This is a genomic window from Caenibacillus caldisaponilyticus, from assembly GCF_002003465.1.
In the GTDB taxonomy this organism is placed as follows: Bacteria; Bacillota; Bacilli; order Bacillales; family Sporolactobacillaceae; genus Caenibacillus; species Caenibacillus caldisaponilyticus.
Window position 1 is genome coordinate 1 of record NZ_BDDQ01000018.1, and the last position, 115,343, is coordinate 115,343.

Sequence of the window (115,343 nt, forward strand, 5' to 3'; positions counted from 1 at the left end):
CATGGGATGGATGGGGTACTTCGCGTTAATTGAGACCCCCTCTCCCTTGAAGCGCCTGGAAGAATGGATAAGAAGAAGGTTGAGACTATGCCGTTGGCACCAATGGAAAAGGGTGAGAACTCGAATTCGTGAACTAAGAGCCCTTGGGCTCAAAGAACACGAAGTGTTCGAGATCGCTAACACTCGGAAAGGGGCTTGGCGTACGACAAGGACGCCTCAATTGCATAAAGCCCTTGGCAAAGCTACTGGCTTAAGCAAGGGCTGAAGAGTTTAACGCAGAGATATTTTGAACTCCGTCAAGATTGGCGAACCGCCTAGTGCGGACCCGCATGCTAGGTGGTGTGAGGGGACGGGGGTTCGTCACCCCCTCCTACTCGATGGGTAATGGGGAGGAGATCAACTTGCGACATTTGTTTCGATTGACCGACTGGACGCCGGATGACGTTCACCGCCTGCTCGATCGGGCGGAAGCGCTCGCCGCGGGCGGCGCGACCGCCGATTTATCGGGAACGTTTGCCGCCAACCTGTTTTTCGAACCGAGCACCCGAACGCGTTTCAGCTTTGAAGTCGCCGAAAAGCGTCTTGGCATGCACGTCTTAAACGTGACGCCAGAGGCTTCCAGCGTCAAAAAAGGCGAAACGCTCTATGACACGTTGAAAACGCTCGAAGCCATCGGGGTATCCGTCGCCGTGGTCCGCCATCCCGAAGAGGGCTATTATGAGGGGCTTGGGGAAGGGCTCGGGCTTTCCGTCATCAACGCCGGCGACGGCTGCGGTCATCACCCGACGCAAACGCTCATCGATTTGTACACGATCCGCCGGGAATTCGGGACGTTAAAAGACGTGACGGTAGCCATCATCGGCGATTTGCGGCACAGCCGCGTCGCCCGCTCGAATGCGGAAATGCTTGTGAAAATGGGCGCGTGCGTCGTGCTCTCCGGTCCGCCGGAATGGCGGGATCCGGATTTTCCCGGCGAATATGTGGCGATCGACGAGGCCGTGCGCTGCGCCGATGTCGTCAATTTATTGCGCATCCAGCTGGAACGCCATAACGGCGGCGAAGACGAATTGGTGGCGGATTATCACCGCGCTTACGGGCTGACAGCGGCGCGCGCCCATCTCATGAAGCCCGGGGCGATCATCATGCATCCCGCGCCCGTCAACCGCGGCGTCGAAATCGCCGATGTGTTGGTGGAAGCGCCGAATGCACGGATTTTCGCGCAAATGCAGGCCGGTCCGTTCGTGCGCATGGCGGTGCTCGAGTGGGCGTTCAAACGAGAGAGGGTGGCGAAGTCATGGGCGTGTTGCTGAAGGGCGGCACGGTTTACACGGACGGGCGTTTCGTCGCGGCCGACGTCTTGATCGAAGCCGGCCGTATCAAGCGCATCGCTGCCGGCATCGCGGCCGCCGGCCACGAAGTCGTCGACGTCCACGGCCGCCACGTCCTGCCCGGATTCGTCGATCTCCACGTCCATCTTCGCGAACCGGGAGGCGAACATAAAGAAACGATCGCGACCGGAACGGCAGCGGCGGCGCGCGGCGGGTTTACGACGGTGGCGGCGATGCCGAACACGAACCCGATCCCCGACCGGCCGGAGACTTTGCAGGCGCTGTTGGCCCGCATCCGGGAGGCGGCCAACGTGCGCGTGTTGCCTTACGCGGCCATCACCGTCGGACAAAAGGGGGAAGAAGTGGTGGACATCGCCCGCTTGAAAGCCCTCGGCGCGTTCGCCTTTACAGATGACGGACGGGGCGTTCAATCGGCGGGCGTGATGTTTCAAGCGATGAAAAGCGCGGCGGCGTGCGGCGCGGCGATCGTCGCCCATTGCGAAGACGAAACGCTGATCCGCGGCGGTTCCTTTCACGACGGCCGTTTGGTCCGGCAACTCGGCCTCACGGGGCTTCCGTCCGTCGCCGAAGCGGTGCACGTCGCCCGCGACGTGCTCCTCGCCGAGGCCGCGGGATGCCATTATCACGTCTGCCATGTGAGCGCTAAGGAATCCGTCCGCATCATCCGCGCCGCGAAACGGGCGGGGCTTCCCGTCACCGCCGAGGTTACGCCGCATCACTTGCTGTTGACGGAAGAGGACATCCCCGGGGCGGATGCCAACTATAAGATGAATCCCCCCCTCCGCAGCCGTGAAGATCGGGAGGCGCTCATCGAAGGGCTCCTCGACGGCACGATCGATTTGATCGCGACCGACCATGCCCCGCACGCGGCCGAGGAAAAGGCGCGTCCGCTCGATGAAGCGCCGTTCGGCATCGTCGGTTTGGAAACCGCGTTCCCGCTGCTTTATACGCACCTTGTCCGGAACGGGCCGCTCGCATTGGAACGCTTGATTGACCTCATGACGCGCAAGCCGTGTGAAGCGTTCGGCCTTCCGTACGGTGCGCTCAAGGAAGGGGCAACGGCCGACGTCACCGTGGTCGATCTCGGGCTCAGGCGCGCGATCCGTCCGGATCAATTCGCGTCCAAAGGCAAAAACACGCCGTTTGCGGGCCGCGTGGTCGAGGGATGGCCGGTTTTGACCATGGTCGAAGGAAAAAGGATTTGGGATGGAAGAGGGGTTGGCGCATGAAGCGTTGGTTGGTATTGGAAAACGGCGAGGTGTTTGAAGGCGAAGCTTTCGGTTCCGAAAACGAAGCGGAAGGCGAAGTCGTCTTCAATACAAGCATGACCGGTTATCAAGAGATTTTATCGGATCCGTCTTATTGCGGGCAAATCGTCGTCATGACCTATCCGCTTATCGGCAACTACGGCATCCATCGCGATGATTTTGAAGCGATGGCGCCGGCCGCTTGCGGCCTGATCGTAAAAGAAGCCGCCGACCAGCCGAGCCATTGGAAGAGCGAGCGGTCGCTCGTCGACCTGTTGAAGGAAAAGGGCATTCCCGGGCTCGCCGGCGTCGATACCCGCCGGCTGACGAAACGGATCCGCACGCACGGTACATTAAAAGGCCGGCTGACAAACGCTTTGGCCAATAAAGAGAAAATAGTCGCGGAATTGCGCAGGCGTCCGGCTCCGCGCGATCTCGTGGACCGCGTTTCGACGAAAGCGCCGTATGCGAGTCCGGGCGCGGGCCCGCGCGTCGTCATCATCGATTTTGGCATGAAAAAAGGCATCCTTCGCGAGGTGATTCGCCGCGGCGCCGACGTCCTCATCGTTCCTTGGCGGACGCCGGCCGAGGAGATCCTTGGCCTCCGCCCCGACGGCATCCTGCTCACCAACGGTCCCGGAGATCCGAAGGACGTTCCGGAGGCCGTCCGCACCGTCCGCCGCTTGCTCGGTTGCGCGCCGCTGTTCGGCATTTGCCTCGGCCATCAGCTGTTGGCGCTCGCCTGCGGGGGAAATACGGTAAAAATGCCGTTCGGCCACCGCGGCGCCAACCATCCGGTCAAAGACTTGACGACGGGCCGCTTTTTCATGACGTCGCAAAACCACGGCTACGCTGTCGATCCCGATTCGCTCGCCGATACCGGGCTTGACGTCACCCATATCAACATCAATGACGGCACGGTCGAGGGGCTCGCTCATAAGGAATGGCCGGCATTTAGCGTCCAGTTCCATCCTGAAGCGGCGCCCGGACCGGAAGACAGCGGCCACCTGTTCGACCGATTTTTTGAAGCGATGATCACTTTTAGGAAAGCGGGGAAGAGCCATGCCGAAACGCCATGACATCCGTAAGATTCTCGTCATCGGCTCCGGGCCGATCGTCATCGGTCAAGCCGCGGAATTCGATTACTCGGGCACTCAAGCGTGCCAAGCCTTAAAAGAAGAAGGCTATGAGGTGGTGCTCGTCAATTCCAATCCGGCCACGATCATGACCGATCCCGACATCGCCGACCGCGTCTACATCGAACCGCTCACCGCGGACTTTGTCGGCCGCATCTTGCGCAAAGAGCGCCCCGACGGGTTGCTCGCGACCGTCGGCGGCCAAACCGGGCTGAACTTGGCGGCCGAACTCGAACGCTCGGGACTTCTCGCGGAACTCGGCATCGAATTGCTCGGGACGCGAATGGACGCCATACGCAAGGCCGAGGACCGCGACGCATTCCGCCGTCTCATGCATGAGCTCGGCGAACCGGTTCCCGACAGCCGCATCGTGACCTCGTTGGAGGAAGCCGAAGCGTTCGCCGCCGAAGCCGGCTTTCCGCTCATCGTCCGGCCGGCCTATACCCTCGGGGGGACGGGCGGAGGCATCGCCAAAAACCAGGCGGAACTCGTGGCCATCGCGGCGAACGGCTTGAAACGGAGCCCCGTCCATCAGGTGCTTATCGAAAAGAGCATTGCGGGCTACAAGGAAATCGAGTTTGAAGTGATGCGCGATGCTTCCGACGGGGCGATCATCATCTGTCCGATGGAGAACGTCGACCCGGTCGGTATTCACACGGGCGACTCGATCGTCACCGCGCCATGTCAAACGCTCTCCGACCGCGATTTGCAACGGCTTCGCAACGCCGCGCTCCGAATCGTGCGCGCCTTGAAAATCGAAGGCGGATGCAACGTCCAGCTCGCCCTCAACCCGAAGAGCGACGACTACTACGTCATCGAAGTCAATCCGCGCCTCAGCCGATCATCGGCGCTCGCTTCGAAAGCGACCGGGTACCCGATCGCTAAAGTCGCCGCCAAAATCGCGGTCGGCTTGCGCCTCGATGAAATCAAAAACGCGGTCACCGGAACGACATACGCGAGTTTCGAACCGGCCGTCGATTACGTTGTCACAAAAATTCCGCGCTGGCCTTTTGATAAATTCGAATCGGCCGACCGCACGCTCGGAACCCAGATGAAGGCGACCGGCGAAGTGTTGGCCATCGGCCGCACGTTCGAGGAATCATTTTTAAAAGCGGTGCGCTCCCTTGAAGCGGGCTACACGCATCTTCATGATGAAGAGATTGCGGCCATGGCCGATGACGAAGTGCTGTCCGGCATTCGGGCGATGGACGACCGCCGCGTCTTCTATATAGCCGAGGCGATCCGCCGCGGGGTGCCGATCGCTGACATCCATGAGATGACGGCCATCGACCGCTTTTTCTTGCAAAAATTCGCCAAGATCATCGCGATGGAACAACGTTTGAAAAACGCTGTCGGTGATGTGGGGATTTTGAGAGAGGCGAAGAAAACGGGGTTCTCCGACGCCGCCGTCGCCAAGCTGTGGGGAATGAAGGAGAGCGCCGTCTACGACTTGCGCATGGCGCACGGGCTTTTGCCGGTATACAAAATGGTCGATACGTGCGCCGGTGAATTTGTGAGCGCCACGCCGTATTATTACGGAACATACGAGGCGGAAAACGAATCGATCCGGTCCGAAAAATCGAGCGTCGTCGTCCTCGGCTCCGGCCCGATCCGCATCGGGCAAGGCATCGAGTTCGATTACGCGACCGTCCACGCGATTTGGGCGATCAAGGAAGCCGGATACGAAGCGATCGTCATCAACAACAATCCGGAGACGGTGTCGACCGACTTTAGCGTGTCCGACAAACTGTACGTCGAACCGTTGACGGCCGAGGACGTCCTGCACGTCATCGAATTGGAAAAACCGGTCGGCGTCATCGTTCAGTTCGGCGGACAAACCGCCCTCAATCTCGCGTCCAAGCTCGCCGAACGCGGCGTCCGCATCCTCGGCACGCCGCTCGCGGCGATGGATGAAGCGGAAGACCGCGAAAAATTCGAGCGGTTGCTGGAGCGCCTCGGCATCGCCAAACCGCCCGGAGGCGCCGCCGTTTCGGTCGATGAAGCGGTCGCCATCGCGGCGCGCATCGGTTATCCCGTCCTCGTCCGCCCGTCCTACGTCCTCGGCGGGCGGGCGATGGAAATCGTTTGGGATGAAGAAGCGCTCGTGCATTACATGGAGAACGCCGTGAAAGTCAGCCCGGACCACCCGGTTTTGATCGACCGCTATCTCGACGGAACGGAGGTCGAGGTCGACGCGGTTGCCGACGGCACCGACGTCTACATCCCGGGCATCATGGAACACATCGAACGCGCCGGCGTCCATTCGGGCGACTCGATCGCCGTTTACCCGTCGCCAAATCTCTCTCAAGCCTTGAAAGAAAAACTCGTGGAGATGACGATCGCCATCGCCCGCGCCTTGAAAATCGTCGGGTTGTTGAACATTCAGTTCGTCATTCACCGCGGGGAGGTTTATGTGTTGGAAGTCAATCCGCGCTCGAGCCGGACGGTGCCCTTCTTAAGCAAAATCACGGGCGTCCCGATGGCGGACCTCGCGGCGAAAGCGATGTTGGGCGAACGCCTGTCGACGCTTGGCTACGGTACGGGCTATAAAGAGGAAACAAACGAGGTTTTCGTCAAAGTGCCGGTGTTTTCGTTTGCGAAGCTGCAGCGCGTCGATACGACGCTCGGGCCGGAAATGAAGTCGACGGGGGAAGTCATGGGCCGCGATACCACATTGGAAAAAGCGCTGTACAAAGGCTTGCTCGCCAGCGGCATGACGATTCCGACCCACGGTTCGGTGCTCTTTACGATCGCGGACAAAGACAAAGGTGCGGCGCTTTCGCTCGCCCGCCGGTTCGCGGCGATCGGTTACGACATTCTCGCTACGGAAGGCACGGCCGCGGCCCTGCGCGAAGCGGGCCTGCCCGTGACCGTTGTGAGCAAGATTTCGGAAAAGAAACCGACGCTTCTTGAGATCATCCGGGGCGGCGGTGCGCAGTTCGTCATCAATACGATGGACAAAAGCCGGCGGCCGGCCCGGGACGGGTTCCGCATTCGCCGTGAAGCCGCCGAAAACGGCGTCGTCTGCTTGACGTCGCTCGACACCGCCGACGCCTTATTGAAGGTGCTTGAATCGCTCGCTTTTTCCACAAAACCGCTTGCCGCCGCGAAAACGCCGAAAACGGCGGTGACCGTATGATGCGGGTCGAACGCATGACGGTCGTTGCCAACCGGTCCATCGCCCGCAACATCTTTGAACTGACCGTGACGGGCGAGCTCGCCCGCCGCGTTCAGGCACCGGGCCAATTCGTCCACATCCGTCCGGAAGCGGCCGGAACGCTGCTTAGAAGGCCGATCAGCATTTGCCGCGTGGATGGCGATCAAAAGCGCCTCACGGTCGTGTTTCGCGCCGAAGGTTCCGGAACGAAGGCGTTGGCGGCCTGCCGCGTCGGCGATGCCCTGGACGTGTTCGGCCCGCTCGGCAACGGCTTTCCGACCGACCGCTTAGCATCCGGGGCGCACGCGCTGATCGTGGGAGGAGGCATCGGCGTGCCGCCGCTCTATGAGCTTTCCAAGCGCCTGGCGGCACGGGGCGTTGCCGTCATGCACGTCCTCGGGTTTCGCAGCGCGTGCGATGTCTTTTACGAAGACGCTTTTTCCGCGCTCGGCCCGACATGGATCGCCACCGAGGACGGTTCCCGGGGCTTCAAAGGCCGGGTCACGGACGTGATCGCAGGGGAAGGCCTGCGCTACGACGCGATGTTTGCCTGCGGCCCGCGCCCCATGCTTCAGGCGTTGGCGGCCATGCGCGGCGACAAACCGTTGTTCCTCTCATTGGAAGAAAGAATGGGCTGTGCGCTCGGCGCCTGCTTCGCCTGCGTCGTGCGCGTGAAGGACGATGAAACCGGGACGGCTTACCGGAAAATTTGCGCGGACGGCCCGATTTTTGAAGCGGGAGAGGTGGTGTTCTGATGGATGCCGAAAGGCTTGCGGTCAATCTGCCCGGTCTGTCCCTGAAAAATCCGATCATGCCGGCTTCGGGCTGTTTCGCCTTCGGCAAGGAGTTCGGGGCGCTGTACGATCTCGATCAATTGGGCGCCATCGTTTTAAAGTCGGTGACGCGCGAGTCGCGTTTCGGCAATCCGACGCCGCGCGTCACGGAAACGGCGAGCGGCATGCTGAACGCCATCGGTTTGCAAAACCCCGGCGTCGACCGCCTCGTCGCCGAGGTGTTGCCGGAACTTGCCCGGCGCCATCGCGCGCCGATCATCGCGAATGTCGCCGGCTCGACGTTCGAGGACTACGTCTATGTGGCGGAACGCCTTTCTGCAAGCGGCTTTGTGTCCGCGCTGGAATTGAACATCTCCTGTCCGAACGTGAAGGCGGGCGGTCTCCAATTCGGCACCGATCCGGAGATCGCGGCCCGGCTGACGGAAAAGGTGAAAGCCGTCTCCGCCGTTCCCGTGTACGTTAAACTTTCCCCGAACGTGACCGACATCGTCGCCGTCGCCAAAGCCGTGGAAGAAGCCGGTGCCGACGGGTTGTCCATGATCAACACGCTCGTCGGCATGCGCATCGACGTGAAGACGATGCGCCCCGTCCTCGCCAACGCCACGGGCGGGTTGAGCGGACCGGCGATCAAACCGATCGCGATCCGCATGATCTATGAGGTAAGCCAAAAGGTCAAGCTGCCGATCATCGGCATGGGCGGCATCCGGACGGCGGACGACGTCATCGAATTTTTGCTCGCCGGCGCGAGCGCCGTCGCCGTCGGAACGGCCAATTTCGTCGATCCGTTCGCCATGCCGGCCATCATCAAAGCTTTACCGGAAAAACTGGACGCCCTCAACGTCCGCCGGGTGACAGAACTCATCGGAAGGAGTTGGAAACCGTGCGGGACCGCGTGATCGTAGCATTGGACGTTTCTTCCGCAGAAGCGCTCGGCCGCCTGATCCGCGCGATCGCGGGGGAGGGGCTTTTTGTCAAAGTCGGGATGGAACTGTTTTACCGGCTCGGCCCCGACGTCGTCCGCATGTTGAAAGCGGAAGGCCATTGCGTCTTCTTGGATTTAAAACTTCACGACATCCCGACGACCGTCCGGAAAGCGATGCGCGGTTTGGCCGCGCTCGGCGCCGACATGGTGACCGTCCACGCCGCCGGCGGGACGAACATGATGCGCGCCGCCCTTGAAGGTCTGGAAGAAGGAACGCCCGCAGGGGAAAAGCGGCCGCTCTGCCTCGCCGTCACGCAGCTGACGAGCACGGATCAAGCGATGTTGGCCGAAGAGCTGTTGATAAAAAAGCCGCTGCCGGAAACCGTGGCGCACTATGCGGCGCTCGCTTATCGATCCGGGCTGGACGGGGTGGTCGCGTCGCCGTGGGAAGCGAAGACCGTCAAAGCCGCGACGTCCCCCGGCTTTCTCGTCGTCACCCCGGGCATCCGCCTTGCCGGCGATGCCCGCGATGATCAAAAGCGGTCGGCGACGCCCGCACAGGCGCGGCATCTGGGCAGCGACTACATCGTCGTCGGCCGCAGCATCACCCGCGCCGCCCATCCGCGCGCGGCATACGAAAGAGTGATCAAAGAATGGAGGCATGCCGATGTCCGAGCTTAAGCATGTGATCGCCGAAAAATTGCTGGCCATCAACGCCGTCATCCTCAATCCCGACGAGCCGTTTACCTGGTCCTCCGGTCTCAAAGCGCCGATTTATTGCGACAACCGGCTCACCCTTTCTTATCCCGACGTCCGCAGCGCGTTCGCCGACGCGCTCAGCACCTTGGTCCGCCGCCATTTTCCGGATGCCGAAGTGATCGCCGGCACCGCCACCGCCGGCATTCCCCATGCCGCTTGGGTCAGCGAACGCTTGCGCTTGCCGATGGTGTACGTGAGAAGCTCGGCGAAAGCGCACGGCAAGAAAAAACAAATCGAAGGCCTCGTTCCCCGGGGACGGAAAGTCGTCGTCATCGAAGATTTGATCTCAACGGGCGCAAGCGTCCTCGCCGCCGTGGCCGCCCTGCGCAAGGAAGGCGCCCAAGTCTTGGGAGCGGCCGCGATTTTTACGTACGGCTTGAACGGGACGGCCGAACGTTTCGAAGCCGCTTCCGTTCCGTATCACACGCTGACCGATTTTTCCGCGTTGATCGAAGTGGCGAAAGAGAAACAGGTGATCGATGACGGCGGGTTGCGGCGGCTTGAGAAGTGGCATCGCGCCCCCGACGGTCCGGATTGGCGGGTCGGCTGAAGCCGGCATTACCATTAAAGCGTCCTTAATAATCAATCGGCTTGCGACCATGGCTGACGCGGATGTCCGTCCATGGGAAGTGAACGGACAGGCGAACGTTATCCAAGCGCCCCGTTTTATGAATCAGCGCCGGCAGTGCCGGCATTTTTTTCAAACTATATCGTTTTGAAATATGTTAAAATTCCTACGAGAAAGAGTACGTGATGGGTAAACGAATGGAGGGATAGGGTGCGAAAATTCCCAGCGGAAACATTTGATGCGCTCGTCGATTTTTTTGACCGGATGGCGCAAACCGCTTGGCTGGCGGCTTTGCATCGCCGCCTCGTGTCCCTCACCGGCGATTGGGGCGGCAAGTGCGTCCTTGATGTCGGTTGCGGGACGGGGAGGCTGTTGCTGTGCGGCGCGGCGAAGACCGCGCGAATGGTCGGTGTCGATCTTTCGGAGAAAATGGTTGAAAAAAGCCGTGAAAACGCCCGCATGGCCGGGTTTGCGGACACGACGGCGTTTTATGTCGGAGATGCCGTTTCTCTTCCTTTTGAAGCGTCCGCTTTTGACCTCGTTCTTTCCGCATGCGTCATGTTTCTTTTGCCCGAACCGGAAAAAGGCATGCGGGAAATGTTGCGGGTCGCGAAAACCAAAGGGCAAATCGCCATGCTCAATCCGGGAGAAAGAATGACGGAAGAGGCGGCAGCCGCTTATATTGAAAGGCATCAATTGGCCGCTTTTGAAAAAGAAGCTTTACAGCAATGGGCGAAGGTCGCGGTCCGGAGGCACCGTTATTCGGAAAGCGGGCTCACCGCCCTGCTGAACCGAATGGGAGCGGAAGGCGTCATCCATTATCCCGCGATGGATGGCTTGGCTTTGATCACCTTGGCCTATAAGGCATGATGAACATATGGAACAAAGGCTGGGAGAATGTTTCCGTTCTCTCGGCCTTTCAATTTTTTTCTGACGATCAGGCGTGGCGTTCAAATGAACCGCATCGATTTCTGCACAACGGGCAGCCCTCTTTATAACTTCACGTCGGCAAACTTGCCATGCTCTTAAATCATCTTTATGTCATTTTAAATGATTGACTGTTAAGGGGTATTCTGCCAATTTTCGGGTGGAAATGAAGAACAGAGGCGAAGGCTTTCTGTAAAAAACATCACTTTCACGCAGCCATTATTTTTTTAGTAAACGATTGCAACAAGTAGAGTTGACATTTGCTTTAACATTTGCTTCGACCGGTTGAAAAATAGTTAAAAAAGCATATGGTTATATGACGTATGGATAAAACGCAATGAAAGAGAAGTGACGGAGTGATGGAAGCCATTCGAAAATGTAAAGAAGCGGCCTTAAAAAAACGCAAAATTATAGACCGCTCCCTTATCCAATATATGACGCGGGCTGCCTTGGCCGGGGTGTACATCGGATTCGCGCTCGTTCTCTGTTTTCGTGTGGGGGAATTTTTCCGTGCGGCGAATTCGCCGGCGACTTATTTAGTCAGCGGCATTTTTTTCGGCATCGCTTTAGTCTTAATCATGTACGGCGAGGCCGAACTGTTTACCGGCAATACAATGTATTTTACCGTCAGCACCTTGCACAAAACGACGACTATTAAAGATTTGCTGCGTAATTGGCTGGCTTGTTATAGCGGCAATTTATTGGGGGCCGTCTTTTTTGCCTTTCTGATTTCCCTGTCCGGCGTTTTTGATCATCTTCCGAAAGAGCATTTATTATTTCTCGTGGCGGAGAAAAAAATAGAGGCCACCACTTTGCAGCTCTTTGTTAAAGGCATTCTCTGTAACTGGCTCGTCTGCTTGGCGATTTTTATTCCGATGCAGATGAAAGAGGATACGGCTAAAGTCTTTTCAATGATTCTCATCGTCTTTATCTTTTTTGCTTCCGGCTACGAACACTCCATCGCCAATTTCGTCCTCTTTTCCCTGGCTTTGGCCGTTCCGCATCCAGAGGCGATCAACTTGGCCGGCGTGGTGCACAACATTATTCCCGTCACATTGGGCAACATCGTCGGCGGCGCTTTATTTATGGGCGCGTTGTATACGTATTTGACGTCGAAAAATGAAGCCTACGGTTCAGCGAAACAGTCGGTTGAGTACTTGTTTCATAAAAGAAAACCATTGAGCAAATGATGAATGCCTGCCATCGCCCGAGCATTGTTGAGGCACGGGCAATGGCAGTTTTTTTTGTAAGCAAGCCGCCTTATGTTGTGCGCATCCGTCCTTCTTCCATGAGCGGTGAAAACGCCCGCCACGCCGGGGTGAAGGCCGTGCTGGATTTTTCGGCGGAGAGGCCGCGTTGTTTTTCTAACGTTTGTGCTCGTATGGATTCAGTCGGGCGCCGAATCATTGAAAGCGGGCTTAGCGTTTTGACAAAAAGGAAGCAAAAGGCGCCAGCCGTGATGCCGCGATGGCCGGTTTGGCTTGGATATCCCTGGTATACAGGACATAAAAAAACAAAGGCTGAGAAAGCGAAAGCGCTTCTCAGCCTTTGGCGTTTTCTTTCAAACGGGCGACGAGCGATTCGTCGGGGGTGACGAAGACGGTTTTTTGATGGTCATAGATGACGTATCCGGGTTTCGCTCCGCTCGGCTTGCGCACATGGCGGATGAGCGTGTAATCGACGGGGACGCGGCTTGACAGCCGGGACTTGCTGAAATAAGCCGCCAGTCCCGCCGCTTCAAGCAGCGTCCGTTCGCCAAACGTTTTTGCGCGGATGACGACGTGGGAACCGGGGCTGTCTTTGGCATGGAGCCATGTATCGTCGGGCGAGGCGAGCCGGGTCGTCAAATAGTCGTTTTGCCGGTTGTTTTTTCCAACGAGGATCACCGCGCCTTCCGATGAAACATAGCGCTCGGGTTCGGGCCGTTGCGGCTTCGCTTTCCGCTGCGCTGCCGTGCGCCGGCGCACGTAGCCGCCTTCTTCAAGCTCCTCGCGAATCTCGGCGATGTCCTTTAATGAAGCCGTTTCGATTTGTTGGGCGACGCTTTCAAGGTAGGCGATCTCTTCCCGGGTCTGTTCGATTTGTTTGACGATCTCTTTTTTGGCCGTTTTTAACTTCGCATATTTGCGAAAATAGCCCTGGGCGTTTTCCGAAGGCGTTTTGTTCGGGTCGAGCGGAATCGTGATCGTCTGTTGTTGCTCGTCATAATAATTGACCGCTTCGAGTTCGCGGTCGCCCTTTTTTGCGAGATGCAGGTTGGCCGTCAAGAGCTCGCCGAAGAGCCGATAGCGCTCGGCGTCTTCCGCTTCGCGCAACTCCGTTTGCAGTTTTTTCAGCTTTCTTTCATTCTTTTTCTTTTCATTAGTGACGATGCGGTGCAAATCGGAGACGCGCTGGCGGACGAGATCGCTTTCGGCTTTGCGGGCATAAAAGGCTTCGAGCATTGCGCTCACGCTGGCAAAGGCTTCTTCGCCGGCCAAGTGCGACATGGGCAGAACGTGAAAGGCGTCTTTGCCGTTTTCCGACCGATAGATGGCCGGATGAAAGGCTTCCGATCGGAGCTCGGCTTGGAGGTCCAAAAACGCCTTGACAACGGCTTCCCGCGTCGGCAGACCGGCGCGATGGAGCAATTCGCGCGCGATCAGCGGGCTGAATCCGTCGACGGCCCCGCTGATTTGGCTTTCCAATTTGCCGGCATTAAAATCGAGCCGCTTCAAAAAATCGTCGCGCTCGGCTTTCGCCGGGTCGAGCTTTCCCCAATCCGGAGGCGAGACATATATCGCTCCGGGTAGCACCGTGCGGTGGCGGTTGACAGCCGGCGACAACCGCTTGACCGCATCGATGATCGTTTGGCTCTCGGCGTCGATTAGAATGATGTTGCTGTGTTTGCCCATGATTTCGACGACGAGCCGCTTGGTGACGTCGTCGCCGATGTCGTTTTTGCCGCGAAAGTTTAAATGGACGATCCGTTCATAGCCGACTTGTTCGATCGACTCGAGGACGGCGCCTTCGAGATGCTTGCGCAGAACCATGCAAAACGCGGGCGGTTCCGGCGGGTTATCCGGCGTCTCTTTGACCAAGTGCATGCGCGCGTATTGCGCATGGGCCGATAGGAGCAATTTATGGTTCTTTCCGCGGGCGCGGATGACGAGAACCAATTCGGTTTTAAAAGGCTGATGGATCTTCGCCACCCGGCCCCTTTCGAGCACGCGTTCGAGCTCGCGAACGACGGCCCGGGTGACGATGCCGTCAAAAGACATGGAAACATCCACTCCTTCTTCAACAAAGTATATCATGAACGCGAACAAGACGGCGATCACGCGCATGGCCGATGCAAAGTCGCCTACTTGTTGATCCGCCGAATTTTGTTTAGAATTAACGATGGATGTGATAAAATGTTAAAAAGCATGACAGGTTACGCACGCGCGTTCCGGACGGAAGGAAACCGCTCCGTCACGGTGGAGATGAAGGCGGAAAACGGCCGTTATCTGGACATCGCGTTTTCACTGCCCAAATCACTCACATATTTGGAAGAACCATTAAAACGGATGATTGCGGAACGGGTTCAACGCGGAAAAGTCCGGGTCGGCATCGCCGTCGAAGGGATGGCGCTTGCCGAAACGGTGTTGGAGATGGATTGGGCATTGCTCGATCAATACCTGTCCGCCCTCGCTTCCGCCGCCCGCCGCTATGGACTTTCAAACGAACTTACGGCAGGCGACCTCGTTCGGCTCCCGGACGTATTTAAAATAAAAGAACGGGAAAAACCGCTCGAAGAAGTCGAACCGCTCATCACGGAGACCCTCAGCGAGGCTTTGGATGCCTTATGCGCGATGCGCCTGGAAGAAGGGCGCCATATCGAAAAGGATATGCGCCTCCGCCTGGATGCGTTGAAGCGGCAGATCGAGGCGATCCGAGATCGTGTCCCGCAAGCCGTCCAAGCGCACCGGGAAAAAATGGAGCAAAGAGTGCGCGATTTTTTGAACGGCCGCGTGGACATCGATGAAACCCGCCTGTTGAATGAGGTGGCCGTTTTTGTAGATAAATCGGATATCACTGAGGAATTGACCCGGCTCGACAGCCATATCCGCCAATTTCTTCGTTTTTTGGATGAGGAGGAACCGAAGGGACGAAAGCTCGATTTTCTCGTTCAAGAGATGAACCGCGAGATCAATACCATCGGGGCCAAATCCAATGATGAAGGAATTGCGCTGGCGGTCGTCATGGCCAAAAGCGAGCTGGAAAAAATAAGAGAGCAAGCGCAAAACATCGAATGAGCGCGAAAGGCAATGGGGGGTTAGGGGAAATGGTTAAATTAATCAATATCGGTTTCGGGAACATCGCATCGGCGAACCGGATCGTCTCGATCGTCAGCCCGGAATCGCAACCCATCAAACGGCTCATCAAGATCGCCCGCGAACAAAACAAGCTGATCGATGCAACGTACGGCCGGCGCACGCGAGCGGTCATCGTCATGGACAGCGATCACGTCATCCTGTCGTCCGTACAGCCGGAAACCGTATCCGGGCGCTTGACGCAACAAGACGAAAACCATGCAGAAGGGAATTGACGGTGGCTTTCTATGGCTTATAAAGAGAAAGGCTTGTTAATTGTTTTGTCGGGGCCGTCCGGCGTCGGCAAGGGCACGGTCTGTCGGGCGCTCAGAGCGCGCGGGACCAATCTCGCCGTGTCGGTGTCGGCGACGACGAGAAAACCCAGAGCGGGCGAACGGGACGGCGTCGACTATTTCTTTAAAACCCGCGAACAATTCGAAGAGATGATCGCGAAGAACCAATTGCTCGAGTGGGCGGAATACGTCGGCAACTACTACGGCACGCCGCTCGAATACGTGGAAAAAACGCTGGAGTCGGGACGCGACGTCCTGCTTGAAATCGAAGTGCAAGGCGCGATGAAAGTCAAGAAGAATTACCCGGACGGCGTCTTTATCTTTCTCGTTCCGCCGAGCCTCAACGAGTTGAAAAAACGGATTACGAACCGGGGCACCGAAAGCGAGGAATTGATCGAAAATCGCTTGTCCGTCGCCCGCGAGGAACTCGAAATGATGAAGCATTACGACTATGTCATTGAAAACGATGAAGTCGAACGCGCCTGCGATCGCATCGAGGCCGTTGTCGTTGCCGAACATTGCCGCCGTTCGCGGGTGATTGAAAAATATAAAATGTTAACGGAGGTTGATGGCCGATGATGCTCTATCCATCGATCGATTCGCTCCTCGATCGGATCCACTCGAAATACACGCTCGTGACGCTGTCCGCCAAAAGAGCCCGCGAGCTGCAAAACAAAGAAAAACTCTTGATTGAAGATCCGAAGTCGCATAAAGAAGTCGGCAAGGCGCTTGAGGAGATCAACGCGGGCGTGATCGATTACGAGTATTGAGGCCGTTTTTTAAGCAACAACCGTTCCGGTTGTTGTTTTTTGCATGTTTACCTTTGCAAATGGGCTCGCTCCGGCTTGGAGGATCGCCCCCGCTTCGATTCGTGCGGGCCGATCGCTTCCCGGTTGTCCTGACTAAGAATGGATTGGAGAGGGTTTCGAATGGCACTGGAACAAAAAGAAATCATTTTGGGGGTGACCGGCGGGATCGCCGCCTATAAGGCTTGCACGCTCACGAGCCTGTTGGCGAAGGCGGGCGCGGCGGTCCACGTCGTCATGACGCGGGAAGCGAAAGCGTTCGTTTCGCCTCTCACTTTTCAAGCATTGTCCCATCGGCCGGTTCATGACGATCTGTTCGCGGAAGCGGATCCGAAGCAAATCGCCCACATCGATCTGGCCGATCGCGCCGACCTCATCGTCATCGCCCCGGCGACCGCCAATATCATCGCCAAACTGGCGGCGGGGATCGCCGATGATATGTTGACGACGACCGTTTTGGCTTCCAAAGCCCCGGTTTGGATCGCGCCGGCGATGAACGTGAACATGTATACCCATCCCGCTGTTCAACAAAATTTGAACAAGCTCCTTGAATACGGCTACCGTTTGATCGAACCCGGCGAGGGCCAGCTCGCTTGCGGCTGGGTCGGGAAGGGCCGGATGGAAGAACCCGAAGCGATTTTTCAGATGATTGAAGCGCATTTTTCATCGAAGCGTGCGCATGACTTCGCCGGCCGCCGCATTTTGGTCACGGCGGGCCCGACGGTGGAGAAAATCGACCCGGTCCGTTATATCACCAACCGCTCGTCGGGAAAAATGGGTTATGCGATCGCCGAAGCGGCCGCGGCGCGGGGGGCGCACGTCACCCTCATCAGCGGGCCGACGGCGCTCCAACCTCCGAACGTGGCGGAGTTCGTCGCGGTGGAGACGGCCGAAGAGATGTACCGGGCGGTCACCGAACGGTACGACGATGTCGACGCGGTGGTCAAAACCGCCGCGGTTTCCGATTACCGGCCTGCCGTCGTCAGCGCGCAAAAGATCAAAAAAGCGCAGGCCGACTGGTCGATTGATCTCGTTCCCAATCCCGACATTCTCGAAGAACTCGGGCGCCGGAAAACGAAAAAGATTTTGATCGGTTTCGCCGCCGAGACGGAGAACATCGACCAATATGCGCGGAAAAAGCTGCATGCCAAAAATTTGGACATGATTGTCGCCAACAACGTCGCCCGCGCGGACATCGGCTTCGGTTCCGACAATAACCAAGTCACCTTCTATTTCCGCGACGGACGCGTCAAGCCGCTCGCGGTCATGTCAAAAAAGCGGGTGGCCGATGAAATTTGCAACGAATTGAACCGTTTGTTCGCTTCGGGTGATGGCGCATGATCGCCCGAGTCATCGTCGATCTGGCGACCCGCCAGACGGACAGGCCGTTCGATTACCTCGTCCCTTCCGGCATGGAAGACGTCATCGAACGGGGCGCGCGCGTCATCGTCCCATTCGGCGCGCGCAAACGGCTCGGCTTCGTCGTCGACCTCACCGACACGTCGGCATTTGACCATGACCGTTTGCGGCCGATCGAGACGCTCGTCGACCAACAGCCGGTTTTAACGCCGGAATTGCTCGCGCTCGGCGACTGGTTGGCCGAAGAGACGCTTTGTTTTAAAATATCCGCATATCAGGCGATGCTGCCGGCGGCGTTAAAAGCCGATTATCACAAGCAGATCGCCGTCGCGGACGGCGGCCGTCTGAAAAGCGAACATCCGCGCCTTCTGCCGCTTTTTGAAAACGGCCGCGTTTGGGATTGGGACGTGTTGCAAAAGCAGAACCGTCAATATTTAAAAGAGATCAAACGCGCCCTTTCGTCCGGCGCGCTGCGGGCGATTGAAAAGGTGGAACAAAAAGGCGGCATCATGACCGAAAAAGTCGTGCGCGCCGCGGTTTCCAAGGAGCGGTTGACCGCATATCTTGAGGAAATCGGAAAAAGGGCGCCGAAACAGCGGCGAGTGATCGAGTATTTTTTGAAGTCCCCCGCCGGACATGAAGTGGCGACCGCCCATCTCGCCGACGCCTTGCAGGTCACCCGGACGACCATCAAAGCCTTGATCGAAAAAGGCCTGCTGGTTGAGACCGAGCGGGAAGTGTATCGCGACCCATATCGAAAGCAGGCTGCCGGCCGGGACAAACCGGCGTTGACCGCCGAACAAAGGCGGGCCATGGAACCCATCCTTCGCGACATCGCCGCGAAAAACCATCGGATCCATCTGTGCCACGGCGTCACGGGGAGCGGCAAAACGGAAATCTATCTCCAAGCGATCGAAAAGGTCATTGAAGCCGGGCGCGAAGCGATCGTGCTCGTCCCGGAAATTTCTTTGACTCCGCAAATGGTTGAGCGTTTCAAAAGCCGGTTCGGTTCCGAAGTCGCCGTGTTGCACAGCGGTTTGAGCCGCGGGGAAAAGTACGACGAATGGCGGAAAATCCATCGCGGAGAAGTGTCGGTCGCGGTCGGCGCGCGTTCGGCGGTGTTCGCGCCGTTTACCAATCTCGGGCTCATCGTCATCGATGAAGAGCACGAGACGAGTTATAAACAAGAAGAAACGCCGCGCTACCACGCCCGCGAAGTCGCCGCTTTTCGCGGCCGCTATCACAGCTGTCCGGTCATCCTCGGAAGCGCGACGCCGTCCATGGAATCTTATGCGCGCGGGAAAAAAGGCGTGTACGAACTTTCCGTTTTGTCCAAGCGCATCAACGGAAAACCGCTGCCGCCCGTCGAGGTCGTCGACATGCGCGATGAATTGCGCGCCGGCAACCACTCCATGTTTTCCCGGACGCTCTTTGAAAAGCTCAAGGACCGCCTGGAGAAAGGCGAGCAATCCGTCCTGTTTTTAAATCGCCGCGGCTATTCGACATTCGTTTTGTGCCGGGATTGCGGCCATGTTTTGTCTTGTCCGCATTGCGACATTTCCTTGACCTACCACCGGAGCGCCGGCGGTCAGATGAAATGCCATTATTGCGGCTATATCGAGCCCGTACCAAGAACGTGCCCGCGCTGCGGCGGCGCGCACATCCGCTTTTTCGGTTCGGGGACGCAAAAGGTGGAGGAAGAGCTGGCCAAGCTGTTGCCGGAAGCGCGCGTCATTCGCATGGATGTCGATACGACGCAGCGCAAAGGGGCGCATGAACGTTTATTGAAAGCTTTCGGCGCCGGCGAAGCCGATATCCTGCTCGGAACGCAAATGATCGCCAAAGGCTTGGATTTTCCGAACGTCACGCTCGTCGGGGTGCTCGCCGCCGATGCGATGCTGCGCCTTCCCGATTTTCGGGCGGCGGAAAGAACCTTTCAATTGTTAACGCAAGTCGCCGGCCGCGCCGGCCGCCGCGATTTGGACGGAGAAGTCGTCGTCCAAACGTATGCGCCCGACCATTACGCGATCGAGCTGAGCGCCCGCCACGATTATACGGCTTTCTATGAACGGGAAATGACGATGAGGAAAAGACGGGCCTATCCGCCGTACTATTTTTTGACGCTCATCACCGTCACCCATGAAACGCCGATCAAAGCCGCAGATACGGCTCAGGACATCGCCCGTTACTTGAAGAAGCGCCTTTCCCAAGATGCCGTGGTTCTCGGTCCGGTCTTTCCGGCCGTCGCGCGGATCAAAGATAGATATCGGTGCCAGTGCATGGTAAAATATAAAAACGAATCGCGTTTGCTAGAAACCTTGAAAAAAATCGTCGAACATTATCAAGATGCTCCGGTTAAAGAGGGGATGTCGGTTTCCATCGACATCAATCCTTATTCCATGATGTAACAAGCAACGGCGTGGGCCGCCCCGGCCTGCGCTTTGGACGATACATGAATGATCTTCACATTTGCCGCCACCCTCCACGCGGGGAAGCTAATGATAAGCCAACTCGTTCAGCAAAGGATGATTCAATGAACATCGTATTCATGGGAACGCCGGATTTCGCCGTTCCGGTGCTCGCTCGACTACTGGATGAATCCTATCATGTTGTCGCCGTCGTCACCCAGCCCGACCGCCCCGTCGGCCGGAAAAAGCGCCTGACGCCGCCGCCGGTCAAACGATTGGCCGAAGCGCGCGGCATCCCGGTGTTGCAACCGGAAAAAATTCGGAAACGGGAAGCTCAGGAAGAGGTGCTTCGCTATCAGCCCGATCTCATCGTGACGTGCGCGTACGGGCAAATTCTGCCGGTGTCGCTCCTTGAAGCGCCGAAATACGGAGCGATCAACGTTCACGCCTCCCTGCTCCCGGAATACCGGGGCGCGGCACCCATCCATCGGGCGATTATGGACGGCAAAAAAGAGACCGGCGTGACGATCATGTATATGGTCAAAGAATTGGACGCCGGCGACATTCTCTCGCAAAAAAAAGTGGCGATCGAAGAGGACGACAACGTCGGCACGCTCCACGACAAGTTGGCAAAAGCGGGCGCCGACTTGTTGATCGAGACGCTCCCGGCGCTCGTATCGGGAAACATCACGCCCATCAAGCAGGATGAAGCGCGCGCCACCTATGTGTCCACCTTAACCCGAGAAGATGAACGCATCGATTGGACCCGCCCCGGGGAAGCCGTCTACAATCACATCCGCGGGCTTGATCCGTTCCCGGGCGCTTACACGATCTTCCGCGGCCAGCCGTTGAAGATTTGGAAAGCCGTGAAAACGGAACGGTCGGCCGACGTTCCGGCGGGGACTGTGTTGGCGGTCGAGCCCGACGGTTTTGTCGTCAAAACCGGGGATGAGGTGGCCATTAAAGTCGTCGAATGCCAGCCGGCGGGAAAACGGCGCATGCCGGCCTCCGCATTTTTAAACGGGGTTTCCATAAACGTAGGGGAGATTCTCGGTGGCTGACGGCGATCGGCGGAATGTGCGCGCGGCCGCCCTCGACCTTTTGCTTAAGATTGAGCGCGATGGTGCCTACAGCCCGCTGGCCCTCCATCACGCGATCGAGACGTCGGGCTACGAAGCGCGGGATGCCGCTCTGCTCACGCAAATCGTCTACGGCACGCTGCAGCACCGCCTGACCATCGATTATTATTTAAGCGCCTTTTTGAACGCGCGGAATCGAACGAAAGCGTGGGTGCGCGAATTGTTGCGCCTCTCCGTCTACCAATTTGCGTATCTCGATAAGATCCCGCCGCACGCGATCACCAGCGAGGCGGTCGCGATCGCCAAGAAAAGGGGAGGCCCGCGCGTCGCCGGGTTTGTCAATGCCGTGCTCCGGCGTCTGATACGGGAAGGCTTGCCGGAAGTCGCCGCGATTGAAGACGAATTGGAACGGGAAGCCGTCATGTTCAGCCACCCCGCCTGGTTGATCGACCGCTGGCGCAAACAATACGGGCGCGAGACGGCGCGGATGATTTGTCAGGCCAATAATGAACCTCCGGCCGTCACCGCCCGGGTCAACCGCTTGAAGGCGTCGCGCGACGAGGTGATCGCGGAGCTCAAAAAAAGTGGCATTGAGGCGGAGAAAGGGCGGGTGTCGGAGGACGCGATCGTCATCAAAAAAGGAAAACTCACCGATCATCCCGTATATATAAATGGAAAGGCAACGGTACAAGATGAAAGTTCCATGCTGGTCGCGCGCGCGCTCGGCCCCCAACCGGGCATGACCATTTTGGATGCTTGCGCGGCGCCCGGAGGCAAGACAACCCATCTCGCCGAACTCATGAACGATACCGGAACGGTGGTTGCCCTCGACATTCACGAGCACAAAATCGGTTTGATCGACCGCCAGGCCAAGCGCCTCGGTTTGACGTCCGTCACGGCCCAAGCGCTCGACGCGCGCCGGGCGCCCGCGGCGTTCGGTCCCGAAGCCTTCGACGGCATATTGGTGGATGCCCCCTGCAGCGGCTTCGGTGTGATTCGCCGCAAGCCCGAGATTAAATATCAAAAATCGATGGACGATGTGGCCGCGATCGCCCGTTTGCAACTCGAACTGTTAAATGCCGTCGTCCCGCTGTTGAAGAAGGGAGCCAGGCTCGTCTACAGCACGTGCACGATCGACCAGGCGGAAAACATCGGAACGGCCGAGGCCTTTTGCCAAGCTAGGAAAGACATCGTGCCCGATGATACCCTTTGGGAGCGCTTGCCCGAGGCGGTCCGGCGCCGCGGTCATTGGAAAGGGCGGTCGATGTGCCAAATTCTTCCCCACGATTTCGGAACGGACGGCTTTTTCATCGCCGGATTTGTCAAACGCTAAACGATATGCGGTTTGAATAAGGGGTGGCAAGATGAAATCCGTTTTTAGAACCGATTGCGGAAAAATCCGCGAGCACAATGAAGACAACGGCGGCGTGTTTACGAAGGAAGGCTATGTCCTCGCGGTCGTCGCCGACGGGATGGGCGGCGAACAAGCCGGGGAAGTCGCGAGCGCCCTAGCCTTGGAATCCTTGACGGGCGATTGGGAGACGACCGACATTTCCGGCGATGAGGCGGCCGTTGCCGACTGGTTGAAAAAAAGCGTTAAACGGGCGAATAAATATATCTATAATTATGCCAACGCCCACGCCGAATGCCGGGGCATGGGAACGACGATCGTCGCCGCCCTTTGCGAGAAAGATCGGGTGACGATCGCCAACGTCGGGGACAGCCGTTGCTATATTCTCCGCGAAGGCGGCGCGTTCATGCAAGTCACCGAAGATCATTCGCTCGTCAACCAATTGATGAAATCCGGGCAGCTTTCCGAGGAAGACGCCGATCGCCATCCGATGAAGCACATGTTGACGCGGGCGCTCGGCACGGAAGAAGACACGGCGATCGACGTGACGACGATCTCGTGGTCGTCGGGGGACTGTTTGATTCTTTGTTCCGACGGGCTTTCCAATATGGTTCCTCCCCAAGCGATTGTCGAGGTTTTAAGCTGGGAAGGAACGCTTGAGGAAAAGGCGGAACGGCTCATCGCCCTCGCCAATGAGGCAGGCGGTTTGGACAACATTACCATAACGATTGTCGAAAATGATGATGGTGGAGAACAATGATAGGAAAACGGTTAAACGGACGTTATCAAATATTGTCGCGCATTGGTGACGGGGGGATGGCCGTCGTCTATAAAGCAAAAGACTTGATCCTGGACCGGTTGTGCGCGGTAAAGGTTTTGCGCCAGGAGTTTTCCAACGATGAAGCGTTCATCCGCCGCTTTCGCCGGGAAGCCGAAGCGGTCGCGAGCCTTTCCCATCCCAATATCGTCAACATTTATGACATCGGCGACGAAAGCGACTTGTATTATATCGTCATGGAATACGTGGACGGCGTCACCTTAAAGGCTTACATAAAGGAATTCGCGCCGGTACCGCCGGAAAACAGCGTCTACATCTTAAAGCAGATCGCCTCGGCCATCGAACACGCTCATCAGCACGGCATCGTCCACCGCGACATTAAGCCGCAAAACATTTTGATCGACGAACACGATCGCGTAAAGGTCACCGATTTTGGGATCGCGCTCGCGACGACGGGGGCGACGATCACCTATACGAATTCCATTATCGGCAGTGCCCACTATTTGTCGCCGGAGCAGGCCAAAGGCAGCGTGGCCACCATCAAATCGGATATTTACGCCTTCGGCATCGTCATGTATGAAATGTTGACCGGGCAGCTCCCGTTTCCCGGCGAATCGCCGGTCACCGTCGCACTTAAGCATCTGAGTGAACCTTATGTTTTGCCCCGGGACATCAACCCTTCGATTCCGCAAAGCTTGGAAAACATCATCATCCGGGCGCTGGCGAAAAATCCGGAAGATCGTTACGACACCATCGGGGACGTTTATGACGATTTAAGCACCGCGCTCGATCCGTCGCGCATCGATGAACCGAGAATCCAGCTGCTCGATGATCACGACGCGGACGCGACAAGGATCATCCCGCCCGCCGACGACGCAGAAAAGTCCCAGCTTATCGGCACTGGCGCCTCCGTCGCTCCCCAAGCGGCGGTTGACGACGAGAAGGAAGTCGAAAAACCGAAGAAGGAGCCCAAAAATAAAAACAAAAACAAGGGCGGCAAAAATGGCAAGAAAAAAAAGCGGGTGCTCACCGCGGTGATCGCCGCCTTGATCATCGCCATTCTCGCCGTCGCCGGCATTTTCGTGCTCCCGAAATTTTTTGCCGCCGACCACGTCAAAGTGCCGATTCTCAAGGGAAAAACGTTGGATCAAGCGCTTGAGCTCCTGGACGATCATCAGTTGAAGGCGAAAAAGAAAAACGTGACCGATGAACATGCGCCGAAAGGCATCGTCGTCGATCAGAATCCGAAAGCTGGAAAAGAAGTCTCCCCGGGCTCGACCGTGACGATTTATGTCAGCAAAGGTCCGAAAGAAGAAGAGGTGCCGGATTACATCGGCTATTCGAAAGATGCCGTCGAGCAATTGCTGAAAGACAATAAGTATAAAGACGTGATTTGGAAGGGCGTGCCTTCGACGGATGTGCCGGAAGGCCAAATCATCTCGCAAAAACCGGAAGCCGGCAAACAAATCGTGCCGCAGGAAACCGTTTTGGAGCTGACTTACAGCACCGGTCCTGAGACGGCCGAGGTGCCGGACCTCACCGGCCTGTCCAAAGATGACGCCGAAAGCCGCTTGAAAGCGGCCGGTTTTGACGTCACGTTTGCCGATGGTGGCTATTCCGACAATGTGGAAAAAGATCACGTCATGAAAACCGATCCGTCCCCGGGAACGGCACTGGCCGTCGGGAAAACCGTCACGGTTTACCTTTCGAAGGGCCCAAAAGCGCAGGCGAAGACGACCATCCAAAACATCACGGTGGCGGTTGACGGCGGCGATGGCGGGGATAAGCCCGATAAAGACGGCGTCCACGTCCAGATCTATTTCTCGGATATGAACAACGAGCAAAAATTGTTCGCGGACGAAACGATCAAGAAAACGAAAACCTATAATCTTCCGCTCACGATTGCGCCGGGTGGGTCGGCGCGCTATCAAGTGTACGTCGACGGCCAACTCGTCCGGCAAGAGACGATCCGGTATGACGATTTGGATGGGGTGGATTAATTTGCCGAACGGGAAAATTATCAAAGCGCTCAGCGGATTTTATTACGTCCGGGATGGGGCGTCCGTCTTTCAATGCCGGGCGCGCGGCAATTTTCGCAAAAAGAAAATCACGCCGTTGGTTGGGGATCTGGTGGAATTCCAAGCGTCTTCCCCGACCGACGGATACATCTTGTCGATCAAACCCCGAAAGAACGCTTTGATACGCCCTCCCGTCGCCAACATCGACCAGGCTCTGCTCGTGTTTTCGGCCAAGGAGCCCGACTTTGACGACGGACTCTTGGACCGCTTTCTCGTTCACGTCGAGGCGGAGGGCATCGAGCCGGTGATCTGTCTGACCAAAATCGATTTGTTAAATGAGGAAGAGCTCGCCCGTTTCCGCGAGGTTGCCCGGGTGTACGAGGAGATCGGCTACCCGTTTTTCATGATTTCGAGCACGGAGAAAACCGGACTGGATGCCTTGAAACCGTTGCTCAAAAATAAGACGAGTGTCGTTGCCGGACAAACCGGCGCCGGCAAATCCTCGCTTTTGAACGCTTTAAATCCGGAGCTGTCGATCCGAACCGGAGAAATTTCCGAAGCGTTGGGGCGGGGGAAGCACACGACGCGCCACGTGGAATTTTTGGAAGTGTGCGGCGGGGATGTCGCCGACACGCCTGGCTTCAGCGCATTGGAATTCGCCGGCATCGAAGCCGACGGCCTCCCGCAGTATTTTCCGGAGATGGTTCGTTTGGCTTCGTCCTGTCGTTTCCGCGGCTGCACCCATCGCGCCGAACCAGGCTGCGCGGTGAAGGAAGCGGTGGAAAACGGCGGGATATCGGAACGGAGATATCGCCATTACTTGCAGTTTTATGAAGAAATATCATCAAGAAAGAAGCGATATTAGATGATCCGAATCGTTCCATCCATCTTGGCAGCCGACTTTGCAAATCTCGCCGATGAAGTGAAATCGGTCGAGAGAGCCGGAGTGGAAATGATCCATATCGATGTCATGGACGGCCACTTCGTTCCCAACATCACGATGGGGCCAAACGTCGTTTCCGCGCTGCGCCCGCGCACGCGTTGCGAATTGGACGTTCACTTGATGATCGAGGATCCCGATCGCTACATTCCGGATTTCGTCAAGGCCGGCAGCGACCGCATCGCGGTCCATGTTGAAGCGTGCCGGCACTTGCACCGCACGCTTCAACTCATCAAAGAAAACGGCGCTCGCGCGGGCGTGGCTTTGAATCCGGCCACTCCGGTTTCTGCGATACGCCATGTTTTGCCTGATCTCGATTTTCTTTTAATCATGACCGTCAATCCGGGCTTCGGAGGGCAAGCGTTTATCCCGCAAATGATCGAAAAAATTTCCGAAGCCAGCCGGTTGCTTAAAGAGGCTTCCCGGTTGATACCGATTGAGGTGGACGGGGGGATCAACAAGGAGACGATTCGCCACTGTTATATCGCCGGCGCGACGGAGTTCGTCGCGGGCACGGCGATTTTCAATGAAAGCGACCGGATGCTTGCCATTGAAGAACTGCGCAGGCTATAATGAAAATGGCAAATGAATAGCGGAAGGACCACATGGGGAGTCTTTGTTAAAGGCTGAGAGGGAAGTGTAACTTCCGACCCATCGAACCTGCATCGGGATCATGCCTGCGTAGGGATTGTGGTGTACGAAATGTTGGAGGGACGACAGTCGTATGCCCAGCGCGGCATGCGGCTGTTTTCTTTTGCGCGGACGAAAAGAGAACGTCCGCAAAAACAGGGGGGAATGGTTCATGTCTCAACGCGAACGCACGTTAATCCTCGTCGAAGGGGCGCTGGTCGTTGCCCTCGGCGCGCTCTTGAACCTCGTCAAATTCAGCGGGCCGTGGGCCGCGGGCGGTTCGGTTTCGCTGGAAATGGTGCCGATCATCGTTTTCAGCTTGCGCCGCGGCATGGCTTGGGGAATGTTTGCCGGATTTGTGTACGGCATCGTCAATTTTATCATGGGCCCTTATTTTATGAATATCATCCAATTTCTGTTGGATTACGGGCTGGCCTTTTTGTTGGTCGGCACGGCGGCGATCGCCCGGATCAAAGCCGATGAGACTAAGGCCAAAACGATGTTTATGGCCGGATTGGGGACCGTCGTCGCCGGCGTGATGCGCTTTCTCAGCCATTACGTCTCGGGCATCGTTTTCTATGCCTCCAATGCCCCGCACGGGCAGCCGGTCGCGCTTTACTCTTTAATTTACAACGGCACTTACATGGGGCCGAGCGTCGTCGCCGATTTGATCGTCATTTTAATATTGGCCGCGATCATGCCGAATATGCTCACAAGGCGGTCCTAGCGATGGACTATGCCATCCTTGCGGGAGGTCCTCCCGCTCATTTGCCGGATTTGACGCATCCGCGTTTTGCGAATGTCCGCTGGGTCGGTGTCGACCGCGGCGCCTTTCGCCTGATGCAACGCGGCATCCGCCCCGTTAAGGCGTTCGGCGACTTTGATTCGATCAGCGCGGACGAACGCGCCTTTTTGCAGGCCCGCGGCCTTGACCTTGCGGTGTTCCCCGCCGAAAAAGATAAAACCGATTTGGAAATCGCCGTCGATTGGGTTTTGACGCAAAAGCCCGAGCGATGCTGGATCGTCGGGGCGACCGGCGGGCGTTTGGATCATACCCTAATGAACGTCCAACTCCTTCTCAAAGCGGTGCGTTCTCGGACGGAAATGTTTTTGATCGACGCGCAAAATATCGCCGCCGTTTTACCGCCCGGCACATATGATGTGCCGCGGAGCGACGATCACCCTTACCTTTCCTTCATCGCCTTGACGCCGAAAGCGAGCGGCCTCTCGCTGTCGGGGGTCAAATATCCGCTCGACGATGCGGAGCTGACATGGGGATCCTCCCTTTGCATCAGCAACGAATGGACGGCGGAGACGGCCAAGGTCATCGTCGGCCAAGGCATCGTTCTCATGGTGCAAAGCAAGGACGCCGGTTGAGCGAAAAACACGGGCGATGTGGTACTATTTTAGATTCCGTGAATATACTATATTAATAAGAATCGCGTCTTTTATAGGATTATAGAAGGAGACACGGGGCATCGCAAGGAGGAGTATCGATGAAGTTTTATACGATCAAGCTGCCGAGGTTCCTCGGCGGTTTCATCAGGGCGATTTTGGGTCTGCGAAAAGGATAATACAAAAAAGCACCGTCAAGGGTGCTTTTTTGTTAAACGCGTTCCACTTTTCCGGCTTTTAAAGCTTTGGTGGACACGTACACGCGTTTCGGCTTGCCGTCAACGAGAATGCGGACTCTTTGGAGATTCGGCTTGAATTTGCGCTTGGATTTATTTTCCGCAAAAGAACGGTTTTGACCGAACTTCGTCGTTTTACCGGTAACGTAACATTTTTTTCCCAATGTCCTGACCTCCTTACACGACGGATAATCCGTTCCGTTCGATCATTTCAAAACAAATACGCGAGTATTATACCACTGATGGGCGCGCCTTACAAGGCATCGATCCGATTTTCGCCGGGGACCGCCTCTTTTCGTCCGGTCGCATGCCCCCACCGGCTTTTAATACCCATTTGATTATAGTAAAATAGCGTTAGTGACCATAAAGAAAGGATGGACCTCAGTGGCCATAGAAATGAAAACCGATTACGGCGTTATAGATGTGACCGACCACGTCATTGCCACCATTGCCGGCGGTGCCGCCGTCGATTGTTACGGGATTGTCGGTATGGCGTCGCAACGGCAAATCAAGGATGGATTGTCCGAATTGCTCGGAAAGGAGAACCTGAGCCGCGGCGTCGTCGTACGCCATGAAGACGGTGAGGTCATCATCGATTTGTACATCGTCGTCAGCTACGGAACGAAAATTTCCGAAGTTGCCCACAATGTGCAAACCAAGGTCAAATACACGTTGGACAAGATGCTCGGGATCGAAGTGGATGCCATCAACATCTATGTCCAAGGCGTGCGTTTGACGAACGAGTGATCCGGGAGGAAAAAGGGTGGAAAGCATCAAGATCAATGCATTGACATTTATGGATATGCTCGAACAAGGGTCGGAGTCGATCACCGCCCAATCCGGATCGATCAACGCCTTGAACGTGTTTCCGGTTCCCGACGGGGATACCGGAACGAATATGGCGTTGACCATGCAGTCGGGCGTTCGGCAATTGCGGACGGAAAAGGCACTGAACGAGGTCGGACAGGTCGCCGCGGTCTTCGCCAAAGGGTTGCTCATGGGCGCACGCGGCAACTCGGGCGTCATTTTGTCCCAATTGTTTCGGGGCATCGCGAAAGCGTTGGAACACGAAAAGGGATTGGACGCTAAAACGTGGGCCGAAGCGCTTCAAAGCGGAACAGAAACCGCTTACAAAGCGGTGATGAAGCCGGTAGAAGGGACGATCTTGACGGTTGCCCGGGAAGCGGCCCGCGCGGCTGTGAAAAGGGCGAGAAAAACCGATGACCTTGTGGAGGTTACGGAAGCCGCCTTGGCCGCTGCGAAAACGGCACTGGAGGCGACGCCCAAACTTCTGCCGTTGTTAAAGGAAGCGGGAGTCGTCGACTCCGGCGGGAGCGGGCTCGTCGCCATTTTTGAAGGCATGCTCGCCGCCCTCAAGGGCGAAACACCGGCGCGCCCCCGCACGGATGCCCAAGGCGATCTTTCCGCGGTTCACCGTCCCCAGGAAGTGATGAGGACCGAAGAGATCCGCTACGGTTACTGTACGGAATTCATCGTCCGTCTCAACCATCCGGAACGTTTTGATCTCGACGCCTTTCGCCTTCGCTTGTCCCGCGACGGCGACTCCATATTGGCCGTGCGCGACGAAGAACTTTTGAAAGTGCACATCCATACGGAAAAACCCGGTGAGATGTTGACGCTCGGCCAAGCGCATGGCGAACTCGTTAAAATAAAAATCGAAAACATGAGGGAACAGCACGGGCAATTGGTGAACGACAGCCGGACGGTTACGGGCGCCCATGGCTCTGAAGCGAACGAAGACGGCAAGAATGCCGCGGCGCAGGACGGCGACGGCGGCGATTTGGAAATCGGCATCGTCGCCGTCGCCTCCGGAAAAGGTTTGGAGGCGTTGTTTAAAGACGCCGGGGCGACGGTCGTCTTGGCGGGCGGTCAAACCATGAATCCGAGCACGGAAGACATCCTCACCGCCATTCAAAAGACCAAAGCGAAACAAGCGATCGTCCTGCCGAACAACGGCAACATCATCATGGCCGCCAAACAGGCGGCCGAAGTGGCGGAAATTCCGACGGTCGTCGTGGAAACGAAGTCGATTCCCGCGGGCCTTTCCGCTTTGTTCAGCTTCAATCCCGAGGCGGATTTGCAGGAAAATGCCGAGCGGATGACGGCCGCCGCCCAACGGGTCAAATCCGGCCAAGTGACGCAAGCTGTTCGCGACACGACCGTCGACGGCACGGCGGTCAAAAAAGGCGATTTCATCGGCATTTTTGAAAAAAAGATCGTCACGAACGATCCGGAGCGCGCGCGAACGGCGGAAAAATTGCTGAATAAAATGGTCGATGAACAGGATGAACTCGTGACGATCATCTACGGTGAAGCGGTGAATCGCGAGGAAGCCGACAAATTGGCCCAAAGCGTCCGCCGATTGAATGAAGATCTCGAAGTCGACGTCCAAGATGGCGGACAACCCGTTTTCGATTATTTGATCGCGGTGGAATGATGGCGAAGGAGGAAAACGATGAAATATCGGAGCGTTTTTGATATTATCGGTCCCGTCATGATCGGCCCTTCCAGCTCCCACACGGCCGGGGCGGCGCGCATCGGCCGGATCGCCCGCCACATCTTTGGTGAACAGCCCGAACGGGTGACGATTCATCTTTACGGGTCCTTTGCCAAAACTTATAAAGGCCACGGCACCGACGTCGCGCTCGTCGGCGGTTTGCTCGATTACGATACCCATGACCAAAGGATCGTGGACGCGCTGCAAAACGCTGAGAAGGCCGGCATGCAGGTGACGTTCGTTCCGGACGACGAAGAGCCCGAACATCCGAACACCGCGCGCTTGATTTTGGAAAAAGGCGACGATCGCATGGAAGTCGTCGGCGTTTCGATCGGCGGCGGGAAGATCATGATCACGGAGTTAAACGGCTATCCGCTCAAGCTCACCGGAAACCAGCCGGCCATTTTCGTCGTCCATCATGATCGACACGGTGCGGTTGCCGCGGTGGCGACGGTGCTTGCCCGTCACGAAATCAACATTTCTTACATGGAAGTGTCGCGCCGGAAAAAAGGGCAGACGGCTCTCATGGTCATCGAAACCGATCAGCCGGTCAACGCCCGCGTGGCCGATGAAATATCCCGCCTGCCGAACATGTTAAAGGTCGCCACCTTGGATTGACCGGCAAATTTGAGCGCGCCGGCAGGTCGTGTACTGCGCATAAAGGAGGAGGAGCCATGTTTCGCACGGTAGCCGAGCTCGTCGCCATTGCGGAGCGCGAGCGCATCCCGATTTCCGAAGTGATGATTCGCAAAGAGATGCAGGAGTTCGACCGGACGAAGGAAGAAATCTTTGCGCAGATGGAGAACAATTTGAAAGTCATGGAAGCCGCGGTCGAGCGCGGCATTCATGAAAAAGTCCGCTCCCATTCCGGATTGACGGGCGGAGATGCCGTTCTGATCCAAAATTATATTCAATCGGGGCGCACGCTGGCGGGGGAGCGCATACTCGACGCCGTCAGCAAGGCCGTCGCCACCAATGAAGTCAATGCGGCGATGGGGACGATTTGCGCAACGCCGACCGCGGGATCGGCCGGCGTCGTTCCCGGCGTATTATTCGGTCTCGCTCCGAAGCTCTCTCCGACCCGCGAACAAATGATCCGCTTTCTGTTTACGGCCGGGGCCGTCGGCTACGTCATCGCCAACAACGCTTCGATCTCCGGGGCAAGCGGCGGCTGTCAGGCGGAAGTCGGATCGGCCGCCGGCATGGCCGCTGCGGCCGCGGTGGAGCTGGCCGGCGGCAGCCCGGCGCAAAGCGCGGAAGCGACGGCGATCGCTTTGAAAAATATGATCGGCCTCGTTTGCGATCCCGTCGCTGGTTTGGTGGAGGTGCCTTGCGTGAAGCGCAACGCGATGGGCGCGGCCATCGCGGTGGTCGCCGCCGACATGGCGTTGGCCGGCGTCAAGAGCCGGATTCCGTGCGATGAAGTCATCGAAGCGATGCATCGCGTCGGTCAGCGGATGCCGTCGGCATTTAAGGAAACCGCGGAAGGCGGTTTGGCGACGACGCCGACGGGACTCCGGCTCGCGGAGAAAATCTTCGGTCCGGCGGCCTCAGGGGAGCGTTCCCGTGCATGATCGACGAAATCCCGGTGACCGCCGTCAGGGGCGTCGGCCCGGAGACGGCCGAAGCGCTCAATGAACTCAACATCCGCACCGTCGGCGAACTGCTCGAGCATTTCCCTCATCGCTATGAAAATTACCAAATCAAGGATTTGGCGCACGCGCAACACGAAGAAAAGATCACGATTGTAGGGAAGGTTCAAAGCGAGCCTTCTCTCCGTTTTTTTAGTAAGAAAAAGTCGCGGCTGACCTTTCGCCTGTTGTCCGGCCGCTATCTCGTCAAGGCGGTCGTCTTCAACCGGCCGTATTTGAAGCGACGGCTCGCGGTCGGCGACACCGTCACCGTCACCGGAAAATGGGACGCCTACGCCCTCAGCATCACGGTCAACGAACTCAAATTTGGCTCCCTTGACCGCACGGAAGCCTATGAACCGGTCTATTCCGTCAAGGACGGTTTGACGTCCAAGGGCTTGAGAAAAATCATTCGCGCCGCGCTCGAACGCTATGGGTCGGTGATGTCCGAACGGGATCCGCTGCCGCCTGAGCTTCGCGAAATGTACAAGCTTCCGAGCCGCGGCGACGCCATCCGCGCCTTGCATTTTCCGCAGAACGGGACGGAATTGAAACATGCGCGTCGGCGCATGGTTTATGAAGAATTTTTGCTCTTTCAGTTGAAAATGCAGGCGCTCAAATCTTTCAACCGGCAATCGGGCAGCGGTCGCTCCATCAAAGTGCCGAAGGACGCGGTCCATACTTTTATTGAAGGCTTGCCTTTTTCCTTAACGGGGGCGCAGCGCCGCGTCATCGACGAGATCCTTGCTGATCTGGAAGCGCCGTATCGCATGAACCGTTTGCTGCAGGGCGATGTCGGCAGCGGCAAAACGGTCGTGGCCGCCATCGCGCTATACGCCGTGGCCAAGGCAGGCTTCCAAGGGGCCTTGATGGTGCCGACGGAGATTTTGGCCGAACAACACGCCGAGAGCCTGGATCGCCTTCTCACCCCGCACGGCGTCACCGTCGCGTTGCTGACCGGAACCGTCAAGGGCAGACGCCGTCAAGCGCTCCTTGAACACTTGGCAAACGGCGGGATAGACGTCGTCGTCGGAACCCATGCACTCATTCAGGAAGCGGTGCGTTTTAAAAATTTAGGCCTCGTCGTCACTGACGAGCAGCATCGCTTTGGCGTTGAACAACGCCGGGCTTTGAAGGCGAAGGGCATTAACCCTGACGTTTTGTTTATGACCGCCACGCCGATCCCGCGGACGATGGCGATTTCGGCCTTCGGCGACATGGACATTTCGACGATTGACGAGATGCCGGCGGGCCGAAAACCCGTGCGCACGACTTGGGTCAAGCATGAGCAGCTGAACGCGGTGTTGCGTTTCATGTTAAAAGAACTGCAAAAAGGTCGGCAAGCGTACGTCATTTGCCCGCTCATTGAAGAATCCGAACAGCTCGATCTGCAAAACGCCATCGACGTGCACGCCCGGCTGTCAGCCGTTTTCAAAGATTACAAAGTCGGGCTGTTGCACGGAAGAATGACGCCGGAAGAGAAGGATCGGGCGATGAGCGACTTTAAGGCCAACCGCACGCAAGTCCTCGTTTCGACGACGGTCATCGAAGTCGGCGTCAACGTGCCGAACGCGACGGTCATGGTCGTCTACGACGCCGAACGCTTCGGGCTGGCCCAGCTCCATCAATTGCGCGGCCGCGTCGGCCGCGGCGATGAACAGGCCTACTGCATCCTGATCGCGGACGGCAAATCCGAGGCGAGCCGCGAACGCATGCGGATCATGACGGAGACGGCCGACGGCTTCAAGCTTTCCGAATACGACCTTAAACTGCGGGGACCGGGCGACGTGTTCGGCATCAAACAAAGCGGGCTCCCCGATTTTAAAATCGCCGATCTCATTCACGACTACCGCGCGCTGGAGGTCGCCCGCCGCGACGCCGCGGAGATGATCCGATCCGAGGCGTTTTGGCGTGACCCGGCCTATGAAGAATTGCGGAATTGGCTGAAAAAAGAAGGGGTTTTTGCCGGCGACCGCTTGGACTAAAAATCCGGTCCGTATATCATCATGGCGGACGCTTTGACTTTAAGATCCTCATGATTCGCTTGCCGACGCGCCCCGACGCGTGTTTTTCGCCGGCAGCCTTGGCCATCAGGCCGCATATCGTGCGGCGCGGGCCGCTCTATGGAGAATCTTCCCGGTGACGCGAGGCGCCCCTGACTCTTGAAAGTTATTAACCGTTTTTATATATTACTATTAGTACCTAGTCATAATCGTTTGCCTTTGATGCAAAAATTACGATCACGGCGGTGACACCATGAAGAGAACAAAACGGGAACGGCAAAAGCTATTGCTCGAGACGATACGGCAAACGCCTTTTGTCACCGATGAAGAATTGGCGGAAAAGTTTCAGGTCAGCGTGCAGACGATCCGCCTTGACCGAATGGAATTGTCGATCCCGGAGCTTCGGGAACGCATAAAGAGCGTCGCTCAACAGCAATTCGAAAAAGTGCGGGCGCTCGCTCCCGAAGAGGTGATCGGGGATGTCATTGACCTCGAACTGGATAAAAGCGCGATTTCCATATTGGACATCAAAAAGGAGCACGTCTTTTCGCGCACCGGCATCGCCCGCGGTCACCATCTCTTCGCTCAGGCCAATTCGTTGGCGGTCGCCGTCATCGACGACGAATTCGCGCTCACGGCCAAATGCGTCATCACTTTTAAAAGGCAAGTGAGAGAGGGCGAACGGGTCGTCGCGAAGGCAAACGTGGTTCGAGACGAGGGCGACTTTACTGTGGTAAAAGTTGACAGTTTCGTCAACCGGGAATTGGTGTTTCAAGGCACCTTCACCATGTATCGCTCTCGCTCCAAAGGAGGGAAATCAGCCTGTGAAGCTCGCGATTGACGCCATGGGAGGCGACCACGCGCCTGAAGAAATCGTGAAGGGGGCGCTGCAAGCCGCCGATGAACATGAGGAGTTGACGTTCACGCTCGTTGGCGATGAAAGCAAGATTCGTCCGTTGATAAAAGATCATCCGCGCATCCGCATTATACATACGACGGAAGTGATTCACGGGGACGATCAACCGGTGCGGGCCGTTCGCAAAAAGAAAAAAGCCTCGATGGTTCTCGCCATTCAAGAGGTGAAAGAAGGACGGGCCGATGCCGTCATATCCGCGGGCAACACCGGTGCTTTGATGGCGGCGGGGCTTTTGGAAGTCGGCCGGATCAACGGCATCCATCGCCCGGCGCTCGCGCCGACCGTTCCGACGATCAATGAAGGCCAAGGTTTTCTGCTGCTCGACGCCGGGTCGAACATGGACGCCAAGCCCGAACATCTGTTGCAATACGCGATCATGGGTTCCATCTACGTGGAAAAAGTGCTCGGCAAGAAGAACCCGCGCGTCGGACTGTTGAACATCGGGGAAGAGCCTGGAAAAGGCAATGAATTGAGCAAGCAGGCGTTTGAGCTGTTGCAACAAGCGCCGATTCATTTTGTCGGCAACGTCGAGTCGCGCGATCTGCTCATGGGCGTTGCGGACATCGTTGTCGGCGACGGTTTTTCCGGAAATTTGGTGCTTAAATGCATCGAAGGCTCGGCTCTGTCCTTATTCACGCTCATCAAGCGCAACCTGACGAATTCGCTTTATTCGAAACTGATCGCGATGTTTTTGTATCCGAAATTAAAGGGCATCAAAGCGTTGATGGATTATTCGAGCTACGGAGGCGCCTGTTTGTTTGGGCTGGCGGCGCCCGTGATCAAAGCGCATGGTTCCTCCAACGCCAGAGCCATTTATACGACCATCAATCAGGCGCAGCTGATCGTCGAACGAAACGTTGTCAAGACGATCGAACGCACCGTTTTGGAAACCAAAGACACATGGGTGCCGAATGAATAAATCGATTTTCAAAGGAACGGGGGATGAGGCAGTGGGAAAGATAGCGTTCGTGTTTCCCGGACAAGGTTCGCAAGCGGTGGGCATGGCGCAAGATGTCGCCGGCCGGTTTCCCGAAATCAAAGCCTTGTTTGACAAGGCAGACGCTCGACTCGGTTATCAACTGTCCGATATCATTTTTAACGGCCCGGCGGAGACGCTCACGCTGACGGAGAACGCGCAACCGGCCATTTTGACGGCCAGCGTCGCCATGCTTTCTTTGCTTGAGAAGGAAGGATTGGTGCCTGACTACGTCGCCGGTCACAGCCTTGGGGAATATAGCGCGCTCGTTGCCGCCGGCGCTTTGGCTTTTGAAGATGCGGTTTATGCGGTGCGCATGCGCGGATTGTATATGGAAGAAGCGGTTCCGGCGGGCACCGGCGCGATGGCGGCGGTTTTAGGGCTGGATGCCGCTCGTCTCGCCGAAGTGTGTGACGAAGTGTCGCGTTCCGGCGATCTCGTCCAGCTCGCCAATCTGAACAGTCCGGGGCAGATCGCCATTTCGGGGACGAAGGCGGGGGTGGAAAAAGCGTCGGCCGCCGCCAAGGAAGCGGGCGCCAAACGCGTCATCCCCTTGAATGTCAGCGGCCCCTTCCATTCCGAACTCATGAAGCCCGCCGCCGAAAAGCTCAAAGCGGTGCTGGAGGCTATCGCGATCGCAGACGCGCGCGTGCCGGTCGTTGCCAATGTGACGGCCGATCTCGTGACGGATCGCGGCATGATCAAAGAACTGTTGCTTCGGCAAATCTATTCGCCGGTGCGTTGGATCGAATCCGTCGAGAAATTGGTCGCGCTCGGCGTCGACACCTTCGTTGAAGTCGGCCCGGGGAAAGTGCTCGCGGGACTCATCAAAAAAATCGAACGGTCGGCGCGGGTGCTTAACGTGAATGACTACGAATCCTTCGAAAAAACCGTGGCAGACTTAAAAGGAGGGAGCGGCGCGTGAAAGGACAAACGGCTTTAGTAACGGGAGCGTCGCGCGGCATCGGCCGGGCCATCGCCTTGGCTCTTGGCGGCGCAGGCGTCAAAGTGGCAGTGAATTACGCAGGAAACGCTGAGCAGGCTCAGAAAGTCGTCGAGGAAATCAAAGCGCTGGGCTCCGAGGCGTTTGCCGTGCAAGCCGATGTTTCGGACGCCGAAGCCGTCCAAAACATGGTCAAACAGGTCATCGACGTGTTCGGATCGCTGGATATTCTCGTGAACAATGCCGGCATTACGCGCGACGGTCTTCTCATGCGCATGAAAGAAGAAGATTGGGACGCCGTTTTGAATACGAACTTAAAAGGTGTCTTCCATACGACCAAAGCCGTCGCGCGGCAAATGATGAAACAAAAGCGCGGCAAAATCATCAACGTGGCTTCGGTCGTCGGCATCATCGGCAATGCCGGACAGGCGAATTACGTGGCGGCGAAAGCGGGCGTCATCGGCTTGACCAAGTCGGCGGCGCGCGAGCTCGCCCCTCGGAACATCACGGTGAACGCGATCGCTCCCGGATTTATCGAAACGGATATGACCGAAAATCTGCCAGAGGAGACGAAACGCGCCATGATGGCGCAAATTCCGCTCGCCCGCTTCGGAAAGCCGGAAGATGTGGCCGGCGTCGCGCTTTTCCTCGCTTCGAGCGCGAGCGATTACATGACCGGCCAGGTGCTTTGCGTCGACGGCGGCATGGTCATGGGTTAAGCGCCGCCCAGTACGGATTGACCCGATGAAATATGGCGGTTAAAATATTGTTTGTGTATAAAGCGGTCTTCCGTGCGAATGACGCGCACCCTTTGAGGGGAGGTGACAAGAATGTCGGATGATATTTTGGCTCGCGTGAAGAAAATCGTCGCTGAACGTCTTGACGTAGACGAAGCCGACGTGACTCCGGAAGCTTCTTTTAAAGAAGATTTGGAAGCCGATTCCCTTGATGTCGTGGAATTGGTGATGGAACTCGAAGACGAATTCGGCCTAGAAATCTCGGATGAAGATGCCGAGAAGATTTTGACGGTCGGAGACGTTGTGGAGTACATAAAAAGCCACCAATCCTGACATGAATAATAGTGAAAGTCCCGGTTTTCACACGGGACTTTCCGTTTATTCTACCCTTTTTCAAGGGGGAGATGGCGTTGTCTTCCGTTTCCGAAAAGGATCAAGGCTTGAATGGAGGTTTTCCGTTGGATTCACGCGATCAATGGCCATCGAGCGATATGGAACGGGTGCAAAAGCTCCGGTCTTTTACAAAAGCGTTCGGCATCCCGTTTCACGATGAAAACTTATTGGTGCAGGCTTTTACTCATTCATCCTATGTGAATGAGCATCGCGGCGCGTTGGCGCACAATGAGCGCTTGGAATTTCTCGGCGATGCCGTTCTCGAACTCTTCGTTTCCCACTATTTGTTCGAGCATTTCACCGATCTTGATGAAGGCGAATTGACCAAATTTCGGGCGGCGGTCGTCTGTGAACCTTCCCTCGTCAAACTCGCCGAAAAACTGAAGTTTGCGGACATGGTTTTTCTCGGAAAAGGGGAAGAAGCTACAGGCGGTCGGCAACGGCCGGCGCTTCTCGCCGACATTTTTGAAGCGTTTGTCGGCGCCCTGTATCTCGATCAAGGCGCGGATGCCGTTCGCCGTTTTTTGGATGCCGTCTTGTTTCCCGAAATCCGTTCCGGTGCTTTTTCACATAGGATGGATTACAAAAGCGAGCTGCAAGAATACGTGCAGCGGCGCAACATGGGCGAGATCGATTACACCGTCGTGTCCGAAAAAGGGCCGGCTCATAATAAGGAATATGTCTCCCGCGTGTTGGTGAACGGGGCCGTCCTCGGAACGGGGACGGGGCGTTCAAAAAAAGAGTCGGAACAAGAAGCCGCCCGCCAGGCGTTGAACGCCTTAAAGTCGTAAATGAAGCAGCCCTTCCGTCCGGGAGGGTTCTTCTTTTGCTTTGAAACGCAGATCCAAAAGGACGGCCGGTCCGCCTTCCAAACCCCCGACTTTTCGGCAAACGAGCGGCTTGGCGCCGGCTTTATTTCTCCGAACCGATAGTATAAAATAGAATGGCTTATAGTGTACGGGAGGCAGCGGCCTATGTTTCTCAAACAGTTGGAAATCGTCGGTTTTAAATCGTTCGCAAATAAAGTGACCATCGACTTCCATCCGGGCGTGACGGCGGTCGTCGGCCCGAATGGAAGCGGCAAGAGCAACATCACGGACGCGATCCGCTGGGTGCTCGGCGAACAGTCGGCGAGAACGCTGCGCGGCGCGAAGATGGAGGATATCATCTTTGCCGGCAGCGACGGCAAGCGCCCGCTGAACATGGCGGAGGTGACGCTCACCCTCGACAACGGCGACCGGTATTTGAACACCGATTACAGCGAGATCAGCGTCACCCGGCGCGTGTTTCGTTCGGGAGAAAGCGAATTTTATTTGAACGGCCAGAAATGCCGATTGAAGGACATCGTCGACTTGTTCATGGATTCCGGGCTCGGCCGCGAAGCGTATTCCATCATCAGCCAAGGCAAGATTGACGACATTCTGAACAGCAAGCCGGAGGAGAAGCGCAAGATCTTTGAAGAAGCCGCCGGCGTCTTGAAATATAAAACACGCAAGGAAAACGCCGAAAAAAAAACTCGCGGATGCCCAGGAAAACCTAAACCGCGTCGAAGACATCCTCTACGAGCTGGAAAGCCAAATCCAGCCGCTGGAGGACCAAGCTTCGGTCGCCAAGGAATACTTGGAGAAGCGTTCGGAACTGGAAGCGATCGAAGTGGCCCTTCTCGCCCACGACATCGGCATCACCCATGAACGCTGGCAGGAAAAAACGAAAGCGGTCGAGGCGTTAAAAGCGAAAGCGCTCGGTGAACTGGCCGACATTCAGAAAGCGGAGTCCGAACAGGAACGCCTGCAAAGCGCCGTTCAAGCCTTTGATGAATCGATCGATGAACTGCAGGCAGCGCTGCTTGCGGCGAGCGAGCTTCACGAAAAATACGAGGGCGAGAAAAAACTGCTCGAGGAGCGCAGCAAAAACGCGCAGGAAAACGCGGCCCGTTTCAAGCAACATATCGAAGAATTGGAAGCCCAAAAGAAGGATGAAGAAAACGCGCTGCGAGCCGAGAAGGAAAAGCTCGATGCGGAAAATGCGAAGCTGAAGGATTTGGAGCATCGCCTCGCGGAGAAAACCGAGCGGCTCGCCCGTTTTGAAAAAGACATCGATGAGCGGCTGGAGGCGCTGAAATCCGATTACTTCGAATGGATGAACCGGGGCGCGGGCGTGCGCAACGAAATCCGCTATTTGCTTGAACAGCGGGAGCAATTGCTCAAACGGGCCGAACGACTGGGCGAAGAAGAATCCGAAGCCCGCCGCCGGCTTGATGCCGTAAAGGCGGAAAAACAGCAGATTACTCGTCGTTATGACGAAAAAGCGGCGGCGTTCAAAGAAGCGCGAGAGCACTTGCGCTCCCTCGACACGCGCTTGCAGGCGCTGCAAGCGGAATGGGAAAAGAATCGGGATGCCCTGCAAAAAATCGAACCGTTGATCCAACAGGCGTCATCGCGACGCGACATGCTTAAAGAAATGGAAGAAGAATACGCCGGCTACTACGGCGGCGTGAAAGCGGTCCTTAAAGCCAAAGGCAAGACCCTCGCCGGCATTCACGGCGCCGTCGCCGAGCTCATTCGCGTGAACAAAGCCTATGAGGTTGCGGTCGAGACGGCGCTCGGCGCGGCGATGCAACACATCGTCGTGGATGACGAAGCCCACGCGCGCGCCGCCATCCAGTACTTGAAAACCAAGAAGGCTGGGCGCGCTACGTTTTTACCGCTGTCCGTCATCCGGCCGCGCCGATTGCCGGAACACGATTTGCGCCTCGCCCGCGAGCATGAGGCGTTTGTCGGGACGGGGGATGCCCTGGTGGAATATGACCCGGCGTACCACGCCGTCGTCGGCCAATTGCTCGGTTCGATCCTCGTCGCCAAGGATCTCAAAGGCGCGAACGACATCGCAAAGCGCCTCGGTTACCGCTACCGTTTGGTGACCTTGGACGGCGATGTTGTCAGCCCCGGCGGCGCGATGACCGGGGGCAGCCGGAAAACGACCACCGTCAATCTTTTGGGGCGGTCGCGGGAAATCGAACGGATCGGAAAGCAAATCGACGAGATGACGGCGAAACGTGCGGAAGTCCAGAGCCGGCTCGAAGAACTCAAAAAGGCGATCCGCGCCGCGCTTCGGGAAAAGGAGGACGCCGAACGGGTCGCCACGGTGTTGGCAAAAGAGGCGGAAGATCTGGAATCCGCGCTTAAAGAAAGCGATTTTGCCGAAAAAAGCGCCTCCGACCGCTTGGCGCTCCTCGAACGGGAACGGAAAGGATTCGAAGAAGAAAGGTCGTCTCTGGAAGCGCGCATCGAGGCATTAAAGGCGGAGCAGGCTCAGATCTCCGAAGAAGAAAAGGCGATGAACGCGGCGATCGCCGAACTGACCCATCAAAAAGAGCATCAGGATGAAGCGAAAAAGGCGCTCGAATCGGAGATTACGGAGATGAAAGTGGCGCTCGCTCGCCAGCAGGAAGTCGTGCGCGCGCAGATGGAGGAAACGAGGCGGCGTTCGCAACAGCTGGAACGCCTCACCAATGAGCTTTCGGACGCGCGGGCGGCCGTCCAAGCGTTTGATGAAACGCTCGCCGGACACGACACCGACCGCGCCGCGTTGGAAAAGCGGCTGGAAGAAAGCCGCCGGGACAAAGAGCGGATTTCGGCGTGGATCGCCGAGCGGAAAAAGCAACGCATCCAGCTTACCGAGCGGCTGCAAGCAGGCGAAGTCGAATTAAAGGAGAAAAAGCGCGTTCACAAGGAAACGGAAGAGGCGCTGCGGCGCGAAGAAATCGCCCTCGAGCGCTTGGATGTCGAGCTGGACAATCTCCTGAACCGGTTGCGCGAAGAGTACGAGCTCGCTTATGAGACCGCCAAAACGCGCTACCCGTTGAAGATGGAGGTCGAAGAGGCGCGGCGCAAAGTCAAAAGCCTAAAGCGGGACATCGAAGCGCTCGGCCAGGTGAACCTCGGGGCGATCGACGAATACGAACGCGTCTCGACGCGCTACCGATTTTTGCAGGAACAGCGCGAAGACTTGCTGCAAGCGAAAGAGACGCTCCTGAACGTCATCGCCGAGATGGACCAAGAGGTCGAAAAACGCTTCGGCGATTTGTTCAAACAGGTTCGCGCCCGCTTCCAGGAAATTTTCAAAGCGCTCTTCGGCGGCGGCCGCGCGGACTTGCAGTTGACCGATCCCGACGATTTGTTGTACAGCGGGGTGGAAATTATGGCCGAACCGCCGGGCAAGAAACTCCAGCATCTCTCCTTGCTTTCGGGCGGGGAGCGGGCGCTCACGGCGATCGCGCTTCTCTTTGCGATTCTGAAAGTTCGTCCGGTCCCCTTTTGTGTCCTCGATGAAGTGGAGGCCGCGCTCGATGACGCCAACGTCGACCGTTACGCGGCGTTTTTACGCAATTTCAGCAAGGATACTCAATTTATCGTCGTCACCCACCGCAAAGGGACGATGGAAAACGCCGATGTTTTGTACGGCGTGACGATGCAGGAATCCGGCGTGTCCAAGCTCGTCTCCGTCCGCTTGGAAGACACGGAAGCGCTCGTCGGATGAAGGAGGAATCATTGTGAGCTTTTTTAAAAGACTGAAAGAGAAAATTGCCGGCCAAACCGAAGCGGTCACCGGCAAGTTTAAAAACGGCCTCACCAAAACGCGGGCGTCGGTCGCGACGAGAGTCAACCAATTGGTCAAGCGTTACCGCAAAATCGATGAAGATTTCTTTGAAGAACTCGAAGACATCCTGATTTCGGCCGATGTCGGCGTCGCGACGGTCACCGAGCTCGTCGATCGCTTGAAAGATGAAGCGAAAAGCCGGAACATCAAAGATCCCGAAGCGTTGCGCGAGACGATCGTCGAAGTGCTGAGCGGCATGCTGACGAAATCCGCCGAAGAACCCCAACTTCGCTTGAATCCGGACGGGCTGACCGTCATCCTCGTCGTCGGCGTCAACGGGGTCGGCAAAACGACGACGATCGGCAAGCTCGCCCACCGTTTTAAACAAGAAGGCAAAAAGGTGTTGCTCGCGGCGGGCGACACGTTCCGCGCCGCGGCCATCGATCAGCTGGAAGTCTGGGGCGAACGCGCCGGAGTCGACGTCATCAAACACCAGGAAGGCGCCGATCCCGCTGCCGTCATCTATGACGCCGTCCACGCCGCGCGCTCGCGGGGCGTCGATGTGCTGCTGTGCGATACGGCTGGCCGCTTGCAAAACAAGGTGAATTTAATGAAAGAGCTTGAAAAGGTCAAACGCGTCATCGCCAGGGAACTGCCCGGCGCGCCGCACGAAGTCTTGCTGGTTCTCGATGCGACGACCGGGCAAAACGCCTTGAGCCAGGCCAAGGTCTTCGGCGAGGCGACCGACGTCACCGGCATCGTTCTGACGAAGCTCGACGGGACGGCGAAGGGCGGCATCGTCTTCGCCATTCGCCGCGAGCTCGATTTGCCCGTTAAGTTTGTGACGCTGGGCGAAGGCATTGAAGACATCGAGCCTTTTAACGCCGACGCCTTCGTTTACGGGCTTTTCTCGGATATGATCCAAGGCGAGGACGGCACGCCATCGGCCTAAAGACGATGAACGGCGCCGCACCGGGTCCGGACAGGGGCCGGCTTATTTATTGGCGGCGCCGACAAGAAAAAAAGCTTGACATTCGCTGCGCTTGCCGTTATGATTAACGTTGTGTAAAGTGAATCGACTTTACAGGGTGAGGCAGATGCTTGAAAAAACGGTCCGGGTGAACGCGCTTTACGATTTCTACCAACCTTTGCTCACCGAAAAACAAAGGGAGTACATGGATATGTACTACGGCGACGACTATTCGCTCGGGGAAATCGCGAGCGCGTTTGGCATCAGCCGTCAAGCCGTTTACGACAATTTAAAGCGGACGATTGCGCTCTTGGAATCTTTTGAAGCGAAGCTCGGTTTATATGACAAATACGTGCGCCGCTCGAAACTTCTCCGGGATTTGCGGAACATGATTTTGGAAAACCGCTGGTCCCCCGAGCGGGGATTGGCCATCGTCCGCGCGCTTGAGAACTTGGATTAGGAGGCGGGCGTATGGCGTTTGAAAATTTGGCCGACCGGCTTCAAAATACGTTCAGAAAAATTCGGGGCAAAGGCAAGGTCACAGAAGCGGACGTTAAAGAGATGGCCCGCGAGGTTCGCCTCGCTTTGCTCGAAGCGGACGTCAATTTTAAAGTCGTCAAAGATTTCATCAACAAAGTGAAAGAGCGCGCCGTCGGACAAGAAGTGCTGAAAAGCCTCACCCCGGGACAACAGGTCATCAAGGTTGTCCAGGAAGAACTGACCGCACTGATGGGCGGCGAGCAAAGCAAGATTCAATGGGCGGAGAAGCCGCCGACCGTGATCATGCTCGTCGGTCTCCAGGGCGCTGGGAAAACGACGACGACGGGAAAACTCGCGAACTACGCGCGCAAGCACTTTAACAAAAAACCGTTGCTCGTGGCGGCCGACGTTTACCGGCCGGCGGCGATCAAGCAGCTGGAAACGCTCGGCAAGCAGCTCGGCATCCCCGTGTTTTCCCTCGGGGAACAGGCCGATCCCGTCGACATTGCGAAGCAGGGCGTGGAGGCGGCCAAAGCCGACCACCACGACGTCGTGTTCATCGACACCGCAGGCCGGCTGCACGTCGATGATGAGATGATGGCCGAATTGGTCAAGATCAAGGAGGCCGTTTCGCCGCATGAGATCCTGCTCGTCGTCGACGCGATGACCGGTCAAGATGCCGTCAACGTCGCGGAAAGCTTTAACCAAACGCTTGACCTCACCGGCGTCGTATTGACGAAGCTGGATGCGGACACGCGCGGAGGCGCCGCCTTGTCCGTCAAAGCGGTCACCGGCAAGTCCATCAAGTTCGCGGCAACCGGGGAAAAACTCGATGCGCTGGAACCTTTTTACCCCGATCGCATGGCATCGAGAATCCTCGGCATGGGTGACGTCCTCACCCTCATCGAAAAGGCGCAAGCCGCCGTGGATGCCGAAAAGGCGAAGGAAATGGAACAAAAGATGCGGACGCTGAGCTTCACGTTCGACGATTTCCTCGATCAGCTCGCCCAGGTCCGCAAAATGGGGCCGCTTGAGGATTTGCTTTCGATGCTGCCCGGCGCTGGACGCATCAAAGGCTTGAAAAACATCAAGATCGATGAAAAGCAAATCGCCCGGGTTGAAGCGATCATCCGTTCGATGACGCCGGAGGAAAAAGCGAATCCCGATATCATCAACGCGAGCCGCAAGCGCCGCATCGCCAAAGGCAGCGGGACGTCGATTCAAGACGTCAACCGCCTCATCAAACAATTCAACGACATGAAGAAAATGATGAAGCAAATGATGGGCATGACAAAGGGGAAAAAGAAGAAAAATCCCTTTAATCTACCGTTTATGTAACGGGCGCTCCGTCCGTTCACATAAATTATAAAATTGACCAGGAATTGGCTAGGAAGGGGCATTAGATATGGCAGTTCGAATTCGTTTAAAACGCATGGGGGCAAAAAAACGCCCGTTCTATCGCGTCGTCGTCGCCGATTCTCGTTCGCCGCGCGACGGACGCTTCATTGATCAAATCGGGACGTACAATCCCATCGCCCAACCGGCGGAAGTGAAAATCGATCATGAAAAAGCGCTCGATTGGCTCATGAAGGGCGCTCAACCTTCGGACACCGTCCGCAACCTGTTTTCCAAAGAAGGCATCATGGAGAAATTCCACAACGCCAAGCAAAAAAAGTAAGTGAACCCCCGAGGTGACAAGTGATGGATGAGCTCATCAAAGAGGTCGTCACGCCGTTTGTCGACCATCCCGCCGATGTTCAAGTCACCAAAGAGTCGAGCGACCGGGGTGTCACTTACGTGTTGACGGTGAATAAACAAGATATGGGAAAGGTCATCGGCAAGAACGGCCGGATGGCCGCCGCGTTGCGAGCGGTGGTGCATGCGGCGGGACTCGCTCATCACGAAAAAGCTACATTGGCCATTAAGGAATAAGGGGGAGGTTATCCTTCCCCTTTCCTTTTGGATCAAATCGGAACGCGTTGTATGAACCGAAGCGTACATGGCCTTAATAATAAATGCAAGCGCATTCCGTTCCGCCATTCACGATTAAAAAGGGGGACTCGCTCTTGACCGATTGGTTTTATGTCGGAAAAATCGTCAATACGCACGGCATCAAAGGCGAAGTGCGCGTCATCAGCCAAACCGATTTTCCCGATGAACGTTATGCTTCCGGTAGCGTTTTATATGTCGGACGCGATCATGCCGCCGAAAAAGAATCGGTGACGGTCGAGTCTTGGCGCCAACACAAAAATTTCGATCTTTTAAAGTTTGACGGCATCGATTCGATCAACGACGCGGAGCGCCTGAAAGGGCTTTCCCTTTTTGTTTCCGAAGAGCAATTGAGCGAGCTGGGCGAACACGAATATTATTACTACGAAATCATTGATTGCGACGTCTTTGACGAGGACGGGACGCATTTGGGGAAAATCAAAGAAATTCTCTCCCCCGGCGCCAACGATGTGTGGGTCGTCAAGCGAAAGGGGAAAAAAGACGTGCTCCTGCCGTACATAGAAGACGTCGTCAAACACGTCGACACCGCCCGAAAACGGGTCGTCGTCCACCTCATTCCGGGGCTGGTGGAAGATGAAGATTGACATTCTTTCGCTTTTTCCGGACATGTTCACCGGGGTTTTTCAACAGTCGATTTTAAAAAAAGCGGCCGAGAGCGGGATCGTTTCCTATCAAGTCACCGATTTCCGCGAGTTTGCCGACAACAAACACAAGCGCGTCGACGATTATCCGTATGGCGGCGGGGCGGGCATGGTGCTCATGCCGCAGCCTTTATTCGACGCCGTCGCGGCCATTAAGCGGCGCTCGGAAGGCAACCCGCGCGTGCTGTTGATGACGCCGCAGGGCGAGCGGTTTACGCAAAAGAAGGCGGAAGAGCTGGCGAAAGAGAAGCATCTCATCATCATTTGCGGCCATTATGAAGGGTTTGACGAGCGCGTGCGCGAGCATTTGGCGACGGATGAATTGTCGATCGGCGATTACGTCTTGACGGGCGGGGAACTCGCGGCCATGGTCATCGTCGACAGCGTCGTCCGGCTTTTGCCGGGCGTCCTCGGCAATGAAGAATCCCCGGCCACCGATTCGTTTTCGACCGGGCTGCTTGAACATCCGCAATATACCCGCCCGGCCGATTTCCGCGGCATGAAGGTGCCGGACGTGCTGTTGTCCGGCAACCACGCCTTGATCGAAAGGTGGCGAAAGAAGGAGTCGCTGCGCCGCACGCTTGAACGCCGGCCCGATCTCCTTGAAAACTACCCCTTGGATGAAACCGAAAAAGCGCTCCTTGAGGAGATCAAAAAAGAAACTTCTATATAATCCATGCACCAATCGGTAAACGATGGGTATCTCGAAATTTTTTTGTAAACAAAGAAGGCGCTCTATCATAAATGTACGCGGATACCATTAGATAGAGGCCTTCTTTTGCAAAGCAATCATTAACAAGCTGATGATGTGAACGATGACCCATGGGAATACCTTACGCGATTTCACGATTCGGTTGGCAAATAATCGCGCAAAAGTATGACATTCATCTCAACTTATTTTGGTCAACGATTAGTTATTCCAATACGGGCGAGACGTAACTCTTACTTAATCGATAGATTTGGTGTAACAATACGGATACGGCTACGATATTTAATAGAATGTAATAAAAGACGTGTATCTGTTCCAACCAAGGATTCGATCGCTCTGTAACAATAATTCCATAGGATATGCCTGCCCAAACCGCAAGGACAAAAATCGCCGTTCCGTAGCCGTTTCTTACTACACCGGAAATGATCAACGCGATGGCAGAAACAACGGTAAACGGAGTCATCCAATAGAGGATTAATTTCCATAACCAAACATCCTCTAAGAAAAAAGGGAACACAAGGGTAAACGTTAGATTTAACAACAAGTTAAAACTTCCGACAATGACCGTTTTAGATAAAATAATTTCTTGCAAAGAATGTCTTGTCGTCCATTCCAATTCCGCCATGCCCTGATCCCGGCTTTTAAAGACTTCAATCAGTCCAAGGACGAACGGAATGGGGGCCAAACACATCGCACTAAAATAGGGGTCTCCATCACCTATAAAAACGATGATAAAACCGACGAGAAAAAATAAGAAATTGGAAACCCAGAACAGTGGATTCATATGAATCCATTCTCTGCTAATTCATAAATACCATTTAGTGCTGAAGTTTCGTCCATTTCGAGTACCCATTTTCCTCTATGTCTTAATAACAAAAGAAAGAGGCCCCTTTAGGACACTAGATTTCCATATTAAGCAAACCATTTGCTTTCAGTGAGTTGTTCTTCGATGCCTCTCGCGGGAACAAATGGAACTGTGCTTGACTGCAGATATTCCTCGCAAGGATAACCGAGCGTTTCCTCAATAATTTAAAGATAGGATGTTTTGCTGATTTTTTAGGCGTGAACGACGTATCGACTTATGCATTAAAAATGGGGTTGTTGGTTCAACGGTCATTCGGACGGCTTCTTCGAGAGGCTGTGATTTTTGGTACATTTATGCTTTTAATTAACGTTCTTGCATGCGGCATAAATCCTCTTTTCTTCCCCGGTAATCATTTAAATGAATGATGGCGCGCTCTTGCGCACGGTTCTTTTGCTGTGCTATATTAATACTTGTGGCATTGTGCCGCGACTACGGTGTTCCGCTGTAATGGCTTGAGAACATTACATGAACATTTCGGTGGAAGGAGGCTAGCCTCATGCAAGAATTGATCAGAGAAATCACGAAAGACCAATTGAGAACCGATCTGCCCGAGTTCCGTCCGGGCGACACGGTACGCGTGTACGTGAAAGTTGTCGAAGGCCAACGCGAACGCATCCAAATGTTCGAAGGCGTAGTCATCAAACGTCGCGGCGGCGGCATTAGCGAAACCTTCACCGTCCGCAAAGTGTCTTACGGCGTCGGCGTTGAACGGACGTTCCCGCTGCACTCGCCGAAGATTGAAAAAATCGAAGTGGTTCGCCGCGGGAAAGTGCGCCGTGCGAAATTGTACTATCTCCGCAATCTGCGCGGAAAAGCTGCCCGCATCAAAAGCCGATAAGGAACGACCTGGAAGGAGCTTGCCTGTCAAGCTCCTTTTTTCAAATCGGCGCCCGATCTGCGGGCATTGCTTTTTTGTTTGGTCGGCGTTCCGTCCGCACCGCCGCGGGGGTATGGACGGTTTTATCCTCCGCCGCGCATGGGAAGAATAATGTCCGTTCGCCGGCCTCAGCGAAAGGGGTCTTAACGATGACCGCTGTGAAGAAAAAATCTTGGGGGCTGCTCAAGCCGATCGCCGTCGCCATCATCCTCGCGGCTTTTGTCCGCTACTATCTTTTCGCTCACATCATGGTGGAAGGGCATTCGATGATGCCGACATTAAAGGACCGCGATCATATCATCATATGTAAAATCTGTTATAAACTTGCGCAACCGAAACGCTTTGATATCGTCGTTTTTCACGCGACTGAACAAGCGGATTACATAAAAAGGGTCATAGGGCTGCCCGGGGACACCATCGAATATAAAAACGACGTGCTTTACGTGAACGGTAAACCCGTCGATGAGCCGTATCTGGAGGCCTTCAAAGCGAAAACCGAGGGTTTGTTGACCTACAACTTCAAAGCGAAGGTGCCGAAGGGCACCGTCTTCGTGCTCGGCGACAACCGGAGAAACAGCCGTGACAGCCGCTATATCGGGGCGATTCCGGAAGACGAACTCATCGGCAAAGCCGTTCTCCTGTTTTGGCCTTTGCGCGATTTCAAACTGATCGACTAGATGACGGAAGCGAGTGATCCGATTGACCATTCAATGGTATCCGGGGCATATGGCGAAAGCCAAACGCGAAATGATCGAGAAAATAAAATGGATCGATGTCGTCATCGAACTTGTGGACGCCCGCATTCCCCTGTCCTCGCGCAATCCGCTCGTCGATGACATTTCCGGCGGGAAACCGCGCCTCGTCATTTTAAATAAAAGCGATCTCGCCGATCCGGAAGCCACGGCGGCTTGGCAGGCTTATTGGAAAGCGAAGGGCGTCGACAGCCTGCCGGTCAACTCACAAACCGGTGAAGGCGCGGAGCGGATTACGGCCGCCGTGCGGCGGTTGACCGCGAAGCGGCGGGAAAAAGAAGAAAAAAGAGGCATGAAGCCTCGGGCCGACCGGGCGCTGATCGTCGGCATCCCCAACGTCGGCAAGTCGACGCTCATCAACCGGCTGGCGGGAAGAAGGATCGCGAAGATCGGCGACCGCCCGGGCATCACAAAAGCCCAGCAGTGGATCAAGGTCGGCAAAACGATGGAATTGCTCGACACCCCGGGCATTCTCTGGCCGAAATTTGACGATGAAACCGTCGGTTTGCGGTTGGCAGCAACCGGCGCGATCAAAGATGAAATTCTTGATCAGCAGGAAGTCGCCGTTTTTCTGCTCCGCTACTTGCTCCGAAACGCCCCCGAAGCCTTGGCGGAGCGCTACGGTTTAACCGATCTTGATGCCGCTCTGGACGACATCGTCCGCTTGTTCGATGCGATCGGAAGAAAGCGCGGCGCCGTCATGGCCGGCGGCGGCGTCGATTACGATAAAACCGCGGAGATCATCGTCCGCGATTTCCGCGGCCAAAAGTTTGGACGCCTGACGCTGGAATGGCCGCCCGGATCCGCGCGCGATTAAACGAATCCAAACATCCGTCGATAATAAAGATAAAGGCGTTGAGAATCATGAGGAGAAAATCGTTGAAGGAATGGGAGGCGTACTTGCGGGAGGCGACCGTTCTCACCCCCGAAGAATACCGCGAGCTTGCCAGCGACGATCGCAAGGGCGCGCGCGCTTTGCTCGAACGCTGGGAAAAACGGCAGGAGAAGCGGAAGCTTGAGCGCGCGCAATATGAACGGATGACGATGATTGAAAGGGAATGGCGCGAAAAGGGTTATCGCTTGATCGCCGGCATCGATGAAGCCGGCCGCGGCCCGCTCGCCGGCCCGGTTGTCAGCGCCTGCGTCATTCTTCCGGAGGATGAGCCGATCTACGGCATCAACGATTCGAAGCAATTGTCGCGGGCACAGCGGCGCCATCTGTCCGCCGTGATCCGCAAGCACGCGCTCGCCGTTTCCGTCGGCATCGCCACGGCGGCTGAAATCGATGCGCTCAATATTTATCGGGCGACGAAGCTCGCCATGAAGCGCGCCGTTTTGAACCTTAACGTCCGGCCCGATTTTCTTTTAGTCGATGCGATGACCGTCGATGTGGACCTCCCGCAACAATCGCTCGTCAAGGGGGATGCCCGCAGCCTGTCCATCGCGGCGGCTTCCATCATCGCCAAGGAGACGCGCGACCAACTGATGGAAGAGCTCGATCGCCGTTATCCGGGGTATGAGTTCGGTCGGCACATGGGATATGCCACGGAAACGCACCTCGAAGCATTAAGGCGATTGGGGCCGTGCCCCGAACACCGCATGAGTTTCGCTCCCATTCGCACAGGATGAGGGAAAGCTTATGGCCATACCATCCATCGGTCGCCCGGAACCGGTCTACAATCGGTCGGCGCGACCGTCCGACGGACAAATCGTCAAAGGGAAAGTCCTCGATTTGTTGGAAGGCGAACAAGCGGTGGTTGACGTCCACGGCCACGCGCTGAAAGCCAGAGTTGAAGTGCCGCTGAAAACGGGCGGCCAATACCTTTTTCAAGTGCTGAAAGAGCCTGAAGGGTATCGTTTGAAAATGATCAAAGAACTGGCGGACGGGAGGGCGGATGACGGCGACTCGCTCGGCGAGATGATCCGCCTCCTCGGTCTGCCGAACGATCGCAAGGCGCGGGCGCTCATTCAGCTCTTTCAGAAGCGCGATTGGCCGCTTCAGGCGGATCTTTTGCACGCCGCCCATCGCTTGTTTGAATCCGGCCGTTTTTCCGAATATGTAAAGGCCTTGGACATCATCTTGTCCAAAGGGTGGCCGCTCGAAAAATCCTTATTAAAAGTGCTCGGCGCGGCGCAAGCAAAAAGCGTTTCCGACCGCCTGAACACCCTTTTGGAAGCCGCCAAATCCACGGCGGACGCTGCGCCCGCGCTCACCCGTCTCGCCGCTCTTCTCGACGAGTGGCCGGGACCCGGGCGTCCCCAAGAGATGGCGGGGTTTCTCCACGCGTTGCGCCTCAAAGCCCGCTCGGATGCGGGCTTAAAGGAGATCAAGGCCTGGCTGATCGAGCGGTTTCCGGAGCATGCCGAACAGATAGAAAAAGGGTGGCCCGATGACGCTGCCCGACGGTTAACCGTTTTGCGGAATGGCGAGGATCTGAACGCTTTTCTAAAGCGCCTCGGCCTTCCCGTGAACGCGTCCGCGCTTCAGCAAATGGCCGCGGAATCCCGGATATTTCAAATGGGGAAGTTTTCGGGCGGTTGGTTGAAAGATACGTTATTTCTCATGGGCTATTTTCATGAAGCGGGGTTGTTTTCCGCCCTCAAGCATGGAGAGGAACCCAATGCCGCTGCGTCCAGCGATAATTTAAAAGCCGTGCTGCTTTCGCTGCTCGCTTCCGACCGGAGCGATGAAGCGATGCGTGCGGCCGTCAACCAGGCGTTGCAGCAAATCACCGGCCAGCAGCTCCAGTCCATCCAGGCGGATAAAGCGTTTGTCCAATTGTTTTTTACGTTCCCGGTCCGCTTCGGCAGCGCGTTGCGCGACGTGGAAGCGATTTTAGAAGGCAAGCGCAACAAGCGGGGAGAAATGGATGGCGATTACTGGCGACTGGCGTTTCGCTTTGAGCTGGCCAACATTAAAGAGACGATCTTGAACATCCTCGTGCAAAAGCGGATGGTGACGATGACGTTGTATAACGGTACGCCGGGCATCGACAGGCTCGTTCACGCCTTTCGGCCCAGCCTTTCCGAAGGGCTGGCGAAGTGGAACTACCGCCTCGCTTCATTAAAAATCGTCAAAGATGAAGACGCTTTGGATGAAATGCGTTCGGTTTTCACTCCTAAACCGGGCGCCTTGGATGTGAGAGTATGAAAGCGTCGGAACAAGTGAAGCGAGCGGTCGCCCTTCGCTATCAAGCCGATCGCGACGAGGCGCCGAAGGTCGTTGCCAAAGGCACGCTGGAGACGGCAAAGAAGATTATTGAGACGGCCAAAGCGCATCATATCCCCATCCAGGAAGACGAAACGCTCGTCGCGCTGTTGATCCAATTGGACATCGGCGAAGCCATTCCCCCTGAATTATATCAAGCGGTCGCCGAGATTTTTAGCTTTATTTACCAATTAGACAAAAATTATGGAAATCCGATGCCTCCGCGGCGCCCGGAATAAAGCGCATACACAGCCCCGCCCCGGCGCGGGCTTATTTTTTTTACTGAACCGTCGATGTTACCCGAACTAGACAAAAGATGACAATGTTTTATACAATTATGAAGCAATGGGTTTTACTCAAGATGATTGGAGGTTTCTAACGTGAATATTCATGAGTATCAAGGCAAGGACCTCTTAAGGCAATACGGCGTTGCCGTTCCGAACGGCAAGGTTGCCTTTACCGTGGATGAAGCCGTAAAGGCCGCCGAATCGCTGAATACGAGCGTTTATGTCGTGAAGGCGCAAATCCACGCCGGCGGCCGCGGCAAAGCAGGCGGCGTCAAAATTGCCAAAACATTGGATGAAGTCCGTACATACGCCGAAGAGCTCCTCGGCAAAACCCTCGTCACCCACCAAACCGGTCCCGAAGGCAAAGTGGTCAAACGCCTTTTGATCGAAGAAGGAAGCGATATCAAGAAAGAATATTATGTCGGTTTGGTCCTCGACCGCTCCACATCCCGCGTCGTTTTGATGGGTTCGGAAGAAGGCGGCATGGAAATCGAAGAAGTCGCCAAAGCTACCCCCGAAAAAATCTTCAAGGAAACGATCGATCCGGCCATCGGTCTGCAAAGCTATCAAGCGCGCCGCTTGGCTTTTAACATGAATATCCCGAAAGAATTGGTGAACAAAGCCGTTCAATTCATGCTCGGCCTGTACAGAGTGTTTATTGAAAAAGATTGCTCCGTCGCCGAGATCAACCCGCTCGTGACGACCGGGGACGGCCAAGTCATGGCGCTCGACGCCAAATTGAACTTCGACGATAACGCCCTGTACCGTCATCCGGAAATTCTCGAACTGCGCGATTTGGATGAAGAAGATGAAAAAGAAATCGAAGCATCGAAATACGGCCTGAACTATACCGCACTTGACGGCAACATCGGCATGATGGTCAACGGCGCCGGGTTGGCGATGGCCACGATGGACATTATCAAATACTACGGCGGCGAGCCGGCAAACTTCCTCGATGTCGGCGGCGGCGCGTCCGCGGAAAAAGTCGCGGCCGCTTTTAAAATCATCCTTTCCGATCCGAAGGTGAAAGGCATCCTCGTCAACATTTTCGGCGGCATCATGAAATGCGACGACATCGCAACCGGCATCATAGAAGCGACGAAACAAGTCGGGCTGAACGTCCCGCTCGTCGTCCGCTTGGAAGGCACGAACGTCGAGCTCGGCAAAAAACTTTTGGACGAATCGGGCTTGAACATTACTTCAGCGGAATCGATGGCAGACGCCGCTCAGAAAATCGTCGAGTTGGTCAAATAGTTAGAAAGGTGGCAGGAACAGATGAGCATCTTCATAAATAAGGATACGAAGGTCATCGTCCAAGGCATCACGGGGAAACAAGGCCTTTTCCATACCAAACAAATGCTCGAATACGGCACCAAAATCGTCGGCGGCACGTCGCCCGGCAAAGGCGGCATGGTGGTGGAAGGCGTTCCGGTCTTCAATACCGTGTCCGAAGCCGTCGAAAAAACGGGCGCGAACGCCTCGGTCATTTATGTGCCGCCGGCTTTCGCCGCCGACTCCATCATCGAAGCCGTCGACGCCGGCCTCGATCTCGTCGTCGCGATCACCGAAGGCATTCCCATCCTTGACATGGTGAAAGTCAAACGTTTTATGGAAGGGAAAAAGACGCGCCTCATCGGTCCGAACTGCCCGGGGGTCATCACGCCGGGCGAATGCAAAATCGGCATCATGCCGGGCTACATCCACAAAAAAGGCCATGTCGGCATCGTCAGCCGCTCCGGCACGTTGACGTATGAAGCGGTGCACCAATTGAGCCAAGCGAACATCGGCCAATCCACGGCGGTCGGCATCGGCGGCGACCCGGTGAACGGCACGAACTTCATCGACGTGTTGAAAGCCTTTAAAGAAGACGAAGATACCTATGCGATCATCTTGATCGGCGAAATCGGCGGCACCGCCGAAGAGGAAGCGGCCAAATGGATTGCTGAAAACCTCGATAAACCGGTCGTGGCGTTCATCGGCGGCCAAACGGCGCCTCCCGGAAAACGGATGGGCCACGCCGGCGCCATCGTGTCGGGCGGCCAAGGCACGGCGAAAGCCAAGATCGAAACGCTCAATCACTACGGCATCAAAGTGGCGCCGACCCCGGCGGTCATCGGGGAGACGCTCATCTCCGTCTTGAAAGAACGCGGCCTCTACGAAAAATGCCTCATTCAATAACGGTTTGGAGCTCCCGCTTGACCGGGAGCTCTTTTTTTGGCAAAAGCGGCGCTTGGCAGAGCGGCGGGCTCACGGCATGATTGAAGAAGGAAAATCAAAACGGGGTATGGAATATAGATGATTGGCCTCAAATCCAAGAATCCATGAAAAGAGGGGCGTTTTCTTTTGAGTGTCCAAGAAAGATTGTTTCATGTCCACCTGTGCCGCGGCATCGGCCGACGCGGCATCCGGCGCTTGCTCCGTCAAGATCCGGACCTTGAACGGCTGTACGATCTGACCGAACGCGACCTCATCCTCGACTTTCGCCTCCGCGCCGACCAGGCCGAGCAGTTCCTCCGCGATCTCCGCACCGTTGATCCCTGCGCAAAGAAAGCGTTCTATGGCAAACAAGGCATCCAAACGCTCACCTTTTTTGACGATGATTATCCGCTTCCATTCAAACACATCCCCGATCCCCCGTGGGTTTTATACGTGATGGGTCATCCGGAATATCTGCGCTCAGAACCGATGCTCGCCGTCGTCGGCACCCGCCATCCCAGTGAAGACGGTTTGAAAAGCATGGAGCGCATTCTGAAGCCTCTCGTTGCCGAAGGCTGGACGATCGTCAGCGGGCTCGCGGTCGGCGTCGACGGCTTCGCTCACCGGCTAGCGCTGGCGTCCAAAACGGTCGCCGTTCTCGGCTCCGGCCTCAACCATCCCTATCCTCGCCAAAACTTATGGCTGTTCGATAAGATCAAAGCCGAACATGTCATCATCAGCGAATATCCGCCGGAAACGCCCCCGGCGCGCCATCGGTTTCCGGAAAGAAATCGCCTGATCAGCGGGCTTGCTTTCGGGACGCTCGTCGTGGAAGCCCGGGAAAAGAGCGGCTCGTTGATCACCGCGGACCAAGCTTTGGAACAAGGAAGGGAAGTCTTTGCGCTTCCCGGATCGATCTTGAATCCGAATGCCGCCGGGACAAACGCGCTCATCCAGCAAGGCGCCAAACTCGTCCGCACCGCCCAGGACATCCGCGAGGAATGGGCGGCGCGCCGCATCGCGGGCGAGTCCACTTAACTTTGTGGCCGATAAAGGCTGCGACGTGCGCCGATCCGTCCTGGCTGCAGGCATGTCGCTTTCCGGAGTGTTCGACAGCGGAGAACGCGGTCTCCAAGCGGTTGGGCAAAATGGAAACCCCTGTAGATACGCTGGCGCCATTCATGATGCATCATTTGGCTGTCAAAATTTTATGGGGACGAATATAATAATAAAGCGTGTCCCGTTCACATTAAATAAATAATGAAAAAGAGTTTCTTGGCGCTCTCATTTGACAAACGGATATACAGTCTTTAAGATAAGTGAAGATTTGATACTTTTTCAAAGAGGGGAGTGCCTTCTTATGGCGGATTACTTGGTAATCGTCGAATCCCCGGCCAAAGCGAAAACGATCAAGCGTTACCTTGGCAATAAATATCAGGTCAAAGCCTCCATGGGGCACATTCGCGATCTGCCAAAGAGCAAAATGGGCGTTGACATAAAAAACGGCTATGAGCCGAGCTACATTACCATTCGCGGAAAAGGGCCGATCTTGAAGGAATTGCGGACGGCCGCCAAGAAGGCGAAAAAGGTGTATCTCGCCGCCGACCCCGACCGGGAAGGGGAAGCGATCGCCTGGCACCTCGCGAACACGTTGGACATCGACATCGAGTCCGATTGCCGCGTCGTCTTCAACGAAATCACGAAGCCGGCCATCAAAGAGGCTTTCAAACATCCGCGCGCGATCAACATGGATCTCGTCGATGCTCAACAAGCCCGGCGTGTGCTCGACCGCCTCGTCGGTTACAACATTAGCCCGTTGCTCTGGAAAAAAGTGAAAAAAGGTTTAAGCGCGGGACGCGTCCAATCCGTGGCGCTGCGGCTGATCATTGAACGGGAAAGAGAAATTCAGCAGTTCGTTCCGGAAGAATATTGGACGATCGAAGGCCAGTTCCGGACGGGCGACGCGACGTTTTCGGCGCATTTTTACGGCCTGGACGGCAAAAAGACCGAGCTGAAATCGAAGAAGGACGTCGACGCCGTCCTGAAGGCGTTAAACGGCGAGACATTTACCGTCGCGTCGGTCACGAAAAAGGAACGGCTTCGCCAACCCGCTCCGCCTTTCATCACGTCGACGCTGCAGCAAGAAGCCGCCCGCAAGTTGAATTTTCGGGCGAAGAAAACGATGATGATCGCCCAACAGCTTTACGAAGGCGTCGACATCGGCAAAGAAGGCGCCACCGGTCTCATCACCTATATGAGAACGGATTCGACGCGCGTGTCGGACGTCGCCCGTTCAGAAGCGCGGGAATACATCCAGAAAACGTTCGGAGAGCCTTACGTCGGCCAAGGGAAAGGGCCGGCGAAAAAAGCGGAAAACGCGCAGGACGCCCATGAAGCGATCCGCCCGACCTCCGTTCATCTCTTGCCGAGCGACGTCAAACCGTATTTAAGCCGCGATCAATACCGGCTCTACAAGCTGATTTGGGAGCGGTTCGTCGCCAGTCAAATGGCTCCGGCCGTCCTCGATACCGTCCGCGCCGACTTGGAAAACGGCTCCGTTGTTTTCCGCGCCAACGGTTCGAAGGTGAAGTTTCCCGGATTCATGAAAGTCTATATCGAGGGCAGCGACGACGGCAAAGGTGAAGAAGAAAACTTTCTTCCGGAGCTTGAAGAAAAGATGACGGTGACGATGGAAAAAATCGATCCGAAACAACACTTCACGCAGCCGCCGCCGCGTTATACGGAAGCGCGGCTTGTCCGGACGATGGAGGAACTCGGCATCGGGCGCCCGTCAACGTACGCGCCGACCATCGATACCCTGCAGCGCCGGCATTATGTCGTGTTGGAGGATCGCAAATTCGTCCCGACCGAACTCGGCGAAGTGGTTTTAGAACTCATTCTTGAATTTTTTCCTGAAATCATCGACGTCGATTTCACGGCGAAAATGGAAAATGACCTCGATGCGATCGAAGAGGGCAAGGTCAAATGGATCGAAATCATCGACCGCTTCTATAAAGAATTTGAAAAGCGTCTCAAAACCGCTGAGAAAGAGATGAAGCAGGTCGAAATTCAGGATGAGCGCGCCGGCATTTTGTGTGAAAAATGCGGCCACGAGATGGTTTATAAAATGGGCCGGTACGGAAAATTCTTGGCGTGTTCGAATTTTCCTGAATGCCGCAATACGAAGCCCATTCTTAAAACCATCGGTGTCAAATGCCCGTCGTGCGGCGAAGGCGAAATCGTTGAACGGCAGAGCAAAAAGCGCCGCCTCTTTTACGGTTGCAGCCGTTATCCGGATTGCGATTTCGTCTCATGGGACAAACCCATCGCAAGGACGTGCCCGAAATGCGGCCAATGGCTCTTCGAGAAAAAGGGCAAAAACGGCGGCCACATTCAATGCGCCGCTTGCGATTATACCGAGCCACTCAGCTAGAATCAGTTAGAAACGGGGGGATTCGCCGTTGGCAGTGAATCATGTGAACGTCATCGGAGCGGGTTTGGCCGGCAGCGAAGCCGCTTGGCACATCGCGAAGCTCGGCGTTCCCGTCAAGCTTTACGAAATGCGCCCGGTCAAACAGACGCCCGTCCATCATACAGGAGATTTCGCTGAACTCGTGTGCACCAATTCGTTGCGATCGAAGCGGCTGACGAACGCCGTTGGGGTTTTGAAAGAAGAAATGCGCCGGCTCGATTCCGTCATTATGGCCGCCGCCGATGAAACCGAAGTGCCGGCGGGCGGGGCGCTTGCGGTCGATCGCCACCGTTTTTCCCGCTTGGTGACCGAACGGGTCAAAAGCTTGCCGCTCGTCGAGGTCATTCATGAAGAAGTGACGGACATCCCGGACGGCATCACTGTGGTGGCCACGGGCCCGCTTACTTCCGACGCGCTTTCCGAGAAGATCGCGCGTCTGACCGGTGAAGATTACCTTTATTTTTACGACTCCGTCGCGCCGATTATCGAGGCGGACAGCATCAATTGGGACAAGGTGTACTTTAAATCGCGCTACGATCGGGGCGAACCGGCGTACATCAACTGCCCGATGACGGAAGAGGAATTCGACCGGTTTTATGAGGCGCTCGTCACCGCCGAAAGAGCCGTGCCGAAGGACTTTGAGAAAGAAATCTATTTTGAAGGCTGCATGCCGGTGGAAGTCATGGCCAAGCGCGGCCGGGAAACCCTTTTGTTCGGTCCGTTGAAGCCGGTCGGCTTAAACCATCCGGAAACCGGCGAACAACCTTTTGCCGTCGTGCAGCTCAGACAAGACAATGCGTCCAAATCGTTGTACAATATTGTCGGGTTTCAAACCACTTTAAAGTGGGGCGAACAAAAACGGGTGATCCGAATGATCCCGGGGTTGGAAAACGCCCAAATCGTCCGGTACGGGGTTATGCATCGGAATACGTTCATCAATTCGCCCAAATTGCTCAAGCCGACCTATCAATATAAGGACAGGGAGACGCTCTTCTTTGCCGGACAAATCACCGGCGTGGAAGGCTATGTGGAATCGGCGGCCGCAGGCATCGTTGCCGGCATTAATGCCGGCCGGCTGGCGCTCGGGTTGGATCCGATCGTGTTCCCGCCTGAAACGGCGATCGGCAGCATGGCGCATTACATTACGAGCGCCGATCCGGCCCATTTCCAACCGATGAATGCCAATTTCGGCTTGTTCCCGCCGCTCGAACAGAAAATCAAAAACAAACAAGAGCGTTACGAAAAGTTGGCTGAACGAGCTCTGACCACAATTCAGAATGTTGTTACAAAATTGTAAAATCTATTGCAAGAGGCTCCTAAATTGTGATAAGATTTAGGAGCCTTTGGTATGAAGGGGGTAGCCGTGGAAGACAGGGTCCGTGCGTTTCTCCAGCATTTGGAACTCAAACGGCGAGCCTCAAGTTGATAGGCCTGTATCCACCGGCGCCGTCAAAGCGGCCAGCTTTGATGTGAATGTGAAATCCTGATCATTCGGGATTTCGGCGCCGTGACGCCGCCGATGTCTGCCTATATCTTTTCGCCTCGCTTGTGAAGGCGTGATGTCCGGCAGCCGGCCGCGGGCGGAAGCCCTTGGGGTTCAATTTGAGGCGGAAAACGGGTTTGCGAAACGCCTGTTCCCGTCGGTTGCACCCCCAAAAGGTCGCGACGGTTTCCGGAGTTTTTATATGGGCAAGAAATGGAAAAACTTTTTCATGTGTCGGATCGCACCTGCCCAACCGGTGGCGGGTGCGCGCGCGTGCGCATGAACAGCCACAAAGGCGGCCGATGACGATCCCGCCCTTCGGCGGATTGCGCGGTAAAAGGCAAATAGAAAAAATGCGCCGTCCCCGACCGCCTGCGCCCATTGGACGCCTGGGAAATCGATCGATTGCACGCGGGGATGGCATTCGTCCGAAGGCGCAGATGAGGCGCCGTTCGTCCGATCCAAAAGCGAACGGTCGTCGCTCCGGAGCTTTGGGCGATCGCCGGCCAATGGTTGAACGCGCAGTCCATTCGGCTCATGTTCATCCGCAAGCGCTCTTGCCCCACTCGTCCTTCATGCGAGAGCGGTTTGCGGCCCTTGGCCATGCCCATCTTTCCACAACCTAGAACTTTCGACTGGGAGAGGAACGAACGTCCGCGCGAAACACCGTCTTCGCGCTTAGGAGGGAAAACGTTGGACCCATCCATGACGTTTCACGGCACGACAATCTTTGCCATACAGCACAACGGGCAGAGCGCGATGGCCGGTGACGGTCAAGTGACGCTCGGCGAACGGGTGGTCATGAAACATACCGCTCGGAAAGTGCGCAGACTATATGAAGGGAAGGTCGTCGCGGGTTTTGCTGGATCCGTCGCCGATGCCTTTACTCTTTTCGAAAAATTCGAAGGGCGTTTGGAAAAGCACAACGGCAATTTAGTCAGAGCCGCCGTCGAATTGGCGAAAGAGTGGCGCAGCGACAAGATTTTGCGGCAGCTCGAAGCGATGCTGATCGCGATGAACAAGGAAAAACTCTTGCTCATTTCGGGGACCGGCGAAGTGATCGAGCCCGATGACGGCATTCTCGCGATCGGATCCGGCGGGCATTACGCGCTTGCGGCCGGACGAGCGCTGAAACGGTACGCCGGAGATATGAAAGCGGCCGATATCGCCCGCAAGGCGCTGGAAATCGCGAGCGAGATATGCGTGTTCACCAACGACCACATCATCGTGGAGGAGCTTTAATCCCTTAAGGAGGCGTCCCATCCATGTCTAGCGCTTTGACACCGAGGCAAATCGTCGAAAAGCTTGATCAGTATATCGTCGGCCAGGAAAAAGCGAAAAAAGCGGTGGCGATCGCGCTCAGGAACCGCTATCGGCGCAGTCTTTTGGATGAAAAGCTGCGTGAAGAAATCGTGCCGAAAAACATTTTGATGATCGGACCGACGGGTGTCGGCAAAACCGAGATCGCGCGACGCCTCGCCAAACTGGTCGGTGCGCCGTTCGTGAAATTGGAAGCGACCAAATTCACGGAGATCGGTTACGTGGGACGAGACGTCGAATCGATGGTGCGCGATCTCGTTGAAACGGCGATCCGTCTCGTCAAGGAAGAAAAGATGGCGGCCGTCCAGTCGCGCGCCGAAGAACTCGCCAACGAGCGTTTGGTGGAGCTTCTCGTTCCGTCGCGAAAAAAGACGCAAACGCCTAAAAATCCTTTCGAAATGATTTTTGGCGGCGGAAACGCCCAAGTGTCCGTTGACGACGACGAGGACGACCGTTCTCTTCGGGAGAAGCGCGAGCAAATGCGCAAGCTGTTGGCGCTCGGCGAACTCGAAGATCGCATGGTCACGGTGGAAGTCGAGGAAAGTCAGCAACCGGGCATGTTCGATCTTTTTCAAGGCGCTGGCATGGAACAGTTGGGGATGAGCATGCAAGATCTGCTCGGCAATGTGCTGCCCAAGCGGAAAAAGCGCCGGAAATTGACCGTGCGTGAAGCCCGGAAAGTGCTCGTGCAGGATGAGGCGCAAAAATTGATCGATATGGACGAAGTCATCCAAGAAGGCATCCAGCGCGCCGAACAGTCCGGCATCATCTTCCTGGATGAAATCGACAAAATTTGCGGCAAGAACCACCAATCCGGTGACGTTTCCCGCGAAGGCGTGCAAAGGGATATTTTGCCGATTGTCGAAGGATCGACCGTCATGACGAAATATGGCACGGTCAGAACGGACCACATCCTTTTCATCGCCGCCGGCGCTTTTCATATGGCGAAGCCTTCGGACCTCATTCCCGAGCTCCAAGGCCGGTTCCCGATCCGCGTGGAGCTCGACAGCCTGTCGGTCGACGATTTCGTCAACATCTTGACGAAACCGAACAACGCGTTGATCAAACAATATCAGGCGCTTTTGAAAACCGAAGGTATAGATGTTGAATTTTCAGACGAAGCTATACGTAAGATCGCGACCATCGCCTATGAGGTCAATCAGGAGACCGATGACATCGGGGCGCGGCGTTTACATACCATCTTGGAGAAACTTTTGGAGGATCTGCTGTTTGAGGCTCCGAACATTTCTCTCCAAACGGTGAAGATCACGCCGGAATATGTCGATGAAAAACTTGGAACAATCGCAAAAAATCGCGATTTAAGCCAATACATCTTGTAAACAAATGACTAGGAGGATTGAAAACGATGAATCTTTTGGAGAAAACGAGAAAAATCAACAATATGTTACAGAAAGCGGCAACGCCAGTTAACTTCAATGACATGGCTGAAACTCTGCGCGATGTCATCGAAGCGAACGTCTTCGTGCTGAGCCGGCGCGGGAAGCTTCTCGGCATGGCGCTGAAATTGGAAATCGAAAACGAACGCATGAAGGAAATGTTCGAAAAACGGCAATTCCCGGAAGAATACACCCAAAGCTTATTTGCGATCAACGAAACATCGCCCAACCTTGACATCAACAGCCCGTACACCGCTTTCCCCGTCGAAAACAAGGATCTGTTTGCCGATGGTTTGACGACGGTCGTTCCGATTGTCGGCGGCGGCGAACGCCTCGGCACCTTGCTCCTTGCCCGCTTGAACAAAACGTTCACGGAAGAGGATTTGATCTTGGCGGAATACGGCGCGACGGTCGTCGGCATGGAAATTCTCCGTGAAAAAACGGAAGAAATCGAAGAAGAAGCCCGCGAAAAAGCCGTCGTGCAAATGGCGATCAGCAGCCTCTCCTACAGCGAACTCGAAGCCATTGAACACATTTTCAATGAACTGGATGGAAAAGAAGGCCTGCTCGTGGCGAGCAAAATTGCCGACCGCGTCGGCATTACCCGTTCGGTGATCGTCAACGCGCTGCGCAAGCTGGAAAGCGCGGGCGTGATCGAATCCCGGTCGCTCGGCATGAAAGGGACTTACATCAAAGTCCTCAACGACAAATTCCTCGTGGAACTCGACCGAATTCGTCACGCTTAATCCGGCCGATCAGGCATATACGCCTTCCCCGGAAAGCGCGTTGCTTTGATGAAACCCCTGTGACCCGTTAAGGTCATAGGGGTTTTTTTTTGCCCGAAAACCCCGTGGCGATGAGCGGCCGGAACGAATCAGGAGCAGCGCGGGCAACCCGATGGATATGAGGGGCTTGAAACCGCGAGATGCGCTTTGAGCGCCTAAATCGACCGGCTTGTGATCAATGTCTCACAAGGGTGTCGAAAAAATAGTAAAAAGGACCTAAAGGTGTCCAGGACTTTTTTATCGAATTTTGTGGAAGGAGCGAGAAATATAATGACATGGGGCGAATTCTTGTTAAAATACTTATATAATGAAATGGGTATTGAAAAGAGGCGAAACACATGAATCTTTTTGGAAGTACACCCATTCCGTCATTAGAAAAAGCCTTGGACCGTGCCGACCTTACCCAACGCGTCATCGCGCAAAACATTGCGAATGTGGACACCCCCGGCTATAAGGCGAAAACGGTCGCCTTTCGCAATGTGTTGCAGAGCGCGTTTCAGGCTCGTCGTACGGATCCAAGGCATTTTGCGTTTTCGACGGATTCCGACGACGGCGCCCGGGTCGTCACGGACTGGACGACCACCATTCAAAACAACGGCAACAACGTGGACATCGATAAGGAAATGTTGAATCTCGCGACCGACCAGATCGCCTATCAGGCTTACTCGGAAGCGATCTCGAGAAAATTCAACGAATGGAACATCGTGCTTAAAGGAGGAAATGGATGATGGGTTTGTTTACCGGGATGAATATTTCCGGATCCGCGTTGACCGCCGAACGGCTGCGCATGGACGTGATTTCTTCCAACATGGCGAACGCGGACACGACGCGGGCGGAGAAAGTGAACGGCCAATGGGTGCCGTATCGTCGGAAAATGGTCGCCTTTTCAACCCAACCGTTGAGCTTTAGAGATCAATTGGCCGCGGCGGCCGGCCAGGGCGGAGCGCCCGACGGCGGCGTCCGGGTGAGCGCCATCGTCGAAGATGATACGCCGTTTAAGCTCGTTTATGACCCATCCAATCCCGATGCCGGTCCCGACGGCTACGTGCGGATGCCTAACGTCAATCCGTTGAATGAAATGGTTGACCTTATGAGCGCGACGCGATCGTACGAAGCCAACGTGACCGTCTTAAATGCCAATAAAAGCATGCTGATGAAGGCATTGCAGATTGGACGTTGATGAGGAGAGGAGAGGTGCAACATGCCATTCGCCATTCAGCCGGCCGGCGCCACGCCCCAGACCGTTGCGGCCGGAGCGAAGCCAGCAGCCAGCGCGGCGAGCGTAGAGAAATCCTTCTCTAAAGCGCTGGGAGACGCCATACAAAAGGTAAACGATGCGCAAATCGAGTCCGATCAGCAGGTGACCGCGCTTGCGAACGGCCAGGCCCAGAACTTACATAACGTCATGATTGCGCTGGAAAAAGCGGAGATTACGCTCAGGCTCGCCGTGGAAGTGCGCGACAAGGTGATCAGCGCATACCAAGACATCATGCGCATGCAAGTCTAGTCGCTGTGGAGGAGCCGTCTGATGAATGAGAGAATAAAAACCTTTTTAAACAGCGCAAAGGAACGATGGAAGAAAACGACAAAGAAGCAAAGACTCTGGTTGTTCACCGGGCTTGGCGTCGCCGCCGTCGCCTTGATCGCCCTCATCTTCTTTTCAACTTATAAACCCTATGCGCCGCTGTACAGCGATCTGTCGCCCGAAGAAACCGGACAGATCAAACAGACGCTTGAAGCCAAGGGAATCCCTTATAAAATCGGCAAAGACGGCACGACGATCAGCGTTCCGAAAGATCAAGTCGACGACTTGAAAGTGGAACTCGCCGCCGAAGGGCTGCCGAAAACCGGTCAAATCGATTATTCCTTCTTCGGAAAAAACGCGAACTTTGGCATGACGGACAAGCAGTTTGACGTGCTGGAACGTGCGGCCGTCCAAACGGAACTGTCGAACCTCATCTCCGGCATTTCCGGTGTTCAGTCGGCCAAAGTGATGATCAACATGCCCAAAGAAAGCGTCTGGGTCAGCGATAAACAAGGAGAGGCTTCGGCGTCGATCGTTCTTCGTCTGAAACCGGGATACCATCTCACCGACGAGCAGGTCAATGGGCTGTATCACCTCGTATCGAAGAGCGTGCCGAACCTCCCTGAAGACAATATCGTCATTATGGACCAGAACTTTAATTATTACGATAAAAATTCGGCCAACAACGCCGATTCGACCCTTTCCGTCTATCAACAACAGCAGGAAGTCAAAAAGGATATCGAAAAAGACATCCAGCGCCGCGTCCAACAAATGCTTGGCATGATGATGGGCATGGACAAGGTTTTGGTCAACGTCACGACCGATATCGATTTTACGAAACAAAAGACGAGCGAAGATCTCGTCGAACCGGTCGACCCCAATACGATGCAAGGGCTTGCGGTATCGACGGAACACATCACGGAAAGCTATCAAGGCAGCGGAGCGGGCGGCGTCGTCGGCACCGGAAACAACCAAGTGCCCGGTTACCAATCGGGGGGCAATGGCAACGGCAATTACCAACGCGTGGAAGACCGGATAAACTACGAGTTTAATAAGATTCACAACGATATTCAAAAAAGTCCTTACCAAATCAAGGATTTGGGGATCCAGGTGATGGTCGAACCGCCGAATCCCAACAATCCGGCGTCGTTGTCGAACCAAACCGTCCAAGACATAAAACAAATTTTAAACACCATCATCACCACGTCGCTGGGCGATCAGGCAAGCAATTTGACGCCTCAACAAATCGCGAACAAATCGGTCGTCACCGTCGAGAAGTTTAACGGAAAAGTCACCGGAACACCGAATCCGAAAACGGGCATTCCGCTCTGGCTGAAAATAGCAAGCGGTGTTGCCGTCCTGCTGATCATTGTGTTGATCTTCGTGATTCTCCGGCTGCGCCGCCGGGAAGAAGACGAAGAACGGGTAGAAGAAATTCAGCCGCAAGCCGTTCAAGATCAGAAAATCGATCTGCTCGCGGGCGGCGAACAAGATGATAAGCGCAGGCAGCTTGAAGAGCTGGCGCGGAAAAATCCCGCGGAGTTCGCCAAGTTGTTGCGCACGTGGCTTTCGGAAGACTGAGGCGGAAGCCAGCGGTAAAAACGTTACCCATGTCGTTTAGCACGGAAGAAGGGAGGGATCGATGTGGCGGCCAAAAAGAAACCTTTAACCGGCAAGGAAAAAGCGGCGATCCTTCTCATCACCCTCGGAGCGGAAGTGTCGGCGCAAGTCTTTAAACATTTGAGTGAGCCCGAGATCGAGCAGCTCACGCTTGAAATCGCCAACGTCCGGCGCGTCGAACAAGAAGTGAAAGATGAAGTCCTCGAACAGTTCCACAACATTGCGGTCGCGCAAAATTACATAAGTCAGGGCGGCATCGGTTATGCGAAGCAAGTGCTTGAAAAAGCGCTCGGTAAAGATGCGGCGAACGATATTATCAATCGTCTGACGTCATCGCTGCAGGTTAAACCTTTTGATTTTTTGCGCAGAACGGATCCGCAACAAATATTAAACTTTATCCAGCATGAACATCCGCAAACGATCGCGCTCGTGCTCGCCTATCTCGACCCGGCGCAAGCGGGGCAGATCTTGTCGTCCCTGCCGCCGGAATTGCAGGCGGAGGTGGCGAGGAGAATCGCGATCATGGACCGGACGTCGCCCGAGATCATCAACGAAGTGGAACTCATCCTTGAGAAAAAGTTCTCGGCGACCGTCACCCAAGATTTCACCCAGGCGGGCGGTATCGAAGCGGTGGTCGACGTCCTGAACGGCGTCGACCGCACCACGGAGAGGACGATCTTAGAAGCGCTGAGCGTCCAAGACCCCGAGCTCGCCGAAGAAATCAAGAAGCGCATGTTTGTCTTCGAGGACATCGTCGGTCTCGACAACCGCTCGATCCAGCGCGTCATCCGCGATGTCGACAACGACGATTTGCTGCTGGCTCTCAAGACGGCGAGCAACGAAGTCAAAGAGGCCATTTTCCGCAACATGTCGCAACGGCGCGTCGAAACGTTCAAAGAAGAGTTGGAATATCTCGGTCCCGTCCGCCTGCGGGACGTCGAAGAGGCGCAGACCCGTATTGTTTCGATCATACGCAGGTTAGAAGAAGCGGGAGAAATCGTAATCGCACGCGGAGGCGGAGACGATGTCGTTGTATAGCGTGATCAAATCGCCGAAAAGCGGGGAGCCGAAGCGGATTGTCCACGCCAAATTGCCGGCCGGCCCGGAAGAGCCCTCCGCTCCATTGACGAATAAAGAAGCGCTCTTGCGCGCTCAGGATGAACTCGCGGCGGTGCGCGCCGACATCGCGCGTGAATACGAGGCTTTTCAGGAGAAGCTGAAGGCCGAACGAGAGCGCTGGGCGCACGAGCGGGAAGAGGAGCGGAAAAAGGCGAGAGAGATCGGTTACCGGGACGGATTTGAAGAAGGCCGCCGCGCCGCCGAGGCCGAATGGGCCGAGCAAATCGCGGAGGCGAAACGGCTCGCCGCGCTCGCCGAGCAGGATTACAAAGCGTATTTGGCGCGGGCCGAAGCGGACATCTTGCATCTTGCCGTTGCGATTGCCGGAAAAATCGTTGATCAAGCGCTTGCTGAAAAACCGGAAAGGTGGACGGAACTCGTCGCGAATGCCGTCCGGGAAGCACGCGATCAAGACCCGATCCAAATCATCGTCCCGACGCGTTGGTATGAACGGACGGTGCAGGCGAGGGACGAACTGCAAAAAATCGTCAGGGATGCCCGCCTGGCCATTTACGTCGATGAATCTCTCGCCGCCAATGATTGCTATATCGAGACGCCGTACGGCCGCATTGTCGCATCCGTCGACAGCCAATTGAAAATCATTAAACAAAAGCTTCTGGAAAGCTTGGAGGAATTGGGCGATGAACCGCAGCGCGCTGATCGACCGCCTGGAAACAATTGATCCGTATCACCGCTTGGGCCGCGTCACGCGCGTCGTCGGCATCCTGATCGAATCGCGCGGTCCGCGGGCCTCAGTTGGTGACTTGTGCCGCATACATATCACAGGCGAGCGCGATCCGGTCCTCGCGGAAGTCGTTGGATTTTCCGGCGAGAATTTGCTGCTGATGCCCTATGCGCCGATCCAGCGCATCGCCCCGGAAAGCCTTGTAGAATCCACGGGCCACGGGCTCAAAATCAAAGTCGGCGACGCACTGATCGGCAAGGTGCTCGACGGCCTCGGGCACCCGTTGGACGGCAGTGCGTTGAACGGGCTCTTAACCGATTATCCGACCGATCAACCGCCGCCCAATCCGCTTGAACGCCCGCGCATTGCCGAACCGCTCGCGCTCGGCATTCGCGCCATCGATGGCTTGCTTACCGTCGGGAAAGGGCAGCGCGTCGGCATTTTTTCCGGAAGCGGCGTCGGAAAAAGCACGCTGCTCGGCATGATCGCCCGGCGCGCGGCCGCCGACATCAACGTGATCGCCCTCATCGGCGAGCGCGGGCGCGAGGTTTTGGAGTTCATCGAAGCCGATTTGGGGCCCGAAGGCCTGGAACGTTCCGTTGTCGTCGTCGCGACGAGCGACCAACCAGCGCTCATGCGGATTAAAGGCGCGTTGACGGCCACGGCGATTGCGGAATATTTTCGCTCCCAAGGCTTGGACGTTCTGCTCATGATGGATTCCTTGACGAGAGTGGCGATGGCTCAACGGGAAATCGGCCTGGCCGTCGGGGAGCCGCCGACGACCAAAGGCTATACGCCGTCGGTGTTCGCCCTTTTGCCGCAGCTTCTCGAACGGACGGGAAGCGCAAAAAACGGGACGATTACCGCGTTTTACACGGTGCTCGTCGACGGCGGCGACATGGATGAGCCGATCGCCGACGCTGCCCGCGGCATATTGGACGGGCACATCGTCCTCGACCGCAAGATTGCCGAAAAAGGGCAATATCCGGCGATCAACGTCCTGAAAAGCGTCAGCCGGGTGATGACGAACGTCGTCACGCCCGATCATCTAAAAGCCGCCAATCGTTTCCGCGCCCTATTGGCAAAGTACGAAGAAGCCGAAGATCTCATCCAAATCGGGGCGTACAAGTCCGGCAGCTCGCCGGAAATCGATGAGGCGATACGCCTGCGGCCGGCGATGCTGGATTATTTGAAACAAGCGGTAGACGAAAAGGTTGAAGGGCGCGAAGCGATCGATCGGTTGACGAAACTGGTCGGAGGAGTGGATTAAGCGTGGCGTTCCAATATCGTTTTGATCGGCTTCTGAAAATCAATGAAAACGAAAAGAAACAACTGGAACAAATTTACAGCGAATGGTATGACCGGCTTCAAAAGCAAGGGGAAAAGCTCGTCGACCTCATGGAAAGAAAAACGCGGTTGGAAGCCGATCTCGAACGAAAAAAGGGCGACAAGATCACGGTCTCGAGAATCAGGGAGTTGAATCGTGTCCTCGCCGCCGTCGGCCATCAGATCGCCGAAGAAAAATTAAAATATGAGCAATTGCGCGAGCGGCTGGAAGCCTATCGCCAAGCGCTCATCGAAAAGTCCGTCGAGGTTAAGAAATTCGAAAAATTAAAAGAGTGGCATTGGGAAAGATTTCGCGCCATGCAAAAGCGTGCGGAAATACGGTTCATGGACGAAACGGCCGTACAACAACATCTTAAACATTGACGGGAATGAGGCACATGGGCGGATCAAGAGAAAGCATCGGTTTAAAAATTTTAAAAGGCTTCCTCGTCATTCTCATCCCGGTCGTATTTATCGCGGCGTTTACCGTTCTGTTTTTGAAATTGGCCGGTTTTGACGTCAAAGAGGAAGTGTCGCAACTCGCGGGCCGGCTCCCGTTTGTTTCCCATTCCGGAAAACATACGGGAAGCGCGCTCGAAGCCGAAAATGCAACGTTGAAGCTCAAGGTGAGCGATCTAAAGAAACAGGTTAAATCGTTGGAAAAGGAAACGAAACAGAAAGACGACCAAATCCAATCGCTCAATGAACAGGTCAACCAACTGAAACAAACCATCGATTCCATGACGGAGACGAACAAAAAGCAAGCGGAAAGCGATCGGGCGCGAACGATTGCCCAAGTCTATCAAAACATGGATCCCGAAAAGGCCGCGCAAATCTTTGAAAAGATGAAAACGCAAGAAGCGGCGAAATACATGAACATGTTGAACAATCAGACGAAGGCGAAGATATTGGAAAAGTTGTCGACCGACAAAGCGGCCCAGCTCACCCCCTTGCTAAAGGCGATGCCGTCGACGTCGACGACGCAAACGGCCGGAACGAGCGGCGATACGGGCGGCACCACGAACGCTTCTACCGCAACGCCCTCCCAAGGAACGGGGGCATCCGTCAATACGGGCAACCCGTAATGCCGGTTGTGGATATAGATGTGAAGCGCTGCCATACATAACCGCTGCTTGCTTGACCTTGAAAGGAGGTGAAACCGTTGGTGAAGGCACCCGCGATACCGTCGGGCAAAGCGCTCGTGACGACGAAAAAAATGCCGGCCTATGATGAACCCGCGAAGGTGGATGTGAACGGCCACCGCCATTTTCTGCAAATGATGGCGCATCTCTTGCAGGCCAAGGAAGCAGGAAAAACGGACGGCGGAAAAATGGCTTTCCGGACGATGTCCGAAGGCCGCGCCCACACTTCTGAGCATTCGGATGGAGCGAAGAAAAAACATCTTGTGCGGGAAGGCCAAGGCGATGCGATTGAGGCGCTCGCGCTTTTACAGGCCCATCGTCAGCCCGGGGACTTCGTTTTGAAAGCGTCCGAAGGGTCCAAACATGATTTGGCCGGCAAGCTCGCGTTGGGCGAGGCGCAAGGTGGAGCGGCCATCGATTCGAGGCGCCATAAAGGCGATGGTCAGGTGCTGGCGCAAAATTTAAAGCATCCGTATGCACCTGGATTTGCCCCGGATCGAATCGACGACCGGCTTTCGAAGCCGACGCCGGTCCATATGGCCATGAACGCGCCCTTGACAGGCGTTCCATCGCGCGGACGTGACGCGGTTCCGGCGGAAGCAAAGCCCGTCCGATTGAACGGCGAGCCGATCGCCGCGAACGCCAAGGCGTCAACGGAAAAAACGTTTGCCGCATCCGGCCGGACGATTCCAGCGATTGCCGATGCGATCAAGTCGGATGAAAGCAACCGAGGTGCCGATTTTAACCGCTTCGGAAAGCCCCATAACGGTGAGGCGGCCGCCTGGTTTTCGAGTGGGCCGATGAGCAAAATTCAGCAGCTCGTCCTTCACGGGCAAAGCGCACCTACTCGCGCCGTTGACATCGTTGAACAAGTGAAGGCCGCCGTTACCAAAGGGAATTTCAAAACGCTGGCCGACGGCTCCATGCAGTTATCGATTAAACTGCATCCCGCCCATCTCGGCGAATTGCAAATCGTCCTCGTTAAAAACGAAACGGGACTTGACGTCACTTTAATCGCGCACACGGAGGCCGCCAAAAAACTGTTGGAATCGCAGCTCGGCGATTTGAAGCAATCGTTTCAAACGCTCGGAATGAACGTGCATAAAATCGACATCCAACAGCCGAATGCCGCCCAAGCTCAATCTTCGGGCTTTTCCGGATATCCTGACGGCCATTCGGGCGGAGGACACGGCCGTGAACAGGGAGATAAAAAACCGCCGACCGGCCGCGAAGACCAGGGCGATCACGACGTCGGCCATGCGTTCGACGACTGGTTAACGGAAGGAGGGAGTTCGTCATGAATATCGATCCGACGCTCCTTTACGGCTATCAGGACAGCAAGACGCAAAAGAATCCCGGCGTGCTGGGCAAGGATGATTTTTTAAAACTCCTCATCACGGAATTGCAAATGCAAGATCCGCTCCAACCGATGGAAGATAAAGAGTTCATCTCGCAGATGGCGACGTTTACGTCGCTTGAACAAACGACAAACATGAACGACTTGTTTGAGAAGTTTGTTGAATCGCAATCCGTTGCCCAATTGGGCCAACAGGCCAACATGATCGGCAAATCGATCACATGGACCGAAAGTGTCACGGGAGATGACGGGAACACGCAAACCGTCACGAAAACCGGGATCGTCACCGCCGTGACTTTAAAAGATGGCAAATTGACGTATTTGACGAAGGACGGTTCAGAGGTCGATCCGTCAACGATCACCACGATCGCCGAACCGAGCGGGGACAGCGGCGCTTCGGGAGAAGGGGAGGGATCCGCCTGAAACCGATTGATCGCAGCATGCTGATAAACCCTGTTATACCGGCGAAAACCGGGACGGGAACGCCTCGACCGACATCAAAAACCGGGTTCAAAGGGATGTTTGCGCAGGCGTTGGCGGCGCAAGCGGGGACGCCCTTAAAGATCAGCAAGCATGCGCAAGCCCGCATCGCCGAGCGGGACATCGAGATTAAACCGGAACAATGGCGGGCGATTTATGAAAAATTAAACGAAGCCAAAGCGATGGGAATTCGTGAACCGCTCGTTTTGACGAAAGACAAGGCGATTGTCGTCAGCGCCAAAAACGATACCGTCATCACGGTGATGAACCGAAGCGAAGCAAAAACCCATATCTTTTCCAACATTGACGGCGCGATTTTGTTGGACGATTGAAGGCCGGACCTTCAAGGGAGCCTTCGCGTCCGCGGACCGACCGAAGCGGACGCAGCGAGCGGTAAGTTGAATCCAATAAAAGTAATAAGGGGGATGCCATATGCTTCGTGCCATGTATTCCGCGATCAGCGGATTGAAAAACTTTCAAACGAAACTCGACGTCATCGGCAATAACATCGCCAACGTCAGCACCGCCGGGTTTAAAAAGGGCCGCGTGACGTTCGCCGATCTCGTCAGTCAGCAGCTTGCCGGGGCGACCGCGCCGAACGCCAACCGCGGCGGCGTGAACCCGAAACAAGTCGGCCTCGGTTCGACGATCGCTTCCATCGATACGATTACCACCGGCGGCAATACGCAAACAACCGGCCGGCCCCTTGATGTCGCGATCTCGGGAGATGGCTATTTCGTCGTCCAAGACGGCGGCGTGAACTACTATACGCGTGCGGGCAACTTCTACTTGGATGAACAAGGCGATCTCGTCAATGCCAACGGTTTGCACGTCATTGGCTACACCATCGATGCCAACGGGAATTTGACGAATAACCTCGGGCCGTTGCAAATTCCGAAGACGATCACGATCGGCGGCACGACGGAAAACCTGACCAGCTTCAGCATCGGCACCGACGGTACAATCTATGGCGTATTGGACGACGGATCGCTGCAAGTGCTCGGTCAAATCGCGCTCGCCCAATTCAATAACCCGGACGGATTGCAAAAAATGGGGAATAACCTCTACATCAATACGGCCAACTCCGGCAATCCCGTGATCGGTACCGCCGATGCGGCCGGTGCGTCGCTCATCCCGAGCGCGCTCGAGATGTCCAACGTCGATCTGTCGGAGGAATTTACCGGTATGATCGAGGCGGAGCGCGGCTTCCAAGCGAACGCCCGCGTGATTACCACGGCGGACCAAATCTTGCAAGAGCTCGTCAATTTGAAGCGCTCGTAAAGGAGGGATGGGGTCAAGCCGGGCGCTTGACCCCGTCATATGATTAAACTCACCCGATTAAACGGCAAAACCTTTACGCTCAACGCCTGTTTCATCGAACAGGTTGAAGAACTTCCCGACACGACGGTCACGCTCATCAGCGGTAAAAAAATTGTCGTCAAAGAGAGCGAAGCCGAAGTCGTCGAGAGGATGATAGACTTTTATAAGAAGATCGGGCTATATGCCGTCCAAAGCAAGAGTGAAAGGGGCTCGGCGCATGTTTAAAAGCAAAACATTAAACATCGTGTTGTTAACGATGGCCTGTCTCACCATCGTCGCAGTCATCTCTTTCTATTATTTGAACCATAAAGCCGAAAGCGCGTCGAAACCTCCGACGATCGATGACATCGCCAAAAATTTGTCCGTCGAGACCGAGGAAATGACGACGAATCTCGCTGACGACAAATACATACGCATCAAGTTTACGATTCAAGTCTCAAACAAGGCGGCGAAAGATGAGCTGGAGAAACGCCAATTTCAAGTCAAGAACACCATTCTCTATTTATTGTCCAACATGACCGAAAAAAATTTGCGCGGCCAAGCCGGCTTGAAGCAGCTTGAAAGCTCCCTTCAGCAAAAATTGAACGCCTTAATGACCAAGGGAGAGGTCGTCCACGTGTACACGACGGAAAAAATTATAGAATAATAGATATAGAAGGTGCCGAGATGCGCCGCGGGTGAAAAAAAGCCCTTTTGATCCGGGAGGTGAAGCACATGGCCGAAATCTTATCGCAATCCGAGATTGATGCGTTGCTCTCCGCGATTTCAACGGGAGAAATGGACGCAGATGAATTGAAAAAAGAAGAAGATCGAAAAAAAGAGCGCGTTTACGATTTTAAACGGGCGCTTCGATTTTCAAAGGACCAGTTTCGCAGCCTGACGAGAATCCACGAAAATTTCGCCAGGTTGCTGACGAGCTACTTTTCCGCCCAGTTGCGGACATACATACAGATCACGGTCGCTTCCGTGGAACAGCTGCCGTATGAAGAATTCATACGCTCCGTCCCGTCCTTGACGATATTAAACGTGTTCGAAGCGGCGCCCCTTGAAGGACGCATGCTCATCGAGGTCAACCCGAACATCGCCTACGCCATGCTTGACCGCATATTGGGCGGCGTCGGAGCCAGTTACAATAAAATCGATAACTTAACAGAAATCGAGATGAAGATCATCTCGCAAATCTTCGAAAAAGCGCTCGACTCTTTTAAAGAAGCATGGTCCAGCATCATCGAGCTCGACCCGGTCATGCGCGTTTTTGAAGTGAATACGCAATTCTTGCAGATGGCTTCACCAAACGAGACCGTGGTCGTCATCTCCCTTTCGACAACGGTCGGCGAGGCGAGCGGCATGATGAACGTCTGCATTCCCCACGTCGTTCTTGAGCCGATCCTCCCGAAACTGTCCGCGCACGAATGGATGACGGGCAAAGAAAAATCGCCCAGTCCGGACGACGCCGCCCACATCGAGCACAACATCAAAGACATTTTTGTCGACATGCGGGTGGAACTCGGTCAAGCCCAACTGACGGTGGGCGATCTCTTGAACTTGAATGAAGGGGACGTCATCCCGCTCGACAGCCGGATTGACCGCCCGATCGTTATGAAGGTCGGGCCGTATCCGAAATTTACCGTGCAACCCGGTTTGAAAAACAAGAAGCTGGCGGTGCAAATCATGGATATCATTCAGGAAGGAGACGAAATCGATGCGTCCGAATGATGAGGGCATGCTGTCGCAGGAAGAAATCGATGCGTTGCTGGGAGGGGCGGACGGGAGCCATTCCACCGATGAGAACAACGATCAAAGCGCTTTGGAAGATGTGCTCACCCCGATGGAAATCGACGCGCTCGGCGAAATCGGCAACATCGCCTTCGGGAGCGCAGCGACCGCGCTTTCGGCGTTGCTGAATCAAAAAGTCGACATTACGACGCCGAAGGTTTCGCTCGTCCACCGTTCGAGTTTGTACGATGAATTTCCAACTCCTTATGTTTCCGTCTTTGTGGAATATACCGAAGGCTTCCGCGGCTCCAACGTCTTGTTGATCAAAAAGGAAGACGCGAGCATCATCGCCGATCTCATGTTGGGCGGAAATGGCACCAATCCTTCTGAGGAAATTCAAGAAATCCATCTCAGCGCCGTCCAAGAGGCGATGAATCAAATGATGGGCTCGTCGGCCACCGCCATGTCGATGATGTTTGACAAGCGCATCGACATTTCGCCGCCGGTCATTGAAATGTTTGACGTCAAAGAGGACCGCGGCACGGAACACATTCCTTCGGACGACCAATTTTTGAAGGTTTCATTCCGCCTGCGCGTCGGTGAGCTCATCGATTCGAACATCATGCAGCTTCTGCCGATCGATTTCACGAAAGAACTCGTCCACCATCTCATGTTGAGCGACGATAAAGATGATTTGGACGTTGAGGCGCTATCGGCAAGATCGGACGTTTCCGAAAACGAGCGTCCTTCATCCGATGCCCAAAGAGCCGACGGCGAATCCGGCGCAGCTCTGGATAGGGACCGCGCCGCTGCTGGGGACGATGCGGAGCCGGTGCGGCGCACCGATGCCGGTGGACGGATATCGGCTTCCGCCTCGCGGCTCGGCGCCCAAGAACCGGTTCACGTGCGCCCCGTCGCTTTCAGCGAATTCGACGACGGCGAGACGTCTTCGGTCAACGCGCAAAACATCGACCTGTTGTTGGATATTCCGCTGACGGTCACCGTGGAATTGGGCCGGACGAAAAGGCGCATCAAAGACATTTTGGATTTAAGCCGCGGCTCGGTGATCGAGCTGGATAAACTTGCCGGCGAACCCGTGGACATTTTGGTCAACCACAAACCCATCGCAAAAGGGGAAGTCGTCGTCATTGATGAAAACTTCGGGGTTCGCATCACCGAAATCCTCAATCAACATGACCGATTAAAAAGACTATAAAAATACAAGCGCAATAGGAGGACTGCAACAATGGGGAAAACGATTCTGGTTGTTGACGATGCGGCATTCATGCGGATGATGATCAAAGATATTCTCACGAAAAACGGCTACGAAGTCATCGCCGAGGCGGGCGACGGCCAAGAAGCGATCGAAAAATATAAAGAACATAAACCCGATCTCGTCACGTTGGACATAACGATGCCGGAGATGGACGGCATCACCTGCTTGAAAAAGATCAGGGAATTCGACCCGAATGCCAAAATCATCATGGTTTCCGCGATGGGCCAGCAGGCGATGGTCATCGACGCCATACAAGCGGGAGCGAAAGATTTCATCGTCAAGCCGTTCCAAACCGACCGCGTATTGGAAGCCATCAAGAAAACGATTGGATAGAAGGCGCAAGATGAAACGTGCACCAGAGATAACCGGTCGGATGCGGGAACGGCGCGCGCGGGCGTCGCAGCGACGCTCCGACGAACGCGGTATCTGGAAGCGGAGATCGACGCTGGCGCTTCTCGCGTTATCGATTTGCCTTGTTTTAATCGGCGGCGGCGCGGTTTCCGCCGCCCGGGCGGCAACGCCGGATGGCAGCCAGTCGGTCTATGATGCGCTTCACCAAAAAGACACGCCGTCCGGGAAGTCGCACGATGCGGTCGCTCCTTCCGACGCCAAAAAGGATGTGAAGGACGGGGCGCCGGCGGCTTCCGGGACGTCCGGCCTGTTTACTTTTTTGAAGTTAGTGGTTTCGCTCGCCGTCATTCTCGGGCTCATTTACTTGTTATATCGGGCGATGCATAAACATACGCGGTCTTACCGCAAAGTCGGGGCGATTCGCAACCTCGGCGGCGTCGCCGTCGGTCCGAACCGTTCGGTCCAGCTCGTCCGCATCGGAGAGACCATTCTCGTCGTCGGCGTCGGGGAAACGGTTCAACTTCTGAAAGAGATCACCGATCCGGAAACCGTGGCCCAGTTGCTGAACGAGGATGAGGCTCCACCCGAATTCGGCAAAACCTTGTCCAAGGTGTTGGCGCGGGCGAAGGAGCGCGCGCTCCCGGAAAACCATGAACAGCCGGATGGCGGTCAAAGCGCGTCGTCGTTCGATCAGCAATTGAAAGCTTTGCTGAAAAGCCGGTCGGACGCATTGAAGGATCGGTTACGGAAGGACAATCGCGATGAATGAGATCATACCGGGAATCGATACCCATTTTTTATCGCAACAACCGCATGATGTGGCGACAACGGTCGGTTTGCTTCTCTTCTTGACCGTCTTGTCCCTCGCGCCGGCCATTCTCGTTCTCATGACGTCGTTCACGCGCGTTGTCATCGTTTTGTCTTTTGTGAGAACGTCGCTGTCCACGCAGCAAATCCCGCCGAACCAAGTGTTGATCGGCCTTGCCTTGTTCTTGACGTTTTTCATCATGGCGCCGGTCATCGGAGACGTGAACAGCCAGGCCGTAAAGCCGTATTTAGACGGGAAAATCACGCAAAAAGAAGCTTTAAAAAGGGCCGAGGTCCCGCTCAAAAATTTCATGGCGAAGGAAACGCGCGAGAAAGATTTGTCGCTGTTTTTGGATTATGGCCATTATGACCGGCCGAAAAAGATCGAAGACATTCCGATGACCGCCCTCGTGCCCGCCTTTACGATCAGTGAACTCAAAACGGCTTTCCAGATGGGATTTATGATCTTCGTCCCATTCCTCATCATCGACATGGTGGTGGCCAGCGTCCTGATGTCGATGGGGATGATGATGGTGCCGCCCGTCATGATATCCTTGCCGTTTAAAATTCTTTTGTTTGTCATGGTGGACGGATGGTATCTCATCGTAAAGTCGCTTTTGGTCAGCTATTCCTAAACCCAAAAGGGGTTGACGTCGATTGAGCATGGAGTTTGTCATCCACATCGGTGAGCGAGCGGTCATGACGACGCTGTTGATCGCGGGCCCTCTTTTAATCATCGCGCTGGTCGTCGGGCTTGTCATCAGCATTTTTCAAGCGACGACGCAAATTCAAGAGCAGACGTTGGCATTCATCCCCAAAATCGTCGCCGTGCTCATCGCGCTCGTGATTTTCGGTCCTTGGATGCTGACGGAAATCGTGTCGTTTACGGAAAACATCTTTATGAATTTGGACAAATTCGTGGGCTGATATGGACGCACTCAATTTGCTACCGCTTTTTTTGCTCGTCTTAGTCCGACTGGCCAGCTTCTTTTTTACGGCCCCCGTTTTTTCTTACCGGGGGATACCGGCCCGCTTCAAGGTGGGCCTTTCGGCGTGCTTCGCCTGGATCGTGACGTTGTCGATGCACGACCACGCCGTTCCGCTCACCGGCGCATTTCCGCTGATCGTCATGAAAGAGGCGCTCATCGGGCTTTCGATCGGTTTTGCCGCCGGACTGTTATTCTATGCGATTCAGGTCGCGGGCGGTTTTATTGACTTGCAAACGGGCTTTGCGATTGCCAACTTGATCGACCCGAACAACGGGGTGCAAACGCCGATCACCGGCCAGTTTTTATATGTTTTAATGATCGTCTTTTTCTTCGCGGCGGATGCCCATCACATGTTTTTAAACGGCATTTATTACAGCTTTCAGTGGGTGCCCGTCGAAGGAAAAGCCACCGCCTTGTTTTCCGGTGCCGGCGCCCATGACATCTCTCAGCTGTTTTTGCAGATGTTTGCCATCGCCTTTCAAATGGCCTTGCCGATCGTCGGCTCGCTTTTTCTCGTCGACGTCGCCGTCGGCATTGTCGCCCGAACCGTCCCGCAATTGAATGTGTTTGTGGTCGGTTTGCCGTTGAAAATCGCCGCGAGTCTGCTCATTCTCTTTTTCGCCATGCCGCTGTACGTCGCCTTTTTCCGCGACCTTTTCGACTGGGCGGCGAGCGGCATGCGGGATTTCATGGCACTGTTGGGGAGTCCGAAATGAGACGCGTCGATCTGCAATTTTTTGCCGAAGAAAAAACGGAAAAAGCGACGCCAAAGAAACGCCGCGACTCGAGGAAAAAGGGGCAAGTCGCCAAGAGCGCCGATATCGTTTCCGCTTTGACGTTGCTTGCCGTCTTCATCGTCTTTCTCTTTTCCGTTCCTTGGATGGGCGAGGGGCTTGCCGCCATGATGAGATCGACTTTGGAAAACGGCTTGAACCAGCCCCTGAGCGAGGGAGAGGTCCAGCGCCTATTGACCTCGCTCGTCTTCGATGTCGGAAAATTGGTGGCGCCGGTCCTCGGCGTCGCGTTCGTCGCGGCCGTGTTCGCCAACGTCGTGCAGATCGGTTTTGTTTTCTCGGGCGATCCGCTGGCTTTCAAGCCGGAACGGCTGAATCCGATCGCCGGTTTTAAAAGGATTTATTCCGTCCGCGCCTTCGTCGAACTGTTGAAATCGTTGCTGAAAGTCGCCTGCGTCGGCTTTATCGCTTTTCTCATCATTTGGATGCATCTGGACGAGCTGATCGGTTTAAGCCGAATGACGATCGGCCAAGCGCTTGTCTTCATCGGCAAATTGACGTTGTGGATGGGGTTCGCCGCTTCCGTGACGCTGTTGTTTCTCGGATTGCTCGATTATCTTTATCAAAAATACGATTACGAAAAGAACCTCCGCATGTCCAAACAGGAAGTCAAAGACGAGTATAAAAAGACGGAAGGCGATCCCTTGATCAAATCCAAGATTCGCGAACGGCAGCGGCAAATGGCGATGCGGCGGATGATGCAGGAAGTGCCGAAAGCCGACGTCGTCATCACGAACCCGACGCATTTCGCCGTCGCCCTGCTTTATAAGGACGGAGAGATGGACGCGCCCGTCGTCGTCGCCAAGGGCGCGGATTACATCGCCCAAAAGATCAAAGAGGTCGCCAAAGCCAATGGCGTGACGATCGTCGAACGGCCGCCGCTCGCCCGCGCGTTGTATCGCGAGTTGGACATCGGCGATCAAATTCCCGAAACGTTTTTTAAAGCCGTCGCCGAAATATTGGCGTATGTCTATCAACTGAAGGGGAAGACGCTATGATTGCCTGCCGGCATCCTAAACGGGCCGGCGTGCGCGAAGCAAGGGGGTGGAGCGCTTGAAAGCGAAAGATCTCATCGTCTTGGGCGGCGTCGTCTTGATCGTGCTCATGCTCATCATACCGTTGCCCAACATCATCCTGAGCTTTTTGATCATCACGAACATTTCGATCGCCCTGATCATATTGCTCGTTTCCATGAACATGAAAGAGCCGTTGGAGTTTTCCATCTTCCCGTCACTGCTCTTGCTCACGACCTTGTTTCGCCTCGGGTTAAACGTGTCAACGACCCGAGCGATCTTGGGCAAAGGGGACGCCGGTGTCGTCATTGAAACGTTCGGGAATTTCGTCATCAGCGGAAATGCGTTGGTCGGCTTCGTCGTCTTTCTCATCCTCGTCATCATTCAGTTTGTCGTCATCACGAAAGGCGCCGAACGCGTTTCGGAAGTCGCCGCCCGCTTCACGCTCGACGCGATGCCTGGCAAACAAATGGCCATCGACGCCGATTTGAACGCCGGGCTCATCAATGAACAAGAGGCGCGAAAACGCCGGGAAAAGATCGAACAAGAGGCGGACTTTTACGGCGCGATGGACGGTGCCAGCAAATTCGTGAAAGGCGATGCCATCGCCGGCATGGTCATCGTCACGATCAACTTGATCGTCGGCATGGTCATCGGCATGGTTGAACACGGCATGTCGTTTAGCGACGCTTCGCATACATACACCATGTTGACCGTCGGTGACGGTTTGGTCAGCCAAATCCCGGCGCTGTTGATTTCGACCGCGACGGGTATCGTCGTCACACGGGCGGCGTCTGACGGAAACCTCGGGCAAGACATCACGAAACAGCTTCTCGCTTATCCGAACATGCTGTTTGTAGCGGGCGGCGTCATTTTGCTGCTCGGCTTAACGCCGATCGGGTTTTTCATCACCATCCCGATTGCGCTTTTGCTCTTCATCGGCGGGGCGGTCATGCGCCGGAACAGCGCTAAGGAAGAAGCCATGGATGAGGCCATGAAAGCGAACCTTGAAGAGGAGCGGTTTAAGAGTTCGGACAGCGTCGTGGATCTCTTGCAAACGGATCCGATTGAATTTGAATTCGGGTACGCGCTCGTTCCGCTCGCCGATCCGAACCAAGGCGGGGATCTTTTGGATCGCATCGTCATGATCCGCCGCCAGCTCGCTTCAGAGCTCGGACTGATCATCCCGGTCGTCCGCATCCGCGACAACATTCAACTGGAGCCGAATGCCTACCGCCTGAAAATCAAAGGGGCGGAAGTGGCTCGCGGCGTCCTTTATCTCGATCATTATTTGGCATTGAGCCCGGGTGAGGACGATCCGTCGATCACCGGCATCGAAACGACGGAGCCGGCCTTCGGTTTCCCGGCGAAGTGGATCACGGAAGAAATGAAGGAAAAAGCGGAACTCGCCGGCTATACGGTCGTCGATCCGCCGTCGGTGATCTCGACGCATTTGACCGAGCTCTTTAAACGTCATGCCCATGAATTGCTCGGCCGCAAGGAAACGAAGCAGTTGATCGATCATCTGCGCGAGCAAGATGCCGCCCTCGTCGAAGAAGTGACGCCCGAACCGCTGTCTGTCGGGGACGTGCAAAAAGTTTTGGCCAATCTTTTGAGGGAAAACGTCTCCATCCGCAATTTGCCCGTCATATTTGAAGTTTTGGCCGATTACGGGCGGTTGACGAAAGATACGGATCTGCTGACCGAATACGTCCGCCAAGGGCTGAGCCGGCAGATCACGCAGCAATATCTCAAAGGCGATTATTTACAAGTCATCACCCTCGATCCGCGTTTGGAAGAGACGATCGCGGGCGCCATTCAAAAAACCGAACACGGCAATTATTTGGCGTTGGATCCCGACGTCGCCCAGCGCGTTTTGCAAAACATCGCAGAGCAAATTCAAGCCCGTCCCGATCTCGATCAGGAACCGATTGTACTTTGCTCGCCGGTCATACGGCCGCACGTCAAGCGTTTGATCGAACGGACGTTGCCGCAAGTCGCGGTCTTATCCTATAACGAGCTTGAACCGAACGTCGAAATTCAAAGCATCGGGGTGGTGAAGGCGGCATGAAGGTCAGAAAGTTTCGCGCCAAGTCGATGCCCGAAGCCATCCAACTGGTGAAAAAAGAATTGGGCGACAACGCCGTCATTCTCTACACAAGAAATTACAAGAAAAAAAGTTTGTTGAAATGGTTCAACCAATCGGGCATTGAGGTGTTCGCCGCGGTCGACGGCGACATACCGCCGTCCGCCGCTCCCGGCTCCGTCCCTCCATTGACAAACGCGGCGGCGCTCCCGCTGGAAACACCGGCAAAGCCCAAAATCGGAGCGGCCGCGCTTGCTCGGCCGACGAGCTCGGCCGGTGCGGCGCGGCATGCCGAAGCGTTCGGCCCGTTCCGGCCTTTCGATGAAGGGCTGGCATGGTCGGGGGCGATTCCGGAAGTCATCCGCAACCTTTGCGACCGCTTGTTGGAGCAAGAGCTTCGCAAGGATCTCGTCGAAGCGCTCGGCCGCGGCTTATTAAAGCGCTGGTTTTCCTTAGAGCGGCCAACGGTGCATGACATGAAGAAGGCGTTGTTCGAACTTTTGCACCAAATGATCGAGGGGCATGATTTTTCCGGCCTGTCTTACCAAAAACAAACACTCGTTCTGGTCGGTCCGACGGGGGTCGGCAAGACGACGACGGCGGCCAAACTCGCGTCAAAGGCCGCATTGGACGACGGGAAATCCGTCGCATTCATCACGACCGATACGTATCGGATCGCGGCGGTCGAACAGCTGAAGACGTACGCCAAGATTTTAAACGTTCCGACCGAAGTCGCCTATTCCATGGACGATTTTAAACGGGCGCTCGATCGCCACAAAGACAAAGACTTGATCCTCGTCGATTCGGCGGGCCGCAATTATCAACAATCGAAATTTGTCCGTGAATTGAAAGCGTTGATCCCGTTCAGCGACCGGCTCGAGACCCATCTCGTTTTGAGCGCGACCGCGAAAGCGAATGATTTGGCAAATATCGTCAAGCAATTTGACGGCATTCCCGTGAGCAAATTCATCTTTACTAAAGTGGACGAAACGACAAGCCTCGGCGCGCTGTTCAACATCTTGCTCGATCGTTCGATCGGCGTCTCTTACTTGACGAACGGGCAAAACGTTCCCGACGATCTTCTCGAGGCGGATAAAAATGCCTTAATTAGCCATTTTTTGGAAGGTGTTTTCCGCGATGGATCAAGCTGAAGCGCTCAGAAGAAAAGTGCAAAGGCTGCGAGCCGCGAACACCCGGGTCGTCGCCGTATTAAGCGGAAAGGGGGGCGTCGGAAAATCAATTTTTTCCGTGAACTTCGCCCTTGCCTTGAACAGGATCGGCAAGAAAACGATCCTCGTCGATTTGGACATCGGGATGGGCAACGTCGACATTTTGCTCGGCCTTCATGCTCCCGGCCATTTTGTCGATATGTTAAATAGAAGGCTGCCGATTGAATCCTTGATCGTGCAACACCGAAGCGGCCTGTCGGTCATCTCCGGAGGCAGCGGTCTTGACGACCTCTTTAAAATTGATGAAGGGGATTTCCAACATTTTCTTGAGCAATTTAAAAAGCTGCAGCACGCCTACGACGTGATCCTGTTCGACATGGGAGCCGGATTGGACGAAGCCGCACTCCGGTTCATTTCCGCCGTCCATGAAGTCATTCTCGTGACGACGCCGGAACCGACGGCGCTTGCCGACGCCTATGCCGCCATCAAGCTGATCCACGCCAAGGTCGGGGATGTACCGGTTCGCTGCGTCATCAACAGGTACGACAACGAACGGGAAGCGAAGGAAGCTTGGAAGAATCTTTCGTACACGGCAAAGCGCTTTCTGAACAAGGAGTTAAAGCTCCTCGGCGAATTGCCCCGCGACCACACGGTCGTTCGCTCGGTGAAAGCGCGCTCGCCCTTCGTCACCGATGCGCCGCATTCCAAGATCGCCATCGGTGTCCAACGGCTGGCGGCCGGTTATTTAAATGAAAACACGGAGGGTCACGCCGCGTCATTGGACAGTTTTATCAACAAGTTAAAGCACTTCTTTCTTTCCAAAGGATGATGGCGATGGTGCAAGCACCGATCCAAGTTCTGGTCGTCGACGACTCGGCATTCATGAGGCGGGTGATTACCGATTTTATTAATGAAGAGCCCGACATGCGCGTCGTCGATGTCGCCCGCAACGCGGCGCAGGCATTGGAAAAAATCAAACGCCGACAGCCGGACGTCGTCACTTTGGACGTCGAGCTTCCCGATATGAATGGCTTGGAGGTTTTAAGAAGAGTGATGGCGGAACACCCGGTGCCCGTCATCATGTTGAGCGGTTTGACGAGAAAGGGGACGCAAGCCGCCATCGAGGCGATGAGCTTGGGCGCAGTCGATTTCGTTACAAAACCATCCGGGACGATTTCCCTCGATCTCTATAAGGTCAAAGAAGAGCTGAAAGCCAAAATCCGCGCGGCCCATCGCGTCAGTGTCCGCATGCCCGCACTCGACGGCCTTCACCCGGTGCCGTGGACGCCGTCCGAAGACGCCGCCTTGGCGGGAGTCCATCGGAAAAAAATCGTCTGCATCGGCACGTCCACCGGCGGCCCCCGTTCGCTTCAGGCGGTCGTTCCCCGCTTGCCCAAGGCGTTGTCCGCCCCGGTGCTCATCGTTCAACATATGCCGCCCGTTTTTACCGCGTCGCTTGCCGAACGGCTCAACCAACTGAGCGAAGTGACCGTCAGAGAGGCGGTCAACGGCGAGGTGTTGCGCGACGGCACGGTGTACATCGCCCCGGGAGGACGGCATATGCGTGTCAGAAAAGTCGGAAGAGCGTTGGCCCTCGAAATTTCCGACGGCCCGCCGATCCGCGGGTTAAAGCCGTGTTTTGATCTGCTGTTGGAGTCGCTCGCCGAAATAGGGGAACAAGACATCGTCGCAACGGTGATGACCGGGATGGGCAACGACGGCGCGGAAGGCCTTTCGGCGATCAAACGGACGTGCCGCGTGCACGCGATCGCGGAATCGGAGGAAACCTCTGTCATCTTCGGCATGCCGAGAGCGGCCATAGAGACGGGCCTCGTCGACGAAGTCCTGCCGCTGGAAAAAATCGCCCCGGCGATCGTCAAGCAAATTTGCTCATAGGAGGTTAGGGGAATGGAAAACAGTCAATATCTTGATATGTTCCTCGATGAAAGCCGAGAACATTTGCAAAACATGAACGACAATTTGTTGGCGCTGGAAAATTCCCCCGACAACGTTGATCTCGTCAACGAGATTTTCCGCTCCGCCCACACGCTCAAGGGCATGTCGGCGACGATGGGCTTTGAAAACATGGCGGATTTAACCCACAAGCTCGAAAATATTCTCGACGCCGTGCGCAACCATCAATTGCAGATCAATGCGGACATCATGGACGTTTTGTTGGCGGCGGTAGACCGCTTGGAAGGGATGCTGGAAAACGTGCAGTCCGGCGAAGGCGACCGGATGGATGTGTCGGACATTGTGGCCCAGCTGCAGTCCGTCCTGTCCTCCCCTAACCAAGGTTCCGAGGCGCCGGGCCCTGCGAAGAAAAAGACGGAAACCGCGGAAGGCCACGACGCGTTTGTTCAATCGGTCATCGTTCAGTCGCTCGAACAAGGCTACAACGTCTTCCGGACGACCGTCACCTTCGACGAATCCTGTGTTCTTAAAGGCGCGCGCGCTTATATGGTCTTTCAAATCGCCGAACAAATGGGCGATATCATTCAAGCGGAGCCGGACGTCGAGAAGCTTGAAGCGGGCGAAGTGGGGCCGAGTTTTACGATCACGATCGTGACCAAGGAATCGCAAGAAGACGTGCGGTCAAAAATCATGGACGTCTCGGAGATTGCGCGCGTCGACGTCGTCGACTTGAAGACGATCGCTGCGGAATCGGCCGGCGGAGGCGGCGCCTCGTCGCAAGCGACGGACGCCCGCTCCGCTGATAAGAAACCTCAGGCCCAGACCGCGGCGCGCGCGAAGGCGACGTCCAAGACGATACGCGTCAATCTCGAACGTTTGAACGATCTGATGAATCTTTTCGAAGAGCTCGTGATCGAAAAAGGCCGGCTGGAGGGCGTGGCCAGGAAGCTGAAAGATACGGAGCTGATCGAGACCGCCGAACGGATCGCGCGGACGTCGTCAAGCTTGCAAGAGATCATCCTCAATTTGCGGATGGAACCGATCGAACAAGTCTTTAACCGATTTCCGCGCATGGTCCGTTCCGTCTCCAAAGAATTGAACAAAAAGATTCGCTTGCAGATTGAAGGCGCCGAAACCGAGCTCGACCGGACGGTCATCGACGAAATCGGCGACCCGCTTGTCCATCTTTTGCGCAATTCGATGGACCACGGCATTGAATTGCCCGAAGTACGCAGACAAAACAATAAGCCGGAAGAAGGGTCGATCATTCTTAAAGCCTATCATTCCGGCAACCATGTGTTCATCGAAATCGAAGACGACGGCGCCGGCATCAACCGCGAAAAAGTGCTGCAAAAAGCGATTAAAAACGGTCTCGTCTCCGAAAGCGACGCCGATAAGCTTTCGGATCGGGAAGTCTACCAATTTTTGTTCCAATCCGGATTCAGCACGGCCGACAAGATCACCGACATTTCCGGGCGCGGCGTCGGATTGGACGTCGTCAAATCCAAAATCGAGTCGCTCGGCGGCGTCGTGGAAGTGGAATCGGAACCCGGAAAGGGCACGCGGTTTACGATTCGCCTGCCGCTGACCTTAAGCATCATCAATGCCATGCTCATCCGCGCCGGCGGGGAAACCTACGCCGTGCCGGTCACGAACATCGTCGAAACCGCTCTGTACAAACACGAAGACATCATGACGGCGCAAGGGCGTGAAATGATCGATTTTCGCGGCCGGGTCATCCCGTTTCTGCGCCTCAGCCGGCTCTTTGATCTGCCGGAGGAAGAGAATAAAGGGAAATATATCCATGCTCTCGTTCTCCAGAGCGGCCGGAAGACGGCGGCGCTCGCCGTTGACCAACTGATCGGACAGCAAGAGATCGTCATCAAATCGCTCGGAACGTATCTCGGCGATGTCCCCGGCATCTCCGGAGTGACCATTCTCGGAGACGGCAAGGTTGCCCTGATCATCGACTGCGCATCCATTCTGTATGCCTAGGAGGGATCCATCATGAGTGAAAAAAAATATATCGTTTTTACCTTAAATGGAGAACGCTACGGGGTCCCGGTCGAGCAAGTGTTGTCCATTGAAAAGCCGGAAGGCGTCACGCCGGTGCCGAACACCGCGCCCTTTGTCAAGGGGATCATGAACTTGCGCGGCATCTTGTATCCGGTCATTGACATGAAACAGCGATTCGGCATCGGAGAATCGGCCGTGCAAAAAGAGACGCGCCTGGCGATCGTGCAAATCGATGACATTAAGGTGGCCATCCTCATCGACAGCGCCGAAGACGTCATCTCGATCGATGAGGAAAGCATTGAGCCCGCGCCCGAGGTCGCCGGCGGCGTCAAGGCCGACTACATTCACGGCGTCGCCAAAATCGACGACGGCCTCCTCGTTCTATTAAACTTGGACCGCGTGCTGCGCGACAAAGACGTTGAAATCGTTAAAAAGATTGAGGTCAATGAACGGTGAGCGCCCTGTTTAATTTGAACGAAAAACAGTTGGATCTTTTAAAAGAGATCGCGAACATGGGCGTCGGCCATGCGGCGACCGCCCTTTCCAGCTTGATCGGACAAACCGTCGAGATGACGGTGCCGTCGGTGCGCGTCGCGTCCTTTACGGAATGGCTGGGCGCCGATGACCCCGAGCGGACGGTTTGCGCCGTCTATTTTCGCACGACGGGGGATTTGAACGGTCATCTCTTCATCCTGTTTCCGACGGAGGATACGGAGAGATTGTTGGAAGTGCTCATCGCCGGAAAATCCGGGGGGGCGTGCACGTTGACGAATCCCGGTCTCGAGTCGTCGGCGTTCGGCGAGGTCGGCAACATCCTCGCCGGCTCATACCTTTCCGTTCTCTCAAACTTTACCGGAATTGCCGTGCAACCCTCCCCGCCGTCGATCAGCGTCGACATGGCGAGCGCCATTCTCGCCGAAGGGTTGATCGATTTGTCCCTTTACGGCGACGAGGTGATCGTCATCGATGCGGAGTTGCGGAACAGCGGAACTGCCGAGCCGATCCAATGCGCCTTTACCTTTTTGCCGGATCCCGAAGACTTGGAAACCTTCATGAAGATGCTGGGTGTTGCGGATGTGTAAAGTGATCGCGGTCGGGCTTTCCGAATGGAAGGAAGCGGAACGGCCCGATCGCTTGCGGACGGCCGGGCTCGGTTCTTGCGTCGGCGTCGTCGTCTATGACGATGTCGCGGGGCGGGCGGCGATGGCGCATGTCATGTTGCCCGACCACCATCTCGCGCGCTCCTCTTTTCATCCGGCGAAGTTCGCGGACACGGCGGTGCCGGGCCTCGTCGAACTGTTGTTGAAAAAAGGCTCGGCGATTGAAAATCTTAAGGCGAAATTTGCGGGCGGCGCGGAAATGTTCCCGCGATCCGGCGGAAACGGACAGGCGATCGGCGCGCGAAACATCACGGCCGTCATGGAAGGCCTGAGACGTCTGAATATCCCCCTCATCGCCCGGGACACGGGAGGCAACGCGGGGCGTACCATCGAGTTTGATACCGTCACCAGTAAACTTTATATTCGCACCGTCAAACGCGGCGAAAAAGAAATTTGACCGGCGCGAAAGCAGGCTTGATTTTGGAAAAGAGAGGGATGTGCATGGCGACGATGTCCCGATCGGCCTCGGATGAGGAAAAATATTACTGGGATCTTTGGCTGAAAGAAAAGGATCCCGAGGCCGCCGATTATCTGATCAAACGATATGAGCCGCTGATCGATTATCACGTGAACCGGATGCGCGCGAACTTGCCGAAAAACATCACGATCGATGAATTGACGAGCTACGCTTATATCGGTTTATACGACGCTTTGGTCAAATTTGATTCGAAGCGAGATTTGAAATTCGACACGTACGCTTCCATCCGCGTGCGGGGCGCCATCATCGACGGCCTGCGGCGCGAGGATCCCCTGCCGAGATCGCTCCGGGCCAAGACGAAAAAAATCGAATCGGTGATCGAGTCGCTTGAACAGAAATATCGGCGCGACGTGACCGTGGATGAAGTCGCCGAGGCCATGAACATGGACGCCCAAGATGTCCGCGACGTCTTGACCAACGGGATGGCCGGAAACACGATTTCCATCGACGAAGCTTTCGATCACTCGCCGGAGAGCGATCCGATCGCGACTTTTATTGAGGATAAAGCCACGCCGGATCCGGCGGAGAATGTCATCAAAACGGAAAGCGTGGAACGTTTGGCCGAAGAGATCAAAACGTTGACGGAAAAAGAACAGCTCGTCATCAGCTTGTTCTATTATGAAGAGTTGACGTTGTCGGAAATCGGAAGAATAATGGGGTTATCGACGTCGCGCGTCTCCCAGATTCATTCGAAGGCGCTGAAAAAACTCAGAAACGGCTTGAAAAAGGAAATCGCCGACCTGGATTGACCGCGATACATAATGACGACGGGGTGTGACCATGATATCCGTATTGCTTGTTTTCAGCCTGCTCCTGCATTTGGTGACCTTTTATCTGCTCATCCTCCTCACCCAGAGGATCAACCAGTTGAAGCATGCGCAATCCGAGCATGACCTGGAAGCGATCGACGCCGCGCTCAGCGCTCATTTGGAAGCCGTGCGCGCAGAAAACCAGGCCTTGCTCGACGCGCTCGACGAACACCAGGTAAAAAGGGATCAGGCGGCGCCCATCGAGCGTCGCGAAGAAGCGGCGCCACGCGAGGAGCAAACGAGCGCTCGCGGCCCGGCGGAGGAACGGACGCCGTCCGCCGGCGCTGAGGCGGTGCCCGCTCCCCCGCCGATTGACGGCGTTCAAGACCGCGTGGAGCCGTCGCTCTCCGCTCAAGTGCTTCATCTCGCCGAGGCGGGTCATGATGTTGAACACATCGCCAAACAATTGAAGATCGGCAAAGGGGAAGTTGAACTCATGCTCAATCTTCACCGCAAGCAGCATGCGGCCAAAAGATAGGGCGGTTCGCTTCCCCTTCGCTTTTAGAAGGGCGGTTTAAAACATCCGATCCGGCCAATCGTTTTAAAAACGGTCTCCAGGCCTCTCCGTCCGAACCGTTAAGGGCCGCCACGGTCCGCCGGCGGGGCGACTGGGCGTTGTGTCACGAGGCGGTTTGGCTGTTGCCATTTGCCATCGACTATGTTATATTTACCGTTGGTGTTATTACACACGTCCGAGGATGCGCGCACGGGTGCCGGTTGCGGTGGTGCGCGAAGATGAGGCGGACGGAGGTTGAAAACCAATAAATAGGAGGAAGAATGCATGGCTGTTATTTCGATGAAACAACTGTTGGAATCCGGCGTTCACTTCGGTCACCAAACGCGGCGCTGGAATCCGAAAATGAAACCCTACATTTTCACCGAACGCAACGGGATTTACATCATCGACTTGCAAAAAACCGTTAAAAAAGTCGAAGAAGCCTACAACTTTGTTAAAAACCTCGTTGCCGACGGCGGCAAAATTTTGTTTGTCGGCACGAAAAAACAAGCGCAGGATTCCGTCAAAGCCGAGGCCGAGCGCTCGGGCATGTACTACGTCAACCAACGCTGGCTCGGTGGGACGCTGACGAACTTCCAAACGATCCGTCAGCGCATCAATCGTTTAAAAGAAATCGAAAAAATGCGCGAAGACGGCACGTTTGACGTGTTGCCGAAAAAAGAAGTCATCCGTTTGAACAAAGAATTGGAACGCCTTGAAAAATTCCTCGGCGGCATCAAAGACATGGAACGGTTGCCGGACGCTTTGTTCGTCATCGATCCGCGCAAAGAACGGATCGCGGTCGCTGAAGCGCGCAAATTGAACATCCCGATCATCGCCATCGTTGACACCAACTGCGATCCGGACGAAATCGATGTCGTGATCCCGGGCAATGACGATGCGATTCGCGCCGTTAAACTTCTCACTTCCAAAATAGCGGACGCCATCATAGAAGCCAACCAAGGCGGAACTGAGGCGACCGAAGAAGAAGAGCAACCGGAAGAGGTCACAGCCGAATAAGCCGCATCGAATAAAGGGTGATAAAGGGCGCGAACCCTTTATCACCTTTTTAATGACATCTCGAAGCGCCCGCATCCCCGGACGGCGGCGCCTCTTATCCATGGAGAAATCACAGCGCGTCGGCCATGAGAGGGATGCCTCTTAATATTCAAGTTTTATGAACAGGAGGAGTCACAGTGGCAATCAGTGCAAAACTCGTTAAGGAACTTCGGGAAAAAACCGGAGCGGGCATGATGGATTGCAAAAACGCTCTCACTGAAGCGAACGGCGATATCGAAAAAGCGATCGATTTGCTGCGCGAAAAAGGCGTGGCGAAAGCCGCGAAAAAAGCCGATCGCATCGCCGCCGAAGGCCTGACCAAAGTCAAAGTGGACGGCGATAAAGCCGTCGTTCTCGAAGTCAACTCCGAAACCGACTTCGTCGCGAAGAACGAACAATTTACGTCGCTCGTCGATGAAATCGCTGACTTTTTGATCAAAGAAAACCCGGCGGACGTCGATGACGCGCTCGCCCGCGAATTTGCGGCGGGTCAAACGCTCGGCGACCGGATTAATGAAGCGATCGCCAAAATCGGCGAAAAAATTTCTTTGCGCCGCTTTACGGTTTTAGAAAAAGCCGCGAACGAATCCTTCGGCGCTTACGTCCACATGGGCGGCCGCATCTCGGTGCTTGCCCTTCTGGAAGGTGCCGATCAAGAAACGGCGAAAGACGTCGCCATGCACATCGCGGCGAGCTCTCCGAAATACGTTGCGCGGGAGGACGTGCCTGAAGATGAAATCAACCGCGAAAAAGAAGTGCTGACGCAACAAGCGCTCAATGAAGGCAAACCCGCCAACATCGTTGAAAAAATGGTGCAAGGCAGGCTGAACAAATTTTTTGAAGAAATCTGCCTCGTCGAGCAAGCCTATGTCAAAGATCCCGACATCAAGGTGAAGAAATATCTCGCCGACAAAAACGCGAGCGTGAAACGCTTCGTCCGTTACGAAGTCGGTGAAGGCATCGAAAAACGCCAAGAAAACTTTGCCGAAGAGGTTAAAGCACAGCTGAAAAAATAATGGCTTTGATAAAAGGGAACACGCCGTGTTCCCTCTTTTCAAACCGTTTTTCCGTAAAATATCTTATTAAGAAGGTCATCATGGGAAAATGACATAGGCTTTCGATCGAGGAGGTATCATCATGGCAACCCGAGCAAAATATTCCCGAATCGTTTTGAAGCTGAGCGGGGAAGCGCTCGCCGGGGACGCCGGATTCGGCATCGATCCAAAAATTATACAATCCATTGCGAAGCAAATCAAAGAAATAGTAGAATTGGGTGTGGAAGTGGCGGTCGTCGTCGGCGCGGGCAACATTTGGCGCGGCAAAATCGGCAGCGAAATGGGCATGGACCGCGCGACCGCGGATTATATGGGGATGCTGGCGACGGTCATGAACGCCCTTGCCCTGCAAGACGGCTTGGAAAAAATCGGCGTGGAAACGCGCGTACAAACCTCCATTGAAATGCGGCAAGTCGCCGAACCGTACATAAGAAGGCGCGCCATTCGCCATCTGGAGAAAAAACGCGTCGTCATCTTTGCGGCCGGCACCGGTAATCCGTATTTCTCAACGGATACGACGGCCGCGTTGCGCGCGGCGGAAATCGAAGCCGAAGTCATTTTAATGGCGAAAAACAAAGTCGACGGCGTTTACAGTGCCGACCCGCGCGTCGACCGAAACGCGGTCAAATACACACAGCTTTCTTACTTGGACGTCCTGAACGAAGGGCTGGGGGTCATGGACTCCACCGCCTCCTCGTTGTGTATGGATAACGACATCCCGCTGATCGTTTTTTCGATCACCGAACCCGGAAACATCAAACGCGTCGTCCAAGGTGAAGAAATTGGTACGATAGTAAGGGGGAAGTAAGATATGGCGAACGAAATTATCAAGGACGCCGAGTCCAGAATGTCCAAAGCGATTGACGCTTTGCGCAACGAACTCGCCACCATTCGGGCGGGAAGGGCCAATCCGGCGCTTCTCGACCGCGTCACGGTCGATTACTACGGCGCGGAAACCCCGTTGAAACAGCTCGCCGGCATCACCGCGCCGGAAGCGCGGCTGCTCGTCGTCCAACCTTATGATAAGTCGATTCTCAACGAAATCGAAAAGGCGATATTGAAAGCGGATCTCGGGTTAACGCCGGCGAACGACGGCAGCGTCATCCGCATCGCCATTCCGCCTCTGACGGAAGAACGCCGCAAAGAGCTCGTCAAACTCGTCAAAAAAGCGGCTGAAGACGCGAAGGTCGCCGTGCGCAATGTGCGCCGCGACGCGAACGACAGCTTGAAGAAATCGGAAAAAGACGGCGAGATTACGGAAGACGATCTGCGCCGCTTCTCCGACGACATTCAAAAACTGACCGACAAGCACATCGCCAAAATTGATGAAATCGCTGCGAATAAAGAAAAAGAGATCATGGAAGTTTAAGCGATCCTCGCATGACAACGGCCCGTTCCACCCTCTTCCCGGGTGGCACGCATTGACGCGCCCGGATCTTTCGTGTCACGACCGACCCATCCGGCGGGCATCCGCTCCATCGATGCGCGCGTCGATGAGCGGATGCCTTGATTATTAGTTAAATGGAGATAGGGGAATGGTCCCGTTTTTCACGGCTATTCAACCGGCATGACCGATCACGGATCCACTCTTTATATTCCTATTCCTTTTCCTTGGAGGATTTTCCATGCTTGAAAAACTGGCCAGTCAACAACATAATCCCTCCGGCGATGGCGTGGATGTCAACGCGTTTGAAAATATACCGCGTCACGTCGCCATTATTATGGACGGTAACGGGCGTTGGGCCAGGCGGCGCGGCCTCCCCCGGATCGCCGGGCATCGCGCGGGCATGAACGTCGTCAAGAAGATCGTCAGGGCCGCCGACCGGCTCGGCATCGAGATCCTCACGCTGTACGCGTTTTCGACGGAGAATTGGAAAAGGCCGAAGGATGAAGTCGACTATCTCATGCGGCTTCCCGAACAATTTTTGTCGAGCTATCTCAAAGAACTTGTCGAAAAAAACGTCCAAGTCCGCGTCATGGGCGATATTGAACGGTTGCCGGCCCACACCCGGCGCGCGGTGGACAAAGCCATGGCCGACACGGCCGCCAACGACGGCATGGTATTGAACTTCGCCTTAAACTATGGCAGCCGCCATGAAATCACCGAAGCGGTTCGGCGGCTCGCGATCGATGTGCGGGAAGGCCGAAAAGATCCGGAAGATATTACGGAAAAAGACATTGCCAAATACTTGTTGACGAACGTTTATCCGGATCCCGATTTGTTGATCCGGACGAGCGGGGAAATTCGTCTTTCCAATTTTATGCTGTGGCAGCTGGCCTATACGGAGCTTTGGTTCACCGACGTCTACTGGCCGGATTTTACGGAAGATCACTTTCACGAAGCCATTCGCCATTACTCCGGCCGCAGCCGGCGCTACGGTGGGGTCAAGGAGTAGACGGATAAGGAGGATTCTATGGTACAGCGCATCGTGACCGGGATCATCGCGGGATGCGGCTTCATCCTGATGTTGATCCTCGGCGGATGGCCGTTCGGCGCCTTCATCGCCTTGCTCGCTCTCATCGCCTATTACGAACTCGTTTCGATGGCCGGCGAGGGGGCGGCCGCCTTCGGGAATGCCGTCGGCGCCATCGCCGTTCTCTTGATCGTTCTTCAAGACAGGTTAAATGATGTTGGGTTTCACTCTGATCTTTCGGATATCGTCATCGGCCTCTCCGTGTTGTTGTTGATCGCAACGGTTTTTTCGCGCAACGCCTACTCGTTCAGCCGTGCGGCCGTCGCCTTTTTTGCCGCGTTTTACGTCGGCTTGGGCTTTCATTATCTCGTCGCGGCCCGCGACGAAAGTTTAGTGTCGGTTCTGTTCATTTTGATTTTGATCTGGACGACCGATTCCGGCGCTTATTTTGTCGGGCGCGCGTTCGGCAAACATAAACTCGCCCCGCATATCAGTCCGAATAAAACCATCGAAGGCGGGGTGGGCGGCATCCTCTGCGCCATCGCCGTCGCCTTCATTTTCCAAGCGATTCACACGCCGCCGGGGCTGGGATCGCCCGAACGGCTCGTTCTCGTGGCACTGGTGATTTCGGTGTTCGGGCAACTCGGAGATTTGGCCGAGTCCGCGCTCAAACGGCATTTCGGCGTTAAAGATTCCGGCAAGCTCCTCCCGGGACACGGGGGGCTGCTCGACCGCTGCGACAGCTGGATTTTCCTTTTCCCCGTCCTGCACATTTTTCAAATCGTGTAACCGGCTACGGCAAGGCGGTGGGTGCCGCAAGTGGATGACCGCATGGAAAGGAGCTTGAAAGTGAAAACCATCAGCCTTTTGGGAGCGACGGGTTCCATTGGCGTCCAAACGGTCGATGTGGTGACGAGCCATCCGGAACATTTCCAAATCGGGGCGCTCGCCTTCGGGCAAAACATCGAAAAAGGCGCCGAGATCATCGAGCGCGTCCGGCCGAAGCTCGTTGCCGTCAAAGATGAACAGGTCGCCGACCGTTTAAAGCGCCTTCTCTCCACACCGGTAAAAATATTGACGGGACGCGAAGGGCTGCGCGCCGTCGCGACTTTTGAAGACGCCGACGTCGTCGTCAACGCCTTGCTCGGCGCGGTCGGTCTTGAGCCGACGCTCGAGGCGATCAAAGCCGGCAAAACGCTCGCGTTTGCAAATAAAGAGACGCTCGTGACGGCCGGCCACCTCGTCATGGAGGCGGTCGAAAAACACGGAGTCGACTTTTTGCCGGTCGACAGCGAACATTCCGCGATTTTCCAAGCGATGAACGGGGAGGCGCGCGACCGGGTAAAGCGGATCATCCTGACGGCCTCCGGAGGCAGTTTTCGCGACTTATCGCGCGCCGAACTCGCCGATGTGACGGTCGAGGACGCTTTGAAACATCCGAATTGGAAAATGGGGGCGAAATTGACCGTCGATTCGGCGACGATGATGAACAAGGGCCTGGAAGTGATCGAGGCCCACTGGCTTTTCGGCATGCCCTATGACCGGATCGACGTCGTCATCCACAGGGAGAGCATCATCCATTCGCTCGTCGAATATGATGATACAAGCGTGATCGCCCAGCTCGGCACGCCCGACATGCGCGTGCCCATCCAATACGCCCTTTCGTATCCCGACCGCCTTGATTTACACCGGGGAAAAAGGTTAAACTTATGGGAAATCGGGGCGTTGCATTTTGAAAAGTTGGACATGGATCGCTTCCGCTGTATAAAATGGGCGTATGAAGCCGGCAAGACGGGCGGCACGGCGCTCACCGTGCTCAACGCCGCCAACGAAGAAGCGGTTTTCGCCTTTTTGAACCGGAAAATCGCTTTTCTCGACATCGAAGACATCGTCGCACGCGCCCTTGACGCACACGATCCGATCCAACGTCCGGATCTTGGAACCATCTTGGAAACCGACCGGAAGACGCGCGAGATCGTGCGCGGCTGGATTGACCGTCACGCCGCCACGCGCGCATAACGGGCGCTGCTTATTTCATAAATTCGGCGATACGAGAGGTGGTTGTCATGGAAACATTGATAGCTGTCGTCATCATTTTCGGTCTATTGATCTCCTTTCACGAGCTTGGCCATCTGCTGTTGGCGAAACGGGCCGGCATACTCTGCCGGGAATACGCGATCGGTTTCGGCCCGAAACTGTTCTCCATCAAAAAGGGGGAGACGGTTTATACGCTGCGTTTGCTGCCCATCGGCGGCTTTGTCCGGATGGCTGGCGAAGACCCCGAGATCGTCGAGATCAAGACGGGACAGCGCATCGGTCTTTATTTCAATCGTGACAACGCCGTCTCGAAAATCATCGTCAATCGCACGGAAAATTATCCCGACGCCAAAATCATCACCGTTGAGCGCGCCGATTTGGAAAGGGATCTCATCATAGAAGGTTATGAAGAGGAAGACAACAAGCCCCTCTCGTACCGCATCGCTCCGAAAGCGGATTACGTCATCGACGGGCAGGCTTTCCAAATTGCTCCGCTCGATCGCCAATTCGGTTCGAAGCCGCTGCTCGACCGGATTTTGACGATTTTTGCCGGGCCGTTTATGAATTTCCTTTTGGCGTTTCTCGCCTTCATCGTGTTCTTCGCCTTTCAGGGCGTTCCGAGCGATAAGCCGGAGCTCGGGCCTCTGATTAAAGGCAACCCCGCCGAGCGCGCCGGGTTGCACGAAGGCGATCGCGTCCTTCGGATCAACGGTCAGCCGATCGATTCTTTTAGCGAACTGACCGAATACGTGCGCGCCCATCCGAATGAACGCCTGACGTTTACGATCGAACGGCACGGACACATTTTGGAAAAGGCGTTGACGACGGATAAAAACAAGGACGGCGCCGGGGTGATCGGCGTCTATGGCCCGACCGAAAAATCGTTCCTCGGTTCCGTCAAAGCCAGTGTGACGCAAACTTATTATTGGATTAAGATGGAACTCGTCGCCTTTGAACAACTGATCACCGGCAAAATCGGTCTTGACCAGCTGTCCGGTCCTGTGGGTATATATGATATAACGGGGCAGGTCGTGCAAAACGGGTTCTTCTGGGTCTTGCGCTGGACCGCCGTGCTCAGCATCAATCTGGGCATCGTGAACCTGTTGCCTTTGCCCGCGTTGGACGGCGGGCGCCTCATGTTCCTTTTCCTTGAGGGATTGCGCGGAAAACCGGTCGATCCCAAGCGCGAGACGCTCGTCCATTTCATCGGTTTCGCTTTTCTGATGCTCGTCATGATCGTCGTGACGTGGAACGACATCCAAAAACTGTTCATGTAAGCGGAAAGGAGGCGGCTCTGTGAGACAGAGCACCATGCTCATACCGACTTTAAAGGAAACGCCGGCGGACGCGGAAAGCGCGAGCCATCGCTTCCTTTTGCGCGCCGGTTTCATCCGCCAAAACGCCGCCGGCATTTATTCGTATTTGCCGCTCGGCCATCGGGTCCTCAAAAAAATCGAGGCCATTGTCAGAGAAGAGATGGACAAAGCGGGGTGCGTGGAACTGCTGATGCCGGCGCTCCAGCCGGCCGAGCTGTGGCATGAATCCGGACGTTGGGACGTTTACGGTCCGGAATTGATGCGCCTGAAAGACCGGCACGACCGCGATTTCGCGCTCGGCGCGACACACGAGGAATTGATCACGAGCCTCGTGCGCGACGAGCTGAATAGTTATAAAAAATTGCCGATGACGCTCTACCAAATTCAGACGAAATACCGTGATGAACGGCGCCCCCGCTTCGGGTTGCTGCGCGGCCGCGAATTCGTCATGAAAGATGCCTATTCCTTTCACAGCGACGAAGCGAGCCTTGATGAACGGTACCAAATCATGTATGACGCCTACAAAAGGGTGTTCGAACGCTGCGGCCTGAACGTTCGCGCCGTCATCGCCGATTCCGGGGCGATGGGCGGAAAAGACACCCACGAATTCATGGCATTGGCGGAGATCGGCGAAGATACGATTGCGTATTCCGACCAATCCGACTATGCGGCCAACGTTGAAATGGCGAAAGTCCTACATATTGATGAAAAGCCGGATGAAGCGCCGCTTCCGTTGGATGAAGGGGAAGCGAAGAGAGGACAAGCTTATGAGATCGAAACCCGGTTTTTCAAAGCCGGGGAGGACCTCATCGCCGTGCTTTTCCGGAAGGGCGACGAGGTGAATGATGTCAAAGTGAAAAACGCCCTCGGCGTCGACATCGTTTTTGAAGCCGAATCCGACATCGATCCTTTAAACCCGTCGGAACGCGTCGTGGTGATGGCCGACAACGGCGTCAAAAATGTCGTAAACGGCACGCTGCTCGACGCGTCGGGGAACGTCCGTCATTTCAACGTCAATCCGGAACGCGATCTTTCCGCGGTCCGTTTTGACGATTTGCGAATGATTAAAGAAGGCGATCCATCTCCGGACGGAAAAGGGCGAATCCGTTTTGCCCGCGGCATTGAAGTCGGACAAGTCTTCAAACTCGGAACGAAATACAGCGAAGCGATGAACGCTCGCTTTCTCGATGAAAACGGGAAAAGCCGCCCGATCATCATGGGCTGCTACGGGATCGGCATTTCCCGGACGCTCGCGGCGATCGCCGAACAACACCACGACGAAGCCGGGCTTAAATGGCCGGTGGTGGTGGCGCCCTTTGCGGTCCATATCGTTCCCGTCAACGTAAAAAACGCCGAACAAAAACAGACGGCCGAAGCATTATATGAACAATTGAAAACGCAGTATGAAGTGCTGCTCGATGACCGCGACGAGCGCGCCGGCGTCAAGTTTGCCGAAGCCGATCTCATCGGGTGCCCCGTGCGCGTCACCGTCGGCAAAAAGGCGGGCGAAGGGATTGTGGAAGTGAAGGTGCGGGCGACGGGCGAGGTGCGCGAGTGCAACGTGAGCGAATTGCTTCACGTCGTTGACGAATGCCTTAACCGCGTCTGATCGGGCCGACCATTGTTCCGAAAGCAGTCCCGTAGCCGATGACGCCTTACAAACGCAAAAGGTTGGAAACGGACGGTTAGCCGTTCGGCTTCCAACCTTCGTCTGTTATAGACAGGGGGGAGAAACGTGGAAGGCAAAACGACGCGCGAGCGCTTTCTTCTGCTTCTCAAACAAATCGAGACGCCGGACGACCTCATGGAAAAATATTTAAACAGCGGGGAAATCGAAAAGCTCACGGTTTATCCGAACGATGGGAAATGGCGGTTTCATTTTTTGCTGGATCGGCCGTTGCCCGCTCACGTTTTTCAATGGTTAGACCGCCGCTTGCAAGAAGCGTTTCAACACATCGCCCGCGTCTCGATTTCGATAAAATATCGAGAGCCGTCTGCGGATCGCGCGCTTTATGAGCAATATTGGCCGTTCGTCGCCGACTTATTGGCCAACGATTTTCCCGCCTTTGAGCCGGTGTTGCAGGAGGCGTTATTCGACGGGGAAAAGATCAAATTTGAAGCGCGCAATGACGCGGAAGCGGAAGCATTAAGGCGGAAGCTTGCTCCAGCCATCAAAGCGCATTTCGAAAGGTATGGTCTTGCCGCCCCCGCCTGGGAAGTGGCTGTCAAAGCGAATGCCGACAAAGCTCTTGAAGATTTCTTTAAGAAACGCGACGAAGAAACGGAACATCTCGCCCGCGAGGCGGTCGCCGAGCGCCCCGCCAAGAATGAAAAGGCGCAAGAACAACCGGACGAAACTCCGCTGGCTTTTGGTTATGACATCGAGGACGAGCCCATACCGATTCGCGATATTCAGGACGAGGAAAAACGCGTCACGGTTCAAGGATATGTCTTCGATGTGGAGAAGCGCGAATTGAAAAGCGGGCGCACGCTCGTCCTATTTAAAATCACCGATTACACCGATTCGATCCTTGTCAAGATCTTTCTCCGCGACAAGGAAGACGATCAAAAGCTGTCCCGTTTGAAAAAAGGAATATGGGTCAAAGTGCGGGGCGGCGTCCAAAACGATACGTTTGTCCGCGATCTCGTGCTGCTTGCCAGAGATATCCGCGAGATTTATGTGCCGAAAAAAACGGATAAGGCTCCGGAAGGCCAGCGGCGGATCGAGCTCCACGCCCATACCGCGATGAGCCAAATGGATGCGATTCCGTCCGCCTCCGAACTCATCGAAAGGGCCAAACAATATGGGCACGAGGCGGTCGCGATCACGGACCACGGCGTCGTTCAATCGTTTCCGGAGGCCTATGCCGCTGGCAAAAAACACGGCATTAAAGTCATCTACGGGCTGGAAGCCAATCTGATCGATGACGGCGTGCCGATCGCGTTCAACGAGAAGGACATCAAACTGACCGATGCGACTTATGTCGTTTTCGACGTTGAAACGACGGGGCTGTCCGCCATTTATAATAAAATCATCGAACTGGCGGCCGTGAAGGTGCGAAAGGGGGAAATCGTCGACCGCTTTGAATCGTTCGCCAATCCCCATGAACCGTTGTCGAAGGTGACGACCGAATTGACGGGAATCACCGACGACATGGTCAAGGACGCGCCGGAAATCGAAACGGTGCTCGAGCGCTTTCGCGCGTTTACCGGTGATGCCATACTGGTCGCTCATAATGCCCAGTTCGACATGGGCTTCTTAAATACGGGCTATGAGCGCATGGGCTATGGGAAAGTGGAAAACGGCGTCATCGACACGCTTGAACTCGCCCGCTTTCTCTATCCGCACATGAAAAACCATCGATTGAACACGTTGTGCAAGGCGTTTAACATCGAGCTTGTCCAGCATCACCGCGCGATTTATGACGCCGAGGCAACCGGGCATTTGCTCTGGAAGATGGTCCTCGATTGCGCCGAAAAAGGCGTGCATTACCACAATCAGCTGAACGACAACATTGGCGGCCAAGGCCAATTCGAACGCGTCCGTCCGTATCACTGCACGATCTTGGCGAAAAACCAAACGGGCTTGAAAAACTTGTACAAGCTCGTCTCCTATTCTCACGTCGATTACTTTTACCGCGTCCCGCGCATTCCCCGGTCCCTCTTGGAAAAACATCGCGAAGGGCTCATCGTCGGATCGGGCTGCGACCAAGGGGAAGTGTTCGAGGCGATGATGCAAAAATCGGCCGAAGAAGCCGAAAAACTGGCGGCGTTTTACGACTATTTGGAAGTGCAACCGCCGGAAATCTTCCCGCATCTCATCGAGAAAGAGCTTGTCAGCGACGAGCTCGCCTTGCGGGAAATCATCGCCAACATCGTCAAGCTCGGCAAAAAAATGAACAAACCGGTCGTCGCGACCGGCAACGTCCATTATCTCGATGAAACCGACCATATCTATCGAAAAATTTTAATTGCCTCCCAATCCGGGAATCCGCTGAACCGGCAGACGCAGCCGTTGGTGCACTTCCGCACGACCGATGAGATGCTCGAAGCCTTCCGCTTTCTCGGCGAGGAAACCGCGCAGGAAATCGTCGTGACGAATACCCATAAGATCGCCGCGATGATCGATGAGGTCAAACCCGTGCGCGACAAGCTCTATACGCCCAAAATTGAAGGGGCGGAGGAAGAGGTGCGGCGCATGAGCTATGAAGAAGCGCGCCGCCGTTACGGCGAAGAATTGCCCGAAATCGTCGAGAAACGCCTGGAAAAAGAGCTGAACAGCATCATCGGCCACGGCTTCGCCGTCATCTATTTGATTTCTCATAAACTCGTAAAAAAATCGTTGTCTGACGGTTATCTCGTCGGTTCGCGCGGATCGGTCGGTTCTTCCTTCGTGGCAACGATGATGGGCATTACGGAGGTCAACCCACTGCCGCCGCACTATGTTTGCCCGTCTTGCAAACACTCGGAGTTCTTTACAAAGGGCGAGATCGCCTGCGGGTTCGACTTGCCCGACAAAAATTGCCCGAAATGCGGGACGAAATATGTCAAGGACGGCCACGACATTCCGTTTGAAACCTTCCTTGGATTTAAAGGCGACAAAGTGCCGGATATCGACCTGAACTTCTCCGGCGATTATCAGCCGATCGCTCACAACTACACCAAAGAGCTGTTCGGCGAGGAAAACGTCTATCGAGCCGGTACGATTGGCACGGTCGCCGAGAAAACGGCCTATGGCTTCGTCAAGGGGTATGAAAGGGACAACAACCTGCATTTCCGCGGCGCGGAAATCGACCGCCTCGCGATGGGGTGCACCGGCGTCAAGCGCACGACCGGGCAACACCCCGGCGGCATCATTGTCGTTCCCGATTATATGGATATTTACGACTTTACGCCGATCCAATACCCCGCCGACGATACCCAGTCCGAATGGAAGACGACGCACTTTGACTTCCATTCGATCCACGACAATTTGTTGAAATTGGACATTCTCGGTCACGACGATCCGACGGCGATCCGGATGCTTCAGGATTTGAGCGGCATCGATCCGAAGACGATTCCGACCGACGATCCCGAAGTGATGAAGATTTTCAGTTCGACGGAAAGCCTCGGCGTCACTCCGGAACAAATCCGCTGCAAAACGGGAACGCTCGGCATTCCGGAATTCGGCACGCGGTTCGTCCGGCAAATGCTCGAAGACACACGGCCGACGACCTTCGCCGAACTCGTGCAAATCTCCGGATTGTCCCACGGCACCGATGTCTGGCTCGGCAATGCCCAAGAGCTGATCAATAACGGCATTTGCCAGCTGAAAGACGTCATCGGCTGCCGCGACGATATCATGGTCTATTTGATGCACAAAGGCCTGGAACCGTCGCTCGCCTTCAAAATCATGGAGTCGGTGCGTAAAGGGAAAGGCTTGACCGACGAATGGATCGAAGAGATGAAAAAGCACGACGTGCCGGACTGGTACATCGAATCGTGCCAGAAGATCAAGTATATGTTCCCGAAGGCGCACGCGACGGCGTACGTCCTGATGGCCGTGCGCATCGCCTACTTTAAAGTGCATTATCCGATCCTTTTCTATGCCACATATTTTTCGGTGCGCGCCGACGACGTCGACATCGACGTGATGATTCGCGGCTCCGAGGCGATCCGTGCCAAGCTTGAAGAAATCGAGGCGAAGGGCATGGACGCTTCCCCGAAAGAAAAAAGCTTGCATACGGTCTTGGAAATCGCCCTTGAGATGTGCGAGCGCGGGTTCTCGTTCAAGCCGATCGATCTCTACCGGTCGAGCGCGACCGAATTTCTCGTCGAAGGCGACGCGCTGCTCGCCCCGTTTAACGCGCTTCCCGGCGTCGGTCGGAACGCGGCGATCAATATTGTTAAAGCCCGGGAGCAAGGCGAATTTCTTTCAAAAGAAGATTTGCAGAAACGGGCGAAGCTGTCCAAAACGGTTGTCGACTTGCTCGAACGCCACGGCTGTTTGCAAGGCTTACCGGAAGAAGATCAACTGTCCCTTTTCTAATGGGCGCAGCGCCGCCGGTGGAATGGTTGTAAACCATCCGCGTGTATGCTATACTATTTAAGGAAATACTGGTTAATAGTTCGTAACCAAGAGTGGGATCTTCCCACTCTTTCGTTTTCCATAAGAAATGATCAACCGTAAGGAGGGGACAGGCGCCTTTGGCCGGAAAAATCAGCGAGACGGTGCGGCAGCTCGCCGAATCCGTTCTCCAGGACATGGAAGTCGAAGTGCTTGAAGTGAAATATGCGAAACAAGGAAAAAATTGGGTGTTGAAGGTCACCATCGATTCGCCCGAAGGCGTCGATCTTGACCTTTGCACGCGCGTCAGCGAACGACTGAGCGATGCGCTGGACGAAGCCGATCCGATCAAGGACCCGTATTTGCTGGAAGTGACTTCGCCGGGTGCGGAACGCCCGCTCAACGGACCCAACGACTATCGCAGAGCCGTCGGCAAAAACGTCCGCGTCACGACGTACGAAGCCATCGGCGGAACCAATGTGTTCGAAGGGCTCCTTCGCGCCGTCGAGGATGAGTTTATGACGGTCGAAGTCAAACAAAAAAACAAAGTTGAAGAGGTCAACATTCCGTTTCGCTTGATCGCCAGCGCCCGCTTAGCCATCATCTTTTAATCCGTTTGAGGCAAGGTGCGGGTATGGAGTTCATAAAGGCCGATCGCTTGGGGAAGCCCGAGGCGAGTTTGTAAGGGGAGGATCAATGAGATGACCAGTGACCTTTTAGAGGCACTCAACGCTATCGAAAAAGATAAGGGCATCAGCAAAGACGTGTTGATTGAGGCTTTGGAAGCCGCCTTAATTTCCGCTTATAAGAAAAATTTCAATCAAGCCCAAAACGTTCGCGTCGACATCAACGAAGAAACCGGTACTTTCAAAGTGTTCGCCCAGAAGGAAGTCGTGGAGCAAGTCGAAGATCCGCGCCTGCAAATCTCCATTGAAGAGGCGAAAAAGATCAATCCGCAGTATGAAATCGGCGACGTCGTCGAAACCGAGGTGACGCCGCGGAATTTTGGACGCATCGCGGCCCAGGCGGCCAAACAAGTCGTCACCCAAAGGGTTCGGGAAGCCGAACGCGGCGTGATTTACGCGGAATATATCGACCGCGAAGAAGACATCATGACCGGCATCGTTCAACGGATCGATTCGAAGTATATTTACGTCGATCTCGGCCGGATTGAGGCGCTGTTGCCCGTTTCCGAACAGATGCCGAACGAAAGCTATCGCCCGCACGACCGCATCAAGGTCTATATCACGAAGGTGGAAAACACGCAAAAAGGGCCGATGGTGCTCGTTTCGCGCACGCATCCGGGCTTGCTGAAACGCCTGTTTGAACTTGAAGTGCCGGAAATCTTCGACGGCACGGTCGAGATTAAATCGATCGCCCGCGAAGCCGGCGATCGTTCGAAAGTCGCCGTCCATGCGGAAGATCCGGAGATCGATCCCGTCGGATCTTGCGTCGGTCCGCGGGGGATCCGAGTCCAGGCCATCGTCAATGAATTGAAGGGCGAAAAAATCGACATCGTGCGCTGGTCCAAAGATCCGGTCGAATTTGTCGCCAACGCTTTGAGCCCGGCGAAGGTCATCGATGTCCTCGTCAACGAAGACGAAAAAGCGACGACGGTGATCGTGCCCGACTATCAGCTGTCGCTCGCCATCGGGAAACGAGGCCAAAACGCCCGGCTCGCCGCAAAGCTCACGGGTTGGAAAATTGACATCAAGAGCGAATCGGAAGCCGAAGAAATGGGATTATTCGATCTGCTCGAAGAAAGAAAACGGGAATCCGAGGCTTTATTTGCGGATGTGGACGCGGAAGATGAGGCGTTTGAAGACGACGTGGACGCCGAGCCGATCGCGGATGGGGAAGACGCCTCTGATGAAGAGGAAACGGTTGTCCCGGACGACCGCTTCGATGCGACGGGTGCTCATGAGGAATCTGCCGATGCATTCGATGACGGCGGAAGCGAACGGGCGGAAGCAGCCGCTGAAACGGATCGGACCGATGCATCGCTGCAAGGCGCAGGCGATGACCATCCCGGCGCGTCTCTCGAAGAAGGCGTAGCGCGCGAGGAATAGGAATCGGAGGTGTTTTTTCGTGAAGCCGAAAAAAATCCCGATGCGAAAATGCATTGCCTGTCAACAAAGCGAAGAAAAAAGAAACCTGTTTCGCGTCGTCCGGTCCCCTGAGGGCCGCGTCTTTCTTGACTTGACGGGAAGAAGCAACGGCCGCGGCGCTTATTTGTCGAAAAACAAGGCTTGCATCGAAAAGGCCCGTTCCAAAAATCTTTTGCAAAAGCATCTGCAAGCACCTGTCGACGATTCCGTATATGAAGAGATGCTGGCCCATTTGGGAGACAGTCCGGATGACAGCCAAACGTGAACCCTGGGTTTCGCTTTTAGGTTTGGCATACCGGGCGCGCAAGGTCGTTTCGGGAGAAGAAACCGTTTTGCAAACGATCCGAAAACAAAAGGCGAAAGTCGTGCTGCTCGCCGGCGACGCTTCCGAACGGACGCGAAAGACGATCACCGACAAATGTCGTTTTTATCGCGTGCCTCTTTTAATCGTGACCGACCGCGCCACACTCGGATCGGCCATCGGCAAGCGAGAAAGAGTCGTCGCGGCGGTGACCGACCAAGGGTTCGGTGAGAAGCTGATCGCATTGTTGGATCCATCTAACCGGGGGTGAACGTATGACTAAAATGCGTGTTTATGAGTTTGCGAAAGAAAAAAAGATATCGAGTAAAGCCATACTCCAAATGTTGGAGGAAGTCGGCATGCCCGTTTCCAGCCATATGGCCGTGATCGGCGATCAGGAAATCAAAGCGCTGAACAATCGGTTGAATGCGAAAGCCGACGGCCAAGCGGACGGACAAAATGAAAAAGGACGGAAAGCGAACGGCCCAAATGCGGGCGGACAAAATGCGGAAGCTAAGGGTAAAGGCCGCGATCAACAACGCCGCAAGCACAAGGGCGATCGCCGTTCCGGCGACCGGCACCGTCCGGGCGATGCGAAGGCCAAGGGCCCGCTGGAAGCGAAGAAGCCCGGTGCCGACAGAATGAACCGCAGCCGGCCGGCCGCGGCGGCCGAGACGGCCGAATCCCCGCAATCGCCCCGCCCCGCAGCGAACAAACAAGTGGATAAAAATCAAAAAGATGAAGGGCGGAACAATAAGAAGGAGGAAGAGCGTGCTCTTCCGCCGCGCGGCAAAAACAAAAAGGCGAAGCGTGACAAAAACGATCGCCGCAAAACGCCGGCGCGCAGCCTAGAGATTAAACTTCCCGAAAAAATCACGATTTCCGGTTCGCTGACGGTGAGCGAGCTCGCCGAAAAATTGGGGCGGCAAGCGACCGAAATCATTAAGAAGCTCATGATGGTCGGCATCATGGCGACAAAGAACCAAGAATTGGACAAAGACACGATCGAACTCATCTGCGACGACTACGGCGTCAAAGTGGAGGAAGAAGTCCAGTTCGACGAGACGGCCTTTGAAGAATACGGCATGGAAATAGACGAGGAAACCGCGGTCACCCGCCCGCCGGTCGTGACGATCATGGGGCATGTCGACCACGGCAAAACGACGCTCCTCGATTCCATCCGCCATACGAAAGTGACCGAAGGCGAAGCCGGGGGAATCACCCAGCATATCGGCGCCTACCAAGTCACCCACGAAGGGAAGCGCATCACGTTCCTGGATACGCCGGGGCATGAAGCCTTCACGACGATGCGGGCCCGCGGCGCGCAAGTCACCGATATTACGGTGCTGGTTGTCGCTGCCGACGACGGCGTCATGCCGCAGACGGTGGAAGCGATCAACCACGCGAAAGCCGCGAAGGTGCCGATTATCGTGGCGATCAACAAGATTGATAAAGAAGGCGCCAATCCCGAACGGGTCATGCAGGAGCTGACGGAATACGGCTTGATTCCCGAAGAGTGGGGCGGCGATACGATTTTCGTCAAACTGTCGGCGCTGCGCGGCGACGGCATCGACGAGCTGCTTGAAATGATCCTCCTCGTCGCCGAAATCGAAGATCTTAAAGCGAACGTCGACAAGCGGGCGACCGGCACGGTCATCGAAGCCCAGCTGGATAAAGGCCGCGGTCCCGTGGCCACCCTGCTCGTTCAAAACGGTACGCTGAAGGTCGGCGATCCGATCGTCGTCGGCAGCACGTACGGCCGCGTCCGCGCCATGGTGAACGACATGGGCCGCCGCGTGAAATCGGCAACGCCGTCCACGCCGGTGGAAGTCACCGGATTGAACGACGTGCCGAATGCCGGCGATCCGTTCATGGTGTTCGAGGATGAAAAGAAAGCGCGGCAAATCGGGGAAGCGCGCGCCGAAAAGCAGCGCATGGCCGAACGGCAAGAAACGACCAAAGTCAGCCTGGATGATCTATTCCAAAAAATTAAAGAAGGCGACATAAAAGAGATCAACGTCATCGTCAAGGCGGACGTTCAAGGCTCCGTCGAAGCGGTCGCCGGCGCGCTGCAGAAAATCGATGTCGAAGGCGTCCGCGTCAACATCATTCATACCGGCGTCGGAGCGATCAACGAGTCCGACATCATTCTCGCTTCGGCTTCGAATGCGATCGTCATCGGCTTTAACGTCCGGCCGGATGCGCACGCCAAGCGGACGGCGGAAATGGAAAAAGTCGACATTCGCCTCTATCGCGTCATCTATGATGCCATCGAAGAAATGGAAGCGGCCATGAAAGGCATGCTCGATCCGGAGTATCAAGAAAAAATCATCGGCCGGGCCGAAGTCCGCACCACCTTTAAGGTATCCAAAGTCGGCACGATCGCCGGTTGTTACGTCACCGAAGGCAAAGTCAGCCGCGACGCCGGCATTCGTCTCATCCGTGACGGGGTCGTCATTTATGAAGGCAAGATCGATACCCTTAAACGGTTCAAGGACGATGTCCGCGAGGTGGCGAGCGGTTACGAATGCGGCATCACTTTATCCAACTTTAACGACATCAAAGAAGGCGACGAAATGGAAGTCTTCGTCATGGAAGAAGTGAAAAGGTGATCATTGGGCTCATCCGTTGCGAATGCGTCGTTTATAACTGCCAATCCCTAAAGGATAAGCGGTCGGTGGTCAAAAGCGTTTTACAACGGATTCGAAACACTTGCAACGTCTCGGTCGGGGAAGTCGACCATCAAGATGTTTGGCAGCGGACCGCGCTCGCCTTCGCGGCGGTCGGTTCGTCACGGGTCGCGGTCGAACGCGAGCTTCGCCGCGCCCTTTCCGTTATCGATCAAAGCGGTGACTTGGAAGTGACCTTGACGACATGGGAATGGTTGTAAAGCGAGGTGACTGATGTTGGCAAATTATAGAGTCGGCCGCGTCGCGGAACAGATGAAAAAAGAATTGAGCGATATCATCGCTCATCGCCTAAAGGATCCCCGCATCGGTTTTGTCACCGTCACCGATGTGGAAGTGACCGGCGATCTGCAACAGGCGACCGTTTATATTACCGTTTTGGGCGATGAAGAAGCGAAAGCTTCCACTTTAAAGGCCTTTGAACAAGCGGTCGGTTTCATCCGCTCGGAGATCGGCCGGCGCATTCGCTTGCGCAAAACGCCCGAATTGTTTTTCAAAATCGACGAATCGATCGAATACGGCAACCGCATCAATCAGCTCATCCATGAGATTAAGAAAAATGAGGATGAATAAGGGTAGGCGCCATCGTCTATCCTCTTTCTTTTACCAGATGAACCGTTCAGGGGGGATGGATGAAACGCATGGAGCACTTATCCGGTGTCATTCCGTTGTACAAACCAAAAGGCATGACGTCGCATGATTGCGTCCGCAAACTGCGCGGTATTTTGGGCATTCAAAAGATCGGCCATACCGGAACGCTGGATCCCGAAGTCGACGGGGTGCTGGCGATCTGTATCGGGCGCGCGACGAAAATCGCCGAATTTATCACGGGAACATCTAAGACCTATACGGGCGTGATCGCGCTCGGCAAGGCGACGACGACCGAAGACGTGTCGGGGGAAGTCGTTGAGGAAAAAGAGGTGCGGCACACGTGGACGCGTGCGGACATCGAACGCGTCTTCGCCGCGTTTGTCGGCACGATTCAGCAAACGCCCCCCATCTATTCGGCGGTAAAGGTCAACGGAAAAAAACTTTATGAATACGCGCGCGCCGGCATCGCCGTCGAACGGCCGACGCGGACGGTTGAAATCTATCGCCTTGAAATCGCCGGCGACGATGAAGAATTTTCGACGCGCATTCCTTTTACCGTCGACTGCAGCAAAGGCACTTACGTCCGGACGCTGGCCGTGGACATCGGAAGGGCTTTGGGTTATCCGGCCCATCTTGAAGCGCTGACGCGGACGCGTTCCGGCCCCTTCGCTTTGAAAGAATGCGTGACGTTTGCGGACATCGAACGGGCGGCGCAAGCCGGTGATCTCGCTTCCGTCGTCTTGGACATCGGTCGCGCTTTGAGCGGCATGAAGAAATGGACGGTCGACGGCGCATTGGAGAAAAAGGTATTGAACGGCGCGGTTTTGTCCGCACCAAAGGGCTTTCAAAACGAAGTTTTTTCTGTTTATAATAAGCATGGCGAATGCTTGGCCATTTATCGCCCGCATCCGTCGAAGGCGGGGTTGGTCAAACCCGCGAAGGTCATCGCAGTCAGAACGTGACCGCGGAGAAAGCGAGGTATCGTTTTTGGAAATCATCCGACTGACTCACCCCATCAGTGAATGGCCGGGACCTGCCGAGGATAAGGTGATGGCCCTCGGTTATTTTGACGGCGTCCACATCGGCCATCAAAATGTCATTAAAACGGCGGTTAAAATCGCCTCGGAAAAAAGCTTGAAATCGGCGGTGATGACGTTCCATCCCCATCCGTCTGTCGTTTTGCCCCGGCTGGCGAAGCGCGACGATTATTTAACCCCGTTGACGGAAAAAGCGGCCATCCTCGAAGACCTCGGCGTGGATCTTTTATATATCGTTACTTTTGATCAGGTGTTCAGCCGCCTGTCGCCGCAAGAATTCGTCGATGAATACCTCATCAAATTGCAAGTGAAACACGCCGTCGCCGGTTTCGATTTTACATATGGCCACATGGCGAAGGGCACCATGGAAACCCTTCCCGGACACGCCCGAAACATGTTTGAGGTCACCGTCGTTCCAAGGATTGACTTGAATGGGGAGAAAGTGAGCACCACGAAGATCCGCGAATTGATCCTCCAAGGGCGCGTTAGGGAAGCCGCCGACTATCTCGGCCGGCCGTATCGGATGCGCGGCATCGTCGTGCACGGTGACAAGCGGGGCAAGGCCGTTCTCGGTTTTCCGACGGCCAACGTGAGGATCCAAGAACCCTACGTGTATCCCGAAACCGGTATCTATGCGGTCCGCATGGAAACCGCCGCGGGCGCCTATAACGGCGTGGGGTATATCGGGAAGCGCCCGACCTTCTACGAAGGCGATCCGCCCGTCTCTTTGGAAGTTTTTCTCCTGGACTTTGACGGGGATTTGTACGGTGAAACCGTCGCCGTCGAATGGCTGGAAAAAATCCGAGACGATCAAAAATTTGCCGATGCGGAAGCGTTGATTGAGCAAATGAAGCGCGACGTCGAGCGCGCGAAAGCCTTATTTGCAAACCGCTATGAATAAATCCATAGACCTATTCTTGTATTTTGGTTAAAAAAGATGTATGCTATGTGTTGAACGCTAACCGCGGCGCGGCTGTGCGATTCACCGACGCTCGCTGGGCCGACGGGGATTTGTCATTGGGAGGTGAAAAGGATGGCTTTGACCAAAGAACGCAAGCAAGAAATCGTCAACGAGTTCAAAACCCACGAAGGCGACACCGGTTCGCCGGAAGTGCAAGTGGCTATCCTGACGGAAAAAATCAACTTGCTGAACGAACATTTGCGCGTTCACAAAAAAGACCATGCGTCACGACGCGGTCTTCTTAAAATGGTCGGCAAACGGCGCAATCTGTTGATGTACCTGAAAAAGAAAGACATTGCGCGCTATCGCGAACTGATCGAAAAACTCGGATTGCGTCGTTGATCGGGAAAAAGCGGGATTCGTTCCCGCTTTTTTGTAATAAAATGAAGTCATGCGCTCAAGCCGGTGCTGTTGCCGTCCCGTCATTTGGCGCATGCGCTGCGCTCGGCTCGCTCACGTCCGGGACCGGCAACCGATATGTGGCAAAGTTTCTAATAACGTTTGTTTTACATAAGCTCGGTTATCTTATGAATGGTGATTCTAACCAATCAGCGCCCCGATCATGATCGGCGCATGAGATATTGTTTGCGTGGAAGGGGTACCCATTGATGGAACAAGAAAAACAGACCTTCACCTTGGATTTGGCCGGACGGCCGCTCACCTTTGAAATCGGTGAGGTCGCCAAACAAGCGAATGGTGCCGTCCTCGTCCGCTATGGCGACACCGTCGTGCTGTCGACGGCGACCGCTTCTAAGGAACCGAAGGACTTGCCTTTCTTTCCGCTGACGGTCAACTATGAAGAACGTTTATACGCCGTCGGCAAAATCCCGGGCGGTTTTATCAAAAGGGAAGGGCGTCCGAGCGAAAAGGCCATCCTTGCCAGCCGCCTGATCGACCGGCCGATCCGGCCGTTGTTTGAAGAAGGCTTTCGCAACGAAGTCCAAGTCGTCAGCATGGTGATGAGCGTCGATCAAGACTGTTCGTCGGAAATCGCGGCGATGCTCGGTTCGTCCCTCGCCCTGTCGATTTCGGACATTCCGTTTGAAGGGCCGATCGCCGGCGTCATCGTCGGTCGCGTCGACGGACAATTCGTCATCAATCCGACGGTCGAACAATCGGAAAAAAGCGATTTGCACTTGACGGTCGCCGGGACGAAAGAAGCGATCAACATGGTGGAAGCCGGCGCCGATGAAGTGCCCGAAGAAGTGATGCTAGACGCCATCATGTTCGGCCACGAAGTGATCAAAAAGCTCATCGCTTTTCAAGAAGAAATCGTCGCCAAAGTCGGGAAAGAAAAGATGACCTTTGAACTGTTCGTGGCCGACGAAGCGCTTGAACGTCAAATCCGCGAAGAAGCGACGGACAAGCTGAAAGCGGCGATCATGACGAAGGACAAGCAAGAACGCGAGGCGGCGATCGAAGCCGTCAA

Annotated in this window: 116 protein-coding genes, 2 pseudogenes and 1 riboswitch (1 of these 119 running past the window's edge); of the genes and pseudogenes, 114 read left to right on the plus strand and 4 right to left on the minus strand. The window is 55.4% G+C overall.

The window, feature by feature from the left end:
• The first annotated feature begins 10 nt into the window (after positions 1–10).
• The 11 genes from CCB157_RS06085 (at position 11) to CCB157_RS06135 (ending at position 12,049) form a co-directional block, all read left to right on the plus strand.
• Entirely contained in the window at positions 11–265 is a 255-nt protein-coding gene (locus tag CCB157_RS06085) for a group II intron maturase-specific domain-containing protein (protein ID WP_238594620.1), read from the plus strand.
• Positions 266–401: 136 nt separating this feature from the next.
• Complete coding sequence (locus CCB157_RS06090) at positions 402–1,310, plus strand: aspartate carbamoyltransferase catalytic subunit (protein ID WP_077615024.1); 909 nt, start codon at positions 402–404, stop codon at positions 1,308–1,310.
• Positions 1,295–2,578: a dihydroorotase gene (pyrC, locus tag CCB157_RS06095; protein WP_077615025.1), complete on the plus strand. Its 1,284-nt coding sequence runs from the start codon at positions 1,295–1,297 to the stop codon at positions 2,576–2,578. The genes CCB157_RS06090 and pyrC overlap by 16 nt, the downstream gene beginning before the upstream one ends.
• Positions 2,575–3,675 (plus strand): carbamoyl phosphate synthase small subunit, encoded by a 1,101-nt coding sequence (locus CCB157_RS06100; protein ID WP_077615026.1) that lies wholly within the window; start codon positions 2,575–2,577, stop codon positions 3,673–3,675. Before pyrC ends, CCB157_RS06100 begins: the two co-directional genes overlap by 4 nt.
• The gene (gene carB / locus CCB157_RS06105; RefSeq protein ID WP_077615027.1) at positions 3,659–6,871 is read left to right on the plus strand and encodes a carbamoyl-phosphate synthase large subunit; all 3,213 of its coding nucleotides are present in this window, start codon (positions 3,659–3,661) and stop codon (positions 6,869–6,871) included. The genes CCB157_RS06100 and carB overlap by 17 nt, the downstream gene beginning before the upstream one ends.
• Complete coding sequence (locus CCB157_RS06110; RefSeq protein WP_077615028.1) at positions 6,868–7,644, plus strand: dihydroorotate dehydrogenase electron transfer subunit; 777 nt, start codon at positions 6,868–6,870, stop codon at positions 7,642–7,644. Before carB ends, CCB157_RS06110 begins: the two co-directional genes overlap by 4 nt.
• Positions 7,644–8,579, plus strand: coding sequence for a dihydroorotate dehydrogenase (locus CCB157_RS06115; RefSeq protein WP_077615029.1), 936 nt, complete (start codon positions 7,644–7,646; stop codon positions 8,577–8,579). Before CCB157_RS06110 ends, CCB157_RS06115 begins: the two co-directional genes overlap by 1 nt.
• Positions 8,564–9,286: an orotidine-5'-phosphate decarboxylase gene (pyrF, locus tag CCB157_RS06120; RefSeq protein ID WP_077615030.1), complete on the plus strand. Its 723-nt coding sequence runs from the start codon at positions 8,564–8,566 to the stop codon at positions 9,284–9,286. The genes CCB157_RS06115 and pyrF overlap by 16 nt, the downstream gene beginning before the upstream one ends.
• Positions 9,273–9,914 carry an orotate phosphoribosyltransferase gene (gene pyrE, locus CCB157_RS06125; protein WP_077615031.1) on the plus strand — a complete coding sequence of 214 codons (642 nt, stop codon included), beginning with the start codon at positions 9,273–9,275 and terminating at the stop codon, positions 9,912–9,914. The genes pyrF and pyrE overlap by 14 nt, the downstream gene beginning before the upstream one ends.
• Positions 9,915–10,142: 228 nt before the next feature.
• Complete coding sequence (locus CCB157_RS06130; protein WP_238594617.1) at positions 10,143–10,802, plus strand: class I SAM-dependent methyltransferase; 660 nt, start codon at positions 10,143–10,145, stop codon at positions 10,800–10,802.
• 416 nt (positions 10,803–11,218) lie between these two features.
• Positions 11,219–12,049 (plus strand): formate/nitrite transporter family protein, encoded by an 831-nt coding sequence (locus CCB157_RS06135; protein ID WP_077615032.1) that lies wholly within the window; start codon positions 11,219–11,221, stop codon positions 12,047–12,049.
• Positions 12,050–12,400: 351 nt separating this feature from the next.
• Here CCB157_RS06135 and CCB157_RS06140 read toward each other — a convergent pair whose 3' ends face one another.
• Positions 12,401–14,119, minus strand: a complete 1,719-nt coding sequence (locus CCB157_RS06140) for an Rqc2 family fibronectin-binding protein (protein WP_077615124.1) — start codon at positions 14,117–14,119, stop codon at positions 12,401–12,403.
• Positions 14,120–14,254: 135 nt separating this feature from the next.
• Between CCB157_RS06140 and CCB157_RS06145 the strand changes: the two genes are divergently transcribed.
• From CCB157_RS06145 to spoVM, 15 genes are all read left to right on the plus strand, one after another.
• The gene (locus CCB157_RS06145; protein ID WP_077615033.1) at positions 14,255–15,136 is read left to right on the plus strand and encodes a YicC/YloC family endoribonuclease; all 882 of its coding nucleotides are present in this window, start codon (positions 14,255–14,257) and stop codon (positions 15,134–15,136) included.
• 29 nt (positions 15,137–15,165) lie between these two features.
• Positions 15,166–15,429, plus strand: a complete 264-nt coding sequence (gene remA / locus CCB157_RS06150) for an extracellular matrix/biofilm regulator RemA (protein WP_077615034.1) — start codon at positions 15,166–15,168, stop codon at positions 15,427–15,429.
• 12 nt (positions 15,430–15,441) lie between these two features.
• On the plus strand, positions 15,442–16,065 hold the full coding sequence (gene gmk / locus CCB157_RS06155; protein WP_077615035.1) for a guanylate kinase: 624 nt from the start codon (positions 15,442–15,444) through the stop codon (positions 16,063–16,065).
• Entirely contained in the window at positions 16,065–16,256 is a 192-nt protein-coding gene (gene rpoZ / locus CCB157_RS06160; protein WP_077615125.1) for a DNA-directed RNA polymerase subunit omega, read from the plus strand. The genes gmk and rpoZ overlap by 1 nt, the downstream gene beginning before the upstream one ends.
• Before the next feature lie 159 nt (positions 16,257–16,415).
• Positions 16,416–17,633: a bifunctional phosphopantothenoylcysteine decarboxylase/phosphopantothenate--cysteine ligase CoaBC gene (gene coaBC / locus CCB157_RS06165; RefSeq protein WP_077615036.1), complete on the plus strand. Its 1,218-nt coding sequence runs from the start codon at positions 16,416–16,418 to the stop codon at positions 17,631–17,633.
• Positions 17,630–20,059 carry a primosomal protein N' gene (gene priA, locus CCB157_RS06170; protein WP_077615037.1) on the plus strand — a complete coding sequence of 810 codons (2,430 nt, stop codon included), beginning with the start codon at positions 17,630–17,632 and terminating at the stop codon, positions 20,057–20,059. The genes coaBC and priA overlap by 4 nt, the downstream gene beginning before the upstream one ends.
• A 125-nt stretch (positions 20,060–20,184) precedes the next feature.
• On the plus strand, positions 20,185–21,120 hold the full coding sequence (gene fmt / locus CCB157_RS06175; protein ID WP_077615038.1) for a methionyl-tRNA formyltransferase: 936 nt from the start codon (positions 20,185–20,187) through the stop codon (positions 21,118–21,120).
• A complete protein-coding gene (gene rsmB / locus CCB157_RS06180) occupies positions 21,113–22,471 on the plus strand; it encodes a 16S rRNA (cytosine(967)-C(5))-methyltransferase RsmB (protein ID WP_077615039.1) in 1,359 nt (452 codons plus the stop codon). Before fmt ends, rsmB begins: the two co-directional genes overlap by 8 nt.
• Before the next feature lie 31 nt (positions 22,472–22,502).
• Positions 22,503–23,249, plus strand: coding sequence for a Stp1/IreP family PP2C-type Ser/Thr phosphatase (locus tag CCB157_RS06185; protein ID WP_077615040.1), 747 nt, complete (start codon positions 22,503–22,505; stop codon positions 23,247–23,249).
• Positions 23,246–25,267, plus strand: a complete 2,022-nt coding sequence (gene pknB / locus CCB157_RS06190) for a Stk1 family PASTA domain-containing Ser/Thr kinase (protein ID WP_077615041.1) — start codon at positions 23,246–23,248, stop codon at positions 25,265–25,267. Before CCB157_RS06185 ends, pknB begins: the two co-directional genes overlap by 4 nt.
• Before the next feature lies 1 nt (position 25,268).
• Positions 25,269–26,150 carry a ribosome small subunit-dependent GTPase A gene (gene rsgA, locus CCB157_RS06195; RefSeq protein WP_077615126.1) on the plus strand — a complete coding sequence of 294 codons (882 nt, stop codon included), beginning with the start codon at positions 25,269–25,271 and terminating at the stop codon, positions 26,148–26,150.
• Positions 26,151–26,798, plus strand: a complete 648-nt coding sequence (gene rpe / locus CCB157_RS06200; RefSeq protein ID WP_077615042.1) for a ribulose-phosphate 3-epimerase — start codon at positions 26,151–26,153, stop codon at positions 26,796–26,798.
• A 23-nt stretch (positions 26,799–26,821) separates the two neighbouring features.
• A riboswitch (TPP riboswitch) is annotated at positions 26,822–26,931 on the plus strand.
• A 96-nt stretch (positions 26,932–27,027) separates the two neighbouring features.
• Complete coding sequence (thiT, locus tag CCB157_RS06205) at positions 27,028–27,582, plus strand: energy-coupled thiamine transporter ThiT (RefSeq protein WP_158077229.1); 555 nt, start codon at positions 27,028–27,030, stop codon at positions 27,580–27,582.
• 2 nt (positions 27,583–27,584) lie between these two features.
• Positions 27,585–28,232 (plus strand): thiamine diphosphokinase, encoded by a 648-nt coding sequence (locus CCB157_RS06210; RefSeq protein ID WP_077615044.1) that lies wholly within the window; start codon positions 27,585–27,587, stop codon positions 28,230–28,232.
• Positions 28,233–28,351: 119 nt separating this feature from the next.
• Entirely contained in the window at positions 28,352–28,429 is a 78-nt protein-coding gene (spoVM, locus tag CCB157_RS18320; protein ID WP_077615127.1) for a stage V sporulation protein SpoVM, read from the plus strand.
• Positions 28,430–28,461: 32 nt separating this feature from the next.
• Here the strand turns inward: spoVM and rpmB are convergent, their stop codons facing one another.
• Positions 28,462–28,650: a 50S ribosomal protein L28 gene (gene rpmB / locus CCB157_RS06220; RefSeq protein ID WP_077615045.1), complete on the minus strand. Its 189-nt coding sequence runs from the start codon at positions 28,648–28,650 to the stop codon at positions 28,462–28,464.
• Positions 28,651–28,870: 220 nt separating this feature from the next.
• Here rpmB and CCB157_RS06225 point away from each other — a divergent pair, with 220 nt between their 5' ends.
• The 20 genes and pseudogenes from CCB157_RS06225 to trmD all read left to right on the plus strand — a co-directional run bounded on the left by CCB157_RS06225 (position 28,871) and on the right by trmD (position 47,976).
• Positions 28,871–29,233, plus strand: coding sequence for an Asp23/Gls24 family envelope stress response protein (locus CCB157_RS06225; protein WP_077615046.1), 363 nt, complete (start codon positions 28,871–28,873; stop codon positions 29,231–29,233).
• 49 nt (positions 29,234–29,282) lie between these two features.
• Entirely contained in the window at positions 29,283–30,944 is a 1,662-nt protein-coding gene (locus CCB157_RS06230; RefSeq protein WP_077615128.1) for a DAK2 domain-containing protein, read from the plus strand.
• 18 nt (positions 30,945–30,962) lie between these two features.
• A complete protein-coding gene (sdaAB, locus tag CCB157_RS06235; protein ID WP_077615047.1) occupies positions 30,963–31,622 on the plus strand; it encodes an L-serine ammonia-lyase, iron-sulfur-dependent subunit beta in 660 nt (219 codons plus the stop codon).
• 56 nt (positions 31,623–31,678) lie between these two features.
• Complete coding sequence (gene sdaAA / locus CCB157_RS06240; protein ID WP_077615048.1) at positions 31,679–32,578, plus strand: L-serine ammonia-lyase, iron-sulfur-dependent, subunit alpha; 900 nt, start codon at positions 31,679–31,681, stop codon at positions 32,576–32,578.
• Entirely contained in the window at positions 32,575–34,620 is a 2,046-nt protein-coding gene (gene recG / locus CCB157_RS06245) for an ATP-dependent DNA helicase RecG (RefSeq protein WP_077615049.1), read from the plus strand. The genes sdaAA and recG overlap by 4 nt, the downstream gene beginning before the upstream one ends.
• 271 nt (positions 34,621–34,891) lie before the next feature.
• Positions 34,892–35,479 carry a transcription factor FapR gene (gene fapR / locus CCB157_RS06250; RefSeq protein ID WP_077615050.1) on the plus strand — a complete coding sequence of 196 codons (588 nt, stop codon included), beginning with the start codon at positions 34,892–34,894 and terminating at the stop codon, positions 35,477–35,479.
• The gene (plsX, locus tag CCB157_RS06255) at positions 35,463–36,473 is read left to right on the plus strand and encodes a phosphate acyltransferase PlsX (RefSeq protein WP_077615051.1); all 1,011 of its coding nucleotides are present in this window, start codon (positions 35,463–35,465) and stop codon (positions 36,471–36,473) included. Before fapR ends, plsX begins: the two co-directional genes overlap by 17 nt.
• A 31-nt stretch (positions 36,474–36,504) precedes the next feature.
• Positions 36,505–37,455 (plus strand): ACP S-malonyltransferase, encoded by a 951-nt coding sequence (gene fabD / locus CCB157_RS06260; RefSeq protein ID WP_077615129.1) that lies wholly within the window; start codon positions 36,505–36,507, stop codon positions 37,453–37,455.
• A complete protein-coding gene (gene fabG, locus CCB157_RS06265) occupies positions 37,452–38,192 on the plus strand; it encodes a 3-oxoacyl-[acyl-carrier-protein] reductase (RefSeq protein WP_077615052.1) in 741 nt (246 codons plus the stop codon). The genes fabD and fabG overlap by 4 nt, the downstream gene beginning before the upstream one ends.
• A gap of 111 nt (positions 38,193–38,303) precedes the next feature.
• Positions 38,304–38,543 (plus strand): acyl carrier protein, encoded by a 240-nt coding sequence (gene acpP, locus CCB157_RS06270; protein WP_077615053.1) that lies wholly within the window; start codon positions 38,304–38,306, stop codon positions 38,541–38,543.
• Between the two features lie 158 nt (positions 38,544–38,701).
• A complete protein-coding gene (gene rnc / locus CCB157_RS06275) occupies positions 38,702–39,394 on the plus strand; it encodes a ribonuclease III (RefSeq protein WP_077615130.1) in 693 nt (230 codons plus the stop codon).
• 183 nt (positions 39,395–39,577) lie between these two features.
• A pseudogene (locus tag CCB157_RS18445) lies at positions 39,578–40,051 on the plus strand (AAA family ATPase); the annotation flags it as partial.
• A 34-nt stretch (positions 40,052–40,085) separates the two neighbouring features.
• Positions 40,086–43,142 (plus strand): chromosome segregation protein SMC, encoded by a 3,057-nt coding sequence (gene smc / locus CCB157_RS06280; RefSeq protein ID WP_439951308.1) that lies wholly within the window; start codon positions 40,086–40,088, stop codon positions 43,140–43,142.
• Between the two features lie 13 nt (positions 43,143–43,155).
• Positions 43,156–44,154 carry a signal recognition particle-docking protein FtsY gene (ftsY, locus tag CCB157_RS06285; RefSeq protein WP_077615054.1) on the plus strand — a complete coding sequence of 333 codons (999 nt, stop codon included), beginning with the start codon at positions 43,156–43,158 and terminating at the stop codon, positions 44,152–44,154.
• Between the two features lie 145 nt (positions 44,155–44,299).
• Positions 44,300–44,632 (plus strand): putative DNA-binding protein, encoded by a 333-nt coding sequence (locus CCB157_RS06290; protein ID WP_077615055.1) that lies wholly within the window; start codon positions 44,300–44,302, stop codon positions 44,630–44,632.
• Between the two features lie 11 nt (positions 44,633–44,643).
• Positions 44,644–45,990: a signal recognition particle protein gene (ffh, locus tag CCB157_RS06295; RefSeq protein ID WP_077615056.1), complete on the plus strand. Its 1,347-nt coding sequence runs from the start codon at positions 44,644–44,646 to the stop codon at positions 45,988–45,990.
• Positions 45,991–46,057: 67 nt separating this feature from the next.
• Entirely contained in the window at positions 46,058–46,330 is a 273-nt protein-coding gene (gene rpsP, locus CCB157_RS06300; RefSeq protein ID WP_077615057.1) for a 30S ribosomal protein S16, read from the plus strand.
• A 23-nt stretch (positions 46,331–46,353) separates the two neighbouring features.
• Positions 46,354–46,584, plus strand: a complete 231-nt coding sequence (locus CCB157_RS06305) for a KH domain-containing protein (protein ID WP_077615058.1) — start codon at positions 46,354–46,356, stop codon at positions 46,582–46,584.
• 134 nt (positions 46,585–46,718) lie between these two features.
• The gene (gene rimM, locus CCB157_RS06310) at positions 46,719–47,246 is read left to right on the plus strand and encodes a ribosome maturation factor RimM (protein ID WP_077615059.1); all 528 of its coding nucleotides are present in this window, start codon (positions 46,719–46,721) and stop codon (positions 47,244–47,246) included.
• Positions 47,236–47,976 (plus strand): tRNA (guanosine(37)-N1)-methyltransferase TrmD, encoded by a 741-nt coding sequence (gene trmD, locus CCB157_RS06315; protein WP_077615060.1) that lies wholly within the window; start codon positions 47,236–47,238, stop codon positions 47,974–47,976. Before rimM ends, trmD begins: the two co-directional genes overlap by 11 nt.
• A 241-nt stretch (positions 47,977–48,217) precedes the next feature.
• On the opposite strand, the gene CCB157_RS06320 is transcribed toward trmD, so the two are convergent.
• The gene (locus CCB157_RS06320) at positions 48,218–48,796 is read right to left on the minus strand and encodes a hypothetical protein (RefSeq protein ID WP_077615061.1); all 579 of its coding nucleotides are present in this window, start codon (positions 48,794–48,796) and stop codon (positions 48,218–48,220) included.
• A gap of 577 nt (positions 48,797–49,373) precedes the next feature.
• Between CCB157_RS06320 and rplS the strand changes: the two genes are divergently transcribed.
• From rplS to trmFO, 11 genes are all read left to right on the plus strand, one after another.
• Positions 49,374–49,715: a 50S ribosomal protein L19 gene (rplS, locus tag CCB157_RS06325; RefSeq protein WP_077615062.1), complete on the plus strand. Its 342-nt coding sequence runs from the start codon at positions 49,374–49,376 to the stop codon at positions 49,713–49,715.
• A gap of 188 nt (positions 49,716–49,903) precedes the next feature.
• Positions 49,904–50,431, plus strand: a complete 528-nt coding sequence (lepB, locus tag CCB157_RS06330) for a signal peptidase I (RefSeq protein ID WP_077615063.1) — start codon at positions 49,904–49,906, stop codon at positions 50,429–50,431.
• A 22-nt stretch (positions 50,432–50,453) separates the two neighbouring features.
• Positions 50,454–51,323 (plus strand): ribosome biogenesis GTPase YlqF, encoded by an 870-nt coding sequence (gene ylqF, locus CCB157_RS06335; protein WP_077615131.1) that lies wholly within the window; start codon positions 50,454–50,456, stop codon positions 51,321–51,323.
• A 47-nt stretch (positions 51,324–51,370) separates the two neighbouring features.
• Entirely contained in the window at positions 51,371–52,135 is a 765-nt protein-coding gene (gene rnhB, locus CCB157_RS06340; RefSeq protein WP_077615132.1) for a ribonuclease HII, read from the plus strand.
• A 10-nt stretch (positions 52,136–52,145) separates the two neighbouring features.
• Positions 52,146–53,657 (plus strand): TP0910 N-terminal domain-containing protein, encoded by a 1,512-nt coding sequence (locus tag CCB157_RS06345; RefSeq protein WP_077615064.1) that lies wholly within the window; start codon positions 52,146–52,148, stop codon positions 53,655–53,657.
• Positions 53,654–53,953 (plus strand): EscU/YscU/HrcU family type III secretion system export apparatus switch protein, encoded by a 300-nt coding sequence (locus CCB157_RS06350; RefSeq protein ID WP_077615065.1) that lies wholly within the window; start codon positions 53,654–53,656, stop codon positions 53,951–53,953. The genes CCB157_RS06345 and CCB157_RS06350 overlap by 4 nt, the downstream gene beginning before the upstream one ends.
• A gap of 141 nt (positions 53,954–54,094) precedes the next feature.
• On the plus strand, positions 54,095–55,255 hold the full coding sequence (gene sucC / locus CCB157_RS06355; protein ID WP_077615066.1) for an ADP-forming succinate--CoA ligase subunit beta: 1,161 nt from the start codon (positions 54,095–54,097) through the stop codon (positions 55,253–55,255).
• Between the two features lie 21 nt (positions 55,256–55,276).
• Positions 55,277–56,179, plus strand: a complete 903-nt coding sequence (sucD, locus tag CCB157_RS06360; RefSeq protein ID WP_077615067.1) for a succinate--CoA ligase subunit alpha — start codon at positions 55,277–55,279, stop codon at positions 56,177–56,179.
• Positions 56,180–56,344: 165 nt separating this feature from the next.
• A complete protein-coding gene (gene dprA, locus CCB157_RS06365; RefSeq protein WP_077615068.1) occupies positions 56,345–57,235 on the plus strand; it encodes a DNA-processing protein DprA in 891 nt (296 codons plus the stop codon).
• A gap of 322 nt (positions 57,236–57,557) precedes the next feature.
• A complete protein-coding gene (gene topA / locus CCB157_RS06370) occupies positions 57,558–59,630 on the plus strand; it encodes a type I DNA topoisomerase (protein WP_077615069.1) in 2,073 nt (690 codons plus the stop codon).
• A 28-nt stretch (positions 59,631–59,658) separates the two neighbouring features.
• On the plus strand, positions 59,659–60,966 hold the full coding sequence (gene trmFO, locus CCB157_RS06375) for an FADH(2)-oxidizing methylenetetrahydrofolate--tRNA-(uracil(54)-C(5))-methyltransferase TrmFO (protein ID WP_143286950.1): 1,308 nt from the start codon (positions 59,659–59,661) through the stop codon (positions 60,964–60,966).
• Positions 60,967–61,379: 413 nt separating this feature from the next.
• Here the strand turns inward: trmFO and CCB157_RS06380 are convergent, their stop codons facing one another.
• A complete protein-coding gene (locus CCB157_RS06380) occupies positions 61,380–61,763 on the minus strand; it encodes a hypothetical protein (RefSeq protein ID WP_077615070.1) in 384 nt (127 codons plus the stop codon).
• Positions 61,764–61,857: 94 nt separating this feature from the next.
• On the opposite strand from CCB157_RS06380, the gene hslV reads away from it, so the two are divergent.
• The 57 genes and pseudogenes from hslV to pnp all read left to right on the plus strand — a co-directional run.
• On the plus strand, positions 61,858–62,394 hold the full coding sequence (gene hslV, locus CCB157_RS06385) for an ATP-dependent protease subunit HslV (RefSeq protein WP_077615134.1): 537 nt from the start codon (positions 61,858–61,860) through the stop codon (positions 62,392–62,394).
• A 23-nt stretch (positions 62,395–62,417) separates the two neighbouring features.
• Positions 62,418–63,812, plus strand: a complete 1,395-nt coding sequence (hslU, locus tag CCB157_RS06390) for an ATP-dependent protease ATPase subunit HslU (RefSeq protein ID WP_077615071.1) — start codon at positions 62,418–62,420, stop codon at positions 63,810–63,812.
• Between the two features lie 26 nt (positions 63,813–63,838).
• Positions 63,839–64,615, plus strand: a complete 777-nt coding sequence (codY, locus tag CCB157_RS06395; protein ID WP_077615072.1) for a GTP-sensing pleiotropic transcriptional regulator CodY — start codon at positions 63,839–63,841, stop codon at positions 64,613–64,615.
• A 377-nt stretch (positions 64,616–64,992) separates the two neighbouring features.
• Positions 64,993–65,382 (plus strand): flagellar basal body rod protein FlgB, encoded by a 390-nt coding sequence (gene flgB / locus CCB157_RS06400; RefSeq protein ID WP_077615073.1) that lies wholly within the window; start codon positions 64,993–64,995, stop codon positions 65,380–65,382.
• Complete coding sequence (gene flgC / locus CCB157_RS06405) at positions 65,382–65,834, plus strand: flagellar basal body rod protein FlgC (RefSeq protein ID WP_077615074.1); 453 nt, start codon at positions 65,382–65,384, stop codon at positions 65,832–65,834. The genes flgB and flgC overlap by 1 nt, the downstream gene beginning before the upstream one ends.
• Before the next feature lie 21 nt (positions 65,835–65,855).
• On the plus strand, positions 65,856–66,161 hold the full coding sequence (fliE, locus tag CCB157_RS06410) for a flagellar hook-basal body complex protein FliE (protein WP_077615075.1): 306 nt from the start codon (positions 65,856–65,858) through the stop codon (positions 66,159–66,161).
• Positions 66,162–66,182: 21 nt separating this feature from the next.
• Complete coding sequence (fliF, locus tag CCB157_RS06415) at positions 66,183–67,760, plus strand: flagellar basal-body MS-ring/collar protein FliF (RefSeq protein WP_077615076.1); 1,578 nt, start codon at positions 66,183–66,185, stop codon at positions 67,758–67,760.
• Positions 67,761–67,823: 63 nt separating this feature from the next.
• Positions 67,824–68,837, plus strand: coding sequence for a flagellar motor switch protein FliG (gene fliG, locus CCB157_RS06420; protein WP_077615077.1), 1,014 nt, complete (start codon positions 67,824–67,826; stop codon positions 68,835–68,837).
• On the plus strand, positions 68,824–69,600 hold the full coding sequence (fliH, locus tag CCB157_RS06425) for a flagellar assembly protein FliH (RefSeq protein ID WP_077615078.1): 777 nt from the start codon (positions 68,824–68,826) through the stop codon (positions 69,598–69,600). Before fliG ends, fliH begins: the two co-directional genes overlap by 14 nt.
• Complete coding sequence (fliI, locus tag CCB157_RS06430) at positions 69,560–70,873, plus strand: flagellar protein export ATPase FliI (protein ID WP_077615079.1); 1,314 nt, start codon at positions 69,560–69,562, stop codon at positions 70,871–70,873. The genes fliH and fliI overlap by 41 nt, the downstream gene beginning before the upstream one ends.
• Before the next feature lie 2 nt (positions 70,874–70,875).
• On the plus strand, positions 70,876–71,313 hold the full coding sequence (gene fliJ / locus CCB157_RS06435) for a flagellar export protein FliJ (RefSeq protein ID WP_077615080.1): 438 nt from the start codon (positions 70,876–70,878) through the stop codon (positions 71,311–71,313).
• 14 nt (positions 71,314–71,327) lie between these two features.
• Complete coding sequence (locus CCB157_RS06440) at positions 71,328–72,014, plus strand: MotE family protein (protein ID WP_158077230.1); 687 nt, start codon at positions 71,328–71,330, stop codon at positions 72,012–72,014.
• Between the two features lie 80 nt (positions 72,015–72,094).
• On the plus strand, positions 72,095–73,372 hold the full coding sequence (locus CCB157_RS06445) for a flagellar hook-length control protein FliK (RefSeq protein WP_238594621.1): 1,278 nt from the start codon (positions 72,095–72,097) through the stop codon (positions 73,370–73,372).
• Positions 73,369–73,851 (plus strand): flagellar hook assembly protein FlgD, encoded by a 483-nt coding sequence (flgD, locus tag CCB157_RS06450; protein ID WP_077615083.1) that lies wholly within the window; start codon positions 73,369–73,371, stop codon positions 73,849–73,851. The genes CCB157_RS06445 and flgD overlap by 4 nt, the downstream gene beginning before the upstream one ends.
• A 95-nt stretch (positions 73,852–73,946) precedes the next feature.
• Positions 73,947–74,240, plus strand: coding sequence for a TIGR02530 family flagellar biosynthesis protein (locus CCB157_RS06455; protein ID WP_158077231.1), 294 nt, complete (start codon positions 73,947–73,949; stop codon positions 74,238–74,240).
• Positions 74,241–74,340: 100 nt separating this feature from the next.
• Complete coding sequence (flgG, locus tag CCB157_RS06460) at positions 74,341–75,189, plus strand: flagellar basal body rod protein FlgG (protein ID WP_077615085.1); 849 nt, start codon at positions 74,341–74,343, stop codon at positions 75,187–75,189.
• A 39-nt stretch (positions 75,190–75,228) separates the two neighbouring features.
• Complete coding sequence (locus CCB157_RS06465; protein ID WP_077615086.1) at positions 75,229–75,453, plus strand: flagellar FlbD family protein; 225 nt, start codon at positions 75,229–75,231, stop codon at positions 75,451–75,453.
• On the plus strand, positions 75,446–75,874 hold the full coding sequence (gene fliL / locus CCB157_RS06470) for a flagellar basal body-associated protein FliL (protein ID WP_158077232.1): 429 nt from the start codon (positions 75,446–75,448) through the stop codon (positions 75,872–75,874). Before CCB157_RS06465 ends, fliL begins: the two co-directional genes overlap by 8 nt.
• A gap of 68 nt (positions 75,875–75,942) precedes the next feature.
• Positions 75,943–76,944 (plus strand): flagellar motor switch protein FliM, encoded by a 1,002-nt coding sequence (gene fliM / locus CCB157_RS06475; protein WP_077615088.1) that lies wholly within the window; start codon positions 75,943–75,945, stop codon positions 76,942–76,944.
• Positions 76,931–78,160, plus strand: a complete 1,230-nt coding sequence (fliY, locus tag CCB157_RS06480; RefSeq protein ID WP_077615089.1) for a flagellar motor switch phosphatase FliY — start codon at positions 76,931–76,933, stop codon at positions 78,158–78,160. The genes fliM and fliY overlap by 14 nt, the downstream gene beginning before the upstream one ends.
• 30 nt (positions 78,161–78,190) lie before the next feature.
• Positions 78,191–78,553, plus strand: a complete 363-nt coding sequence (locus CCB157_RS06485) for a response regulator (RefSeq protein WP_077615090.1) — start codon at positions 78,191–78,193, stop codon at positions 78,551–78,553.
• 10 nt (positions 78,554–78,563) lie between these two features.
• Positions 78,564–79,340 carry a flagellar biosynthetic protein FliO gene (locus CCB157_RS06490; RefSeq protein WP_077615091.1) on the plus strand — a complete coding sequence of 259 codons (777 nt, stop codon included), beginning with the start codon at positions 78,564–78,566 and terminating at the stop codon, positions 79,338–79,340.
• Entirely contained in the window at positions 79,333–80,013 is a 681-nt protein-coding gene (gene fliP / locus CCB157_RS06495; protein WP_077615092.1) for a flagellar type III secretion system pore protein FliP, read from the plus strand. The genes CCB157_RS06490 and fliP overlap by 8 nt, the downstream gene beginning before the upstream one ends.
• Positions 80,014–80,035: 22 nt before the next feature.
• Entirely contained in the window at positions 80,036–80,305 is a 270-nt protein-coding gene (gene fliQ, locus CCB157_RS06500; RefSeq protein WP_077615093.1) for a flagellar biosynthesis protein FliQ, read from the plus strand.
• Between the two features lie 16 nt (positions 80,306–80,321).
• Positions 80,322–81,083, plus strand: coding sequence for a flagellar biosynthetic protein FliR (gene fliR, locus CCB157_RS06505; RefSeq protein WP_238594618.1), 762 nt, complete (start codon positions 80,322–80,324; stop codon positions 81,081–81,083).
• A complete protein-coding gene (flhB, locus tag CCB157_RS06510) occupies positions 81,080–82,159 on the plus strand; it encodes a flagellar biosynthesis protein FlhB (protein ID WP_077615095.1) in 1,080 nt (359 codons plus the stop codon). Before fliR ends, flhB begins: the two co-directional genes overlap by 4 nt.
• Positions 82,160–82,214: 55 nt before the next feature.
• A complete protein-coding gene (flhA, locus tag CCB157_RS06515; protein WP_077615096.1) occupies positions 82,215–84,245 on the plus strand; it encodes a flagellar biosynthesis protein FlhA in 2,031 nt (676 codons plus the stop codon).
• Positions 84,242–85,411 carry a flagellar biosynthesis GTPase FlhF gene (flhF, locus tag CCB157_RS06520; RefSeq protein WP_077615097.1) on the plus strand — a complete coding sequence of 390 codons (1,170 nt, stop codon included), beginning with the start codon at positions 84,242–84,244 and terminating at the stop codon, positions 85,409–85,411. The genes flhA and flhF overlap by 4 nt, the downstream gene beginning before the upstream one ends.
• Positions 85,398–86,258: a MinD/ParA family protein gene (locus CCB157_RS06525; RefSeq protein WP_077615098.1), complete on the plus strand. Its 861-nt coding sequence runs from the start codon at positions 85,398–85,400 to the stop codon at positions 86,256–86,258. Before flhF ends, CCB157_RS06525 begins: the two co-directional genes overlap by 14 nt.
• Positions 86,259–86,263: 5 nt before the next feature.
• Entirely contained in the window at positions 86,264–87,325 is a 1,062-nt protein-coding gene (locus CCB157_RS06530; protein WP_077615099.1) for a protein-glutamate methylesterase/protein-glutamine glutaminase, read from the plus strand.
• Between the two features lie 12 nt (positions 87,326–87,337).
• Positions 87,338–89,338, plus strand: coding sequence for a chemotaxis protein CheA (locus CCB157_RS06535; RefSeq protein WP_077615100.1), 2,001 nt, complete (start codon positions 87,338–87,340; stop codon positions 89,336–89,338).
• Positions 89,339–89,350: 12 nt separating this feature from the next.
• Positions 89,351–89,815, plus strand: a complete 465-nt coding sequence (locus CCB157_RS06540; protein WP_077615101.1) for a chemotaxis protein CheW — start codon at positions 89,351–89,353, stop codon at positions 89,813–89,815.
• Entirely contained in the window at positions 89,812–90,441 is a 630-nt protein-coding gene (locus tag CCB157_RS06545; protein WP_077615102.1) for a chemotaxis protein CheC, read from the plus strand. Before CCB157_RS06540 ends, CCB157_RS06545 begins: the two co-directional genes overlap by 4 nt.
• Positions 90,434–90,916, plus strand: a complete 483-nt coding sequence (locus CCB157_RS06550) for a chemotaxis protein CheD (RefSeq protein WP_077615103.1) — start codon at positions 90,434–90,436, stop codon at positions 90,914–90,916. Before CCB157_RS06545 ends, CCB157_RS06550 begins: the two co-directional genes overlap by 8 nt.
• 53 nt (positions 90,917–90,969) lie before the next feature.
• Complete coding sequence (locus tag CCB157_RS06555) at positions 90,970–91,746, plus strand: FliA/WhiG family RNA polymerase sigma factor (RefSeq protein ID WP_077615135.1); 777 nt, start codon at positions 90,970–90,972, stop codon at positions 91,744–91,746.
• Positions 91,747–91,777: 31 nt separating this feature from the next.
• The gene (locus CCB157_RS06560; RefSeq protein WP_077615104.1) at positions 91,778–92,284 is read left to right on the plus strand and encodes a DUF6115 domain-containing protein; all 507 of its coding nucleotides are present in this window, start codon (positions 91,778–91,780) and stop codon (positions 92,282–92,284) included.
• A 303-nt stretch (positions 92,285–92,587) separates the two neighbouring features.
• Entirely contained in the window at positions 92,588–93,322 is a 735-nt protein-coding gene (rpsB, locus tag CCB157_RS06565; protein WP_077615105.1) for a 30S ribosomal protein S2, read from the plus strand.
• A gap of 176 nt (positions 93,323–93,498) precedes the next feature.
• Positions 93,499–94,377, plus strand: a complete 879-nt coding sequence (gene tsf / locus CCB157_RS06570; RefSeq protein ID WP_077615106.1) for a translation elongation factor Ts — start codon at positions 93,499–93,501, stop codon at positions 94,375–94,377.
• A gap of 121 nt (positions 94,378–94,498) precedes the next feature.
• The gene (pyrH, locus tag CCB157_RS06575) at positions 94,499–95,224 is read left to right on the plus strand and encodes a UMP kinase (protein WP_077615107.1); all 726 of its coding nucleotides are present in this window, start codon (positions 94,499–94,501) and stop codon (positions 95,222–95,224) included.
• A 3-nt stretch (positions 95,225–95,227) separates the two neighbouring features.
• Positions 95,228–95,785, plus strand: a complete 558-nt coding sequence (frr, locus tag CCB157_RS06580) for a ribosome recycling factor (RefSeq protein WP_077615108.1) — start codon at positions 95,228–95,230, stop codon at positions 95,783–95,785.
• A 256-nt stretch (positions 95,786–96,041) separates the two neighbouring features.
• A complete protein-coding gene (gene uppS, locus CCB157_RS06585) occupies positions 96,042–96,812 on the plus strand; it encodes an undecaprenyl pyrophosphate synthase (RefSeq protein ID WP_077615109.1) in 771 nt (256 codons plus the stop codon).
• Between the two features lie 18 nt (positions 96,813–96,830).
• Positions 96,831–97,619, plus strand: coding sequence for a phosphatidate cytidylyltransferase (locus CCB157_RS06590; RefSeq protein ID WP_077615110.1), 789 nt, complete (start codon positions 96,831–96,833; stop codon positions 97,617–97,619).
• Positions 97,620–97,679: 60 nt separating this feature from the next.
• Entirely contained in the window at positions 97,680–98,849 is a 1,170-nt protein-coding gene (locus CCB157_RS06595; RefSeq protein WP_077615136.1) for a 1-deoxy-D-xylulose-5-phosphate reductoisomerase, read from the plus strand.
• A 47-nt stretch (positions 98,850–98,896) separates the two neighbouring features.
• Entirely contained in the window at positions 98,897–100,144 is a 1,248-nt protein-coding gene (gene rseP / locus CCB157_RS06600) for an RIP metalloprotease RseP (RefSeq protein WP_077615111.1), read from the plus strand.
• 19 nt (positions 100,145–100,163) lie between these two features.
• Complete coding sequence (locus tag CCB157_RS06605; protein WP_077615112.1) at positions 100,164–101,792, plus strand: proline--tRNA ligase; 1,629 nt, start codon at positions 100,164–100,166, stop codon at positions 101,790–101,792.
• Between the two features lie 126 nt (positions 101,793–101,918).
• A complete protein-coding gene (locus CCB157_RS06610; protein WP_077615113.1) occupies positions 101,919–106,211 on the plus strand; it encodes a PolC-type DNA polymerase III in 4,293 nt (1,430 codons plus the stop codon).
• 158 nt (positions 106,212–106,369) lie between these two features.
• On the plus strand, positions 106,370–106,840 hold the full coding sequence (rimP, locus tag CCB157_RS06615; protein ID WP_077615114.1) for a ribosome maturation factor RimP: 471 nt from the start codon (positions 106,370–106,372) through the stop codon (positions 106,838–106,840).
• 90 nt (positions 106,841–106,930) lie between these two features.
• Positions 106,931–107,972, plus strand: a pseudogene (gene nusA, locus CCB157_RS06620) (transcription termination factor NusA); the annotation flags it as partial.
• 366 nt (positions 107,973–108,338) lie between these two features.
• Positions 108,339–108,602, plus strand: coding sequence for an RNase P modulator RnpM (gene rnpM / locus CCB157_RS06625; RefSeq protein WP_077615137.1), 264 nt, complete (start codon positions 108,339–108,341; stop codon positions 108,600–108,602).
• Positions 108,586–108,909 (plus strand): YlxQ family RNA-binding protein, encoded by a 324-nt coding sequence (locus CCB157_RS06630; RefSeq protein ID WP_077615115.1) that lies wholly within the window; start codon positions 108,586–108,588, stop codon positions 108,907–108,909. The genes rnpM and CCB157_RS06630 overlap by 17 nt, the downstream gene beginning before the upstream one ends.
• 4 nt (positions 108,910–108,913) lie before the next feature.
• Positions 108,914–111,250 carry a translation initiation factor IF-2 gene (gene infB / locus CCB157_RS06635; protein WP_077615116.1) on the plus strand — a complete coding sequence of 779 codons (2,337 nt, stop codon included), beginning with the start codon at positions 108,914–108,916 and terminating at the stop codon, positions 111,248–111,250.
• A complete protein-coding gene (locus CCB157_RS06640; RefSeq protein ID WP_077615138.1) occupies positions 111,250–111,528 on the plus strand; it encodes a DUF503 domain-containing protein in 279 nt (92 codons plus the stop codon). Before infB ends, CCB157_RS06640 begins: the two co-directional genes overlap by 1 nt.
• A 16-nt stretch (positions 111,529–111,544) precedes the next feature.
• Positions 111,545–111,898, plus strand: coding sequence for a 30S ribosome-binding factor RbfA (gene rbfA, locus CCB157_RS06645; RefSeq protein ID WP_274519620.1), 354 nt, complete (start codon positions 111,545–111,547; stop codon positions 111,896–111,898).
• A 68-nt stretch (positions 111,899–111,966) separates the two neighbouring features.
• Positions 111,967–112,878 (plus strand): tRNA pseudouridine(55) synthase TruB, encoded by a 912-nt coding sequence (gene truB, locus CCB157_RS06650; protein ID WP_077615139.1) that lies wholly within the window; start codon positions 111,967–111,969, stop codon positions 112,876–112,878.
• Between the two features lie 25 nt (positions 112,879–112,903).
• On the plus strand, positions 112,904–113,854 hold the full coding sequence (locus CCB157_RS06655; RefSeq protein ID WP_238594619.1) for a bifunctional riboflavin kinase/FAD synthetase: 951 nt from the start codon (positions 112,904–112,906) through the stop codon (positions 113,852–113,854).
• Positions 113,855–113,986: 132 nt separating this feature from the next.
• Positions 113,987–114,256: a 30S ribosomal protein S15 gene (gene rpsO / locus CCB157_RS06660; RefSeq protein ID WP_077615119.1), complete on the plus strand. Its 270-nt coding sequence runs from the start codon at positions 113,987–113,989 to the stop codon at positions 114,254–114,256.
• 266 nt (positions 114,257–114,522) lie between these two features.
• Positions 114,523–115,343, plus strand: partial view of a polyribonucleotide nucleotidyltransferase gene (gene pnp / locus CCB157_RS06665; RefSeq protein ID WP_077615120.1) — the start only. 1,291 nt of this gene lie beyond the right edge of the window; only the first 821 of its 2,112 coding nucleotides appear in the window; its start codon is at positions 114,523–114,525; its stop codon lies off the right edge, out of view.

What these genes read in the sequence shown, in the direction of transcription:
- CCB157_RS06135 (WP_077615032.1), top strand. Translation starts at nt 11,219, where the DNA reads ATGGAAGCCATTCGAAAATGTAAAGAAGCGGCCTTAAAAAAACGCAAA.
- CCB157_RS06085 (WP_238594620.1), top strand. Translation starts at nt 11, where the DNA reads ATGGGGTACTTCGCGTTAATTGAGACCCCCTCTCCCTTGAAGCGCCTG.
- CCB157_RS06530 (WP_077615099.1), top strand. Translation starts at nt 86,264, where the DNA reads ATGGTGCAAGCACCGATCCAAGTTCTGGTCGTCGACGACTCGGCATTC.
- flgB (WP_077615073.1), top strand. Translation starts at nt 64,993, where the DNA reads ATGAATCTTTTTGGAAGTACACCCATTCCGTCATTAGAAAAAGCCTTG.
- CCB157_RS06440 (WP_158077230.1), top strand. Translation starts at nt 71,328, where the DNA reads ATGGGCGGATCAAGAGAAAGCATCGGTTTAAAAATTTTAAAAGGCTTC.
- CCB157_RS06560 (WP_077615104.1), top strand. Translation starts at nt 91,778, where the DNA reads ATGATATCCGTATTGCTTGTTTTCAGCCTGCTCCTGCATTTGGTGACC.
- fliM (WP_077615088.1), top strand. Translation starts at nt 75,943, where the DNA reads ATGGCCGAAATCTTATCGCAATCCGAGATTGATGCGTTGCTCTCCGCG.
- rplS (WP_077615062.1), top strand. Translation starts at nt 49,374, where the DNA reads ATGCAAGAATTGATCAGAGAAATCACGAAAGACCAATTGAGAACCGAT.
- rpe (WP_077615042.1), top strand. Translation starts at nt 26,151, where the DNA reads ATGATCCGAATCGTTCCATCCATCTTGGCAGCCGACTTTGCAAATCTC.
- acpP (WP_077615053.1), top strand. Translation starts at nt 38,304, where the DNA reads ATGTCGGATGATATTTTGGCTCGCGTGAAGAAAATCGTCGCTGAACGT.
- frr (WP_077615108.1), top strand. Translation starts at nt 95,228, where the DNA reads ATGGCGAACGAAATTATCAAGGACGCCGAGTCCAGAATGTCCAAAGCG.
- CCB157_RS06590 (WP_077615110.1), top strand. Translation starts at nt 96,831, where the DNA reads ATGGTACAGCGCATCGTGACCGGGATCATCGCGGGATGCGGCTTCATC.
- remA (WP_077615034.1), top strand. Translation starts at nt 15,166, where the DNA reads ATGGTTAAATTAATCAATATCGGTTTCGGGAACATCGCATCGGCGAAC.
- CCB157_RS06535 (WP_077615100.1), top strand. Translation starts at nt 87,338, where the DNA reads ATGGAAAACAGTCAATATCTTGATATGTTCCTCGATGAAAGCCGAGAA.
- fliI (WP_077615079.1), top strand. Translation starts at nt 69,560, where the DNA reads ATGAACCGCAGCGCGCTGATCGACCGCCTGGAAACAATTGATCCGTAT.
- flhB (WP_077615095.1), top strand. Translation starts at nt 81,080, where the DNA reads ATGAGACGCGTCGATCTGCAATTTTTTGCCGAAGAAAAAACGGAAAAA.
- rpsB (WP_077615105.1), top strand. Translation starts at nt 92,588, where the DNA reads ATGGCTGTTATTTCGATGAAACAACTGTTGGAATCCGGCGTTCACTTC.
- sucD (WP_077615067.1), top strand. Translation starts at nt 55,277, where the DNA reads ATGAGCATCTTCATAAATAAGGATACGAAGGTCATCGTCCAAGGCATC.
- pyrE (WP_077615031.1), top strand. Translation starts at nt 9,273, where the DNA reads ATGTCCGAGCTTAAGCATGTGATCGCCGAAAAATTGCTGGCCATCAAC.
- rnpM (WP_077615137.1), top strand. Translation starts at nt 108,339, where the DNA reads ATGCGAAAATGCATTGCCTGTCAACAAAGCGAAGAAAAAAGAAACCTG.
- rpoZ (WP_077615125.1), top strand. Translation starts at nt 16,065, where the DNA reads ATGCTCTATCCATCGATCGATTCGCTCCTCGATCGGATCCACTCGAAA.
- CCB157_RS06320 (WP_077615061.1), bottom strand. Translation starts at nt 48,796, where the DNA reads ATGAATCCACTGTTCTGGGTTTCCAATTTCTTATTTTTTCTCGTCGGT.
- infB (WP_077615116.1), top strand. Translation starts at nt 108,914, where the DNA reads ATGACTAAAATGCGTGTTTATGAGTTTGCGAAAGAAAAAAAGATATCG.
- CCB157_RS06140 (WP_077615124.1), bottom strand. Translation starts at nt 14,119, where the DNA reads ATGTCTTTTGACGGCATCGTCACCCGGGCCGTCGTTCGCGAGCTCGAA.
- CCB157_RS06290 (WP_077615055.1), top strand. Translation starts at nt 44,300, where the DNA reads ATGCTTGAAAAAACGGTCCGGGTGAACGCGCTTTACGATTTCTACCAA.
- flhF (WP_077615097.1), top strand. Translation starts at nt 84,242, where the DNA reads ATGAAGGTCAGAAAGTTTCGCGCCAAGTCGATGCCCGAAGCCATCCAA.
- CCB157_RS06230 (WP_077615128.1), top strand. Translation starts at nt 29,283, where the DNA reads ATGGATATGCTCGAACAAGGGTCGGAGTCGATCACCGCCCAATCCGGA.
- sdaAA (WP_077615048.1), top strand. Translation starts at nt 31,679, where the DNA reads ATGTTTCGCACGGTAGCCGAGCTCGTCGCCATTGCGGAGCGCGAGCGC.
- pknB (WP_077615041.1), top strand. Translation starts at nt 23,246, where the DNA reads ATGATAGGAAAACGGTTAAACGGACGTTATCAAATATTGTCGCGCATT.
- lepB (WP_077615063.1), top strand. Translation starts at nt 49,904, where the DNA reads ATGACCGCTGTGAAGAAAAAATCTTGGGGGCTGCTCAAGCCGATCGCC.
- trmD (WP_077615060.1), top strand. Translation starts at nt 47,236, where the DNA reads ATGAAGATTGACATTCTTTCGCTTTTTCCGGACATGTTCACCGGGGTT.
- flgG (WP_077615085.1), top strand. Translation starts at nt 74,341, where the DNA reads ATGCTTCGTGCCATGTATTCCGCGATCAGCGGATTGAAAAACTTTCAA.
- fapR (WP_077615050.1), top strand. Translation starts at nt 34,892, where the DNA reads ATGAAGAGAACAAAACGGGAACGGCAAAAGCTATTGCTCGAGACGATA.
- flgD (WP_077615083.1), top strand. Translation starts at nt 73,369, where the DNA reads ATGAATATCGATCCGACGCTCCTTTACGGCTATCAGGACAGCAAGACG.
- CCB157_RS06110 (WP_077615028.1), top strand. Translation starts at nt 6,868, where the DNA reads ATGATGCGGGTCGAACGCATGACGGTCGTTGCCAACCGGTCCATCGCC.
- CCB157_RS06380 (WP_077615070.1), bottom strand. Translation starts at nt 61,763, where the DNA reads ATGGGCATGGCCAAGGGCCGCAAACCGCTCTCGCATGAAGGACGAGTG.
- CCB157_RS06525 (WP_077615098.1), top strand. Translation starts at nt 85,398, where the DNA reads ATGGATCAAGCTGAAGCGCTCAGAAGAAAAGTGCAAAGGCTGCGAGCC.
- CCB157_RS06455 (WP_158077231.1), top strand. Translation starts at nt 73,947, where the DNA reads ATGTTTGCGCAGGCGTTGGCGGCGCAAGCGGGGACGCCCTTAAAGATC.
- CCB157_RS06630 (WP_077615115.1), top strand. Translation starts at nt 108,586, where the DNA reads ATGACAGCCAAACGTGAACCCTGGGTTTCGCTTTTAGGTTTGGCATAC.
- gmk (WP_077615035.1), top strand. Translation starts at nt 15,442, where the DNA reads ATGGCTTATAAAGAGAAAGGCTTGTTAATTGTTTTGTCGGGGCCGTCC.
- rnc (WP_077615130.1), top strand. Translation starts at nt 38,702, where the DNA reads ATGGAACGGGTGCAAAAGCTCCGGTCTTTTACAAAAGCGTTCGGCATC.
- CCB157_RS06210 (WP_077615044.1), top strand. Translation starts at nt 27,585, where the DNA reads ATGGACTATGCCATCCTTGCGGGAGGTCCTCCCGCTCATTTGCCGGAT.
- codY (WP_077615072.1), top strand. Translation starts at nt 63,839, where the DNA reads ATGAATCTTTTGGAGAAAACGAGAAAAATCAACAATATGTTACAGAAA.
- sdaAB (WP_077615047.1), top strand. Translation starts at nt 30,963, where the DNA reads ATGAAATATCGGAGCGTTTTTGATATTATCGGTCCCGTCATGATCGGC.
- rseP (WP_077615111.1), top strand. Translation starts at nt 98,897, where the DNA reads ATGGAAACATTGATAGCTGTCGTCATCATTTTCGGTCTATTGATCTCC.
- CCB157_RS06100 (WP_077615026.1), top strand. Translation starts at nt 2,575, where the DNA reads ATGAAGCGTTGGTTGGTATTGGAAAACGGCGAGGTGTTTGAAGGCGAA.
- CCB157_RS06305 (WP_077615058.1), top strand. Translation starts at nt 46,354, where the DNA reads ATGGATGAGCTCATCAAAGAGGTCGTCACGCCGTTTGTCGACCATCCC.
- CCB157_RS06465 (WP_077615086.1), top strand. Translation starts at nt 75,229, where the DNA reads ATGATTAAACTCACCCGATTAAACGGCAAAACCTTTACGCTCAACGCC.
- pyrH (WP_077615107.1), top strand. Translation starts at nt 94,499, where the DNA reads ATGGCAACCCGAGCAAAATATTCCCGAATCGTTTTGAAGCTGAGCGGG.
- fliF (WP_077615076.1), top strand. Translation starts at nt 66,183, where the DNA reads ATGAATGAGAGAATAAAAACCTTTTTAAACAGCGCAAAGGAACGATGG.
- CCB157_RS06115 (WP_077615029.1), top strand. Translation starts at nt 7,644, where the DNA reads ATGGATGCCGAAAGGCTTGCGGTCAATCTGCCCGGTCTGTCCCTGAAA.
- thiT (WP_158077229.1), top strand. Translation starts at nt 27,028, where the DNA reads ATGTCTCAACGCGAACGCACGTTAATCCTCGTCGAAGGGGCGCTGGTC.
- CCB157_RS06345 (WP_077615064.1), top strand. Translation starts at nt 52,146, where the DNA reads ATGGCCATACCATCCATCGGTCGCCCGGAACCGGTCTACAATCGGTCG.
- rnhB (WP_077615132.1), top strand. Translation starts at nt 51,371, where the DNA reads ATGAGGAGAAAATCGTTGAAGGAATGGGAGGCGTACTTGCGGGAGGCG.
- coaBC (WP_077615036.1), top strand. Translation starts at nt 16,416, where the DNA reads ATGGCACTGGAACAAAAAGAAATCATTTTGGGGGTGACCGGCGGGATC.
- CCB157_RS06145 (WP_077615033.1), top strand. Translation starts at nt 14,255, where the DNA reads ATGTTAAAAAGCATGACAGGTTACGCACGCGCGTTCCGGACGGAAGGA.
- flgC (WP_077615074.1), top strand. Translation starts at nt 65,382, where the DNA reads ATGGGTTTGTTTACCGGGATGAATATTTCCGGATCCGCGTTGACCGCC.
- CCB157_RS06185 (WP_077615040.1), top strand. Translation starts at nt 22,503, where the DNA reads ATGAAATCCGTTTTTAGAACCGATTGCGGAAAAATCCGCGAGCACAAT.
- recG (WP_077615049.1), top strand. Translation starts at nt 32,575, where the DNA reads ATGATCGACGAAATCCCGGTGACCGCCGTCAGGGGCGTCGGCCCGGAG.
- CCB157_RS06555 (WP_077615135.1), top strand. Translation starts at nt 90,970, where the DNA reads ATGTCCCGATCGGCCTCGGATGAGGAAAAATATTACTGGGATCTTTGG.
- rpsO (WP_077615119.1), top strand. Translation starts at nt 113,987, where the DNA reads ATGGCTTTGACCAAAGAACGCAAGCAAGAAATCGTCAACGAGTTCAAA.
- fliL (WP_158077232.1), top strand. Translation starts at nt 75,446, where the DNA reads ATGTTTAAAAGCAAAACATTAAACATCGTGTTGTTAACGATGGCCTGT.
- CCB157_RS06485 (WP_077615090.1), top strand. Translation starts at nt 78,191, where the DNA reads ATGGGGAAAACGATTCTGGTTGTTGACGATGCGGCATTCATGCGGATG.
- priA (WP_077615037.1), top strand. Translation starts at nt 17,630, where the DNA reads ATGATCGCCCGAGTCATCGTCGATCTGGCGACCCGCCAGACGGACAGG.
- CCB157_RS06550 (WP_077615103.1), top strand. Translation starts at nt 90,434, where the DNA reads ATGTGTAAAGTGATCGCGGTCGGGCTTTCCGAATGGAAGGAAGCGGAA.
- fliY (WP_077615089.1), top strand. Translation starts at nt 76,931, where the DNA reads ATGCGTCCGAATGATGAGGGCATGCTGTCGCAGGAAGAAATCGATGCG.
- hslU (WP_077615071.1), top strand. Translation starts at nt 62,418, where the DNA reads ATGTCTAGCGCTTTGACACCGAGGCAAATCGTCGAAAAGCTTGATCAG.
- topA (WP_077615069.1), top strand. Translation starts at nt 57,558, where the DNA reads ATGGCGGATTACTTGGTAATCGTCGAATCCCCGGCCAAAGCGAAAACG.
- ffh (WP_077615056.1), top strand. Translation starts at nt 44,644, where the DNA reads ATGGCGTTTGAAAATTTGGCCGACCGGCTTCAAAATACGTTCAGAAAA.
- CCB157_RS06540 (WP_077615101.1), top strand. Translation starts at nt 89,351, where the DNA reads ATGAGTGAAAAAAAATATATCGTTTTTACCTTAAATGGAGAACGCTAC.
- CCB157_RS06350 (WP_077615065.1), top strand. Translation starts at nt 53,654, where the DNA reads ATGAAAGCGTCGGAACAAGTGAAGCGAGCGGTCGCCCTTCGCTATCAA.
- pyrC (WP_077615025.1), top strand. Translation starts at nt 1,295, where the DNA reads ATGGGCGTGTTGCTGAAGGGCGGCACGGTTTACACGGACGGGCGTTTC.
- carB (WP_077615027.1), top strand. Translation starts at nt 3,659, where the DNA reads ATGCCGAAACGCCATGACATCCGTAAGATTCTCGTCATCGGCTCCGGG.
- spoVM (WP_077615127.1), top strand. Translation starts at nt 28,352, where the DNA reads ATGAAGTTTTATACGATCAAGCTGCCGAGGTTCCTCGGCGGTTTCATC.
- rpsP (WP_077615057.1), top strand. Translation starts at nt 46,058, where the DNA reads ATGGCAGTTCGAATTCGTTTAAAACGCATGGGGGCAAAAAAACGCCCG.
- CCB157_RS06490 (WP_077615091.1), top strand. Translation starts at nt 78,564, where the DNA reads ATGAAACGTGCACCAGAGATAACCGGTCGGATGCGGGAACGGCGCGCG.
- fliH (WP_077615078.1), top strand. Translation starts at nt 68,824, where the DNA reads ATGTCGTTGTATAGCGTGATCAAATCGCCGAAAAGCGGGGAGCCGAAG.
- fliE (WP_077615075.1), top strand. Translation starts at nt 65,856, where the DNA reads ATGCCATTCGCCATTCAGCCGGCCGGCGCCACGCCCCAGACCGTTGCG.
- uppS (WP_077615109.1), top strand. Translation starts at nt 96,042, where the DNA reads ATGCTTGAAAAACTGGCCAGTCAACAACATAATCCCTCCGGCGATGGC.
- fliP (WP_077615092.1), top strand. Translation starts at nt 79,333, where the DNA reads ATGAATGAGATCATACCGGGAATCGATACCCATTTTTTATCGCAACAA.
- fmt (WP_077615038.1), top strand. Translation starts at nt 20,185, where the DNA reads ATGAACATCGTATTCATGGGAACGCCGGATTTCGCCGTTCCGGTGCTC.
- hslV (WP_077615134.1), top strand. Translation starts at nt 61,858, where the DNA reads ATGACGTTTCACGGCACGACAATCTTTGCCATACAGCACAACGGGCAG.
- truB (WP_077615139.1), top strand. Translation starts at nt 111,967, where the DNA reads ATGGAGCACTTATCCGGTGTCATTCCGTTGTACAAACCAAAAGGCATG.